The organism is Nitrosopumilus sp. S6 (genome assembly GCF_054515815.1).
On sequence record NZ_JBTNRI010000005.1, the window covers coordinates 1 to 112266 of the forward strand.

Sequence of the window (112266 nt, forward strand, 5' to 3'; positions counted from 1 at the left end):
TTGTCCTACTGTAAAAGAAACTTACAATAAATTCCAAGACGATGATGGATGTCCAGATTTATCTATTGGTGGTCAAAAAGATATTGCAGATTCAGACAATGACGGTTTTCCTGATTATCTAGATTTGTGTCCAACTCAACCTGAGACATTCAATAACATTGATGATACTGACGGCTGTCCTGATGATGAGATTGGTTTACTAGATCGTGATCAAGATGGAATCTCTGATGGTAAAGACGCATGTCCACTAGAACCTGAAACTTACAATAAATTCCAAGACACTGACGGCTGTCCAGACACTGTTGATTCTATAGATTCTACTTACATATTCCCTGATACTGATGGTGATGGAGTAGATGATAGATGGGATCAATGTTTAAACGAGCCTGAAAATTATAATGGATTCCAAGATGAAGATGGTTGTATTGATGTTCTAGGATATTCTGTTGGCTTTATTGATTCTGATTTTGATAATATTGGTGATGATAAAGATGCATGTCCATTCGAACGTGAAAACTATAACAAATTCCAAGATGAAGACGGCTGTCCAGATGTTTTACAATTACCAATTGTAGGAGATTCTGATAGAGACGGTATACTTAATCAATTTGATTTATGTCCTTATCAACCAGAAACTTACAACAAGTTCCAAGACACTGATGGTTGTCCTGATTCTCTTTTTGATGGATTGTCAAGCAATGATTCTGATGGTGATGGAATAATTGATAATCTAGACTCTTGTCCAAACCAACCTGAAACATACAATGGATTCAAAGACACTGACGGCTGTCCAGATAGTTCTGTTTCTATACTTGATTCTGATAGAGATGGAATTCCAAATGTTTCAGACTCTTGTCCTTATGAACCAGAAACTTACAACAAGTTCCAAGACACTGATGGTTGTCCTGATTCAGTAGATGGTGTATTGTCTGGATATACATTTCCAGATGCTGATGGTGATGGAATTGATGATAGATGGGATGCATGTATTGATGAGCCAGAAAACTTTAACGGATTCTTAGATGAAGACGGTTGTCCAGATATTCCTGGAATTTCAAAATCTGCATTACTTGATACTGATTATGATAACATCCCTGATGTCTATGACTTGTGTCCAACAATTCCAGAAAACTATAACAAGTTCCAAGACTATGACGGTTGTCCTGATACAATAGACCATGGTTCCTTTGGAGATTCTGATGGTGATGGTATAATTGACAATGTAGATCAGTGTCCTAAAAGTAAAGAAACTTACAACAAGTTCCAAGACACTGACGGCTGTCCAGATTCTCTTTTTGATGGTTATTCTACCTATGACACTGATGGTGATGGAATAGTAGACAATTTAGATTTGTGTCCAAACCAACCTGAAACTTACAACGGATTCAAAGACACTGACGGCTGTCCAGATAAATCTCCATCCAAACTTGATTCTGACAGAGATGGAATTTTAGACATTAATGATGCATGTCCACTAGAACCTGAAACTTACAATTATTATCAAGACACTGACGGCTGTCCAGACTCTGCAGGCTCTGTAACATCTTCGTATTCATTCCCAGATGGCGATGGTGATGGAATAGATGATAGATGGGATTCCTGCCTTGATGAGCAAGAGAACTATAATGGATATCTAGACTGGGATGGATGCCCAGACGTATTGGCTGCAGCGTCAACAACTCCTACAAGATTTGATTCTGATGGTGATGGATTCTATGATGCAATTGATTCATGTCCAAACCAACCTGAAACCTGGAACAAATACAATGATCATGACGGTTGTCCTGACATTGCTCCAGAACAACAAAGATTTGTCCATGATGATGATCTAGATGGCATCATTAATGACCAAGACTTGTGTCCACTTGATCCTGAGGATTATGATGGTGACAGAGACACTGACGGCTGTCCTGATAACTGATTTTTGAAATAGTAAATATATTCAAATTATTTAGTTTGTTCATGCTTCCAAAATTTTCTAGTAGGGCATTTTTAGCTCCTATGGCAGGAGTCAGTGATCCTGCCTTGAGATTACAGTGCAAAAAGATGGGAGCTGGTCTGGTTGTAACTGAATTTACCAGCATTCACAGTATTATTGCAAAAGAAGAACAACTCAAAGACAACATGAAGACAATTCAAGAGTTCATCGAATTCTCAGAACAAGAAAGACCAATCTCTGTTCAATTGTTTGGCTCTGATCTTTATGCACTAGAAAAAGCTGCAACCATTGTCGAACCATATTTTGACATCATTGATTACAACATGGGTTGTCCTGCACCACACATTACACAACAAATGGCAGGAGGGGCTCTACTCCAAGAAGTAAATCTTACACAACAAATTTTCAATACTCTTGTTAATGCTGTAAAAAAACCAGTAACCCTGAAGATTCGCTCCGGTGTTACTGAAGCAAGCAAATTTCTTTTTCGAGAGATTGCAGAAATTGCAGAAGACCAAGGAATTCAAATGATAACTTTTCATCCCCGAACTGTCAGCCAGGGATATTCTGGAAATGCAGACTGGAAATTAATCAAAGAACTCAAAGAAATTTCTAGTATTCCTATAGTTGGCAATGGTGATATTACTACTCCTGAAGATGCCAAAATGATGCTTGATGAGACTGGTTGTGATTATGTCATGATTGGTCGTGGTGCCATGGGCAATCCTTTCTTGTTTGAGCAGATTAATGATTATCTCAATACTGGTTCTTACAAGGAATATTCCTTCAAAGACAGGTTGGATTCATTTTTTGATTATCTTCATCTTACTAACCAATACAAAATCAAATTCGCTAACATCAAGAGTCAGGCCATGAGATTTACAAAAGGATTGAAGGGCGGCTCTAAACTTCGTTCTAAAATCACCTTTTCAAAAAATCTTGAAGACCTAGAAAAGATCATGCGTGAGGCATATTCTATATCTTAAATTTATTTTTAGATTTGGTAATTTTCTTTACAAATGTTAATCATTTAACCCAAAATAATGTTGAATTTTTAAGTAAATCGGACTATTCTTATATATTTCAAGATGGCATTTTAGTTATGAAAATAGGAGTCGAATCATAATTGGCAACAGCTTATGTTCTCATAAACTGTGAGCTAGGTTCTGAAGAAGCTGTAATATCAGAACTAAAATCTATTGAAGGTGTTGTTGAAGTTCATGGCACATTTGGTGCATATGATATTTTAGCAAAAGTTGAATCTGGTCAAGTAGAAGCATTACGCGAAACCATTACTTGGAAGATTAGAAAAATCCCAAAAATTAGATCAACACTAACTCTAATGGGAATTGAAGGACAACAGTAACTTCAAAATCCTTTGCTTTTATACTTAGTTTGCAATAAGATGCTATCCCTTCAAACAACATATGTCCTCCAAAAGGATACCTCCTGAGAGGAAGTTTCTCCTCTCAGTAGCTTTATTTCAAAATAAAATTGGATTTAATAAAATAAAATGATTAGAGGGCTTCAGAACCCGTCTTTTTAGATGCTATGTTTAGAGCACTTTCTACATTGGTGACTGTGATAATTCCATCTCCGCCCTTTCCTGTAAAAGCTGAATCAGCAATTGCTGAAGATACTTTCTCTACGTCTGAGTCATCTACTACTGTTATCACTGTTGCAACTTTGTTGTATTCTGCAGTGAATGAACCTGTGCCTCTTCCTGATCTGATCTCTTGTCTTTTTCCAGAACCTCTACCCTTTCCTTCTGTGATAGTAAATCCACCGACAATGTCTTTGATTGCATCAGAAACTGCACCTGCTTTATCCACTTGAACAGTTGCCTCAATTCGTTTCATTTGCATTTGTTTTTTGGTATTGTTTAAAAACGATCATATGTATTTTTTAGAATTTTATGATACATTGTTGGTTATTTCATAATCCTCTGGGCTTTTTAGTGCAGAAAAAAAGTAAAATCATGAAAAGTGACGAAAAGAGATCTCACAGACTAAACTATCTTCTAAAATGCTATTTGAGTGATCCTCAAGAAAATGCCCTGTATCAGAGGGCAAAACAGATGGGAGTGTCAGATTCTACTGCAAAAGACTACATCAGAACTGTCATTATCCAAGCACAGAAAATCTACTCTAGATAGAGAAGTCATTAGAAATCTTAAACAAGGAATTCATAAATAATGATTATAGGAGAAAATACTCGTGGATTCATTACTTGATGATGTAAAGGCTCTTTTGGAAAAAGACTTTGGCGATGACAGAATTCTAAAGCAGATTCGCCGGGCTTGTGAAAATAATGAAGTAATTAGCAACTTTGAAAGAAATTATGTTAAAAAATTAGCAGAAAAACATCTTGGACGAAAACCTGATACTCCTGCACCTGTCGAAAAACCTGTTGTTCCAGATGTAGTATTACCTGAAACTGCATCTATTACAAATACAATGTCTACTCAAACTCAAACCATTAGATCAGCGTCACCTAAAATTTCCTCTGGTTCCTCAAAGAACTCAAAACTAATGATAGGTATTGGTGCAGTTGCTTTAATAGCAATCATTGCAGTTGCTGTATCCTTTAGTGGAATTTCTACTGAACCTACTTCTGTTGTAAAGACTCCTACTAAAACAGTTGCAGAATCACTAATGATTAAAACTGACTTTGCATCATATAACAACAAAGACATCATATCAATTAATGGCATTTCTGATACAACTGGTTCTGTGAATCTTTCTATAGAAAATCCAAAAGGTAAACTTGTTTGGGCAGAACAGGTTTCTCTAAAAAGTGATGGACGATACTCTACACTTGCAATTGCTGGTGGCCCTGGATGGGAGAGTTCTGGCACTTACACTATCAAAGTAGATAACGGTGCTGAAACAAAATCTAGTACATTTTCATTTAAAGCATAATTCTTTCAAATTCTTTCCAGTGAGAATCAATAATGTCTCTAAGCTTTTCTACACTAATCTCTTCCATGTATTCGCGATAAACTATGTACTTGTTTTGTCGATTTGAATTATCTCCGTAAATGTCACTGGTATTCTTTGGAACTGCATTTGATTTCCATTGGTTCATCTCAAAGACCCAAACTGTTGCATCTGGATTTGAAAAATCAATGTCGTCGCATCCTACAACATACAGGTAGCATTTTGCTGATTGGTTTAGCTTTTCATGTAATTTTTCATAGGCAATCATCTGCCCCTTTGCAATGTTTATCTTGTCGTTATGGAATCCTTTGAATTCCAAAATGACAAACCCCCCCTTGTGCTCAATTAGCCAGTCAATATCCGTGCCTCCTGAGGCTATCATCCCGTGTACAATGAGGTCTCCTAGCACTTCCCTGCCGCGAGTAAATTCTGTTTCATCAAAAATCTGATATTTTGCTTTTTGACTTTTGCGAATAATCTGAGGCTTGTGGTCATTTTGTGCAGGTTCATTTTTTTCGTAAATATTGTCAATCAAATCACTGGTTTCATTGGCCATGAAATTTTACATCAAAAACCTAATGATAAAGAGAGTTTGTAAAATATAGTAAAGTTATTCTATTTTTCTGGCTTATCTGCAGAAAAATTCTCCACCTGCTCCTTTATACAAAACAAAATATTCATCAGGATTCTTTCTCTCTTTTTTTGCATTTAGTGCATCTTGATACATTTCAAAATGCTCTACGAGATACAATTGGTTTCCTGGCTCTGCAAAATAATCAATACCAATCAGATCAAACCCGTTATCTGGAGTCAGTTTTTTCTTTTCTTCTTGAAAATTATCTTCAGTCAATCTATTTTGTAAAATCTATTGATCATATATCATTAGACTTTTTTCTTCTAATACTGAATGTAGGTTGTGAACAGAACGATACACGTCTGATTCTTTTTTGGCTCCAGTACAAACCAACTTACCTGATGCAAACAACAAGATTACAGTTTTAGGATCAAGCATTCTGTGAATTAGTCCTGGAAATTGTTCTGGCTCGTACATGCTTCTTGGCAATGTTCTTGCTGCTTTTTCTAGATGTATCTTTCCACCTAGATTAATTGCTGCAACAATATTTTGTACGGTAATTACTGCATCATTTTTTATTTTGATTTTTCCTTTTCTAAGTTTTTGAACTACAGTGTTTACTGCTTTGATTGCCATCTCTTCTGATTTTGCACCAGTACACACCATCTTTCCTGTTCTAAAAATCAAAGTTGCAGTTCTTGGACTCTTTAATCTGAAAACTAGTCCTGGAAATTGTTCTGGATGATATTCAGTATCTGGAAATTTTTCTGTAATTTCATTAAGGTCAATCTTTTGATCAACTGATGCAGATGCAACAACATTTTCAACACTGACAATAGGCTTTGTCTGAGGCATAACGAGGGACTTTAAATAGGCCCTTTATATATACTAGTCAAATTTTTTGGAAAGAATCTGGGTTTGCTCAATGGTGGCCTATCCACTGATATCTGTATTCTTCATCAATAATATCTGTAACAATTTCTTTGTTCTTGATTTTTGTTTTAGGCAATTCCACATCAAAGAGTCCCAGCTGTCCTTTGTATGGGATGGGGATTCGAAATGACTTTGGATTCTTTAGCAAAAAACCAAAAGTTCTGTCATGAAAATTTTTTGAGGCAAGATGGAAATTTTGATCCAGCTTGACTTGCTTTATGGTGTCGTATTTTTTTACGTCATAGATTTCTGCTTTGCCAACAATTGCACCTGTGACAAATTTTTTGTCAATCTTTAATCTCTTGCAATCTTCTTTTCTAATTTTTAATGGTGCGTGTATTAGTATCTCTCCACGAAAATTTGTGTTCCATTTACGTAACTCGATTGTCTTTTTTCCTAGAATGATTAAATCAGCAAATGGTTGAGATACTGAAAGACATTTCAAATTATTCTCTAGCTACCTGAATGTATTCTCCAGGATTCTTGCCTCTTCCTTCAGGCAAATTTGTTATCCCTCCATTCAAACTTTGAGTAACTATTCCTTTGCTAGCCAATACCTGTGCAGTCATAAGTGATGTGTTTCCTGCCATGCAAACTAGTAATGATTTTCCTTTGGAGCCTTGTAGCTCTTTACTAAGCTCTTCAGGAACTTGTTGTGTTGATAATAGATTGTTAATTGTAGATGCTTTTGGTACAGTAATTTTTGACTTGTCAACACCTAGTGATTTTGCAATAATTTCAATTCCTTCTTCTTTTGGTGTGTATTGTGTGTGAACCCAAATAATATTGTCATACTCTTCTGCAACAGCAGCTGCATCTTCTACTGATATTTTCATTGGAGGCTTGTCTTGTGAGATTTGCTCAAAGTTCTTTCTGTACTTTTCAATTCCGTCTGCAACAATAACTATACCTTTTTTGATTTCTCCCTTGTATGCCATCTCTAGTGCTGCATAAAGCTCTAGTGCACTACTTTCACCAATGTCGTGTCCCTTCTCTACCATAAACTTGAGAAGTAATTTTACATTCTCAAAATCAACTTCGTGCTCTGTGTATAATTCAGGATTGTACAATGTCAAGCCTTCAGCCTTGGATTTTGTTCTAATTCCTGCAACATCTTGGCCTGGTGGTGGGAAAACAACATGAACTGCTTTTTTGTTGTATTTCTCAGACATGTATTTACTCAAACCACCTGACGTTCCTCCTGTTCCAAATGAACAAAAGAGTGCATAGTCTTCTAGCGAATCACCATTCTCATGTAACTGCTGATCAATTTCTGGTGCAGTAACTGTATTGTGAATGTCAATGTTTAGTTCGTTATCGTATTGTTTTGGACAAAACATATTGTAAATATCTGCAAGGAATCTTGCCAAATTAATAATGTCTTGTTTTGCTAGCAGTGCTTCAATTTCCTCAAGGTTCTTGTCAAAGACTTGAGGATCAAAACCCATCTCTGTTAATTGTGAGCGAATGTTTGCAGCAGTTGCCTTTGCAGCCATCTCGTCTGCTTTGTTCTCCATTCCAGGAGCTGGACAAATGTCCATGTCTAAATCCATAATTTTGATATTTTCATTTCTTAATTCCTTGAATACACCTTCTTGTAATTTTCTTGAAACAAGTGCAACTACAGTTACTCCAAGTTTTGATAAGAGACCTAATGCAATTCCAAAGTTGCCTGATGTAGCTTCAATTACTATGCGTTTACCGTTACATTTGCCAGACTTTATTGCCTCATGAATAATGTGTGATGCTGCCCTTACCTTGATGGAGCCGCTAAGTAATTCTGAATCAAACTTTCCATAAATTTTGAAATCCTTGTCATCTAGATTTAGTTTGTATACACTTTTGGCACACTCTTTGAGGTCTGCAGTTAAATCCACTAGTGGTGTTGCATTTACAATCTTGTCTCCTTCTCTGTGTGGAATTTTATTCCATACCTCTTCTTCAAATTTTTGCAAAAGTGCAGGATCGTAATTTTGATTTTCTGACAATTTCTAAACCTCCTAATTTTTTCTCAATAAAATATCTATAGAAAATTAGTTCAGCCTATTAGATATCTAAAATGTTGATGACCTTGTTTGGGATGTCTCTAAGACGGCTTACTGCCATGGTTTTTTCATATCCCAAGTGTCTTAGATTATTTGCAATGGTTGTGGCCCTGACTGTATTTGGCCCCAAACCCAAGGCTGCCATGCTAATTCCTAACCCTTTCAATGACTTTGTCATGTTTCTGACTGCATCAGGATCTGATGGCTCACCGTCAGTCAATGTCAAGAAAATATCAGGCCTCTTTGATTGTAAAACTGGAAACATCTTGTCATATACTTCAGCTAGGGGGGTTGAACCATTAGCTACGATTTGGGCCAACCTCTTTGCAGTGACATTATTCCATTTCATGTTGTCTGGTTTGATGGACCAGCACACTACTGATCTGTTCTCTGTACTAAATGCATAGACTGCAAATTTTACTTTGAGATATGCCAGAACTTCACAAAGAGCAAGCGTTGCTTTTTTGTATTCAATTGCATCTGAAGAAATGCTAGATGAATGATCTAACAGTATGACAATTTTTGTTTTAATTGATTTTTTAATGTCTGTAAAAAATGGCTTGTTTCCTTCGATATAGTTTTCTTCATCAAACTCGTCTCCTGAACTCAGATGCTGCTCTTTCCAACCTGTCTTCCATTCCTTGAATTTTGTTTTTAATCCGTTAATCAAACTCATGTCATAGATTGTTGTCTCATCTACATTTCGTGTAGATGGTATCTGAATTCCTATTGCTTCAGGCATCAGTCCTTTGTTTTCTGTCTTTTTGTCTTCATCTAACAAAACATTGTACTCATCAATCACATTGTCTCCTTTTAGTATTGCAGCAGGATCCACATCGCCAAAGTCTCCTTCTTTGTTTTTAGAAACTATCTTCAAAACTCGTAGCAGTTCTTCTTCAGATAATGGCATTCCTGCTTTCATAAATGGCAGTGACACTGGAATTGTTAAAAGAGAATCAATTTCTAAAATCTTGATAATCTCGCTGACATTTTTTTCTAGCCATTCTGTGTCATGGTTTTCTTTAATTGCCTTGTTTACCATTTTTTTGGCAAATGCATCTGCTTTTCTTATTCTCTCAAAGTGACTTGACTGGACCTCTCCTTTGATTGCTCCAAACATAAAGTACTGGTAAAACGCCTCAACTAGCCTTGCTTTTCCGTAAACTGTGCTGAGTTGTGGTCTTGAAACTAGCATGTAGGCGTAATTGAAGATAATCTCATTGTCCATACCTCTCCAAACTTTTCTGCCCAACTCTTCGACGCGTCTTGTCTCCATTGTGTTTAGGATAAAACCAAATGCATGATCATTGCTCAGTATCTTCTTGCAATACTTTATTCTCATTGCTTCATACCATAATGAAGTTCTAAACTGTCTGTACTTTTGAAAATCACTTCCGATTCTTTTTTCTAAAGGCGTTAGAATTACCTTGTTTTCTACCAGTCTTGTTTTTGTTTCAACCTTGTCTGAAATCTCTACAATTATGTTGTCTCTTTCAGACCATCTTCTAACAAGAAATGTAGCAATCTCTACTAGCGATTCGTTTTGAAGTTTAACTGATTGCATTTAGTTTCCAAACATTGAGGTAATGATGTCACTTACTTTTTGGTACTCTATATCTCCCCATTGTGTGTACACATTTCCAAAAACAAAATTGGCAGCTTCTTTTGCAGCCATTCCTCCGTCTAACAATTTTGCAAAAGCAATTGTCTCCCTTAGACTGGGTGAGTAAAACAACTCTTCAACTGCTGCTGCTTGTCTTAATGTATTTGCTAGTTTGATTGCCTGAACTATTTCTGATTCATGTTCTCCTGATACGTGTTTTTTTACAATTTCGAGCTCTACATCTTCAGGAGGATACTCTAGTCTTATTCGAACTGGAAATCTGCTTAATAGTTGCGGTGGTAATTCCTTTGTTCCGCTGTGAGTCAATGGATTAATTGTTGCAATGACAAACCAGTTGTCTTTAGCTTTTACTACTTCACCCGTTGATTCTTTTAATGCAATTTGTCTTCTGTCATCTAGTGCTTCATCTAATCTAAGTAACACATCAGCTTCTGCAGAATTAATCTCATCAAGGTATAGCAAACTTCCATCCCTCATTGACTTTATCAAAACCCCTTCATCAAAACTCACAGTTCCATCAGTGAGAGTTTTTGTTCCAACTAGATGACTCTCCCTTGTTCTGAGGCTAAAATTAATTGATTCTAAGTTGATTCCTTTACCTTTTGCAAAATCTCTGACCAGTGATGTCTTGCCTGTCCCCTTTGGTCCAATTATTAGCACAAAAAGTCCTGCATCATATGCCTTGTTGATAGTTTGAATTGAATTATTCCAATCTAGATACTGAACTTCTTCCAAAGTACGTTTTCATTGATTTCGACAATATTTATTGTTAGATCTATTTTCCAAATGCTTCTACTTTTGCAAAAGCTGCATCCATTCTTCCATGGAGTGTTTTGTTCCATTCATCAAAACCAGATGGGTCTTTTGGATAATTGTTGTAGTGTTCTACTAACCACTGGTTTTCTTTTGATGTGTATCTTAATCCGTCTGCAACTGTCTTGTTCATTGCACCTCTGATTATCATTCCAATCTTTCCTAGTCCTGAAAAGTCTGGGTGTTCACCTTTGCTGATTGATTCCACATCCATGTTTCCCAAAAAGTGTTTCATACCATAACTGATTTGCTCATTTGTCATTTGTTGAACTAGTCTTCTAAACAGTTCTAGACCTGCAGTCTTGTAACCATACTCTTTGATGAAATCTAAATTGTATTGCCATAGACTTGCTTCTGAAAAGTCATTTGCTTCTAGTGCTTTTGCAACATTATTTCCTATGATAGTTCCTGCAATTAATGCTGGACCGATTCCTCCTGCATCAATTGGTTTTGGCATCCATGCAGAATCTCCAACCATCATGTATCCTGCTGAAACCATACAATCATTTTGTCTTCTAACTGAAACTTGGAAAATTCCTGAATTGTTGTTAATGTCTTCAGGGTCTTCAGAAAGTTTTGGATTTTTAATTGCAGTATTTCTGTGCAAATATTCTTTCATCAAAGATTCGACATTGTCTTTTTTGCCTAATCGCTTGTTTCGTCTTTCTAAAAGTGATTTTTCAACACCTAGACCGATGTTTACTTTATTATCTCCTTTTGGAAATACCCATCCGTATCCCCCTGGAGCAATGTCTTGGTCTAAATGAATAATACAATAATCAGGATCAAAATCTGTAAGATTTTTTTGTCCTGGTTCAAAATACATGATGTATCTGCCAGTTGATTCCAAGTCTCGTCTGTCGATTCTTTTTTCTACCTTGGTAGAGTTTTTCAATCCACTTCTGAGCATGGATGCGACACCTGTAGCATCAATGACAATTTTTGCTGTCTTTTTGAATGGCTCGTTTGTCTTGCTGTCTGTTCCTTGAACACCTACAACTTGTTGACCATCATAAATTAGACCTGAAAGATTTTTTTCAAATGCAAACTCGATTCCCATCTTTTGGCATCTTTCATTTTGAATCTCTGGTAACTTTTGACGATTCAACATGTATCCTGCGCCATCAAATGGAATTGCAGTTTCTGTGTCTGGAGAAAATGCCATTACGCCTTTTACATCATGTTCGATTTCTGGTCTGGTCCATTGAACCTTGATTCTCTCAGACATGTAATCTACTGCTTCTTTGGAGCATGCATCTCCGCAAACCCAGCCAGACAATGACTTTCTGCCTGGTAGTATTGGAGAGTTTCTGTCAACGACTAGAATCTTTGCGTTTTGATTTGTATAGTGAGAAATAGCTTGAGCTGTAATTGTACCTGCAAGGCCTCCACCTGCAACTATAACATCATAGTCTGCCACGATAAGAGGTTCGGCTGTCCGTATTTAAAATAATACCATGGAATTGTACAAGGAATCGTGTGTTTTTGCTAAATTGATCGATTCAAAATTTGGGGTCGGTTCGTCGCGGCGTCTTCAAAGCTTTCGCTCAGACTGGAGCGGCTGTTATCTCCTCATTCCCAACTGATAATGTGATTTTATTCTATTTAATCTAGTTGGCAATTTGAAAAATTTCTGTAAATGTTTTGATGGTATCTTTTTTGTTGTATACTGGTGTGTGGATTTTTATTTTGATTGTATCTTTTTCACTTATTGTGACGTTGCCCTTTACGAGTTCCTGCTTGTCTAGTCTCATGTGAAATCTAGAATCAACTGTCCTCTCTTCAATCTCGTCGATTAACTCATCAATTTGTTGGGGTGGCAGCAGCTCTACTAGTTTTTTTAGAAAATTTAGAGCCTGTTTTTTGAGAATTTTTGCATGAATCATGAGAATCGGATTATCAAAATGGCCTGTGGTTTCAGTAACGGCAAAGTCTTCTTCTTTTAGTTCTAGTATCTCAAAGGACTGGAAAATTTTTGAAACATCTTCAGTTGCATGAACTATGGCATCAATTGTAATCTCTATCTTATCATTCATGATTGTAGAATATGATTAGTCTATTATGCTTCAAGCAAAACTGTTTCTTTCTCAGCAGTTCTGATGAGTTTAACTTTCTCAAGACCTACGTGTCTTACTCTGATGACCTTCTTGAATGCAGCCATAATGTCTGAGTTAATTTTACTGTAACATGTTGCTTGAACAAATTGTTCAATTGTCATTTCTGGAACTTGCTTGTTGATTACATCTCTTGCAATTAATCGAAGTGCATGTTTTCTAGATGTGTTAAGTTGTCTGTGAGTCAAAGCAATTACCTTGATTCTAAAGATGTATCCATCTTTTGTTTTAGCATCAATAATGAAATTAATTTTTGATGAACCACGTCTTACTAGACTGCGCAAAAATTCTTTTGAATATTCATATCTCTTGAAGATTGTTGTTGCTTTGTCTCCCTCAACTTTGTCAATTTGGAAATAGATTTTGTATTGGTGTTGTGAAGGATCTCCTTTTAGAATATCATATAGTGTAACTTCTAAAACTCTACCGGCAGCGTTTTCCTCATCTGTAATTGGTACATACCCAATTGGTACATTGTTAAATGAATCTGGAGCACTTACAGTAACCCAGCGTTTTTCTCGCCACTTGTCTTTTACTCTGCCTTTTCTACGTGCCAATTATTATCGACCTTTAAACCCAAAATATAAGGGTATGTCACTAGATCTCTTTCTGGTTTCCCATGTAGCTCTGCAAAACCTGAGGGATTTTGATGTGGCCATCCTTTGTCTGGAAATTCTCCATAATTGAGACTAGTACTCTGGTAGTAGCTACCAGTGTGCTGTTTAGTGTATGCAGGTATTGTGTGTCTTCATTTGTTTTGTCTCTGAATCTTATTTTTAGTCTTCTTGCTTGGTACTCCAAACAGTTTGAGCATGATACAATCTCTCTGTAGGAATTTTGTCCTGCCATCCATGCTTCAATATCATATGTCTTGGCTGAAATTTTTCCCATATCTCCAGTTGACAATAACATGACTCTGTGCGGAATCTCTAATTTCTGGTAAAACTCTTCAGCAATTGCTAACATCTTTTCATGCTCTTTCCAAGAGTCTTCTGGTCTTGCAAAGACAAACTGCTCAATCTTGTCAAACTGGTGTACTCTGAAAATTCCTTTTTGGTCTCGTCCGTGAGCTCCTGCCTCTTTTCTAAAACATGGACTGACTCCTGCATATCTGATGGGAAGATCTTTTCCTTCTATGATTTCTTTAGAGTGCATTGCAGCCATTGCATGCTCTGATGTTCCAATCATGTAGAGGTCTTCATCTTCTACCTTGTAGATTACCTCTTCAAAGTCATCTGCAATAACTGCACCTTCCATTGATGCACGATTAATCATGTATGGGGGCTGAACAAGTGAATATTCTTTTCCTGCTAGAAAATCTAATGCAAAATGAATTAGTGATTGGTTTAGTCTTACTAGATCGTTTTTGAGATAATAAAATCTGGCCCCTGCAACTTTTGCTGCCCTCTCTAAATCTACCAAATCTAAATTCTCAGAGATGTCAATGTGATCATTTATCTTAAAATCAAACTCTGGAATCTTTCCCCACTTTTTGATTTCCTTGTTGGCAGTTTCATCTGCTCCAACTGGAACTGACTCGTGAACCAAGTTTGGTATTGTCAATGCTAATTTGGAATACTTGGATTCAATACTTTCTTGCTCTGATTCTAATTTTGCAAGCTCTGCTGAAACATTTTTCATTTCATCTAGAATTGATGATGCATCTTCTCCTGCCTTTTTCTTTTGAGAAATCTCCAAGGCCACTTGGTTCTTCTTTTTTCTCAACTCGTCTGTTTTGATGATAAACTCTCGTCTCTTTTGGTCAGACTCGATTAGTCCGTCCAAGTCAAAATCTACTGCTCTTGCCTTGAGCATGTCTTTGATAGTTTGAGGCTTTTCTTTGATTAGTTTGGGGTCTAGCATTACTCTATCACCTTTAGTGCCACTTGGATATGGTCCATCACTTCATCTATTGTCCCAATTAACTGCTTCATGTTCTTCTTACTTTCAAAATTAAAAACTAGTTTGTTATCAACATTTTCAACACTAAGACTCAATCCTTCGGGAAAATCCACATTATCTGGTTCTAGTGCTTTTTTGACAGTTTCAGCCTTTTCTTTTGAAATGTTATTGAGGGCTATCTGCACTTGACACGTTAACGACATTTACTTCTAAATAATTGAGAAAGTCATCTAATTTGTCTTTAGTTATTTTTGCGCCAGCTGCTGCATTGTGACCTCCTCCAATACCGTCAAATTTCTCAGCTCCTGTTCTCATCAATTCACTTAGGTTGATGTCAGACGTGCAACCAAATGATTTTCTTGATGAAAACTTGATTGTGTTCTCTTCTCCCTTTGTTCTTAAAATTACAATTTTTCCTGAATTCTTTGGAGACCCTGCAATTAGAGATGAGATAGTTCCTGTCATTGTTTCAGGGACAATGTCTTCACCATTTACCATCACACATGTCTCACTTTCTGAAATTCTCCATCTCTCATTTGATAGAATGTTCATGTATTCTCTGATCATCTTTCTGTAATCAGTCAAGATGGTTTCTCCTTCTCTTAGGATCTTGTTTCTGTCTCCCATGCAGATTGCCATGCCGACTCCGGAGCGATTAATCCTTCCACAAGAGTTTAGCATAGTTGAAAATTCTCTTCCGTCTCTGAGGAAACTTCGCTTGTCTTCTCTTGGAAATGTGTATGTGTATCCAATTAACTCTGACATTATTTCAGTGGCATTTTTTCCTGCTGTGAACTGGGTGATTGCTTCTATGACTTGCCTCTTTTCTTCCTCATCTAGTTCTGCTGGAACTCTCCATCTGCCTCCATCTTTAAGCTCAATTCCTGATGAATTTAGCAAAGAAAGGCAAGCATCTCTATTCCAAGTCAGTCCCTCGATAAATGGCTGTGATGTAAATGCAAGGGCATCTGGAAGAGGCCTTGTCTCTCGTCCTACCAATAATAAATCCAAGTCAATCTCAACTAGTCCTAACTCTTTTGCGGTGTTTGCAATCTCAAAATTCTTTCCGGTAAATGACTTTCTTTCTCCTTGGTCTTGTCTGTCCCCTAATGCTGAGACGACTGCAATTGATGACAAGTCAGAATTTTTCTCATCAAGTGCCATTGATGCAAGATATGCCATACCTCCTGCACAAATCTCCACTCCTCCATCGATTCCATACTTCCATGCATTGATGACATTTTGATTGTCCATCTCCTCATCTGGAATCTGGTGATGATCCAAGACAACCCAATTGTCCCCTAGTGTCTCATTGAGGTTTTTTGCAAATCCTCCTCCAAGATCAGTAACTATATGAAAATCTCTAGAGTCTGTTTTGAAAGACTCTACAACATTTTTGCTAAATTCTTTTGATGTTCTAACAGTGCATTTTGCCCCTGCTCTGATTAGGGCTTTGGTAATGATACTTCCAGATGTTAACCCATCACAATCAATATGGGTTGTAACAAAAATTGATTTTTTTGATCTTATACAATCTGAAACCTTATCTTTGAAAAACGAAAGTGACTCATCAAGTGCTTTTGCCATTACTCTAACTGAGCTACTACTGATTTATATTTCCAATTTGCTGGAATTCTGCCAATTCTTTTGTAGTAGACTGATAGTCTGTGAACTTTGGCTTCAATTAATTCCAAAGATCTGACATTTCTTCTGTCTCCTTTGTTCTCTTTGAGGTGTCTTTGAAGACCTACTGCCTTTTTGACAATGTTATCCAAGTCTTCAGGCATTTCTGATTTCAAATCATTTTCTTCTAAAATCTCTCCAACTGTTTTCTTTGTAATTGGTTTGATTAGTGGGATTGAATGTTGGTCTCTTAGTTTAATTCCAATTTGACTAGGAGTTAGTCCGTCTTTGGAATACTTGACAACTAATTCTTCAATTTCTGCAGGACTTTGTGTGATCCATGAAGGTGCACGAAGAGTAGCTGGTCTAATGGAATGTGACTTTCCGTGTCTGTGTGTATGCATTCGTCCCATAATTTGGCTCACTAGAGTACAGAATTAAACGTTACTTATACTGATCTCGTACATTATTCAAAATTTGGGGCTCAGAATAAAGTTTTAAATAAGTACTATTCGTCCAATCGATTAGGTAAACGGTATGAATACAAAAGTACTCTTAACAGCAACCATGCTATCTGTATTTTTCTTCGGTGCCATCGGTGCAGCTTCTGTTGCATTTGCTCAATACATGGGCAACGTTGGTGATGAAGGACAAACCGGATCTTACACATTAGAGGAAGCACTTGAGATTCAAAGAAGAAGAATCGAAGCAGCTGAAAACAACCCATCTTCTGGTTCAGGAACTCCATATCTTGACGCTAGTGGTGTAGTTGGTGCAGCAGTTATTGCAGGTGCAGTCTTTGGTGGTATCGCAGGAGCTTTCCTAATTAGAGGAAGATCAGGCAAATACGCAGCAATGGGTAGAGGATAAAATACCTCACTTTTCTCTTATTTTATTATCATTCCCTAGTGAATACTGATCTCGTACTTTATGATAATAAAAGAAATGTATATATCGCAGAAATTGAGCCAAAATATACATGACTCCTATCGTAGGAACTTTCCTTAGCATCTTGTCTTCACTAACAGGACAGCTAGGACCAAACTATGATCCATTATTCTATGATGTAATGATTTACATCTTCGGAACCATGATGTTCACAGTATTCCTTCTTGGAATTATCTCATTCTGGTTACGTGTTCACGGATGGGCATACAAAGACAACCGTGAGAGATGGGTCGACGAATTGGACAGACACTTTGAAAGAGAAGGTATCGGTCTTATTCCAGACAACGGAAAATACTGGTAGAAATCTACCTTTATCATTTTCATTATTTTTAATTCCTTAGAGAAATCTAGCTCTGATTTGTTTTTGAAATTCCTTTGATTTTTTCCAAAGTCTGAAACTATCTAATTGTCTGGAAGGAAGTCTTTGTCCTTTGAGGAATCGTATCCCTTTGATGTAAACTCTGCCTTGTAGTGGTATCCGTCTTGTAATGGGTGGTTGATGAAATGAGGTGACTCTTTTCCATTAACGTAAATTACAGACTTGCTCTGCTCCATGTCTCTTAGAGGGAAATCCCACATCCACAAAAAGTGGCCTATCTCAAATGGAAACTCTTCTTCCCATTCTGCATAAATCGTACCATCATTAGTTAGGGTATACATGGTTCTTTGACATTCGCCATCTAGACCTGAATTGATGTTTGCAGGAATGTCTGCTGGAATGCCATCAATTACAAGCTCCAAAGTTGCCTTGATTTTGTAAGGGGTATTCATATCATTGATGCAAACTTTGAGAGGATCGTCTTGACCCAGTTGACCTTGAATCACACTACTTGCAACTCCAACTGATATTGCAATGGCTGCAGTTATAGCTAGAAACCTTAGGGTCTTTTTTCTCTTGTAAGGATCACCAGTTCCTGGCCATATCATGATAGGATAATTTTAGGCAGATTCCTTAAAGTCTTTCTCTTACTCGTATACAATCTCAATTGTATCTAGTTGGTCTTGATGGTCTGCAATAAAATAGGTAATCTCATCTGAGTCTATCTCAAGCCATTCTGATTCTCCTTTGTATGGCAGGTAATCTTCTACAAACAATTCTCCGGGACCTGTCATTCTTACAAGGACATTTTCTCTTTTTGGTTTTATCTCAAAAGGTAACTTGAGGACTTTGCCTCTTCTTTGATTCTGTATGTTTACTTTGTATGGGTCTCCTCTAAATTCCACTTGGCCAAAAAAATAACTTTGAAAGATATCTAATTTTGTGACTTTGAAATTTAGCATCTTTTCTACTTGATTCTTTATTGCAGATAAGATTTGGTTTTTTGACTTACGTTAATCGTAATGATGAATAAAATGAAAAGGAAAAGGTTGGGTGGTTAGATTACTTGCCAGGGTCGTGTTGCAAACGTAATGACATATCCAACGCCAATCAAAATTGATTGATATGCAATGTTGGTATATGGGATTGGTTTGATAATTGGTTCTCCTTCAACGACAACTGTTTGACCTGGACCGAGTCCTGGACCAACTTTGGCTACATTGAGTTGGGTGTGTACGTGGTATACACCTGCTTCAAGTGCTTTAGCAGATAGTGAATATTCTACAACAGCGTTACCTGGAATGTCAAAGACGTTTCCTGGTGGGTCTCTTGCGAGCATCTCCCATCTGTTACCTGCATTGGTTGACTCTGAGAAAATGGATATCCATCCTCTAAGGTCTCTCTCTACAAGACTGACTAATGTTCCTTGAAGTGTCAAGGTTTCGCCAGTTTGGAGGGATTGTCTGTTAAAGGTTTCATCTTCAATTCTGATGAAACGACTCTGGAGTTGTGCTTGGACACCGTGTGCATCTGCAGTTGGAAGAATTGTCTCAACCCAGTTGAAACCTAAGGTTCCTAGTGCAAGTACGACAGCTAGTCCGAATACGAAAATCTTTTTTTCGACCATAGTTATCCCTAATATTGTGAAAGATAATACACGTCGTTATATGTTTTACCTTCACTGCGAGGATCGATACTAATGGCGATGTTAATCATTGATGTTAATCATTGAAAATGGAAAAAAATGGTTGTTATTTTTACAATGGAAAAAACATTAAATGAAATTATTTCATAAATCAAATGAAAATTCATTAGAAATTTGAAAAAAAATAACTTGGTTTCAATCTCTTACTTTATATTCTCAATATACACCTAGTGTATCATGGCACAGATGCCCGCATTAATCCCAAAAGAAGTTGAGATTCAGAGACTTAAGAAAATCTGGCTCATCGTTATTGCTATGGGATCTACCGCAGCATCAGTCGAAGTAGATAACTTCGTTGATGGTTCTCTACATCAGACATCTATCAGAGATAGTGCATTTACTCCAGCTCACTGGTGGTTATATTCCCACTTTGTAGCACTTCCACTCGGATGGGGTTCAGCAGCAATCTATGATAGAAAAGTTCCAGTTCTCAGAGGTCCAAATAATTCAATGAACACTGGTTTGAAAATGACCATTCTTGGTTACTTAGCAACAATGTTTACAATTGGAGTCAATGAGATGTGGCACTTCTGGTTTGTAGAAGAAATCTTTGCAGTTCCAAATCACTGGATGTTTAACATGGGTGTTGTAGTAGCATTCATGGGTGCACTTGCATACGTAGTCAGAGTATATGCTAGACTCGTAGAACTAGGTGCAGAAACTCCAGGAGAGAACCCATATGTCGCAGAGATGTACAAGATGGCCTTAGAAGGCAAATTGTACAGTAGATCTATTCCATAGACAAAATGTGCAAACGCACAATTTTTTCTTATTTTATTATTTTTCAAAAACGACGTAGATCGTACTTTTGACCGCAGTTTAAGAAAGACTTAAAAGGATTCTGTATTAGAATAATTCCATAATGACTCTTCCAAAAGGATTCGGTTCAGGCGGTGGCGGTGGATCATCCAGTGCTGACGTAGAACGAATGATTGGACGACGCGTTGAAAACATGACCGGTATTATCACAATTTCATACTGGGCAGCATTAATCTCCACTTTTGGTGGTACTGCAGCAGGATACTTCTATTATCCATGGGCATATCCAACCGCAAGTGGTCATTTTGCATTCATCGTACTTGCAATCATTGAGGCAATAGGTTACATCTTCTGTGTTAAAGTCATGGAAGAAGGTTCCAAAAAGAATAGTAATGGTATAGTTGGCGGCAGTATTGCAGCAACCGTAGCATTTGTACTTGTTGTCGTACTATTCGTAGGTAGATAATCAGAAGGCAAACCCTTCAGATACACTTCTTTTTCATTTTAATTTCTAACAAGAATCAATGATGTTTGCCGAATATAGCAACGATCTTCATCACACTCTAAAATTTTATATACTGACCGTTTCTTCAACTTGATATGGTCTGGTTAAGACGATGTACACACTACTTGTTCATAGTAGTGGTTGCAGTTAACTCTACACTGTTAACAATTAACGCAGGAGACTACATCTTCTACACTGACTGGGCTTGGACTTCGTACACGGTATTCTCAATATCGCAAACGTTGATGCTTATTGTAGGTGCAACATATTACCTAACATTTACAGGCGTTCCAGGCACAGCAACGTACTACGCTCTGATTATGACAGTATACACATGGATAGCAAAGGCCGCATGGTTCTCACTCGGTTATCCATATGACTTCATTGTAACTCCAGTTTGGCTACCATCAGCAATGCTGTTGGACTTGGTTTACTGGGCAACAAAGAAGAACAAGCACTCCTTGATACTGTTCGGAGGCGTACTGGTAGGAATGTCATTACCATTGTTCAACATGGTAAACCTGATAACAGTAGCAGACCCACTTGAAACGGCATTCAAATATCCAAGACCAACATTGCCACCATACATGACACCGATAGAACCCCAAGTTGGTAAGTTCTATAACAGCCCAGTCGCTCTCGGTGCAGGTGCAGGTGCAGTTTTGGGATGTACATTTGCAGCATTAGGTTGTAAATTGAATACATGGACTTACAGATGGATGGCCGCATGGTCAAAGTGGGACTAAACACCCAACCTTTTCCTTTTCATTTTATTATTATCCACTAGTGTAAACTCTAAACAATTTTTGGAAAAAAAATAATTTTGAAAATTAATAATTTTTGATTAACAATTCAAAGTGACCTGTTCTCTTTTTTGAATTGGAGTTAATCGAACGGTTTGCTTGAATCTTGTTTATCTTCCAAGGTTTTCCTGAGAACATGTCAGAGACTTGTTTTGAATCTGAATTTGATAGTAGCACTTTGCATCCTTTGGAATCTAGCTTGTTGCATAACTCTGCTAGTCTTTCCAAGTCCTTGTCTGTAAAGTCCTTGTTAGTATAACTTGTAAAATTGGCAGTATCACTTACTGGTTGGTATGGGGGATCGAAATACACCAAATCATCTTTTTTGGCATCTCGCAATACTGCCTCAAAATCACGACACTTTATGGCAACTTTGCTTGATTGCAAAATAGAGCTAACTGAACGCAAATTATCCTCATTTACGATATTAGGATTTGTGTATCGTCCTAGTGGGACGTTGAATTTTCCTTTGCTGTTGACACGGTACAATCCGTTAAAGCAGGTCCTGTTCAAAAAGAGCAATCTTGAAGTTTTCTCAATTTCGCTTCTTGGGTTTGATTCTCTAACTGCGTAATAGTATGATTTTGAATCCTTTTGATAATTTCTTTCGTGATTTTTTAGAGATGAGATTAGGTCATCTATTCTATTGCGAATTGTAGTATATGCTAAAACCAGGTCAGAGTTCAAATCAGAGATGCTGCATTTTTGACCATCTCTTTCTGAAAGGATATGGAAGAGCAGTGCACCCCCTCCAATAAATGGCTCATAATATGTCCCAAAGGATTTTGGTAAATTCTCATTTAGAATTGGAATTAACTGACGTTTTCCACCAGCCCATTTTACAAATGGTTTTGGGATGACAGTTGATACTTGAGAGTATACTTGTTTCAATAGTTAGTATCACGGAATTTTTTAACTCTTAGGGACACAAAAAAAATTGATCTCGAACTAGGTTTTTCCTAGTTGAGTGAGAGCTTAAATACAAACTTCGTAAATCATCCAAAATTACGTCCTGGAAAATTAATTTTGAAAATTGAAAAAAGCTTCGAACGGGATCCGGACCCGCGACCTTTACCTTACCAAGGTAACGCTCTACCAGGCTGAGCTATCGAAGCACAAATTCACCCTGTAGAAAATCCTTATAATTCTTCATTATCGTTGCAAAATCTGTAAACTGTTAAATTTCACACAGATTTTTACCCTTTTGGAGGAGTAATCAAGCCTGGCCAAAGTAAGCACATCTTGTGCTTTTGGACATGCAGGACTTAAGATCAAATAATGGGTGATCCTGTCTCTCAGGAGTTCGTGGGTTCAAATCCCACCTCCTCCATACAAAACTACTTTTGTCTAATTCCTCTAGCGTTTAGAACTTCGTAAACTTCTGGTATGGACCAGACATAACCAACATGAACACAATCTTTCTCATCACAGAGTTGACAGAACAATTCTCCTTTCTGAACTGCAACTTCGGCGATTCTGTTTTTGATGTTGTCCTTTAGAATAATTCTATCATCATCGACTGAAATCTTTTCAATCTTTGGAGCATATCTTGCAAAGGTCTTGTCCTTTTGCATCATCTCCTCTAACATGTAAGTAACATAGCCTGAGAAACTGTTGACACCTTTCATTGCAAGGTCGTCTTTACTCTTTTGATAAACATCTTGGAATTTATCATAGACAGTTTCTGAAACGGTGATTGATTTGAATCCGGCTTTTGGCAATTTACTTCTCTCTTACCGTACTTTAAGGTACCCCTCTATATAAGAATTTATTTTTACGGTACTGTCAACTTGTCGTTGGATATTCTAGGTGTTAAATTTCGTTGGGCTGTAGATTAGGTGGTACCGTAAAACTAGTTTTCACATGTGACTTGTGATTTTGGATTTCCATCATACAGACTTGTTATTGCATCTAAGATACAGTTTGATATGTATGGATAGTTTGTAGAAATTACTGGATACATTAGATCTTCAGGTGCGGTTGAGTGTGAAAGACCATAAGCATGACCCAACTCGTGTCGTAAAATAGTTTTCAAACTTTCATCTGAGAGTTTGTCGATTTCATAAATTGTTATTGTTGCCTTTATGATTTGGTGTTCATCCTCTACTATCAACCTTGTAAATCCTGTAAAACCATCACCATTTTTTTGATTTGTTAGTTTGATAATAATATCTCCTTCTCCTGCTAATGATCTGTGAAAGTGTATGTTGCTTGGTATTGGATATTTTGTTACATCTTTAATGCTGTTTAGTGCCCCGTACCAACCAAGAAAATAGTTGGAGGTGCCAGTTCCTTTATGAAGCAATTTGTCATCAATGTGTAATGATTCCTCAGACATTACAACATTTTGTAATAGACTCATTCTGTGTTCTGTTGCCGATGGTGAGTTTTCAACATGAATGTGGAATATGTCGTTATTTACATTGTTCCAATGTGCCCATGTGTCAATCGTGTCTCCTCTAAGATTCTCAATTACATATCCCATCCTTGATTCGTGTTTGTTTTCCAGTATTGCAGTTTTGATAATATCTTGTTCTGCATAATTCAGATAGAATGTCATGATTACAATCAAAATTATTACTGATACAATCACAATGAATCTCTTTGATATTATGTTTTGAAATACAAGTTGTTCTTTTCGTAATGTGTTTATTCCTTCCTCGATTTTGCCTAATCTGTTAGACACAATATCTTCGTCGTCACTTATCTGTCTTAATTGATCTAAAGGACCATCCTCTGTATTTGACATATTGTATGAGAATAATACTTGTATTTATCTTCGTTTTTAAGAATCACCAATGATATTATCTAAACTCAAATTAACAAATCACCACCTCTAGCCATGTTTTAGAATTTTCTGAATTTACCTGCCTATGGATACAGGTAGATCCACCGATAAAGTGCCAGAACCATTTTAAAAATGGATTTTCAAAGTTAATGAAAATTAGTCTTTATACAATAGCATCATGCCATAGCAATTATGGGAAAAGGATATTCTGAAGAAGAGATTCGTGAAAAACTAATTTCAGTTTTGGAAGGTTCTGAATCTGGAATGTCTGGAGTAGAGATTTCAGAGAAGATGAAAGTTAATCGTGTCACCATGACAAAGTATCTCAAGGTATTTGCAGTTGAAGGACTGGTACGTCAAAAAAATATTGGAAACATTACCTTGTGGTTTTTAGAGCCAGGACAAGAATCATTCAATTTTCCTGATGACTATTTCAAAGTGGCTCCTCAGTTTCTTGATTCTTTGATAAAGGGAAATGAGGACCAGGTCTATTCTTTGATTAGAAATTCCATTCATTCAGGTGCCAGTGTTAATCGCTTGATAATTGAAGTCATTTCTCCTGCAATTGAATCTGTGAAAAGTCTGTTTGATGAGGGAAAGATTGGTACTGCAGAGCAAAATCTCCTTAGGACAACAATCTCAAAATCTCTTCAGATACTAAACCAAATTCCAATAATTTCTGATTCTAAAAAAAATGTGGTTATCATATCAGCTGATTTTCAAAGCAGTTTGCTTGCAGAAGCAGCTTCTACTATGTTTCATTCAGATGGATGGAGAGTTTCTCATCTTGGGGATATGTCGTCTGCTATTGATGTACTCTTTGATCTTGATTTTCAAAAACTGGTTTCAAAAATATGGAAACAAAAACCTGGCGTTTTAGTTGTATTGGTTTTTTCAGAAACTGATGAGGCACTGAACTTTTTTGCTGATTCAATTAATCCAATAAAATCAAAATCTGGAAAACGTATGAAATTGATACTGTGTGGAAATGCTACTCGGAAAGCCAAAACAGAATCTGATCTTGTAACTCAAAAACTAGATGAAATTATTCAGTGGTCTCAGACAGTATATCAGAATTTAAAATAATGGGCCCGATGAGATTCGAACTCATGACCTTTCGATTATCAGTCGAACGCTCCAGCCAAGCTGAGCTACGAGCCCACGAAGAAATCTCTAGGCCAGAGTCATTTAAGTCTAATTTTCTTTCCACTTGATTGAGCAGCCAATAGATGGGTCAAAGTCTTTTTCAATTTTTTGACCTGATACTAGTTTGTCGATATTGTTGATCATTGTTTTCTCAGTTGCAGTATCCTCTGGCTTCATTGCATTATCAATTCTTCCATGAAATACTAGCTCCTTATTGGCCCCAAACAAGAATGGGTCTGGTGTACACATTGCGCCATATTTCTTGGCAATCTCTTGTGTCTCATCAACTAGATAATCAAATTTGAATCCCTTCTCTTTGGCAGTCTCTTTCATTGCATCAAAACTGTCTTCAGGATAATCAGTAGAGTCATTGCTGTTAATTGCAATCATGGCAACATCATTACCACATTTTTCATACAACTCGTTTAGTGCATCAACTTTGGCCTTGACATAAGGACAGTGATTGCACATGAAGATTATGAGATATCCCTTGTAATCCTTGTAGTCTCCTAGTGCATGTTTTTTATCATCAATTCCTAAAAGTTCAAAGTCTGGTGCGGTATCTCCTGCCTTTAGTTTGACTTGAGATTCTAAAAGTACCATGCAAAAACACTCTTGCTTTCAAATAAAATTCTTGCCAAGAAGACAACAATTAAAATCCACAGATAAACCAAGTCTCGTGTGGGCCGGTAGTATAGCCTGGTAGTATACCCGCCTTGCACGCGGGGGGTCACGGATTCAAATTCCGTCCGGTCCACTTCTATTATATACGCGATCTGTGCTGGATTTCAGACTGCTGGATGGATTTAAATAGGAAGAGTTTCAGTTTTTTTTCATGGCAAGCGCAGCAGATGGATGGCCGGTATTTATTCCGCTAATTGTTGGTTTAGCTCCAGGGTTAATTTACTGGTTAGCAATTACCGCAAAGAGAAACTAAATCTTACATCTCTTTTTATTATTTTATTTTTCTAGTGTAAACTAGGTTAAACGATGTTACCTTTCTTGTTCACTATATGATATATGCTAGAAAATTAATCTCCATTCCCAAGAAATCCTGATGTTAAAATTTGCTCTTGGTGCATTTTTGGTTTTTCTACTGATTCCGTTTTCCCAATCTTTTGCAGCAGAAGTTACAGACACCCCTTCAACACTTTCTGTATCAATTACTTCTCAAGCCCCATATGTCTACCAAGACTCTGAAGGCTATACTGTTGTAGTTGGTACTGTCAAAAATCACAATACCCAAACTCCTGTAACTAATGTCATTATCCAAGTGAACTTTTTTGATGATTATGATCCTAGCCCACTAGAGGTTACTAGTGGCAGAACCACACTTGAGGTAATTCCTCCAAACGGGGAATCTCCATTTGCAATTCGCTCTGATACTCCAAACTCTGCAATAACCCAAGCATCAGTATCTCTACTTGGATTTGATTCCTCATCTCCAAAGCAAAAGGGCCTGACAGTATATTCTAGTGAAGTAACCTATGATGGTCATCTCCGTTTTGAAGGAGTACTGCAAAACAGTGGGGCTCCAAACTCTAACACCAATGTTTACTTGGCATTGTATGATGGATTTGAACCATCTCGAATTCTTGAAGTAATTACAGTTGAGCTAGGTGATGTGGAATCTGATGGTGAGGTCTCCTTTAATGTCAATAGGCAAATTGATGCAAGAGCAATAGGATTTTTGTTGTTTGCCGAATCTAATGTCTTTTCTTCAAACTTTGTTGATGTAGAAATTCCTGAACCACAATCATTGACAAAACTAGTTTCAATTTCCAATGTCTCTGTAACTGATTCAAACGGAGAGAAACTTTCTGAAATTCCAGTAAACTCTATTGTAAATATCAAGAGTGAAACATGGATACAATTTGCAGCTGATCAAAGCACCAACGAAACACCATACACATACTATGTGCAAATCAAAGAGGCTGGAAACAATAAGGTAGAGTATATTGGAAAAGATGATGGACGCTTTATTGGAACAGGTCTTCAATCACCAACAATAGACTGGATGCCAAAAAACACTGGACTCTATTTCATTGAAACTTTTGTTTGGGACCGAAATAACATCCCAATAGCAGAACAGGGTCCGTTTGTATTGATTAATGTGACATAGTCTCCACACCCTTTAAATCCAAAAAGAAACGTGCAGAGGTGGCAATGAGATTTAATATTATTTTGATGATTTCTGTAATGTCCTTACTTGCCGCAGTTCCTTTAGGACAAGAGGTATTTGGTTATGGTTCTGCTCCTGTACAAAGCAGTTCTAACAACTTTACAGTTGACATTCAAACTGATAGTGAATCATATGCACTTGGTGAAGATGTGACATTTTCTGGAACTGTCAACAAATATGAAGACGATAGAACTGTACGAATTTCAATTTTTGATTCAAAGAACAATCTTGTAGTTACTCAAAAAGTCAGTGTTGATTCTGACAGGACATTTTCTCATACTGTTTCTCTAAATGAAAAATTCTCAGATGGAAAACATATTGTGAAAACTCAATACGGTAACACAAAGGCTACAATTGACCTTATCTCATTTGTGGTTAGTTCTGATTCTGGAGTATCTCAAACCTCAGACAATGCAAAAATTCCTGATTGGATTAAGACTAATGCTGGATGGTGGTCAGCAGGCCAAATTGATGACAGATCCTTTGTTGAGGGAATCCAGTTTATGATCAAAGAAGGACTCATGAACATTTCTTCTTAATTTTGATTCAAATATACTAGTAGATTTATTTTCAAAGAAACCTACAGTAATGCATGTCTGAATTTTCTCTAGTTGCAATGGGTGGTACATTTGATATTATTCACAGAGGACATATCACACTATTATCAAACGCATTTGAAATTTCAGACAAAGTAATAATTGGATTGACTAGTGATGAGTTTGCAAAAAGCAGAGGAAAGACTACATCAAACAATTATGAAAAACGATTGGCAAATCTAACTGAAACAATATTCAAAGAATTTCCAAACTCTTCTTTTCAAATCAGTAAACTGGACAATGACTTTGGACCTGCAGTTTTAGAGCCAGAAGTACAAGCCCTAGTTGTAAGTGATGAGACAAGCAACCAGGGAGATGTACTAAATGAGATGAGGGCAAAAAAGAACCTCTCTCCAGTTAAGGTCATAACAGTGCCCATGTACTTGGCAAAAGACGGCTCTAGGATATCTACTACTAGGATTAAAAATTCTGAAATTGATTCAGAAGGAAACTTGTTATCAGTTGACAAATAGCTTGCACAACTTTGAGTAATTGCAATAAAACAAAATTCTAAGATTCAGGCTCATGGCAATTATCCCATACATGATGAAGAAGATAGACACAGACGTTTCTAATCTAAAGCAAGGACTGCATCCTCAGAACCTGTCATATTGGTATGATAAAATAATCAAAGAAACAATTGAGATGGCACCACCTTGGCTGCAAGACAAGATCAAAGTTCATCAAGACCCAATACTATTAATGAAATTTAATCTCGACATTTCAAAACGTGCAGTTCGTTATTTCATGATTGCAGTTGACAATAACTTGGATGACATGCCATATACAACAAAATTGTATTTTCTCAAAGTTCAAGAGATAATGTCCACTGAAATGGATAAATCCCTAGTTTGATTGCATTTTTTTATTCTAGGCACAAATGAGACCTCTAAGTATCTATAACCAAAAGAATTCTCATAATCATAATCATGGACCTTTACAAATCAAAGTATTCTGATAAGAAAAAATTTGGAGGAAGACGAAGCGATGATGGACCTCGTTCTTTTAGAAATTCCAGAGATGACAGATTCTCTAGAGATAGAAAAAGAGAGTCTGCAACAGTAACTTGTGCTGATTGTGGTGATGAATGTGAAGTTCCATTTGTTCCAAGAACTGATAGACCTGTTTATTGTAGCGATTGTTTTAGAAAAAATAAACCAGATTCAGATGATAGAGGTTCAAGATATTCCAGAGATGACAGAAGAGAATCTCGCAGAGATGATAGAGGTTCAAGATACTCCAGAGATGATAGACGTGAATCTACAACAGTAACTTGTGCTGATTGTGGTGATGAATGTGAAGTTCCATTTGTTCCAAGAAGTAACAAACCTGTTTACTGTAATGATTGTTTCAGACAAAACAAACCAGATTCAGATGACAGATACTCCAGAGATGACAGAAGAGAATCTCGCAGAGATGATAGAGGTTCAAGATACTCCAGAGATGACAGAAGAGAATCTCGCAGAGATGATAGAGGTTCAAGATACTCCAGAGATGACAGACGTGAATCCGGTAGAGACAAACCTCGAAAACTAAAAAATGATAAATTTTCAAAAAAGCGAGAGAGCTTTTTCAGTAATGGTTCAGATAAATTCTATGCAACAATTAAAGAAAAATTATTTGAAATTTTGGGCGGCAAAGTTTGTTCTAGTTGTGGATTCAAAGATGAAAGGGCTCTAGGATTTAGTCCAGTTTCTGATGATTCTTCTTTTGATGAAATTGGACGTGGCGGTGCTGCATCCTCATGGGGAAAATATATCTCAGAACCAGAATTGGCAAGAGAGGAACTCAAGGTATTGTGCTTGAATTGCAATGAAATTAGGCAACCTATTGCAAAGCCAAAAGAAGAAAGATCAAAACCTAAACAAAAGAAAAGTAAATTTTTCCCACGATGATCTAAAATCGTCTTTGAGAATTTATTAACACTTTAATTATAATAATTTTGAAAATAAACTATGGATGGCGACTTTAAGGCATTAGGAATTTCTCTAATTGCAATGGTTGGAGTTATTTCACTCTGGACTATATTTGGTTCCTAGATTCAACCTTTAAGAATCTCAACTTGATTCCCAAGGACTCTAGTTGAGGTTATTTTGTGTTCTTTATCAATTATTGATTGAGTAAAATCTGCAAATTGTTCTACATCTGATTCCTTTTCAAGTAGAATGCTGTGAGCTGATTTGTCTTTTAGTGATATTACTAGTTCGTTTTTTACAAGATTTAGAATTCCTGTAATGTAGGTTTCATTACCCTCTTTGATGTAGATTAGACTGGCTAGTTTCTGAGCCTCGTATTTGTCTTCACATGTGATTGTTATTTTCATTTATTCTCAAAAAGAAATTCATCTAACTTGTCTTTTGCTTTTTCACGATTCTCTTGATGTACTGCAAGAAATTCATTTATTTTTTCAATCAAGATTGCTTTTAGTTCTCCAGAAAGCATTTTTCCAGACTTGTAATCATCGTAAATTGATTTTAGTTTGTTATCATCTGGTTCAAAAAATATTCTAAGATACTGGTATGATACATCAATGTCTGGATTTCCTCCAATCTTTCTGTGTTCCTCTACACTTGTTTGCCCACCTGAAAATGCATGTTTGTTGATTTTCTTTTTTACTACATTTGGTGCATCTGTTGTGTAAACAGTACCGTTTTCATTTGAAGCTGACATTTTTCCTCCAGGCCCTTCTAATCCTGGAATCATAATGTTGTGAATTAGTGCTGGCTTTGGTTTTCCAATTTTTGGTGCAATGTCTCTTGTTAGTCTAAAGTGAGGGTCTTGGTCAACTCCTAATGGAATCAAAACTGGTTTGTCTTCAATGAAACATGGGGCAGATTGCAATGACGTGTAAAAGATCATGCCAATATTAGTGTCATTTGTAAATCCAAAAGTGGCTTTGGTGTTTGAGAAATTAATTTTCTTTGCAACTTGAGATGCAATTGGATAAAGTGTTTGAATATTTCTTGTGTTGATAATGATCTTTGTATTTTTGGGATTGAAACCTAGTGCGATAAAGTCTAGTGCATTCTCATATGCAAACTTGCCAGTCTCCTCTAATGTCAGATTGGGTTTTGAGAAAAATTTTTCATCATCTGTTAATTGAAAGTACATGTTGACATCAAATTTTTCTTGTAGCCATTTTGCAAAGACCCATGGAACCAAGTGGCCAATATGGGTGTGTCCTGATGGACCTCGTCCTGTGTACAGGAAGAATTTGTTACCTTTTTCATAATCATCAAGAATTCTGCCCATTTCTCTGTGTGAGAAGAAAATTCCTCTTCTTAGCATGAAATGATCTTCTCCAGTAATCTTTGTGATTCTTTGTAATAATTCTGGAGAAATCTTCTGAGTGCCAAATTGCTTGATTAGTTTATCATAGTCGATATCTCCCTCGACATGCCAAGGAGTTACAATGAAATCGTCAGCTGACATTCAAATTGACTTAGGTTAAGGTTTAAAAAGTCTTTTTCGAACTTTTGGTGTTGTCACAGGTTTTTCATGATATTGAAAAAAAAATCATTACATCACTAAAAGACAATCCTAAACAAACTCCTGAAAATCTTGAAGAATCTACAAAACTTTCACCTGACCAAATTCGACGTGGAATAGAGTGGCTGAAACTAAAAGAATTAGCAAATGTTGATGAATCTCAAACAAGCATTGTTAGTTTGGGAAAAAATGGAATAGAGTCACTTGAAAAGGGATTGCCTGAAAGAAGACTCTTAGAATTACTAAAAACAAAATCAAAATTATCTGATTTACAAAAAGAACTAGGTCCAGTGTTTGGACCTGCAATGGGGCTTGCAAGAAAAAATAATTGGGTAGATGCAACAGCAGATGAAATTACTCTAAAGAATCCTCCAGATGTTTTACCTGGAGAAAAATCTCTAAAACAAATCAGAGACCAAAAAATATCTGCTGATACACTAGACTCTAATGATTTGTCTGGACTTTTGAGACGTCCTGACTTTGTTGTAGAGGAAATCGTAAAGACAAAGCAAATTACATTAACTGATTCTGCAAAATCAATCAATCTTGATGCTTCTTCGGGAGGAATTGATGTGGAAGCCAAAGTACCCGAAGTCTTTGTTGCCAGAACTCATCCACTAAAAGATACCATTGATGAGATTCGTGAAATCTTTGTCACTTTGGGTTTTTCAGAAATTTATGGAAACATGACCCAATCAAGCTTTTGGAACTTTGATGCACTATTTACTCCTCAGGATCATCCTGCAAGGGAACTACAGGATACCTTTTACCTTGATGGCATTTCTGCCAAAAAGATTGCAACTCCTGAACAGATCAAAAAAGTTTCTGAATCCCACAAGAAGAACTGGAGATACCAATGGGATATCAATGAGGCACGCAAGATGGTTTTGCGAACCCACACTACCTGTGTTACAATAAAACATCTTGCAGAAACAAAGCCTGATGAGGCCAGAGTATTCTCACTAGGACGCGTTTTTAGAAATGAAAAAGTCAGCTACAAACATCTTGTGGAATTTAATCAAATCGAAGGCGTTGTTGTTGGCAAAGATGCAAACTTGAGAAACTTGATGGGAATACAACGAGAGTTTTACAAACGAATTGGAATTACAAAAATAAAATTCTGGCCAACCTTTTTCCCATACACTGAACCATCACTTCAAACTATGGTGTACAATGAAAGACTAGGAAAATGGGTTGAACTATTTGGAATGGGAATCTTTAGACCCGAAGTTACAAAACCACTTGGAATAACAAAACCTGTTTTGGCATGGGGTGGTGGTATTGAAAGAATTGCAATGCTAAAGTATGGCCTGGATGATGTACGAGAATTTTACAACAACAATTTGAATTGGTTGAGGAGTGCAACAAAATGCCAGTAGTAGAGTTATCTTATTCTAGTCTTCAAAAACTAATTGGAAAATCTTCAAAAAAACAGATTGCAGATTCACTACCTTTCTTAGGCCTTGATATTGAATCTGAAGACAAGGATCTAGTCCGAATAGAGTACAGCCCAAACAGACCTGACTATTCCACTGACTTTGGTATTGCACTTGGCATGCAAGGACTGTTGGGAATTAAAACAGGTGCAATCAAACTAAAAATCAAAAAATCAAAACAATATTCCATTTCTGTAAAACCTGATGTCTCAAAAGTAAGACCATTTGTGACTGGAATTGTTGCAAAAAACGGCAAAATTGATGATAAAACCATCAAACAACTCATGGCAATGCAAGAAGACTTGCATTTTGGTATTGGACGAAAGAGAAAGAAATCCTCAATTGGCATTCATGATTTAGATAAAATCCAATTTCCTCTAGTGTACACCACATCTGATAGAAAGCACAAATTCACACCACTAAATTCTGAGAAAGATCTATCCATAGATGAAATTATCAAAACAACTGAAGTTGGAAAGGATTATGGGGATTTGCTTGGAAACTTCTCCAAAGTTCCTTTGATACTTGATGCAAATAACAAAACTGTATCATTTCCTCCAATAATTAATGCAGCAGTAACTACAGTAACTACAAAAACAAAAAATCTCTTTGTTGAGGTTACTGGAATAAACAAAGCCGATGCTGAAGACATGTTATCTGTTGTTGCAACAATATTGCAAAGTGCAGGATTCTCTTTGGAATCAGTTCAAATCTCTGGTGCAAAAAACACTTCTCCAAAACTTGCTGAAAGAAAAATGACTGTCAGTCCATTGCTAATTAATCAGACACTTGGATTAGATATTAGCACATCAAAAATTATCTCATCACTAAAAAAATCAAGACTAGATGCAACTGTAAAGGGCAAGAACATTGTTTGTACAATCCCTGCATATCGTTTTGATATTTTTGGTCCAATGGATTTAGTTGAAGAAGTTGCTTTAGGTTATGGAATACAAAATCTTGAGCCTACAATAACGCCTTCACAGACACTTGGTCAAACAAATCCAATTTCACTCCAACTAAAATCACTTAGTCAAACTATGATTGGATTGGGATATCTTGAAGCATTGAATTCTAGCTTGACAAGCAAAAGAGTTCTTTATGAAATGGTAAACCGCGAACCAAAGACAATCATCTCTGTTCGTGATTCAAAAAGCCAAGAGCATACCATTCTACGTGATTCCATTCTACCTGGATTGCTAGAAAATCTATCAAAGAACATTCATGAATCATATCCTCAAAAATTATTTGAAACTGGAACTGTATTTTCTTCTGGAGATCCTATCTCTGAGACAACTAACCTATCTGTAATTAGTGCACACCAGGATGCAAACTTTACTGAAATCAAATCTGTTTTGCAATCACTACTAAAGACAGGATTTGATTTAGAAGTTATAACAAAAACTACTGAGCACCCAACATTTGAGAAGGGACATTGTGCATCTGTTCTAATTAACAACAAAACAGTCGGTGTCATTGGAGAAATCAACTCCAAAATCATTGAAAATTACAAAATTCGTGTACCTGTAGTCGGATTTGAAATGTCTCTATCTGAGTCTATTCTCAAATCGCTTTAGAAAAGAAACTGCTAGCAATCCAACTCCTGCAGTAAACAATCCCATTCCAACAGTTAATTCAATTTTCATTCTTTGATGAATATTCTTTTTTTCTTCATCAAGCATGTAATATGACTCTGAATCTAAATTTTCTAAAAACTGAATCTGCGGATAATCAAAAATTATGATTAGTATTCCTAAAATCAACACGATAATCCCAATGAAAAATAGTGTTTGATTTTTGATCTCCATCAATGGTTTTTAGTAGGATATTCCCTATAATTAATCGCCCAAGAGCAGGCACGCAGACGGATTAGGATGATGTCGATCGTAATGATACCAATGATTTCTAATTCACCCAGGCGTGCTACATTATGGGCAACCCCGGTTTCAGAACCCAAGGAGGTTTTGGCTAAAATACCAATGATCTTGTGCGAGTCAGAACCGGGGAACATTTCATAAACCATAAAGTATCCCTTGATACAACAAAATTTGAAAATGGTAAACTATTGGTTAGCAAAACAAGAACCTAGTGGACCTAGAGGTTACAACTTTGAACAACTAAAAAAAGACAAAACTACAGTTTGGGATGGAGTCCATAACAATCTTGCATTAAAACACATGAGAGAAATGAAACCTGGTGATCTTGTGTTTTTTTATCATACAGGTGATGAGAGACAAGCAGTTGGAATAATGCAAGTCACATCAAAACCATATTCCAATCCAAAAGAAGATGTTGAACGATTCATTGTAGTTGATGTAAAATACAAAAAAGCACTAAAGCGTCCTGTAACACTTGATGAGATGAAGAAAAATAAAAAGTTCAAAGACTGGGAACTAATCCGAATCTCAAGACTATCTGTGATGCCTGTTCCAAAACCAATTTGGGATGAGATTTTAAAGATTTCTGAAAACTGAATGTAATCGGTTTATTGATATAGTCGATTTCCGTAATTATTTCATGGCAACAGCTTATGTGTTAATCAACTGTGAACTAGGTTCAGAAGAGGCAATTATCAGCCAACTAAAGGGCCTAGAAGGTGTCAAAGAAGTTCACGGAACTTTCGGTGCATATGATATTTTGGCCAAGATCGAATCTGATACTGTTGAAAAACTTAGAGAAACAATTACTTGGAAGATCAGAAAAATTGAAAAGATTCGTTCTACACTGACCCTGATGGGTATCGAAGGCCAGACATAAACACCCTTTTTTCTTATATTATGATTCTACATTTTATTTTTGTAGTAAAAGAAGAAGAGCGTGAAGAGCGCCAGTTTGAATTTGAATATGTCAAGAAGATGGCTCAGTTCTTCAAAGTTTGGATCAAAGAAAAGTTTGGCAAAGACTATGAGATTCAATGCGATGAAATGATTACAAAGCCTACTAGCATTCTGCAAAGACTTGACACACATACTCTATTGCGTGATCATGAACAACGTGGAAAAGACATCTATCATTTCTATCTGACCCACTTTAGACCAATGTGGACTGATTGTACTTGTGAAGGATACCATGCAGAAAACTTTGGAATGGTGTTTTGGCAAAAACCTAAAGAAAAAAATGATGAACTATACTTGGCAGAAAAAAATTGTACAACTGTATCTCATGAAATACTACATGAACAGATGCGACAAATGGGACGCAAAAAACATGCAAGAGAAGTTCATGACATTTGGACAAAACATCTCTTTGAGCAACTAGAGTTTGAACAATATGGTGAGGATTTTAAAAGAACTGATGGTAAACCAACTTTTCTAGCTATGGATACTAGAGAACTAAATTTGTAAAATTAACACTTTGTTACAGAGTAAATATTATTTTCAAAGTTTGCTGTCTTGAAATCTAATTTGTTTTCAGGATCATCTTTTCTTGATTTGCTCAAGTTTTCTAATTCAACTAGTGCATCTCCTTTGAATCCAACTGATGAACCATAAATTGCATCAGTTAGCATGGTTCCATGATCACCACTCTTGATGTCATCTACAATTTCATAGAACTTTAGTGCATCTTTTTTATTTACTGGATGTCCAGTTGCCTTGTTTTGTGCAACTGCAATGTACATTCCATTGTTTTTGACTGCTACAGGAATTTTGTGATTCTTGCCAGTTTTACCAGGAATTGTTTCATTAACTAGAACCTCACACTTGTGATACATGCTTGAGACATATGCATAGAATCTGTATTGAGCATATTTTCCTGCTTTGTCTTCTTCGCAACCAACAAAGACTTTGTGCAATAATTCTAAAGCGTCATCATTCATACTTTGTAATCTATCATCAATTCTTCCTCTTTCAAGTAAGTCTGATTTGCATTCTTTTGCAACTAGAACTAAAATGAAATCAGGTAAATTGTAATTTTTTAGGGCTGCAACAAATGCACCTGCTTGAGACATGCCAAACTTTGGAAAACCCTTATTGACCATTTTTACACCTCAAAAATTTGCAACTCCCCAACAATGTAATAGAAACTGGCTTTTGGCTTATAATTGTTAAGAATTTACATGCCTGTGGCTTTGTTTTTGTAATTTTTTTAATTGTAAATAATAAATTCGGGATGAATTTGTTGCATAATGTGAATGTTGATTCTACTCCCGAACTTGTTTCCGGTGTTTATGCTAAATTAAAAGAAAATATTGCAAAATTCAGAAATGTTACTGGTAGACCACTAACACTTACTGAAAAGATTCTTTCTGGACATTTCAATAAAATTGATGATACAAACTATGCTGGCGGAAAAGATTACGTTTTTCTAAAACCTGACAGAGTTGCATTACAAGACGTAACAGGACAAATGGTAATGTTACAATTCATGCAAGCAGGACTCAAACAAGCAGCATTGCCCACAACTGTTCACTGTGATCACTTGATTCGAGCTGAAGTTCAAGGTGATGTTGACATGAAAGTATCACTTGATGAAAACAGCGAGGTCTTCAAATTTTTGCAATCAGCTGCTGCAAAGTATGGATGTGGTTTTTGGAAACCAGGTGCAGGTATTATTCACCAAGTAGTTCTTGAGAACTATGCATTTCCTGGTGGATTGATGATTGGAACTGATTCTCACACACCAAACGCAGGTGGCCTTGGAATGGTTGCAATTGGTGTAGGTGGATTAGATGCAGCAGAAACTATGGCTGGCATGCCTTGGGAATTACTATATCCAAAAAGAATTGGTGTAAAACTAACTGGTGAGTTAACCGGTTGGACTGCACCTAAAGATATTATTCTAAAAGTTGCCGAAGAACTAACAGTTTCAGGTGGAACTAATGCTATTGTTGAATACTTTGGTCCTGGAACAAAATCAATTAGCTGTACTGGAAAAGCAACCATAACTAACATGGGAGCAGAAATTGGTGCAACATGTTCTATATTCCCATATGATGAGAGAATGGAGACTTATCTCAAATATACAAACAGAGCTGACATTGCAGAGCTTGCAAACCAAAACAAGGAATCACTTGTAGCTGATCCTGAAGTTGAATCAAATCCTGAAAAATTCTTTGATAGAGTAATTGAAATTAATCTTTCAACATTAGAGCCACACATTGTTGGACCTCACACTCCTGACTTGGCACGTCCCATTTCTGATTTATCTGATGATGTAAAAACAAATGACTATGTTGATCCGATATCTGTTGCACTAATTGGAAGTTGTACAAATTCATCTTATGAAGACATGTCAAGAGCTGCAAGTCTTGCTGAGCAAGCAAAACAAAAAGGAATCAAAGCAAAGATTCCGTTACTAGTTACTCCTGGTTCTGAGCAAATTAGAGGAACAATAGAACGTGATGGACAGATGGATTCACTCAAAGACATTGGTGCAACTGTTCTTGCAAATGCATGTGGTCCTTGTATTGGTCAATGGAACAGACCTGAGCTAGACAAAGATGAACAAAATACTATCGTTACAACCTTTAACAGAAATTTCCCTGGACGAAATGACGGTCACCGCACTACATTGAATTTCATTGGCAGTCCTGAAATGATTATTGCACTTTCTTTGGGTGGAAGACTATCCTTTAACCCACTAGTTGATGAATTAACTGCAGCTGATGGAACAAAGTTCAAGCTAGAGCCTCCAAAGCCAGCTCCTGAAGTTCCTAAAGAGGGATTCCTGAGACCTGAAGGAATCTTTGTTGCACCACCAGAAAACTCTGATGGAGTAGAAGTAATTATTGATCCTAACAGTAAACGACTACAAAAATTAGAACCATTTGCAAAATGGGATGGAAATGACTTTGAAGAATTACCAATCATGGTAAAGGCCAAAGGAAAATGTACAACAGACCATATCTCTCCTGCCGGTGCATGGCTATCTCTTCGAGGACACTTGGATAATCTCAGTGACAACATGTTGCTAGGTGCAGTCAATGCATTTAATGACGAAGTTGGACAAGGCAAGAACGTTCTAAACAATAAACTAGAATCATTTTCTAGTATTGCAAGACAGTACAAAGAAAAACAGATGAGATGGGTAATCATTGGCGATAACAATTACGGTGAAGGAAGCAGCAGAGAACATGCAGCAATGACTCCAAGATACTTGGGATGTGCTGCAGTAATTACAAAGAGTCTTGCAAGAATTCATGAAACTAATCTAAAGAAACAAGGATTGTTGGCATTGACATTTGCAAATCCTGATGATTATGAAAAAATCCAAGAAGATGACAAGATTAGTCTAGTTGATTTGAATAACTTGTCACCTGGTAAACAAGTCAAATGTATCATTAGTCATAACGATGGAAACAAAGAAGAAATCATGCTTAATCACTCTTACAATCAAGCTCAGATAGAGTGGTTCAAAGCTGGTTCAGCTCTTAATGTTTTAAGAAATAGATAATGGTGGGCCCAGACGGATTTGAACCGACGACCGATGGTTTTGGAGACCATCGTCCTACCAGGCTAGACTACAGACCCACAAGAACCGACATATTCATCTAGAATTTTAACTTATTTTTAACCAAGATTTATTTGCAATACTCATCAATTTGGAATAGTCGAGAAAATTATGGTAAAAAAAATGATGCTTGCATTAGGAGCAATTCCTGTTATCATTGCATTACTAATTTCTGTTCCACTAATAACAAAAAATGAAATTCCAATTTCAGCTGCAAACTCTTTTGATAGACTAGACATTGAATACACAAAACATCAACTAAAGAAAATTGATTATGGAGTAACAGAACGTACTGGTGCACAAAAGACAGAGATTCTAACAATCAAAAATGATGGTGAGGTAAAATATTCTGTAACTGAACAAGGATATCTTCAGCCAGACATTCGGTCAACACTAGATGAGAAAAAACTAAACAAGATAAAGGCACTAATCAAAGAGACTGGCTTTATGCAAATTCCATCTGAATCTTTTCCAATTTTTGAGAATGCAACAGAGTTTCAAAAATCTAATGTAAAAATAACTTTGAATGGCCGTTCCCAGGAAATTCATTGGCCAGAACAAAACGCAACTGGTGGTTTTATTCCTCCAATCATTACCATGGTCGAAGCTGAACTAGACCAGATAATTTCTGAGATTAGTGAATAGGTACAAATAGCCTGTAGGAAAAATTAGAACATGCTTCCGCTATCTGGTGAACGCAAAGATGCTAAAGGAATAATTTCTGAAAAATCAGAATCATCTGATATTATTCGTGGCTCTTCAACTCTAAAACGTGGATTTGCCCACATGCTAAAAAATGGAGTTGTAATGGATGTCACAAATGTAGAGCAAGCACAAATAGCTGAAGAAGCAGGCGCGGTTTCTGTAATGGTATTAGACAAACTTCCATCTGATGTTAGAAAGGCAGGTGGTGTTGCAAGAACTGCAAGTATTAGAATTATTGAAGAGATTATGGATTCAGTTACAATTCCTGTAATGGCAAAATGTAGAATTGGTCATGTCAATGAAGCTTTAGTTTTGCAAGAAACAGATGTTGACATGATTGATGAATCTGAAGTGTTAACTCCAGCTGATGAGTTACGTCACATTTGGAAATGGGACATGACAACACCTGTTGTCAATGGTGCAAGATCATTAGCAGAAGCTTTGAGAAGAATTGAAGAAGGAGCTGCAATGATCAGAACAAAAGGAGAACCTGGAACTGGCAATGTTGCAGAAGCCATTACTCATATTAAAAAAGTAAATGATGAACTAAGAACAATCAAATCAATGTATGATTCTGGTGATAATCAAGATTTAGTTAGAATGGCAAGAGAGTTCAAAGTATCTTATGATATTGTAGAGCAAACTGCAAAACTAGGTAGATTGCCTGTTGTGAACTTTGCAGCAGGAGGAATTGCAACACCAGCTGATGCAGCATATCTAATGTCACTTGGATGTGATGGAATCTTTGTTGGTTCTGGAATTTTTAATGCAAATGATGCACCAGAGCGTGCAAGAGCAATTGTATTGGCAACTACATTCTGGGATGAGACTGATAAGGTAAAAGAAGCACAAAAAATGATTGATGAACGCCAATCAATGTTAGGATTAGATGTTAAAACACTAGAGTTACGTATGCAAGATAGAGGCGGTTCAGCATGAGTGCCAAAATTGGAATTCTAGCAATACAAGGAGATGTTGCAGAAAATGTATCATCACTAGTAGCATCAATTGCTGATTTGAATGAAACAGCAACTGTTCATGTTGTAAAAACTCCTGAGGAGATATCTGCAATGGATGGACTAGTAATTCCTGGTGGTGAAAGCACTACAATTGGACAATTATCTCTAGTTAATGGCTCTCAAAAAGTAATCAAACAAAAAGTAGAATCTGGAATGCCAGTTTTAGGAATTTGTGCTGGAATGGTACTATTGGCAAATGATGCAAGTGACAAAGTTGTTGGGAAAACAGAACAACCACTATTTGATTTTCTAGATATCAAACTTGAAAGAAACTCTTTTGGTAGACAACGCGAATCATTTGAAGCAAACATCTCAATGGACTCTATTGGAATTCCAAACTACAATGGTGTCTTTATTCGTGCACCTGCAATCTCATCTGCTTCAGATGACATTGAAGTTCTTGCAAAAATTAACGAAAAGATTGTTGCAATCAAAAAAGGAAACATCATTGGAACATCATTTCATCCAGAACTAACTGACGATTTAGCAGTTCACAAATATTTTGTAAAGTTAGTTAAAGATTCAAAACAATAATTTCAAATTAAAAAAATGGACCCAAAAATTACAGAGAAAGCTTGGAATCCAGAATTAGAAGCACAGGTTTTAAAAAAATGGCAGGATTCAGACCTTTACAAATTCACTCCAACTGATGATAACTACACCATAGATACACCTCCACCATACCCTTCAGGCAGGCCTTGGCACATTGGAGCTGCTGCTCACTATTCCCAGATAGACATGATTGCAAGAACTGCAAGAATGAATGGAAAAAATGTCTACTTTCCTATTGGAATTGACAGAAATGGTTTACCTGTAGAGTTCTACACTGAGAAAAAACACAACATCAGAATGAGAGAAACAGAACGTGGAGAATTTTTGAATTTGTGCAGAGAAGCACTAGATGATCTAGAAGAAGAGATGGTACTGATTATGACAAATCTTGGTCTTAGTGGAGATTTGAAGAACCATTACAGAACAGATTCACAAGAGTATCGTGCACTAACACAATCAACATTCATCACTTTATGGAAGGAGGGAAAAATAGTTCTAGCTACTCGACCCAACAACTATGATTGGGTTTCAGGAACTACAATTGCTGATGCTGAAATTGCATATCAGGACTTGCAGACAAAGCTAGTTCACATGAAATTCAAAATCAAAGATACAGACAAAGAAATTATCATTGCAAGTACAAGACCAGAACTACTTTGTGCATGCCGTACCATTATTGTAAACCCTGAAGATGAAAGATATGCTCAATTTGTTGGAAGTAAAGTGGTTGTACCAATCACTGGTGCTGAAGTTGAAATTAAAACTCACCATTCAGCTCAGCAAGACTTTGGTTCAGGAGCTGTAATGGTTTGTAGTTACGGTGATCAAAACGACGTTGCATTGTTTAGAGAAATGGAGTTAGAAGAGATTGTTGCAATTGGTTTGGATGGAAGAATGACTGAAGCTGCAGGGGAATATGCAGGACTAAAACCAAAACAAGCAAGAGAGAAAATTATTTCAGATTTAGAATCAAAGGGATTTGTTGAGAAAATTGAAGAGATTAATCATCGTACACCAATTTCAGAGCGAAGTAAGATTCCAATTGAGATTATTCCAATGGAGGAATATTATCTCAAACAGAAAGATTCTGTTGAAAAAATGCGAAAATTAGGCTCAGAAATCACGTTTTACCCATCTATGCACAAGCAAATTTTGATGAACTGGCTTGATTCCATATCCATTGACTGGCCAATTTCAAGAAGAAGATACTATGGAACAGAGATTCCTATCTGGTATTGTTCTAGTTGTAATGAACCACATGTTCCAGAACCTGGAAAATACTATCAACCATGGAAGGAGAAATGCCCAATTGACAAATGTACAAAGTGTGGAAATGGTGAATTTACTGGTGAGGATAGAACATTTGATACATGGATGGATTCTAGTGTTTCACCACTGTTTGTTACAAAGTATAACAAGGATCCTGAGTTCTTTGAGAAAACATATCCAACATCACTTAGACCTCAAGCAAAAGATATCGTAAGAACATGGTTGTATTACACACTTTTGCGATGTGACATGTTAACTGGCAAAAAACCATGGACTGAAGCTTGGATCATGGGTTATGGTTTGGATGAAAAAGGAATGAAGATGAGTAAGAGTAAGGGAAATGCAATTGATCCACTTCCAGTAATTGAAAAGTTTGGAGCTGACACATTTCGATTCTGGAGTGCAAGTGAGATTAATCACGGATATGACTTTAGATGCAACGAACAAAAGATAGAGTCAACCAAGAAATTTTTGAGCAAACTATGGAATGTTTCAAGATTTTTGTCTAGTTTTACTGTAATCAAAGAAGGTAAACCAACTACAGTTGACAAATGGATTTTATCTGAACTAAATAATTTGATTAAAGATTGTAAGAAAGGATATGACCAATACAATTTCTTTGTTCCAGCAATTGCAATTAGAGAATTTACTTGGAATTTATTTGCAGCTCATTACATTGAAATGGTCAAAAAACGTGCATATGGAGAGGGATTTTCAGAAGAAGAACGGGATGCTGCCATTTACACATTACACAAGACACTCTCTACAATTTTGAAATTACTGGCACCAATTACACCATTTATCACAGAACATTTGTGGCAGACACTATACTCTGAGACTAGTATTCACACAGAAAGACAAGCAGAATCTGAAGATGTAGAGGATTTCTCTAAAATCACTGAAGAAGTGGTGCAGTTTAACTCTAAAGTTTGGAATGAGAAAAAGGCAAAGGAATTGTCATTAAAGGATTCTATTGCAATTGAAGTTCCTGATAGTTTATCAGAATTTAAGAAAGATTTGCAATCAATGCATAACTTAGAATGATTACCTGTTTACGAAGATTAACGGGTTAACTTGGTTAACAGTCTCAAACTAAAAGTTAAGGGCCCTTTGATTGTTCATGTGGTTTATCTCTCAAGAGTAAAAGGTACGAAGTACTTATGAATATTATAACTTGAATTTGAATGATTGAAGGCTAGATTTTTGGTAATTCTTGGAATAATTTTTGCTGGTGTGATTATTGCATTTGCTATTGGTACTATGGAAAATCCTATACCTAAATCAGAAATAATCCCTCGTTATGAAAAATATCTTGATGAAAACAACGAATTGAATTTTGGTCTACAATATGATAAAAATGGAATGATTATAGATGATCTTCAAAGAATTTTTGACTGGTGTGATTATACTGGTGAGAAACCTGCACATTGGTATTTTGACTGGAATAACCAAACTCACCATATTAATTCAAACAATTGTGGATGGATAAAAACAGACAAAGATCTCATTGAACATATGAGAAATGCTATCTTTTATGAAGGAGATGGACATTATGACTATCTTCCCGTTAATCACAATCCAAACATGATGGCAATGGAAAAAATTGAACTTTTAGAAAATAATTCTATCAATGTTGAATTTGGCCAGAATAATTACGAATGGTCAACTGGCTACAAACCAATACCTGAATTTGAATATCATGCAAATTTCAGAGTAAATGATACTTTTGCAGTCCTTTGTACAAATATCGGAAAAGACGGTTATGCAGAATTTCATCCTGATCTATCTGAACCGTATCTTCCTGGACTTGGCATTGTAAAATACATGGGACCGATTACAATTGAAAATGAACCAATCTTGTTGTTTTGGCATCAATCAGTTTCAATACCAGTTGATGTACCATGCAGTTATCCTGAAATAATTCATCATTCCATTAATTTGTGGGATCTTCAAGAACAAGGTTTGCCAACAAATAGTATTGAAAATGCCCTAGGTTCTAACTGGAGTGAAAATGAAAACTAGATTTTATTCTTGACTGCAAGAGTAAACATCCAAGAGTCCTAAACCAACTTACAAAGTCTCTTTGATGGTGGCATAATTTTGAATCTCATTTAATTCCCAATTTGGTATATGGGCCTTTGTGGATTCAAACCTAAATTCTTGATACAATTATCAAAAAATACAGACGGTATAAAAGAGAAAAAATACCTCTTTAATCATTGTCAAAACGAATAACCATAGTATTAGATGATGATCTGTACAAAAAACTACGAGAAAAACAATCAAAAAAGATCAAAGAGATGGCAGTATCTGTAAGTTTTTCTAGAATGGTCAACGAAACACTACGTAAAAATCTCAAATAAAATGATGATTCAAGTCTTTTGGGATTTAGATATAGAATAACTCTTTTGTAATTTGAATGAGAAAAAGAAGTATGTTGGATGATTCAACAAAAAAGAAGCAGTTTTGTGGCTATTGCCCTGAAGACAAATGTTTACTTGATTGCAAAATATGTAATCCTAGAAGAGGTAACAGTAGTAATTGTGACTGTTAAACTTCAACAACTCATCTAACTTCTGTATCCCTTAGTCTTTCTTTTCGCACGTAGATGTGTTCTGCAACATGGACACTGAAATCCATCATATTCAAGATATGTGTCACAAGAAGTACATCTCTTTACTCCATATCTGTATCTCTGAGCTTCTGCACGAAACCTCTCACAAATTCCTCTACAAGCCATTATGGAACCAACAATCCTTTGCATTTAGGGCAAGATTTTTTTGACTTTGTCAGTGCATATATTGTATAAATTCCTCCACATAAAACACAAATTTTCAGAGATGCTAATTTGCTCATTTTTTCGTATTGGGGTTTTTGGTAAATGAAATGGATGGCTCTAATTTTGTGATGCTGATTTTTACATCTTTGATCATGCTTTGATAAAACACAATCACGTGTCCATTTTCTGCAAAATCAGTTTTTTCAGAAATTAATGAACAGTTTTTGAGACTCTGTATTCTTTTGTAAGCTGAACTAAGTGGAATTTTTGTCTCTTTGGAAATATCTTGAGCTCTTTTTGGCTCCTTTATTATTAAAAATAAAATGTGTCTTGACTCTAAATTTGCAAGTTCCTTGAAAATCTTGTGTGAAATATCATATTTTTCCACCATTAACGGTGTTACTTTTTTTGCCATGTGGCAGTTGAACAATTTTCTAGATATAAAAAAACCAGATACTCTAAAAATCTAGAATATCCTTTTGAAATGAAATTTAATTTTATCAAAGAAAGCATTAACACAGTTTATTCGAAGTTATGCCAATAGCAACTTCCATGTGGATGAACCTTAAATTGCGTTAATGCTTTCCTTGGTTCAAAACCTTGTTTGTAAAGGAGTGTCAGGGTAAGAAACATGGTTTGAACATATTTTGTTACAAGATAATTGTAATAAAATAGATGATGATTTTATTTTCCTATTCTAGGCTTTTGAGATAGAAAATTGTATTATCCTATTACAACCAACTCTATCTTTAATTTCTAATTTGCATCTAACATGTCATGTCTGATCAACTAAAACCATGGGTAATAGTTAGCTCGATTGGAGATGATGCTTCAGAACAAGATATTGAAAGGATTAGACCAAATATCATATCTCTAGTTGATAACTGGCAATCCTCAAAGGGAACAATGTGGTCTGGCTCTTTTAACGGTCAACCAAGTGGTATGGCAGTTTTTGAAGCAACCGAACAAGATGCAAAAAAATTCTATCAAGAATATTCTGATGCCTGTGAAAATGTGCTAGTACATCATATGTACCAGTGGGATGCAATGCCTATACTTTCAGTTTTATCAAAATAACTGAAAGATTTTCCTATTTTTTATATCTAAAAATGATTCACGATCATAGTGGCCAATACTCGGTAAACAGTATTTGGCGTGCAAACCACGCCTAAAATTGTAAGGGACTTGAACTAATTTGACAAGTCACCTCGAGAGACCATTACTTTTGGTTCAAGACTCATTTCAGAAACCGTGTAAAAAGATCAAAAATAACCACTTTCTAGATGTAAACAGAGATTCTATAGCATTATGGTTCTTCATATGAATAAAATCTATCCCAAACGGCATTAGACCATTTTAAGACTGAACCATATTTTTTGATAAATCGGTCTTTCCTTTCTTGTTCTTCTTTTTGTTCAATTTGATACTGCCTCTCTTCTTCCTCTTCAATTTTTTTTACTTGTTTTGTTCGTTTATTCGAAATTTTAACAATTTCATCTTTTGTAAGATATCCACGCATCAATGCAAATTTTGAAATAACATATCTTGGAAAATTAGTATGGATTACTTTAAACTCAGGAGGATCAATTTTTTCACAAAGAGATAATCCATCATCAAACATTTTTTTAATAATTTTTTCAGAATAATCCAAATTACATTTTGTTTTTTTAATAAAATTATGTTTTAGATCATTAAGAAAATAAATATCTTCAGAGTGAGGATCATCATCAGAAAATATTAATTCTCGAACAAATTCTTTAACTTCTTCTTCGTGAATCTCTTCATACATATTAGACTCAAGAGAATTTTTTCCTTGATACATTATCTTGGAATAGAATTGAATCAATTTATTATCGATATCATTGATAAATTTTTCAACTATAATTTTTTCAGAAAATATGTCTATTTTTTCCAAATCTTCATGTAATCTTTCTCTTTGCATTTCCATCTTTTGGATTTGTAATTTTATTTTTGAAACTAGATCATATATTTTAATATCATTTGCAAATTGTTTTTCCCAAAATTTGATATCTTCATTGATAGTATTTCTATTTACATTAAGTATCTCTGCAATTTTTACTGCAGATTTGTTTTCCTCAAAATGTAAATGATAAACTTGAATTCTTCTCTCTTCTTGTTCTTTTATGGTGTATCTTCCACCTTTCTTTGTAGGCTCTACTAACGCCATGACTCTATTATGTGCCTATTTCTTTTAGGGGATCTGCGGAGTAAATAGCTGACCCCAGGTCAACACTAAATCAATTCATTTTCAAAAAGTTGCATAGTTCTGCATAGTTAGCAGATCGGGATTCTATCTTGATATATTTGAAATGATATGGGAACCCTTGTTATACCCTTCATAGATGTAAACACCTACTGCCTCTACATTTGCAGGCATTTTTGGTGCTAGTAATTTTATTAGTTCACTAGATAGATTCTCTACTGTAGCTTCACCTTCTAAAAGATAAGTTGTATTTTTTGGAACTTGCAACTCAAATCTTCCCTTAGGACCCTCAAATGAAATGACATAGTGAGTGTCATCTTCAGTCTTTAGATATTTTCTGTTAATGAAAAATTTATGATCAAATGCACCTAAAACTTCTTTGACGATTCTTTTTGCAACACCAAAGTCTACAAGTAAATTGTCTTTCATCTGTCCGACTAATTCCACCATTACTGATGATGTGTGTCCGTGTAGTATGGAGCATTTCTCAACTAGTGGCAAGATGTGTGCATAATCAAATGCAAAGGAGCCATCATCTAAAAAGATAGAACCAGTTTGAGGTGTCTTGTCATAAAATACAATGTCTTGCAATTCTTTTAGCTGTGCAGCATATTTTCCGTGTCCAATTGCCATAATTTTCTGGTCAGGAAAGTCTTCTTTGACTAGTTTGTATTTGGCAATGTCGTCTTCATTGTCAATTACTTCGATTAGTCCCTTGTCAGTTTTAAAATCAACTGTAACTTCACTTCCATCTTTCAATGTAACCTTGTGATTGTACTCGTATTCGTCTTCCAAAAAGTCTAGCATCTGGGCTACTGTCAACTCTGTTCGAGTCTTCATGAGGTTTCCCTTTTTATCGATATATCGAAAATCTGAATCCAGTATTGTGGGACTAGTTGCCATGTGAAATGATTTGCCCCAGAGTCATTATATAAATTCTGAAAATTTTGTGCCTAGAAATACTCAAAGTAGGGAATTTAGGATTCGAGCCAGATTGATATCATTACTAGTGATACCTCCTGCATCATGAGTCATCAAATCTATTGTTAGTCTGTTATACACGTTAAACCACTCTGGATGGTGATTCATCTTTTCAATCTTCAGTGCTGCTCTGGCCATAAACCCAAATGCCTGATTGAAATTCTCAAACTCTATTTCTCTGTGTAGTTTCTCATTTACCATGCTCCATCCTGGTAGATTTTTCAGCTCTGCAGTAATTTCTTCTTGTGATAGTCTCATGATATTTGGTATTATTTCATTGCATTAATAGTTAAAGAGTTTGATTCATTACCCTTTGTAGAATTTAGTGATATACATGGAGGAACAGTACCAAAAATTATTTGAAAAAATCAAAACTGCCATTACTGAAATCATTCCTGATAAAAAAATTGGAATTGCATATTCAGGTGGAGTTGACAGTACACTAGTATCAAAAATTTGCAAGGACATGAACTATGACATTACACTACTTACCATAGGATTTTCTGAATCCCATGATATTATATTTGCAAAAGAGGTCAATGAACAGCTAGGCTATCCTCATCACATTTTAGAAATTGATCCTAAAGACTTTCCATCAATACCATCTAGTATACATGAGAAAATAAAAACTGACAATCTATCATGGAATGAAAACTGTATTGCATTTTACTATGTATCAAAACTTGCAAAGAGTTTAGGAATTGATACAGTAATTACTGCAAATGGAATTGACGAATTGTTTTGTGGATATAACGCCTATAGAGAAGCATTCTCTGGTGGTGAATCAGAAATTAACAAAGTAATGGATGCAAAACTAGACAATGAACTGAAAATGATGAAGGCAGTAAATCTGATTGCATCTGAATTTGGGGTAACCATTCTACAACCATTGTTGTCTTCAGATTTCATTGATTATGCCAAGACTGTTCCCATCTCAGACAAGATTACTGATTCAGAAGATATCTACCGCAAACACATTATTCGCAAACTAGCAAAACAAGTCGGTGTTCCTGAAGTTTCGTGCAACAAGAGAAAGAAAGCACTACAGTATGGTTCAAAGATTCACAAAACTCTGCTAAAGACTAGATGAACTAAAACCAAAATCAATCTAATTTGGAGTTTAAAATTATGCTTGCAATATCACTTGATTTGTGTACTTTTTTTAATTTCACCTATAGAAATCCTAGTAAACTAATGGCATCCATGGCAGCTAAGAAAAAAGCAGCAGCAAAAACAACCGCTAAAAAAGCTTCAAAAAAGAAATAATTCTTTTAATCTGAGGATTAATAATCCTCTTTTTTTCTTTAAACCAATTTGATTTCATTTACATATGTTATTGCCCAAAAATAGGATTCAATAATTTCATTTGGTAATTAATTAAAAATTATTAATGCTAGTTTGAATTTAGAAATTTAATGAAAAGCCACGTTTCTCAATTACTTGATTATGTGTTTCAATCACCTCTGGCTCAAGAACCTTACCTGGAAAAAACAAATGATTACCTTCTTTCAACTTCGTTTGATGAACTAATTTCAAACCATCAAACTAACTATATTGCTAAAAGAAGCGGATTGCTACGTGTATCAAAATTAATAGAAAATCATGCTGTTCAAAAAAAATTCCCTCTACTACTTGATTTTCAAAACATCGATAGGTTCAATCTAAGTAAAAAAAGAATACTAGATGTACTGAATTCTGTTCCATTTTCTTACATAATTGGACATTTTCCATCAAACCCTAAAGATATGCCTGAAAATTCAACTGTAATTGATTGTAAAGACAATTCACTTGTTCAAAACTGGGTTGTCATATCGATGAATAAAAAATCAATGTGTGGTCTTGTATGTGAAGAAATTGATGGTGAGCAATTCAGAGGATTTTTTTCAAATTCTAGCACTACACTTCAACTTGCAATAGACTTTATGTCCCAAAGCCTAGACACTGACTTTGAAACATCTTAGAAATTTATTCTAAAATTACTTCCACGAATGGTCTCAAGCCTTTGCGGATTTGGTTCTTGGATTGTAACCTAGAAAATTACTAATAAGTACAAAGTTTTGTTACTAGTATTGACTGAAGATTTTCAAAAAATTGCAAGTTATTTTCTAGACCTTGCTAGTGAACAGCGACTCCAAATACTATCTAACCTTTCAATCAAACCTTCAGGTGTTACTCAACTTGCAACAAAACTTGATGTCACTGCACAAGAAATACATAGAAATCTTACTAGGCTTTCAAAATCTAGTCTTGTTCAAAAGGGACTAGATGAAAAATATGAAATTACCTCTCAAGGAAAAATAATGCTCTCTCAAATTCCATTGATAAAATTTCTTACAAAGAATCAACAATTTTTTGAAAATCATAATCTTCAACCCATTCCCTCAAAATTTACAAAGAGATTAAGCGTTTTAGGATCTACTACTCATATTAGAGGAGTAACCAAGGTTTTGGAAAAATGGGACTCTATATACAAAAATGCTGAAAATTATGTGTGCGATATAGTGTCAGAATCCCCTCCGGGCTTAATCAAATCTCTAATTGCACGAATCAAAGATGGTGCCAAATACAAACATGTCATATCAAACAATCTATTAGAGCCTGAAAACAGGGAAGAAACTTTGCAGAAAAGTGGCTATTACAAACTAATACAAGACGGCCATATCCAAAGACGAATCACAAAAACCGTTCATACTATTGTCTTGTTAAATGAAAAAGAAGCAGGAGTAATTTTTCCTTCTGTTACAAACGAACCTGATCTCAAACACATGTTTTACAGTACAGATTCTGCTTTTCATGAATGGTGTGTAGATTATTTTGATTTTGTCTGGAAAAAATCAAAAACACTGAAACAAAAATCTACTTAGAATCTCTGTATTTTGATTCGTATTGTGTTAGTTTTTTTGCAGATGTGTTGATCTTTTCAAGTATCATTTCATTATCTCTGCAGATTTTCAGACGTTTTTGCTGAATTTGCTTTATTGATGTCTCAGATAGCTCTTCTAACCCTGAAAGTGAAATCAAAAGGGTTTGAAGTTTCTTTATGTTTCTTTTTAGTTCTTCAGAATTTTTTTGCTGAATCTGTTTTTCAGATTTTATTTGTTCTTTTATGTGGAGATGATTTTTAGTATGTGTTTTTTTGTTATTCTTTTTTCTCATTTTTTGCATAGCTTTTGAACTACCGTGATTTTTCTTCAGTCTTTTCTTTTCCACTCCTAATGGATTCATTCTCACTTTCTTTCTTTTTGGTGCACGTAAGTTGTGTCCAATTTTGATTTTAGGTTTTTTTACATTCATAATCTAAAGGAAATAATTTTTGTTTATACTATATTATGGAATTAATACATTAAAACAAATCATAAGCTATTGTGTTGAAATTAAGCTAATTTGCTTATGAGAACTAATTAAATTTCCACTCAAACAATACCCATGCAGAAAAACACAGAACAAATCCTAGTTCCCTTTGTGGGAAATCATGGAACTGACAAAGCATTTTCTAATGTTTTAGATGTTGCTAGGAAAAATGATTCAAAAATTCATTTACTTACGTGCCTAAAAGAGAAGATTTCTTATGGTTTCTTTAAATCTAAATCTGATAAAATACATTTGAAAAAACAACGAGAGAAAATCACATCAAAAATTTCCAAATGGAAAACTTTAGCCAAAAAGTTCAACATTCCAGTAAAAACCAAAGTTGTAAAATGTGATATTGCATCAAAGACTATCATTGATTATGCTAAAGACCACAAGATAGATCTTATTACAATGACTAAGACTCATCCAAAGTCTCATACAGACAAAATTTATCTTGAGGAGACAACACGTAACGTCTTTAACAACTCTCCCTGCTCATTTCTTTATTTGCGGTGATATGATTGACTGATTTTAAACATATTTTGGTTCCATTTGATGGCTCTTCAAACGGACACAACTCAATTGAAACTGCATCAAAGATTGCTGCAAACCATGGAGGAAAGCTGACTATTCTTCAACTCATTGAAAAAAAGATACCTCGATTTTTCTTTTTTAAAACAAAAACAGACAAACTCAATGAAGCAAACGAGATTAATACAGCACAGAAAAATGCAGAAAATTTCCGAAATATTGCAAAGAAACATGGTGCAAATGTTGCAATCAAAATCAAAGAGATTGATATCGATCCGCACGAGCACATCATAGAGTTTGCAAACAAATCTGATGTTGATCTAGTTGTAATGAATCCTTCAAAAAACATCAACACAACTGAAATTCATGAAAGTATTGTAGACAAAATCTCTAAAAACATCGACTGTTCAATATTGAGGTTACAATGAACTGTTATCTTCCAGAATGTCACATTGACGATCCATGTAAGATTTGTAGCAAAATGTTTGGCAGACCTTCAAAATATTATGAAACAACTGATAATTAATTTTCCAAAAAACTAGTTATTCTGATTATATCCTTGTAACAGTTTTGACTGAAAATTATTCGATTATGTTAAATGATACTATGGAACTAGATTCGTTTTTGTATGTTGAAACTAGTTGGTGTTCTCCTAATTCAAATTGCGCATCAATGTAAATTGTTATGAAATAATGACCATCTTTTGTGCCTGAACTGTGATATTCTTTGATTTCTCCTGAAGGAGCTGTGATAAACAGATTGATAGTATCCCCTCTTTCATAATCTTGAATGTAACCTGTTACAGTTAATGGAACAGTCCCTGTCATGTGCTGTGGTTTTTTTATTTCATACGAACTTAATACGACAGAGTTTTCGCCAACATCTGCAAAGATCATGGGAAACAATGTCATAGAAATTAAGATAGGCAACCCTACAAAAATACAAGATTTAGTATGAAACTCTGTTTTACACACGGATTTCATAAAATTAAACATTAATGGTGTGTATATTAGAAACGAATTAGTTGACTTCGGCTAAGATTAAATCAACTCTTGACTCGCCCAAATACCAGTAATTCAATGTTGTTTTTTGGAGGTACTTACCTTGGGTAAAAAGAAAAAATAATTCTACAACAACTAATACTGAAAAATAAAATAATCTGCCTTTGACATCTTATCCCAATTAGGCAGAAATATTTTTCACATCCTACTAATGAAAACTTTGATTTTGCGACAAGTGGTTATTGGAAAAATAGAAAAGTATCTTTGTGTAAAAAGGGTTTTAATTATGAAAAGTTTGTTTGAATATGTGAAACCCATTTTTATTTTTGCTTTTCTAGTTTTGTTTGCTAGTTTATTTTCTTCTATGGCATTAGGAGACATAGATTCCCCCCGAAAGCAGATGGCAAATGGAGTGCCAGCAGAAGAAGTAATATGCAAAAATGGATTCCAATTAATGATTAGAAGTAATGGTGATGCAATATGTGCAAAATTATCCTCTGTGGAAAGGTGGATTATCACACAAGGGGCAGTGATTATAGGTAATAACATAGTGGATCCAGAAAATAACAATTCTTCAAATGAAGATCCAATAGATGTAGACTTGTCCCCTGAAACAATTCTAGTAAAATCTGCTCGTGACATCTATGCTTTAGGTACTACAATGGTGTTTACTGGGGAGGCTAGACCCAACATCGATCTGGAAATATCCTTGGAAGATTCTAAAGGAGATGTTGTATATGTAGACATTTTAGAGATTGGTGATTCTGGTCATGTACGATTTGAAATAATTCCTGATGAGACATTTACACAAGGGTCATACTTTTTGATTCTAAAACAACATGAGGACTCTGAAATTGTTCCTGTACATATTGGAGAAGCCACCGAAGAGATTGCTGCTGTAATTGAAAAATTTCATAATGACTTGAACTCAAAAGTTTCAGTTGAAATTTTTGGTTCTAGTTCATCAAATATATCATTGACAGTTTTTAATTCTCGTAATGATATTATTTTTGAAGAAGAAGTAACTCTAGACTCAACAGGTCATGCTGAATATTTACTTGATCTTTCAGACTACAAAAAAGGAAATTACTATCTAGTATTGAATCATGCATCTGAAGAAACCATCGAAGAGTTTACAGTAGGACTAGGTGTAGGAACTGACCCTATTGAAATCATCATAGATGACAATTATTACAATCTTGGCGAGACGGTATTTCTCATTGGAAAATCTTCAGACATGACACAGATCCTAATAGAATTGTTTGATCCTACTGGAGAAATAGTTGATATGATTGAATACTATACTGATACTGATGGAAAATTCTCATATCCATTAGAGATTCCTCTTGGAAAACAAAGTGGAGTCTGGACGATTAAAACAAGTAATGGAGAAAGAGTTTCTGAGGTAACCTTTGAGGTAGTAACAGATGACAAAATCCTAACAATACAAGTTGATAAAGAAGAACCATATTCACAAGGAGAATTTGTAATTATTTCAGGTACAGGTATTACTTCAGAATCCCAAACAATAATTCAGATAAAGTCTTCTGATGAATTTTATGAAATTGTTCCAGAAGTTACAAATGATGGTTCTTTTTCAGAAGTATGGCAAATCCCAGATAAAGGAGGATCCAGAGTGTATACTGTATCAGTTGAGGACGGAGACGACAAAGCTACAACAGAGTTTCAAGTAATATACAAAATATCTTAAGATTTGCATTCTAGATGAAAAAATAGAAAAATTTGTTCTCAAATGTCAGTCTTCTCTAGGAAGCTTTCCATTTTCATCAAACATATTTTGAATACTAGATGTGGCATTTCCATACTTTACACTGAGGTTCTTGTTGACTTCCATGACTTCTTTTTGCGTTACAGCAGCCTCGTCTTGAAAGATTTTCATGGCTTCAAAGGGTGATTTCCCATCTTTTAGAGCGTTTTCTTTTGCCTCCTGTGCTTGTTGAGTAATCTTTTCTGTAAACAAGAATTGTTGCCAGAAGATTCCTCTAACAGAACTGTCTACCTCTTGAATGAATCTGTAGAAAACATTCCTAGGACTATTCACCTCATTTCTTTTTTCAGCCTCTTTCAAATCATTTTGCAAGTCTTCTTGTGCAAGTCGTCTTTTATGATCAATCTCTTTTTGCTCTTTTATCACATTGTCTCGTTTCGTATTTTCAGACTTTTGTTTTTCAAGTTCCTGAATCATTTTTGAGAAAGGATCCAACTCTACTTTTTTGTCAGATACTTTTGGTGTTTCTTTTACAGGTTCAATTACTTGTATTGTTCTTGTTTGAGTCTCTACAACATAGTATGTGATTTCTGTATTGGCATACTTGTTATCTTTTTTTGCAGAAATTGTCGTGCTATACTCTCCAATATCCAAAACCGCAGGAGATACTGCTGAAAACTGTCCTGTTGAATTTGTTACAGTCTTTATGATTCCAGATGGAAAATATACGTGAACTAGAACATCAGAAACAGGTTTTTCATCCAACGTCATTGTTTTGCCAGTAATAACAGAGTGTTCACCTTCTTGGTATTCAGACAAACTGCTTACACTAAGCATAAAGTCCTCCACAGCCCATGCAGGAGTTGCAAGCAATACAGTCATCAAACTTGTGAACAGTATCACTGAAACTATCTTGTACATGTAATAGAATTTAGAAAAAACAAGTTAATTTGCAATATTCAAAAAAATGATCAATGAATTTGAAATTTGTAGAGTCGGATCGAAGGTTGTATTAAAAAATAAAAAAATTAGCTAGTCATACCTTGGAAGTTTTCCATACTTGTCAAAGGTTGACTGAACTGAATCTTCTGCCAATCCATGTTTGAGGTTAAGATCTTTTGTGATGTCAATTAACTGGATTCTTTTTACAGATGCGGCTTTATGGTATGCGTCTCTGGCTTCCTGAAGCGAACCTCCATTATCAAGAACATTTTTCATGGCTTTTCGTGCATCAGCAACCTTTTCTTGTTGGAAATTGAACATATCCCAGTAGACTAACTGAGTTTGAGCAGGTTTTGAGGCTACAAAACTACTAAAAGATGCTTTTGGAGTGTAATCTTTGTATTTTTCATGTATCCTGTCTAGTTCTTTGTTTAGTTCTTGTTTTGCAAGTTCTCTTTGTTGGTCAATGAATTTTTGATGTGCTTGTTGTCTCTTCTTTTCTTCACTAATTTCTGCCAGGTTCTTTTTCATCTGTTCAATCTTTTCAAGGATAGATTTTGCTACAGGATCTGATTTGATTTGTTCTGAATCTCTTACAGTAAATTCATTTGTTGTTTGAGCAAACACTTGGAATGTTGTACTATCAATGGATATAGTTGACAATAACATTACTCCAAGAATTACACCATAGACTGCATAGTTGGTTTTGGTTTTCGTCATTAGTTCTGCTAATTTGATTTTTGCATTTAGCGGTTAATCAGAAGACAGTAGCAATCTTAATCTAAAACAAAAACAATTATGCGTAATACAAATCGAAGCTTGTATCACAATTACTTTTAATATGATTCCATTTGATTTTGTATGCAAGTCATTGTAATTGGATTTTTAGTATTAGCATTACTTGGTGTTGGTTTTACAGGTATGGGATTTTCAGAAATTCAAGAAAGTCACATTACATTAGATTCTCACGAGATAACAAAAACCCAATACTCTACGGAAGTTAAGAAATTGACTGTAATTGGATATGTTTCAGATTATGAACGTGGAACTGTTGTTCATTTGCTTAATGTATCTCCTACTGGAGAAATCACTAAATTCAACACCACAGGAACCAATGAGGGGGATTTTTTCACAATAATCCCTATCGATGGAAAGTTTGAAGCAGGAGAATATCAGTTAGTGTTAGAATATGATGGAAAACAGATTGCATCTACTACGTATGTAATAATATGATTTTTGAGAGATCCTAGTGATTTTGGGATGTAAGATGGCTTTTATGTGCAATAACAAGTGTGAAAATTTCAATGATTTTGGGCATTCAAACAAACTAAGCTATGAAAATGGTTTCAAATGGTGTTCTTGTTGTTGTATTTTTTTGAGAATAGATGGATTCAGATGCCCATGTTGTAACATTGCACTAAGACTGAGTCCAAAAATAAAGACCAAACATCATTACTAAACACTGTCTTTCTTTTTTCTAATAATTCCAAAAAAGAAGCAAAGTAGAATCAGCATCATGATAATTGATAAAAACAAGTCAAAAGAGTCATCATCAAATGTTAATAATTCTTGTAATGCTTCTGTTGCAAGATAAATTGTAAACAATGAGAAAGCCAATGCAATGTACTTTAACTGAGAAACTCTTGTTTTTCTATACGCTGAAACTGCCATAATTGTCAAGAATATGGATAGTCCTGCTATGGCAACAGTTACAGAACCTGCAATAACATCGTCTTCAGTAACAACATCTCCTGGATCATCAAATGGATTGAGGTAATCAAACTGTAGGAAAATATCTGATATTGCTAACAAGTATGTTTCCAACATTTTAGATCTGGATTATTTCTGCTCAAATGCTGAAAATACATCTATCATGTTGTTTACCATGGAGTTCCATGTAGTTGACTTGCATTTTCTAAGATTTTCTAATACGTTTTCTTTGTTGGCAAGATGATATAATGTATATTTTCCTGAATATTCTGACTCGATTACATTTAACCCCATCAATCTTTTCATATGCCAGCTAACAGTGGAAGATGATAATCCAATTCCTTTTGCTATTTCTTGATGTGTTGATGGTTCATGTTGCAACAAATACATGAGAATACTTCGTGGGGAGTCTAAATTAAAAACAGATAAGATTTGTTCATCTGATTCATTAATATGATAATAATTTTTGTAAAACTTCGTTTTGACGGATTTTACCCTTCCCTCTTTTTCAAGAATATTCAGATGATACTGAACTGTACCCATTGAGAAACCCAGATTGTTCTTAATTTTCCTTAGGTGGGAACTAGGGTTGTTTATGATGAACTCAAGAATCTTTACTTGTGGAGAATCTACCATTTCGTGCATATTTTCAATCCTGAAATCAAGGATTTAACCTATTCTACAAATAATTACAGTTTTTTGATAAATTTTGTTTTGTCAGATCTAGACTTGTATCATAGAATGTTTTAGAGAGTAATTTGAAGTAAGAACGGCAGGTAATTTTTTCTTGACTGTTCGACTGCTATGTTCATCTACCCTGCCTATTTTTTAGATTGTAACAAAAACATCTCTTGCAAAATTTCTTAAATTCAATCTTGTATCACAAACAAAGTATATTCAAGTTCTCAAAAAAAAAATAATTGATTAGTAGATTTTTCATTATTCCAATCGTCATAGCAATTGGTTTGTTATCTACTTTCTTTTTGCTAAATTATGATGATATATCTAATGGCAACCCCGTAGGTTTTGATGAAGACAACGACGGAGTGGCTGACTCTTTTGATAACTGTCCAAATAACGCTAATTTTGATCAGGCAGATTTTGACTTTGATAATCTAGGCGATGAATGTGATATTGACGATGATAATGATGGAGTGTCAGACTTGCTTGACCAATTTGACACAAATCCTTTTGATTGGGCAGACTTTGATTTTGATGGAATAGGTTCAAACCGAGATACAGATGATGATAATGACGGAATTTTAGATATTGATGATGTAGTTCCTGTATTGCCTTCAGAGGCTCTAGCTGTAAAGTATTTGCAAGATATTCGTACATGTGCTGACATGGATGATGGAACACTACGTCTTGTTTGCTATTCTGAATTTTTTGGAATGATTGCAGAAAATGAGGAAAACAATTCAGATGCATTAGAACTCTCAATAGCGTTATCTAAAATCGGAACCATTGATGATTGTCATTTTGTCTCTCATGAAATAGGACATGTTGCCTTTGCCGAGAGTCCAAATGTTATTGAAAACCTTATTGGAATGGATGGAACCATGTGCAGGGGTGGATACTTTCACGGTGTTCTAGCTGCATATTTTCATGAAGTACAAGAAAATAATAAAACACTCCCATCAGATTACAAATCAATTTGTGATGAATTGATAGGTTCATCAAACTATCAAGACTGTGTGCATGGTTTGGGACATGGACTAGTGCATTTTTTTAATGAAGATTTGAATTCTTCTTTGAATATGTGTCATGACATGTCATTTTACCAAGACAGATTATGTGTTAAAGGTGTGATGATGCAGTACACTGATAATGTTTTGACCAGACAAGGAGTGAACCAAAATACAATCTCATCTTTGTGTGATGAATCAAAATTGAACAATGTTGATTTTGTAGAATGTAGTATGTCTATTGGAACAACCCTTGCGTTTTTTACAAATCATGATATGAATAAAGGATCTGAATTTTGTAAATTTATTGAACATAAAGAATCTCAAAATTATTGTATTGAAGGCTTGAGGTTGGAGATTCAGGATTCAGAAAAATATGAAACAGAGCCTTTGACATTAGATAACAGAGAAAAATTCCAGCCACAGTTTGTAGAAGGAACCTCCAAAGTGATTGACATACAAAGTCCTGCAATAATATCTGACTTTCAACTAGTACCTGAGGCAGGAATGATTTCCTTTGTAATTGACAGACCTCAATATGTGGTGATGTACATTCCAAATGAATACCTGGCTCCAAAAATGGTAGTAACAGTAAATGGGCAACTCCCAAATGAATTAGAGTCAAAGGGAAATATTTTGGGAGAAGATATTTCTATGATAAAATTTGTTCCTGATAATTCAGGATTAGTAATGATAACGCCCTTAGACTAGTAATAAAGTAAAAAAATCAAGCAGTTACTGTCGGTACAACAAAAATCCCACATAAACAACATATCCTACAATTAAGAAAATTCCTTCTTTTCTGGATATGACAAAACCACTACGCATTATTGGAATTAACACAAGACTGAATCCCAACATAATTCCAACATCTATGAGTACTTGTTCACTAACAGTAATTCCTGAGATTAGAGATGATATTCCCAAAATAGCCATAATGTTGAAGATGTTGCTTCCTACAATGTTTCCCACACTAAGATCTGCATGACCTTTTCTTGCTGCAACTACTGATGTGATTAGTTCTGGAAGTGATGTACCAATGGCAACCACGGTTAGTCCCATAAATAATTCAGATACTCCAAAATTTGTGCCAATGATTACTGCATTATCTACTGTAAGAAATGAACCTCCAGTTAGTAACACTAGCCCAATTATTATGAAAATAATTGATTTTGAAAAAATATTTTTTTGTAATATTTGAGATGATGGGATGACTTTTGTATCTGTATCTTTTTTAGAACTACGATAGCTGTATCCTGTAAAAACAATAATTCCAATTACAAGTAGTATTCCATCAAGAAAATCAATTTTTCCATCCATAACTATTGCAAGCAGTAGAAATGAAACTCCAATCATTATTGGTACTTCTTTTCTTATGGCAGATTTTGATACAATAATTGGACTAAGTATTGCAGAAATTCCCAGAATTGCACCAATGTTTACAATGTTACTGCCTACAACATTTCCCACAGACACATCAGACAACCCTTGCATTGCAGAGGAAATACTGACAGCCAGTTCTGGTGCAGATGTACCAAAAGCTACAACTGTAAGACCAATTACTAGCTGGCTAATCCCTAATCTGTTTGATATTGAGATTGATCCTTTGACTAACCATTCTGCTCCAAAATATAGCATGGCCAAACCTGCACCAACAAGCAAAAAATTAAAAATCAATTCCAAGATGATGTCCTGATTTAGTTTTCTAGGATTTTAAGATGTTGTGTCAAATAACAACAATCTTAAATATTTTTTAAAGCACCAAAGTTGTGGCAATTGCTTTTGTGTTAATAAATTGTGTACTGGGTACAGAATCTGAAGTTATTCAAAATCTCAAATTAATTGATTCTATAAAAGAGGCACATCCAATATTTGGCTCATATGACATTATTGTAAAAATTGAGAGTGATGAAAAAAACAATCTACAGGACATAATACATGATATTAGAAAAATGGATGATGTTACCTCTACATCTACTCTGATTATACCAAAATAGAACTCTAGGATTATCTTACAAATTTTCTACATCAACTAGAGTAACAGGACAAGATGCATTTTCTGCTATTTTCCTAGATACACTTCCTAGAGATAGGAGTTTTTTTAATCCTTTTAGTTTTCTTCGTTTTGCCATTACCACAAGATCAATACTTTCCTGTTGTATGACCTCTAAAATTACTTCAGCTGCATCTCCTACTTTTATTCTGACATCAACTTCAATATTTTCCTCCTTGCATTGCTGTTCGTATTTCACCATCTTTTTTTCCATTTCGTGACGAATTGATTCATTTGCATCATTAATGCTGTCAAATAACTTCTTACGTTCTGATTCTGTAAGTGCAAAAGATACAGGAGCATAATGAATTTCTTCTATTATGTGTAAGATGATTATTTTAGAAGAGGAGTTTTTTGCTACATACATTGCATGTTTAAGTGCCTCATCTCCAGCTGGAGTGCCTGCGTGTGGAACAAGTATGGTCTTGTACATGATTATCTTCAAACTTATTTTGATTTAATATCTATAAAAATTATCCAAGTTGTACAGGATGCAACTATTTTTTGTTTAATTTCCTGTAAGTAAATTCCTAGTCTTACATTCGTCCCTTGCAAATTTTTTTATGCTTTCTGAGGTCGTCTGTAGAATGAAATTCCTCGCCACAAGCTCTGCATTTTTCTTTTTTCTTTTTATGTGCAATTTCTTTATGCTTTTCTAGTCTTTCAGGATACTTGAACCTCGAACCACATTTATTGCATTTTAGTTTCCTTTGACTTTCTACATCTAAATCTGCCATACTTGGTTTAGTATCCTCTACTACTAAAGATAATTCTCATATCTCATACATTCCCTTTCTAAAATCAATTTTTACGCTTATCTGCGTCCCATTTTTTGGGCTTTTAATTAAATTACTTATTTTTACAATCATCATTTTATTTATGAACTGTTTATATTCTGTAAAATAAGTGAGAGAAATTATGGAGGCCCCACTTTTAATAAATGAAGAAGAAAGGATACAATCTTTACATGCATTAAAGATTCTTGATACTCCTCCTGAAGAAAAGTTTGATAGAATTACAAAAATTGCACAAATAATATTTGATGTTCCTATTGCACTAGTAAGTCTAGTTGATGTTAACAGACAATGGTTCAAATCATGTGCAGGTTTGTCTGCTAGAGAAACACCCCGCAGCATGTCTTTTTGTGCTCATGCAATTCATAAAGATGAAATTTTAGTAGTAGAAGATGCTACAAAAGATGAACGTTTTTCAGATAATCTACTTGTAACTAGTGAGCCATACATTAAATTTTATGCAGGAAAGCCACTTTTTGGTGTTGACCATCATGTGTTGGGAACTTTGTGCATCATTGACAGACAGCCAAGAAAATTAAGTAAAGGTGATAAAAACATTCTAAATGATCTTGCCCAGTGGGTAGAAAACGAGTTTAAAACCATTACCTTAACTCAACAACTAAAAGAAAATACAAACAAATTGATGGATGCTGAAACAAAATTACGAAAACAGAATATTGATCTAGAAAAAGAAATTAAACAAAAAACAGAACAACTCTTAAAAACTGAAAAAATGTCGGCATTGGGAACCATGGCTTCACGTCTTGCACATGATTTGAAAAACCCTTTATCAATAATCAAAACATATTCTGAAATTCTAAGTAAACAATTAGAGAATGATATGGATGATCAAATGAAACAAAGATGTGGATTGTTAAAAAATTCAATTACAGATGTAAATAGAATAATTGAAGATACTTTGGATTTTGTTAGAACTAGTCAGATTAATCCATCATACAATTCTGTGATGGAGATTCTAAAAAACTCCTTACACAATCTGTCTGTACCTGAAACTGTGAAGATTACATTACCTGAAAATGATTCTAAAATTAATTGTGATGCACGAAAGATGGAGGCAGTTTTTACAAATATTCTACTTAATTCTATTCAGGCTATGAATGATTCAGGAAATATTATAATCCAAATAGATGATGACTCCTCAAAACTTAGGATAAAAATTGAAGATTCCGGATCTGGTATACCTGATGAAATAATGCCAAAGATTTTTGAGCCTCTGTTTACATCAAAATCTTCTGGTACTGGTTTAGGATTAGGAATATGCAAATCCATTATTGAACAACATGGTGGCACCATTTCTGTAACCAACAACCCTACTACGTTTACTATTGAATTGCCAAAAACTGACAATTAATCTGCACCCACTTTATTTTCAATAATTGGTTCAAGCTTTTGATGGATTCAGATTATTAATAAAATTGTGATCTGATTGACTTCGTTTTGATTCAAATCAACCCTTTACTATCTTTATATTCGACAAAAAATTCGTCAAAATAATAACATGAAAACAATACTATCTACATTAGTTCTATCTGCAATTCTTTTGACTTCTGCTGTTGCAACATCAGGCATTCAAACTGCAAATGCTGCAACAAATCTTGTAGTCAATGGAAGCTTTGAAGAAGATCCTAATTCAGACTGTAATTCTCCATTTGTCACATTGACAGCCGGTTGGCCTACTCTTAACGGATGGACTATTTCTGCAGGACCTACTATTGATTGGATTTGTACACTCTGGGATGCATCAGATGGTACAAAGAGCATTGATTTGTCTGGAACTCCTGGAAAAGGCATAGTCTCACAAGACATCCCTACTGAAGTAGGCATCACTTATGATGTGTCTTTTGACATGGCAGGAAATCCAGGTACATGTGGTGAACCTAATGTTAAGAACATGAAAGTTTCTGTAGCTTCATATGAAAATATATTTTCTTTTGATACTACAGGAAAATCAAATACTAACATGGGCTGGACAACAGAAGGCTTTTCATTTGTCGCAGAATCCTCAACTAGTACATTAAGCTTTGAAAGCCTTACTGGTACTTTCTGTGGACCTGCAATTGACAATGTAATTGTTGTAGAACAGATTACAGAACCTGAAGATGGAAAAGTAACAATCTGTCACAAACCAGGAACTCCTGCAGAAAAAACTAAAGAAGTTCCAGAAGCTGCATTGAAGGGTCATCTAAAACACGGTGACACACTAGGTCCTTGTTAATAGTCTAAAAAACTATTTTTTCTTTTTTATTTTTTTAACACCTAATTTTGTGCCTATTTGCGTCTATTTTGACTCCAAAACAGTACCTGAATACCCGTGGGCCCTGCCTTTTCATGGGATGTAAAGAAACGGACATGGTGCATTTTTAAAAACGGCATCAACTGTACTATTGTAATACATTTTCTCTGCATGAGTACCAATCTTTGTTTTACTCATTACTATTAGATCGATATTGTGATCTTTTGCATATTCTATTATCGAACGAGATTCCAAATCGCTTTTGATAACTTTTGAACTAGATGAAATACCTAGTTTTTCTACTTCTTTTTTTAGGCATTCGTGATTTTCCTCAGCCTTTTTCTTTTGCTGTTCCATTTCTTTTTTGTCTGACTTTGTCTTAAAAAATCCAAACGTAGCTTTATCGTGTATACATGTTAAAAAAACAACTTCAGAATTATGTTTTTCAATTAAGGGAAATGTGTTTTTAATTGCTTTTTCACTACTTGCCGTTCCATCAAAAGGAATCAAAATTTTTCTTATCATGTAAATTCTCCAGTTAAATGTTATTTATCACTCAAAAATTTTCTCTCTAGCAATTTGATAACTGTATCTGGACTCGCACATATTGGAGAATTATTTGTCTTTTTTGTTACCAACTCTAATCCTTGTTTACATGTTATTTTGTCATATTCAATACCATGTTCATGCTGTATTATTGGACCTGGAATGTCATTATAAACAAAAATTTCTCTATATTCTATGTTGTTTTGAGTGATTGTTTCTAGTGTGTAATCTGAAGCATCTGCTGTAAAAATCATGGTGTACTTCCCAGACTCTTTTGGTGTCCACACATATGTTAGATGAGAACTTTGTTCTGATTTAATTTGTAAATTTTCAAATTCTTGAAATACCATCTCCGATCCTTTGTAGATTGTAAGGCCAAAATTTGTTTCAGGAGGATCACTTTTTCCGATATTTGTTACCTCATTTGTAATGTATAGTGGTTTTAATAATAATGGAATTGTGTTTTCACCTTTAATGTCTGAAAAAAATATTGATTTTAATGTCCAATCAAAATCTGGTTGGCTGTTACCTGTTTTGACAATAATTGTTCCTGTAATGTGAGAATATTCCGGGTCATGATAATTATAAACTCCATTTAGTCTAAATGTAAATGAACTTTGTTCACCTGCAGTAATTTCTCCTGTATCAAAATTCCCTGCAACTCTTTCATCATTTTCTGATTCTATAGTAACTATTTGATGCGATACTATGTCATAATTTAGCCATGTTATACTGTCTCCTTCTACAATAGTAATTGTTGAAGGGTTAACACATTTGTCGTCTATTTGACATCCTATTTGGTATGATCCTGGCATAATCTCTATATCATAATTTTCAGCAAATACCGGTGAAATTGTAATTGTAACTAATACTGCAAATAGTGCAAAAAATATGTTCTTTGCAGTATTTTTGAATAGTGACTCTGTTTTCAAAGGACTCATAACTTTTGTCAACAAATCATTTTTCTAATTTTTATATTTAAGTAACAGAAAAAAATATTCTCTAGTGCTAACTTCTTCTTTTCATTTTACAAAATTTCTTTTCAATAGTGGTTCATGCCATCAAGGATTCATAATTCTTCTAAATTTTCTAATAAAAAAATAGTGCTAGTGCATTTCTAAAATGCTGAGTAATATCCAAACGTGAGCATTAGTATTGCACCAGCTCCTATTACTAGTCCTACATATTTTGAAATCGGATTGGAAATTTTATTTATCATGTTGTGTTATTCGTCAATATTATACATAAGATAAAGTCAAATTCAAAATTTAATTTTCAATAATTGTCTTTACTGATTTTTAAAAATTTTTCAACCATACAATGTCAATCTGACATACCATTATCAAAAAAATACGTTAGTTACTGCGTTAGTTAACTTGTATCCTATTCATTCTATCTATCATGGCTTTTGCTTTGAGTAATTTCCTTTCCACATCTTCTTGATATTCTATATCCAAGGATTCTTCAAAAAATGGAATTGCTGCTCCATATTGGCCTATGCTGACTAGCAAGTCGCCCTTTTGTTCAAATAAAACGGCATCATGTATTCCATTTTTGATATCTTCAACCATCAAAGTGTCAATTTCACTTATTTTGTTTCTTGTCTGTATCAAATGGGAAACAAAATCTAGTGTCTCAGAGTTTAAAGTGCTTTGATCATCCCATGGATAAATGTCTGCAATGGTCTCTGACTTGAAAGGATTACTACTTGTAACTGCTGATACAAATTGCTCATTTGCAAAATTGCTTGCAGTATATAGAATTGAAGCCATGCCAACTATTGCAACTAACGCAGTAACAATACCGGCTTTTTTATTCCATTTTTGGAATGATGTGTAACTTTGCATGGATTCCCTTAGGACAAATTTTCTTATTTAGTAGAGTCAATTCTAAAATTTATCAAGCCCATTTTTACTCAAAATTTCAACATCTGAGCTTACTTTTCATAAAAAATGATACTAGTATCGTTTCATGTTGCTTAGACTTTATGTTTTTTAGAACCATATCTCAATACGGTGAAAAAAATGTTTGATAATGCATTTGAAAGAACATTTCGAAGATTGTCGAGCCCCTTTTTTTCAATGGGTGATGTCTTTGAAAGCCCTGATGGAGGCAGCGTCCAAACCTATGGCCCATACTACTATGGGTATGTAAAGACAATAGGAGAAGATGGTATTCCTCATGTAACAGAATGGGGAAATACAAAGCCTGGAGGAACGCTTACAGATTCTAGTGTGAGAGATCCTCTTGTAGACGTTTCAACAAACGATAAAGATGGCACCATCAAACTTGTCTCTGAGATGCCAGGAATTGAAAAATCTGACATCAAGCTCAATGTGGCAGACAATATGGTTTTGATATCTGCTGAGCATGGAGACAGAAAATACCAGAAAAAAGTACCATTGCCATCAAAAGTTGATGAAAACTCTGCAAAAGCCAAGTATACCAACGGAGTCTTGGAATTGACTTTGTCAGTTGCAGAAGAAAAGCCCGTAGGAAAAATAGTACCAATAGAATAGGCAGAAGAAAATGATTTCCTATTCTACAATCTGGAAAACTATTCTAAAGCCTCCAGATATTATGGGAGAGACCTAATCTCCCGTGATTTTTTTAATTACCAATATTTTGTAACAAAATGTTAACTTTTCAATACCGTTGTTGATATGATTTTTAATATTATTTTCACATAACTTTATTGGCTTTTCAGAAGAGACGGCAGTTTAATCAAACGATGGGAGGAATATCTCTTCAATGCCCACAAGCCAACTCTTTTTCTCCCCTCCCATCTTCAACTCTTTTGAATAATTTTTCATAATTACTTTTCAACATTGTTCTTGACTGTCCTTTATAGTTCTGATTTGTGTACTAGTAATCATGAATGAAAAAAATAAAATAAAAAATTTACAAGATGACTATGAAAAACTTACAATCGATAAATGGAGGATAGGAGGGTATAGAAGATTTCCTTAGGTGAGTACTATGAGTTACAAAACAGGATCTTGTATTTTGTGCACGAAACCATCTCCTATTACTGCAGAGCAACAGCAATGGAGGATTCATGTAGCAAAACACAGAGACAAATTGATACAATATGTAGTGGAAAACTATGATTCGTGTGTTATTTGCCCATACCACCTATACTTTACAGACAGAAAATCTTTTGAAAACCATCTTAGATGGGATCACTCAAAACAATCCCTCATTGACTGGTTTTACAAAAATATCATCTTAAAAGAACAACCCTTGGGTGTATGCTAGTCTTTTTGCAGGTATGAAATTACCTGCATTTTACCAGACAGGGCAAACCAACAAGTAACTTTGTGACTTTACTTTTCTAGTCTAAAATTGACCAGACGATATAACTTACAAATCCTATATCTGTTTCATGAAGATTCCAAATGTCTTAAACATGCTACATCTGAAGGAAACCTACAAAAAGAAACTCTGGGAGCTTCATAAGAGGAATTGAATTATGGCCTGCTACCTAGCCCCTCCAATGTATTTTACGTCCTGCTCATTTTTAAGGCCATGTGTAAATAATTCCTCTTTATCTTTTTCATTTTGTGCTGATAACAATTTAATATCTAAAAATGAAATTACCACCCATGGTTGATGATTCAATGTATGAAACAGCAGCAAATAACTTTCTGGAGTTATCAAGTATACAGAGATTACAAATCCTTGCCAAGCTTGAAGAAAAAAAATCAAAACCTGCTGATCTAGTTAAAGAATTTGATTCTACAAAACAAGAAGTTTACAGAAATTTTTCTAGACTCGAAGATGGTCATTTGATTATAAAAGATCGTGACGGAAATTATGAATTGACTGAATTTGGAAGAACCATGCACAACCAAGTTCCTGCAATAATGTTTCTGTCTCAAAATATGAAATATTTCCACCATCATAATTTTGGTAACATGCCAAAAAAATTCTATATGCGTGTTGGACAGCTTTCTGATGGTCAATACATCAAAGGACTAGGAACTATTTTAGAAAAATGGAAGGAGATTTACAATAACGCCGAAGAGTACATCTACCTTCTTACATCTGAGATCATTTTGGATCTTGGCAAACCACTCATTGAGAAATTAAAAAAAGGCGTAAAATTACAATACATTCTATCTGAAACATGCACAGTTCCAGAAGGCAGAACTGAGAATATGAAAAAAATTGATTTTAAAAAATACATACAAAACGGAACTGCTGAAAGAAAAATGCTAAAGACTGTTCCTACTGCAATAGTACTAAACGAAAAGGAAGCATTTATCGCATTTCCAGATCTTGATGGTGAACCTGACCTATCTGAGATATTCTATGGAACTTCTACTGATTTTCATGAGTGGTGTCATGACTATTTCTTGTATTATTGGAACAAAGCAGGAAGCTTCAATGAAAGTAAACTAGTTGAAAAAGTGTAAAAAATAAAAAAATTACATTCCTAGTACTTCTTTGACTAGGAATGCACCTAATCCCATTCCCATCATTGCACCTAATCCCATACAGATTAAGTCAAACTTGACGACCTTTTTGAATGGGGCATGCACCATTTTATCCCAAGTGCTATTGGGTTTTGTTTGAAATGATTGTGTTGTCATGGTTTTGTATATTGTAAACTTGTTCATAGACTGTGGTTATTCTAAGATATTACTAGTCAACACCAAAGCTGACGATTAATGAAAAAATTGTATTTGTGATCATTGTTGTTGCCTTGAGTTTATGTCATCTAAAACCAATCCTATCTCAGTGAATGAAAATGTGGTTTGAACAACAAATCAACCAAGTTCGAAGTATGTCAAATCATTATTTTTCCCAATTTGGCAACTTTGAAAAATATCTAAACAAGATACAGTCAATTCGAGGAAATTCCTCGAAGGGAGGCTCATAAAATGAACCTCCTGATTGTAATGGAAAAAGGTGATGATCATGAATAAAAATAGTTTTAGAAAAAATACAATTCTGACTGCACTAGTAGTATCTGTTGCAAGTTTGATTGCAGGTGGCATGATGGTAACATCTGCACATGCTGAGAATGCAAAAACAATCTATGATGAAGCAGTCTTAACAGCAGAAATAGAATTTACAGAGACGATAACTCAAGCAAAGCAAGAGCTGAAAAGTATAACCTCAAATCCTGATGTAGATTCTGAAACAAAGCAATTAGCTCAAAAAGAATATGACAAGACAGTAGCAGATGCAAAGATTCTACGAGACCAGAAGATAAATCAAGCACAAATTGAATTTGACCAAGCAATTGAAGATGGTAAAATTACCTTAGAGAAAGCAAGAAAACATCTTACCCAGACAATAAATGATGCAAAACTTGAATATGAAACACAGCTAAAACAGGCAGAAGATAACTACATCAAATCTATAGAGAACATCACAAACAATGAAGAATTAAAAGAACTTGAAGACGAATATGAAAAAATCATTGACGAACTAAAGCAGGTATACAACAACGCAATAACTCTGGCAAACCAGGACTATCATGAACTTCGAGAGATAATTCAAGGAGGTGAAAATGATGCCTGATGAAAGCTGCAGAAATTGTGGCACAGAGCTTCAAATAGAATCCACATGTTCAGAATGTCAACAGGCAATACAGCAAATTTGTCCTGCATGTGGATATTCTACACTAGAGAGAATCCACTTTGATTGCACATTTGGATTAGAAATGGTGAACAAATCTGAGCAACAACTTCATACACAAAAGGTAGAAGCACAATGACATCCCATAAACTCACCACCCTTTTCCAAACATCTGATCACCTATCTGGGAATGTGGGAGACATTTTAGCACATTCCCAATCCTTCATTGGTCTATGCAACAGATGTTGGGCAGATAACGTGTATGTATCATTGAATAGTTCATGTGAGATATTGTGTGACCGATGTAATGGTGAAAAATATCGATGATACAACGCTTAGCAAAAAACTAGTTAAGATCAATCAAAGATCTAACTTTTTTTATTTTGAATCTAAATGAATTTCTTTACTGTATTGTGAACTGACTGGTTTACGTTACTGATAATTTTAGGTGATGCACCAAGATGTTTTTCAGGTGAGAATATTGCATCAATCTCCTTTTCAGTTAACTTTGATGTAAATGCCTTGTCTTTTTTGATTGCATCTTTGTAAAACATTCCCTTGTCGTTTGCCAAAAATGCAACTCGCTGCACGTCTCTGTATGCAACAAATCTGGGAACTCCTTTCTTGATTAGTGCCTCCAAAACAAATTCTGCAAAGATTTGTCCCTTTGTGATGTAGAGATTCTCTACGATTCTCTTTTCATTTACAAACAAGTTTGAAACAATTCTAGTCATGGTTTCAAGCATTTCATCAACTAGAATGGATACTGTAGGAATTACAAATCTCTCATTAGCTGAATTTGATAAATCACGCTCATGCCATAATGGAATATTCTCAAAAGCCACTGCAACTTGACTTCGAACTAGTTTAGATAATGATGATACACGCTCACTTTTGATTGGATTTCTCTTTACAGGAACTGCACTGCTTCCCATCTGTCCTTTCTTGAACTGCTCTGCAACCTCACCGATCTCGGTTCTCTGCAGATTTCTAATCTCTATTGCAATTTTTTCTAACGTTGCACCAATCAATGCCAATTCAAAGACATATTCGGCATATCTCTCCCTTGGAACAACTTGTGTTGTTACTTCAGCTGGGAATAATTTCAATCTCTTTGCAGCTCTTCTTTGAACTTCAAGTGACTTTGCACCCATCAGTGAACCTGTTCCAACAACTCCTAATGTTTTACAAATCAAAATTCTCTTCTTTATCTCTTCAATTCTCTCAATGTGCTTTGCCATCTCTGCTGCCCAGTTTGCAAATTTTAATCCAAATGAAATGATACTGGCATGTTGTCCGTGTGTTCTACCAACTGCTGGAACTTTAGAATGCTTTACTGCTTTTTTGGCCAAGATTGATGCCATCTTTGCGACTTTGGGTTCAATGATTTGCAGTGCATCACGCATCTGCATTGAATTACTTGTATCAACCAAGTCATTGCTTGTCAATCCATAGTGAATCCATGGTCTTGCATTCTTGCTACATTTCTCACTAAGTGATTCAACTAGTGCTGCAGTGTCATGATCACTTTTTGCCTCTAGCTGCTTGATTCTCTTTGCAGTAATTTTTCCTGACGTTGCAGCTCTGTGAATTTCCTTACCGATACTTTTTGAAATCATTCCGATTTCACTTTGAGAGATTGCAGCTGCACCTTCAATTTCCAATTGATAGTTGATTTTTTTCTGTTCACTAAAAATTTCCATCATTTCTTTAGTGCCATAACGACCACTATCAATAGGTAGAATTGCCAATGATTCTACCTGAACTTATTGGAAAATAAATCTACTCCTCAGTATCGTGATTTGTTGACTGTGGCAACTTTCTTTTGAGATCTTGCTTCTTTTGTTTTTGCCTTTGATTTGCTTACTTTGCCTTCAGTTTTCATACTTTTTCCACTTCTTCTTGCTGCTCTTGATGCTTTTGCTCTAGTTTTTTGTTCTTCTTTTTGTTTTTCCTTTTCGTCTTCAGTTAATTTTCGTCTTACCATGTTTTGTAAGTGTAATTTATCCTAGTTAAGTCCTATCATTATTTTCCATTTTGGTTTTTCAAAAAAATCATTTTACTGAAGATTAAAATTGGAACCTACAGGTTTTCAATCAATATGAGTAACATGACTCCAAGAAAAATTGGAGAGAATCAATATCAAATTGATGCAGATTCTAATTTAGGAATGAAGGTTCCAGTTAGAATTTACGCTAATGAAGCATTGCTAGACAAAATGCTTACTGATAGGACTATCATGCAAGCAAGAAACGTCTCATCTATTCCTGGAATTGTAGGACACAGTGTTGTTTTACCTGACGGACATGAAGGGTATGGATTTCCTGTTGGTGGTGTTGCTGCCATGGATGCTGAAGAAGGAATGATCAGTCCAGGTGGTGTTGGTTATGACATTAATTGTGGAGTAAGATTACTCCGTTCTAATCTAACTGAAGATTTGGTTCGCTCTAAACTAAAAGATATTGTAACTGATCTGTTTAGTTCAATCCCTTCAGGTGTTGGCTCTAAGGGTGCAGTAAAACTCAGTCACTCTGAACTTGATGAGGTTCTAGTTAATGGAGTAAACTGGGCAATTGATCATGGTTATGGTTCAACAAACGATTCAGATGTTTGTGAAGAGAATGGACAGATAAAAAACGCAGATCCTAACAAAGTTTCAGATAAAGCAAGAAAGCGAGGTGCACCTCAGCTTGGTAGTTTAGGTTCAGGTAATCATTTTCTTGAAATTCAAAAAGTTGCAGAGATTCATGATGAGGAAGCAGCTGAAAAAATGGGAATCAAAGAAGGAACAATTACTGTTCTAATTCACTGTGGTTCAAGAGGATTTGGCCATCAAGTGTGTAGTGATTACTTGAGAGTTGCAGAACAAGCCATGTCCAAATACAACATCACTTTACCTGACAGAGAACTTGCATGTGTTCCAAACACTTCTGAAGAAGGAGAGTCTTACAGAAAAGCAATGTTTGCAGCTCTGAACTTTGCTTGGAGTAACAGACAGATGATTACTCATTGGACTAGAAAATCTTTTGAACGTGTCTTTAATCAATCAGAGTCTGATCTTGATATGAAACTAGTTTATGATGTTGCACATAATATTGCCAAAGTAGAAAAGCACAAGGTAAATGGTGAGGAGAGAAAACTAGTTGTTCACAGAAAGGGTGCAACTAGAGCATTTCCTGCAAACAGAGATGAGATTCCAACAAAATATCGTCATCTTGGTCAACCTGTCTTGGTTCCTGGTTCTATGGGTACTGCAAGCTGGATTTTACTTGGGCAACCAAATTCAATGGATCTAAGCTTTGGTTCTACTGCACATGGAGCAGGAAGGACAATGTCTCGCTCCAAGGCAAGAAGAAACTATACTGAAGATGACGTTAAAAAATCCCTAAATGACAAGGGTATTTTTATCAAAGCATTGACCAGAGATGGAGTTGTGGAGGAGACACCTCAAGCCTACAAAGATGTTGATTCTGTCGTTAATGTTTCTCATGATCTTGGAATTGCCACCAAAGTGGCAAAATTAGTGCCTATAGGTGTGATTAAAGGTTGAGCGAAGAAGATTCAGAACTAGAGAGACTAAAAGCAAAACGACTAGCAGAGATGCAAAAAAATCTTGTATCAAGACAAGATTCTGCTCCCAAACAAACTGAACAAAAACCTGTTGAAAATCCAAGGGACATGCTAGTCAAAGTTTTGGGATTTAGAGGACTAGAAGTTTTACAAAATGCCGAATCACAATTTCCAAATGAAACAAAAATGATTGTACTAAAATTATCTGAATTGATAAAATCCGGCGAACTTAATGAAACTCTTGATGGAGGAAAACTGCTAGCATTGTTTAGAGCAGTTGGACTACACATTAGAATGGAGACTAAAATCAACATTGAACAAGACGGAAAATTTGTTTCACTAACTGACAAACTTAGCAAGCAATCTTCTCAGGATGAAGAATAATGGCTATTACTTTGGAAATTTCTACAAAAAATTATTCAGATGATGCATTTAACATCAAAAAAGCTCTGTCTCACATGGAAACACTAACTGGTGGATATAATGGATATGTGTTCAGTGAACCAACCGAAAATTTTGGTTGGACTTTTTTTAAAATTGCATTCAAATCTGAATTACAGCAAGGCATTGAAGAAAAGTTTGCAGACATGATATCAAAATACCGTTCTAGTACTGCAGAAGAAAAGTTTGCTGAATTTTTGAAAGATTATTTTGCTTCTAAGAACTGTGACGTAAAAATTAAAGTCACTAACTAGACTCTTCTTCCTCTCTTTCCACCCTTCTTTCTGGTGGTGTCGTGAGGAATAGGTGTAACATCATCAATTCTTCCAATCTTAAATCCGCCTCTTGCTAGTGCTCTGATTGCAGCTTGTGCACCTGGACCTGGAACTCTAGAACCAACTCCGCCAACAGCACGAACTCTGATATGGAATCCTGTGAATCCTTTTGTCTTTGCAGATTCTACTACTGCATTTGCAGCTTTCATTGCAGCAAATGGTGATGATTCGTATCTGTCTGCATTGACGTGAATTCCACCAGAACTGATAGCAACAGTTTCGCCACCAGTTAGATCGGTCATGTGAATGATTGTGTTATTGTAACTACTGTAAATGTGAGCGATACCCCATTTCTCTGGGCCTTCCTCTTTCTTTGCCTGTGGCTGAGTTTTTTCTTCTACTGCCTCTGATTCTACTTCGACAGGTGCCTCAGTCTCTTCGACTGGTGCTTCCTCAACTTTGGCTTCGACTTCTGACAATGACTACTCACACCTAAAGGGGTTTAAAAAACATTGATTTTGGAATTTTGCTTTGATTTTACTACTTGGCCCAAAAACGACTATTCTTCTTATACTGACAAAATCCAAAGATTCCATATGGGCTCTATCTTGTTTTTGGCAATTGGCGTTGCAGTAGCTGCTGCTTTGTTTGGCTCGATGGCAATCCAATCACTAACTCCGATCAACGAAGTCATTTTGTCACCTCAAGAGAAAAAATGCCAACAGATTGCAAATGAAGGATACAAGATACATGCACTATACCCTGAAGCTCATCCTGAAGACTTGTCTGAAGATGACAGAAAACGATTACTATACCTTGATGATTTATGGATGAATGAATGTGTTGCAGTTTTGCCTGCTGAATCTGTTTTTAGTATTGTAAATAATGTAGAACGAGACGTTTCACACGGCGAATAATTATCTAAAGTGTTTCCAACCAGAATCTTTTAGAGTAATCTCTTTGTTGTTTCTTTGCAATACAACTCCTTTACCTACAGTTACGTACCCAATTTCAACAATTGGTGTCTTGAGTTGTTTTGCATTTTTTAGAATGGTTTGTCTGTGTTTTGGATTAATTGTAAACACAAACTCGTATTCTTCACCTCCGTGAAAAACTAAATTATCTAAATTCAATTTTTGTGACTTTGCATGATTCTCTAAATCCTTTTTGTGTGGCGAATCAGTAATTACAAATTTCTTTTTTGATTGCTTTGCCATCTCATTTAGTGTAGTGGATAAACCATCACTAGAATCCATTGTTGCAGTAAAGTATTTTTTATTTCTCAACCCAAAATTTACTCTGGGCTTTGGATGTATTACTGATTGGACAGATTTTCTGACAAAGTCTTTACTTCCTTTCTTTTTGTGTAATAGTATGCCTAGACCTGCTGCAGTATAACCAAATGGCCCTGTTGCAAAAATCAGATCCTTTGTCTTTGAACCACCTCTGGGTACTATACTATGAGAACTTCCAAATAGGCATACATTAAACACAACTTCTCTTCCTGCGTTTGTATCGCCTCCTAGAATGGAAATTCCAAACTCATTGCAGGCTTTTCTAAAGCCATTAGCAGCATCCTCTACTTTTGAGCGTGAAATGCTTGAAGGAAAGTTTACTGAAATTATCCCATATTGAGGCTTGACTCCCTTTGCAACAAAGTCACTTACACAGGCTACTACACTTTTTCTTGCAGCATCTGATAGTTTCATTTTAGGGGGAATGTCAGTGCTTTCAACTAACGTGTCTGTCTTTGCTATGATGTTTGGTTTGTGTAACTTGAAAATCTCTACATCTTCAGAGACAAAATTCTTGTTTCCAAGTTTCTTTTGAAAAATTTTGATAATTTCAGACTCATCTAATTTGCTCATAACTTTGATTCACCAATTCTATTGTATCCTTAACAATTTTTTTACATTTGTCTTCATCATTTGATTCGGCTGAAACTCTAATGATATCTTCAGTGTTTGATTTTCTTATCAACACCCAACTGTTATCATCAATGATTCCTTTGATTCCATCTAGTGTATTGACTTCTGAATAGTCATTTGCAAATGTTGATTGTACTTTGTCTATCACTTTATCATGGAATTGTGCATCAATTGCAGTCTTGTCTCTAATTTGAAAATAACTTTCCATAAAATTCAAAACTTCATTAAACTTTTGACTTCCAAGCATTGATGAGATCAAACCGCTTGTTAGAATTCCTTCTCTACAATAATTAAACTCAGGTAGAATGAAACCGCCACTACTTCCTTCTCCTCCAGCTTGTGCATTGTCTTTTATCATCTGTTCAATTACATTTGCTTCTCCAACTTTGGTTCGCTGAACTGTTCCCCCATTCTCTTTGATGAACTTTTCAACTGAAACACTAGTGTCAATGCTTAGAACAAATTTCTTGTATCCTAACTCTAATGACTTTGCAACTCCCAATCCCAATGTTACATCTGGTGTCTGTTTCTTTCCGTTTCTAACTACAACTAGTCTATCACCATCCAAGTCAAATGCAAACCCGATCTCTTTTTTTGATGATGCCAAAACAAGGTCATCCAAATTATCTGAAGTGGGATCTGGACCTCTACTGCAGTCTTGCAGGTTCTCATTTAACACCTGAACATTGCAACCAATTGATTCTAACAATTCAGGCGCAAATCCTTTTGCAGCCCCTCCTCCAATATCTACTACAACCTCTGGTTGATTCTCCAAATCTCCGATAATCTTTCTTGCATCCTCAATGTATGACGATGAAATGTCTTGCTCGATGCCAATCTTCTCACTTTTGATCTCTTGTTTCTCAATTATCTGCGGAAGTTCCTTTTCATTAATTCCTCTTCCTTCAATGATGAATTTCATTCCATTCCATTGAATTGGATTGTGAGAAGATGAAACAACAATTCCTGCACCATACTTTCTTGCTTCTCTGAAAACTACTGGCGTTGGAACAGTCTCTAAATTAAAAACATCAATTCCGTTTTTCATTAACGCTGCACTGGCAGTATCTTTTATCATGGAACCTGACGGTCTTGTGTCTTTTCCGATTGCACATTTTCCAGACTTTACTAGTGATGAAAAGTTGTTACAAAATTCTAATACGTCTTTTAGATTGAGGTCTTCTCCAAATATTCCTCTAATTCCTGAAATTGTTTTTTTCAATCAATCCAACTCAGAAAGGCTTTTTATTAACTCTGGTGGCTTTATCCAAACGTGCCTTGGTAGCTCAGCCTGGTAGAGCGAACGCCTCGTAAGCGTTAGGTCACGGGTTCAGATCCCGTCCGAGGCTTTGTTAATTTTTCAAAAATGTTTGTAAATTGAGAATCTTATTCATCGAGGGTTTCAATGTCTACTTCTAGTTCTTTTCCTAAACCTTCCCACCATTGTTTAGTTTGTTCTGCCATGTTCCCCTCATAAGTAACCTGAAATTGTCCTTTATAGATCTGTCGGTTGATCAAATGTTGATCAATTACTAGTGTTTTCTAAAACTTATTCAGTCTCTTCATCACGTTTTCTTTTGAATTTCCTATACATGATTATGGTTAGGGCAGCTCCTGCACATCCCCAAAATAATGGCGATAATCCAGGTTCAATTGTAGGTTGGAAAGCTCCAACAAAACTTGCAAACATTATAGCTATCAAAACCAATCCACCTAATTCCAGCATTTTTGCCATATTCTCTCTGAGTCTGTGGTGATTTCAAAAAGATATATGGTTTTGTAAATTACATCGAACTATGGACAAGTATCTTACTGTAGTTTTGATGTTCATGATTGTTACAATAGCAATTGCATTTTTTGATCCAACTACAGGAGACCTGAGATTCATCCCACATCTATTTTATGGTGGAATAGCAGGAATTATCATTATCTTCGTTTACAGTTCCTACAAGGAAAAGAAAGCACGACAAGAAGCAAATGCTAAACGAAAAAGATCTAAAAAATAGGTCTTAGAGTTCTAAACCAAATGATTCAGCAATACTTGAAAAGTTTGCATAAGATTCCAAATATTGTCTTCCTTTTGGTGTAATTACAAAGGTGTTCTTTCCATCAAATTCGATCTTGTTGATTAGGCCTGCGCCAGTCAAGTTGTCTAAGAATTTGGATAGTCTAGAATGTGATAAATTTGCCTTTGTTAGAAGAGATGTTGTCTTGATGCCTTCCTGTCCAGACTGTTCAGTAACAGTCAACAAATCAGCTACAATCTGCATACTAGTTCTATAGGAAACCATACGTATCTTACTCTAAAACTCAGATATAAGGGTATTACCATTAATTCAGATCAGATAAATAATCTCTAGCCTGATTTGCCACAATGTCTGCAATTCCATGGTTTGATGACTTTGAAGGTGTTGCTTACAGGTATTATGATCTTCGCATGAATGTTGTCCCATTAGTTTCTGACAGAAAAGAGTCTGCTTCTATTTGGCATGATACCATTCGTTTCTGGGTAGATCCGTCAATTAAGATAAGATTTGTCGAAGTCGGTGATGATTACTGGTTTATCATGGGTGCTGATTCCCAAAAACCTGACACGAATATGTCTTTCTTCAAGATTTTACAAAAGTCTGAAAATTATGAGCGATTCAAGAAGGGCCATGGCGGAGAAGCATATTTGAGATTAGGAACATATGCACACAAGTCTCTTAGTGATGTAAAAAAGGATGCATTGTGTAATTGTGGTCATGAGGCACGAGATCATGATGAAAATGACAATGATGAATGTCTGTATAACAAATGTGATTGCAAAAAATTCTCTACATTTCAAGTAAACTTGCTAAAAAGAAAGAAAACAATTACTGACATTAAATTCCTTGAAGAAAAAGATGTAAAAGATGATCCTCTAGTTTGGAATTGTTTTAATGCAAACAAGTTTTCAAAAGAAAAAACCTAGTCCAAGTGTTTGTTTACTCTAACGTGATCTCCAGGATAATATTCATGAAGCTTTTTTGAATAACAGTCTCCACAAAGCGTACCTTCAACTCCCCACTCTTTCATTGCTTTGAATCGAAGTTTAACTTCTTGACTGCATATTGCACATTTCTCTTTTAGTCCCAAAGTGCTTCTGCTCTTTTTAATCGATATAAAAAACATTCTCGAGTGTTACATGAAAATTATGTTAAATACGACTAGTTTTTATGAAATTCAGGTAGTAGTCTGACCAATGTAAACCTCCTGCAAGATTTTTACTTGGTTGGACTCTGCCTACTAGAATTACAATAAACTGTTTGTTAGTTTCTTTAGTGCCAATATTTCGTCTTCTTCTTGCCTGATTTTTTTATCAATTACTCGAAGCATCGTGTCATTCCAAACATGTTGAGAAAAGAAATTGTGCTTTGTGTTTGCCATCTCAATTTCATCATCTACTACTGTGTCTTCAAGAAATTTAGTCACAATCACATCTGCAAGTTTTAAAATTCTAGAATTTAGTTTGAAACTGCGGAAAACTGGTTCTATTTTTCTAATATCTCCCTTAAAATCCCCCTTTGATTCCAAAATTTTCTGGTGTAAAATTCTAAAATACACTGCAACAAAAAACAAAGTTGCATATCTTTTTGTCTTGTGTCCTCCCTTCTTTCCATACTTGAGTGACTTTTTTGCATATTCTTTTACCAAGTAAGGATACAACAAAATTCTGTAATCGTCTTTTAGATTGTCATTGAAGATATCATCATACTTGCTACCTCTTGGGAGAAATTGAGCTGGTGAACTGTATGCTTCAGTTGGTCTTTGTTCAATTCCTGCAACTAGGGACTGGATTGCATCTTTTGCAACAATTACTTTTTTGTGATTGTCTGGAAGATAGTTGTTGTATGTAGAGTCTCCTGTATACTCGGATTGTTTTGATTTTGATTTTGTATCAAAAGAACCTGCTTGAATTTCATAAAAGTAACCGCTGTTTTTTAATTGTGATTTAATTGACTTGTGAAAATCCATCAAAGAGACCAGGTCTTTTCCTCGAACAGAGTTTTGTGAGTTTCTATATTTTGTAATGTTGTTTTGTTCTTGTTCATCATCTGCTTTGATTATTGTAACTGTCATGGAACCATCCATGTTTTTTGTTCTCTTTGAATGATCAAGTATAGAATTTGATGTCTGAGCACCATTAACTATTTGTGGTGCATGAAGCTCAATCATGTTCTCACCTAGTTCTGAAAAATCACTTACTACAATAGTAATTCCGTTATTGTAAAAGAAGAATTTGTTTGGATTACTTTGCAATGTCTCTCGCAATCCCTTGTTAACTGTAGTCTTGAACTGCATCCATTGTCTGATGTTTGATTCAAAGACATAGTCTCTGTTCTTGCTTACAAACTCTGTTAGTTCGCGCAGTTTTAGAATTCCTAGGATGGTATTCTCGTGTCTGAGCATCTTTTCTAGTCTTATTGATGACTTTTTTCCTGCTGCAGGTTTTTTTATTCTGTCCCATAGTCTTTGAATGATTTTTTCCTCATCAATTACTTCTACTAGGTCATCGTGATAGTCTACCTTTTGGTCAGTAACATAGCAGCATTTTACTTTGAGATTTTTTTCTTTTATCTTTGTGACAAGTTGAGCTAGTTCTGGTCTCATCTTTGTAACGTCTTTTGTAAGCAGTCTTTTTGCATCTTCTTTGAATTTTGCAATTGCTTCCAGTGAATGAGATGTGCCATATTTTGATTGAAATAATCTAACTGTATTATCTGAAAAGTCTACTGGCAAGTATGCATCAATGCCAAGATCGTTTGCACCATCTACAATTGCATCTGCTGCATCGTCTTCTGTAGCCTCAAAAACTCGCGTTAAAATCCATTGAAGAAAATTATTTCCTTTCTCAACATCGCTTTTAGAGTTCTCAGCATACTCGTGTATACTTCCTCTGATATTTTCTGCAAATCCTTCCAGAGGTGGACTAGAATTTTTTTGAACTAGAAGTGTATGTGATCCCGGTATGTACTCTAGTAATCCGTTTCCATTTTGCGACAATTTACTTTTCTAATATGCTATATATTTAGAGACCTAGGTAACTATGTAATAACTCAGTTTTGGATGTGAAAAGATTTGATAAAAAAAATAATTATTTCAAGCATAATTGGAATTGCAATCATAGTATCACTATCTGTTGCATTTTCAACTGGAATGGAGTCACAACCAGAGCCTGCACCTGAATCTAATCCAACATATTTGATGCAAGGAGTTACTCAACCAGATGTAATGACTGGAGGTGATGTCATAATGCCAACCAAAGTCTCTCGACCTGGATGTGAGGAGACAGACAGATGTTACATTCCATCTAAAATTACAATTGCTGCTGGTGAATCTGTAACTTGGGTAAATGAGGATTCAGCATTTCATAGTGTTACATCTGGATTTTATGATGCACCAATAGATCTTTTTGATAGCGGACATTTGGATCCTTTTGAATCATACACACTAACTTTTGATGAAACAGGAACTTTTGATTATTTTTGTACTTTACATCCTTGGATGGAAGGACAAGTTATTGTGGAGTAAAGGTACCCGAGGGAGTCGAACCCCCTTGTATAGGCTTTGCAGGCCCACGCATAACCGTTCTGCCAGAGTACCGTTTTGAAAAACACAAAATGAACAATTAAACTCTTGTGATGATATTGGACTGCTATCATTACCTGCAATAATGCTCTGGCCTGAATCTTAAATTTTAGATTTATTCTTCAACAAATATCCAAGATAACCCTATAACTTCTTCCCAAGCTTGATTTGAATTATTATCTTTCATGATGTTTGTTATACAAAAATTGTTTATAATATTCATGAATGATTTGTTCAGATCATTGATCCATATTTCAAATCACACGTTATTCCCAACAACGATTCAAGCCTATAGGATTCATGCTCAAAACTAAATCTCTGTGTGGATACTTTTTTCTCATACATGCCTAACAACATATTATAAGACTTAGTCTTGATTTTTCTTGGTGCAACTTTATATAAAAAACCAATAATTTTACAAATGTGTCTAATTCTAAAATAACCTTCTTTCAAATTATAGCTATCAGTATATTCCTTGCCGCATTTTTTGCTGCATGGTTTTTTTATATCTCTCCAAATCATGAACAGCTTACAAATTTTTATGTTTTAGACAAGCAGTATGAAGGATATAATCAAGTTGTTGACGATGTGTATGGTGAATTATCTGAACCATTTTCAGTTATAGATACATTAACTTTTGACATACTTGAAGAGAATGATGATAAAATAATTCTATCTGGTACAGTGATGAGTAAAAATCCCCAAACAAATGAAATATTGTTTTATGTTGAAAACGAATATCTTGTAGATCCAAAAACTCGAATGCATTTGGATAGAGAGGGAAAACAATTTGAATTTACGGCTCATGTTGAAAAGAAAGACTATGATTTCTTTCATCCTGCTGTCTACTTTGATGATCCTATGAAGTTCAAGGGAACTGATACCTTATTTGGATTAGATGTTTACATATTTGAAACAGTTACACAAGGAGCAGATATTTCACGTGCATTTCCACAATTTTCGCCTCATACAATACATACTGATACTGTGTCCACTTTTTGGGTAGAACCAATTACAGGAAATACACTTCGTTTTGAAAAAACATGGGAAAACTATCTTGTTGAAAATGATCAACGAATAAATCTCATAGAAAAAGGCGGGAAAAAAACCACTGCATTTTCTGAAAATATATTAACTGAAATTACCGTTTTAGAACTTGGAAACCATTTTTTTCAAGATGTAATCATTCCTACTTTGATACTGATTGTAGCATTAGTTGTTGGTTTTATTTGGATATTGTTGTCATATGTTCAAAGGATGAGACAAGAATCTATTCGTAAACAAGAAACTGAAAAACTAAAAGATGAGCTTGTTACCATGATTGGTCATGAGATTAAAAATCCTCTATCTGCCATCAAGATAACCAGTGAATTGCTTTTTGCAGAAAAAGATGGTCCCTTGAATGATTTACAGCAAAAAAGAGTCAAAACACTTCTCCAAAATATTGGTTCTATTAACGAACTCTTAACTGATTTTTCAGAACTCAAAAAATTGGAATTAAAACAAATCCCATTAGATAAATCTGAAGTTAATTTGAAGGAATTTTTAGAAAATGTTATTGAAAGCATAAGACCATTTACAGAAGGAAAAAACATACGTCTAAAATTAGACTTGCAGAACAGTTGGACTATTACATGTGATCAAAAACGTATATCTCAAGTCATTTCAAATTTGATCAAAAATGCTATTGACTTTGTACTGGAAGATTCTGGCGAAATTATTGTATCTGCAAAAAAAGAATCTGATGGAACCACGTTCTCTGTTCAAGACAATGGTATTGGCATTCCTGAGGAGAATTCTGAAATAATCTTTGAAAAATTTAATCAACTTTCAATTCCTACACATATCAAACATGAAGGATCTGGTTTGGGGTTGGCAATATGCAAAGGAATTGTTGAGGCTCATGGTGGAAAAATTTGGTTAGACAAGGAATTTTCAAGAGGTTCTAGATTTTTGTTTTTTATTCCAAACAAATAATGCTGCATTGCTAAACACAAAATGAAAATTAGAACATATGATTGACTAGTCATTACCCTCACTTGAACTCAATTTGAAGGATAAAATATCAAATTTTATACGTGCAATGTGGTCTTTGTTTTTATATCCATTTTTGCTAGAATTAGTAGAATGAAGATTATTATAAAAAATGGTGAATCAGTAGATGTTTTTTCTGATGCTAGTGATGTATCTGTTCTTCCAAAAAGCAAACTAGTTAGAACATTTAATGAAGATGGTTCTTTGAATGAAGAATTCAAACTTGTTGACAAAAAAATAGAGTTACATGATGATCTTGATAAGGACAAAACTGAAATCATCGTGACTTTGGATGTTAGAAAATAATAATTCTAAAACTGTAACAACAATTTCTGACACAGAGAAATTATCAGTAACATAGCTGAGTAATCGCTTATTATATTACGGTAAATTTACTTCTAATGAAAAACGCAAAACTATTTTCAGCCTTGGCATTAGTTATGGCTATTGTAATTGCTCCTGCAAGTGGAGCATTTGCACAGTCTGATGTTGCTGCTGAAAATTCTAACGCAATTGACAAAGAAGAACGAAAGGCATTCTTTGATGGAATTAAAGATCAAAGAAATGCACTACGAGATCAAATCAGAGACTTTAATGACCAAAAAAGAGACAGATTAACTGATTCTCAGCATGACCGAGCTAACATCGAACCAACTTTGATGTTTGATGGTCATACTTCTGGATGGGCTGTAGTTAATGGTAAAGCATATCCTGCAGAGTTTACCCTAGAAGGAAAAGCTGGTCAGACAGACAGAGGTTGGAAAACCACTGGAACTGGAACTGTCTTTGTTGGTGAAAGAGAGATCAAATTTGATCTAAAAGGATTTGCAAAGAACAATCATGTCAGCATGAAAGGTGTATCTCAAGATAATGATGAAGTCATTATTCATCTTAGAGGACACTTTACTCCTGTTGCTGAAAGTGAAAATTCTTTTGCACTAGCCTTTACTCGTGCAGTAATTACAGTAGAAAATTCTGACATCAAAGTACCATTGGTACTAGTTGGTGAAGTTACTGTAAAGCCAATAGTATCTGATGGTGAACCAGTTTCAGATGAGACTGATTTTGAACCTGATACACAAGAACTAGATGAAGTGTTGGAACTGTTAGTATAGTTTCATCATTTTTTTATTTTTATTTTAAAAAGTTAGAATCACTTTTGATAATTATGATTGGAAATTGTATTCTTGGTATAATAGTTGAATTTGACTCTATTTTATTATGGTAAATCAATACGTTTGGATTGCAATTACTGTTGTAGCATTTTTTGTTGGACTAGGTGGTGCTGTTGCAATGATGCAAAGCACAACTTCTGGATATATGGGAATGCAGCAAATGTTCAATGATCCTCAGACAATGAATCAGTTCATGAATAATGTAATGCAAGATCCTCAAGCAATGCAACAAATGCACAACATGATGATGAGTGATCCCCAACACATGAACCAAATGATGGGGTCTATGATGGATACCATGATGAATGATTCACAAATGAGAAATCGGATGATGGGCATGATGATGGATAATCAACAAATGATGCAATCTATGATGGATAATCAACAGATGATGGGCATGATGTCAGGTAACATGATGGGAAATATGATGAATCCTTGAATTCATTAATTATAACAGATTGTACTAAACTGACTCTAGATTAAAATTTGTTAAATGGTTTTGAAGCCAATTTCACGTCTTCTCCTTTCACAGTTTTTCTGCCTGCATGAGAAGCCATGTCTACTGCACTTTTAGCAATGCCATTTGCCACTTCTTCAATAACTCGTCTTAGTTCATCTGCAGATTCATCGCTGACTCTTTCAGCACCTGCCTTTTTTAGAATTCTATACATTGCTGATAGTCCTAATTCTGATGATTTCATGATTCTTGTTTTCATTTTTTGTGAAAAAAGATAATGAGTGAAAAAATATCACTAAGGAATCGATTTATACAGACTATTTTAAGAATTGATCAAAGAAATGACTTGGTACTTTGATTCTCATATTCATTTATCTGATCCTCAATATGCACCTGACATGGATTTTATTTTACAAGAAATGAATTTTTTGAAAATTAAAGCATGTTGTGTATCCATGGATGTGAAAAATTCTCTAGAAACTTTGGAGCTTGCAAAAAAAAGTGATCTTGTATTGCCATTTATTGGAATTCATCCTGAATGTGCAAACGATGATCTAGAAAAAGTTGTTACTATGATTGAAAATAATCATGATGCTCTTGCAGGAATTGGAGAGATAGGATTAGATCCTACGTATACCAATAATGATGAAGACACTAAAAGACAAACCCGTGTCTTTGGAACTTTGCTATCATGTGCTGAAAAATACAACAAACCCGTATCTATTCACTCACGAAAGAGCTTAGATGATGTTTTGCAAGTCATGACTTCATATGACACTAAACATGCATTACTTCATTGGTTTGATGGAAGCAAAAAACAACTTTCAAAGGCCATGGATGCAGGATTCTTTGTTTCGTTTGGCCCTGTGATGGTTTATGCTAATGACAAGCAGACTCTGTTATCAAAATGCGATGAATCAAAAATTCTAGTTGAGACTGATGGTCCTGTTAGGTTTTCTAGGTGCTTTGAAATGAAAGCTGCTGATATTGGCTTTATTCCTAGTGTGATCTTTTCTGCCTCTAAAGTTCTAGGAAAATCATTTGATGAGACTGCAAAACTGCTAGAAAAAAATTCAAACTCGTATCTTGGAATATAGGTATAAAATACCCTAATCTTTAGACGATTCGTGGATAGAATAAAGCGTCTTTCATACGAAGTCTTAGATTCTCACAAGTCTAAATTCGGTGAAGATTTTGCTGATAACAAAAAAGTTCTAGATCAAGTTTCAATTGTCCGCTCAAAGGGACTAAAAAATGAAGTTGCAGGTTATATTACAAAATTTATCAAAAAAGAGATTCGCGAAGAAAAAGAAAAACAAGCACGAATTGACTCTTCAAAAGCAGAACAACAAGAACTTCAAGCAGAAGTTGAACCTGAAGTAGTTGAAACTACAGAAACAACTCCTGAAACTACTGAAGCACCAGCAGTAGAAGCAACTGAAACCACAGAAGCACCTGCTGCAGAAACACCTGAAACTATAGAAGAAAAATCTGAATAATACATTAAGTATTAATTTCAAACTTTAACAAATCATCTTATGATTACTGTAAAACTTGTTGGCGGTGCCAAGAAATCTTTTGCAACAGAAAAATTGGAAATTGCAAAATCTGATATTTCTATTCAAGAATTAATTGATTTACTATTACAACTAAATTCTGCTGACTCTCCAAAATTAGACACTGAAAATATTCTAGTTGCAGTAAATGGAGTTGATTCTTCTGCAATGGATGGAAAGTCGACTGTAATCAAAGACAATGATGTAGTAAGTATCATTCCTGTGATTCATGGCGGTGCTTCCAAAAAATTATCCTACAAAATATCTTCAAAACAAGTACAGGTTATCCAAATCAAAGGCCAAAAAACAATTGATGTAAAGTTTCTTGATGAACTCCGAAAAAAATACCCAAAAATCATACTCCAGGCAGTATCAAGTGAATTTGTCTTGAATGCTTCACACCTAAAAAAGATCTTGTCTCTTTCACTAGAGTCACAAAAAAATGATATCTTACTCTCAAACAAACTTGAAACAGATATCTTGATGCGTTTTGCATTAACAAAACAAATCTCTGCTGCAATCACATCAGCTGGAATGAAACCAAAAACTGATTTTATTCTAGTTACAATTGGAAACAAAACTAGTCTTGATGCACTTTACAAGGAACTATCCTCACTATCTGTTCCATTGTTTTCAAAAAACAATCAAGCATTTTTGAAAAAGTCATTTAACATTTCAAAAAAACAGATTGATTCTGTTTACTCTAAAACTCCACTAGAAGATATTCTAGTAGAAAAAGCCGCAGTTTTACTCTGAGATACTGCGTTTGGTCTTCTCAGTACTCAAAATATCTGACTTTTTTAGCACAGAAATTCCAGTCTTGTTTCCAAGAATCTCAATTAACACAACTTTGTCTGGAAATTCAAGTGAAACCTGATTCTTTATCTTACTTGCAACTTTGGTAATGATTTCCTGACTGGACACATCTGAATTTCTTTTCTCAATTGATATTCTATATTTCTCTTCTTTTGAAATTTCTCCTGACATCTCTTCTACAACTTTTTCTATCTCTTCGATTTTTGTCTCAACGATTCTCTGAATTGGAATTATTCTCAGACAATATCTCACACTCCAGGGCTCATCAAGTAACCTCTCCTTGATCTTTCTGACAACCTCAACTGGATCTAGCTTTGTTTCAGCAGTAAGAATTCCTGACATGCTTGTGATTGTAACTTTGGGATCAGAATCCCCAAATTCCTCTAAAAATTCCCTCAACTCCTCTTCTGTTTCAGGTTCAAGATGTCTTGCACATGTCACTATCAGATTCATATTGCCAAAATCTCCTCTCTGCTCAAAGAACCTTCTCTGATGATTTTGATATCTTCATTTTCTATCTTAACAATTGTTGATTCCCCTTTGCTTGTAATTGTTCCTCCATCAACAAAGACATCATAGTTCTCTACATTTTTGATGCATTCTTGGGGATCAAAAAATGATGGCTGTCCTGAAACATTTGCACTAGTTCCAACTAGATACTTGCATTTTTCCAATAACTGTAAAGTGCATTTGTGATTTGGAACTCTTAATGCAATTTTATCAGTTAGGTTTAGTGACTCTTTTAGTTTCATATCTTTTAGTTTCAAAATAATTGTTAATTGTCCTGGCCAAAATTTCTCTACAAGTTTTTTTGAAATCTCATCAAACTCTACAATCTGATTGGCTATCTCTTTAGAGTAAACTAGTACAGGAAATGGTTTTGCAAAATCCCTTGACTTTATCTCATAAACTTTTTTTGCAGATTCTTTGTTGTACGGATTACACCCTATACCGTATACGGTATCTGTTGGAAAAACAACTATTCCACCATCTTCTATAATTTGAGATGCTTTTTGTATCCCTTCACTATCACAGTTTACTTTCAACAATTTATCCTGTTTTTTTTGTTTAATTACCATTTTCTTTTGAAAAGTTATTAACATCAAATTTTTCTATGATCCAGTATGTCTAATGAAGACTATCAAGACAATGATTTTGAAGATGACTTTGATGATAATTTAGACGAGTTAGACGAAGAAGATTAAATGCTTAATCCAAAGTTGTCTGCAAAGCTTGTAAATTTGTAATATGCTTGAAGGAACTCTCTTCCTGTTTGACTTATTTTGTATTTGTTAGAACCTTGGCTGTCGACTTGCTCTAAGAGACCTTGTGAAACTAGCGTCTTTAAAATTCTTGAAATTCTAGAATGAGAAATGTTTGCTTTTCTAATCAGATAAGTTACTGTTGCACCGTCTTCGTCTTGAAGATCATCTCTGGTAGTAGAAAGTATATCGCCAATAATTTTCATATGTGTTCTATACTCTGCCATTTCCTATGATATTATTTTGATAATTTCTATGATAGGACGTTGATATTTTCCAATATACTAAAAAGACAAAAGAATTTGACAAATGCTGCATTTTGAGCCTAGAGTAAAAAATTACTCTAATCCTTCGTCAAATTTTATCTTAGTTAGCGGAACCTTGCTGACTGGAATGAATAATGCAATCAGACCGCCGATTTTGATTACCATTGATACTGAATATAGAATTGATTCGGGAAATACAAAAGAATACCATCCCAAGAATTCTCCGAGTGCCAATAATGCCAATCCGACTGAAACTGAGATTGCCCCTTTGTTTCTATTATCCAAGTACGACAACATTGTTTCAATTGCACCATACGCAAGCAAGATGAATGAAACTGATCTAAAGAGATGCTCTAGCTGTACTGATGAAACCAAAAAGAGTGGCAAGATTCCAACTGATCTAAAGTAACTTGATTTTGGAAAAAATGATTTGATGCTGTGTGAGAATGCAATGAAAAAGTATCCTACTGTCTGAATCGCAATTCCCAAAGTCTGTATCCATCTTTCTATGTGTCCAGCTTTAATGACAAAGTCTTCTGCCATGTATCCTGACCAAATTACAAAAAATCCAATACTAATTGAGAAGAATGCAATTGTTAATCTAAATAATGTAGGGCTACCTGTATTTCGGAATCCAATAAGTGACATTATTCCGATTCCAAGTCCTACCAAAAATCCTATGAGATTAAGTATATTTTCTAATAAAAATTCCAATGATGTTTAGAAACTCGTTAAACTAATTATTTTAATCTGATGAATGATTTTACTATCTTGTTAATCCCATTCATCTAGCGAACCTGCAGTTTGTCCTTCTGTACTGCCTGCATAGTCGCCAAGTATGTCTGAATATGTAGCTTCATTATGTGCTACAAATTTTACATATTCTCCATAACTCATATCCAAGTCACAAGATCCACATTTTACAAAAGAAAAGTCTGGTGATAATACTGCGTCTTCTTTGCATTTAGGACACTTTATCTTCATGAGAAGTTTGGCCTTTGTTAACTATTATTACTTTACATTCAAAAGGTTGACAAACATTAGATGTTTTCAGAATTTTAGAGTAGAGTATTTGGTATGTTGGTAGGCATGATTTTCAAGAAATTAGAATTAGTCTAGAGGCAATCTTCTAAACTTTTCAGCTAATCTGTCAAGTACTATCTCACGTACATCTAATTGATCTTTATTAGATGAAGTAATTTTTTTTCTAAGACCTGAAATGGTATTTTTAAAAATTTCTATTTTTTGTTCTTTTGTTATCATATTGTACTAGGCAGTTCATTGTACTTAAGGCGTGTAAACCTATTATCTCCATTGTCACCTCAAAATGGTAGTTGAATCTAAACAAATGATATTTTATGACTTTTTTCTTTAGCATTCAATAAAAGATAAAAGGAGTTTCAAATTGCTATTTTCTATGAGTCGTACTTGTACAAAATGCAAGAATGCCATTCCTGATACTGAGCAATTAGGTCCAGTAGCAGAGAAATATCCTACATGCAACAAGTGTTGGGCTGAATGGAAAGAATACCAAATTATGGTAATGAATGAAATGAAACTTGACATGTCAATGGCTGATCACAGGAAATTATTGAAAAAACATGAGAAAATTTTTGTAGGTGTATTGTCTCCTGAAGGAGAAGTTATTGATTATACCAATGAGGATAACAGAAAGCCTGACGAGCCACCAGCCGGTGCTTAGAACTTTAAGTGCTTTTTTGCATTCTCTGGAATAACTAACATCATTCTTCTCTTTTTGTCTTCATCAAGATTGTTGATGATTTTTTTCACAGCATTTGCCAATGTTTCTTTTTCATTGTCTTCTAGTGTGAGATAAATTTCTAAAATCCCATCTAAATTGAAAGTGATTAGTTTTTGTGGATTTTGTGCAACCTCTACAATGTATGCTGAGAATATCCCTTCTCTTTGCTCATCAGATAGTGTGGCCAGAATTTTTAGCCATGTTTTGAATAGTTTTGCAAAGTTTGAAAATGGAATTGTGGGTCCTGCCTCTAGTGCATTGTTAATCACTTCATCTTGTTCTGGCTTTGCTAATGAAAAAAATTCTACCATGCGTTTTTTTAAAATTGGATTTCTCAAAAAGTCTGGAAGATTTGCCAAGTTAACAATGATGTTTCCTGCAAAATTCTCTCCGACCATCGATCTAGAAAATCCAATCTTGGTTATAAAATGATGTAGCACCACTTTAGCTTAAATAAACCAAGTTCAAGTTCAACATCATGACATCTACTGTTGTAGTTGGTGGATTTTTTGGAGATGAAGGAAAAGGAAAGATCATCTCATATTTGGCAATTAAGGATAATCCAAAAATTATAGTTCGCGGTGGTGCAGGACCAAATGCAGGTCACACTATCAAAGATGGCGACAAAGTTTACAAAGTTAGAATGCTTCCAAGTGGTTTTCTAAACAAGGATGCCAAAGTAATGATTGGTCCAGGTGTTGTGATTAATCCAGAAGTACTGCAAAAAGAGATTGATGACTTTGGTGTTTCAGGACGCTCATTTATTGACAAGCACTGTGGAATTATAGAGGAGACACATCTTGCTCGTGATTCCAAAGGAGAACTCAAAGAAAAGATTGGCAGCACTGGTTCGGGAACAGGCCCTGCAAATGCTGATAGGGCAATGAGAGTTTTGAGACTCGCAAAAGACTTTGATTCATTATCTTCACTAATCACAGATGTTCCTGCAGAGATTAATTCTGCTTTGGATAATGGTGAAAATGTTCTAGTTGAAGGAACTCAAGGTACGTTTCTCTCTTTATGGCATGGTACCTATCCATTTGTAACCTCAAAAGATGTAACTGCATCAGGAATTTGTGCTGATGTTGGACTAGGTCCAACAAAGGTAGATGAAGTAATAGTTGTCTTCAAGTCTTATGTTACTCGTGTAGGCACAGGTCCGCTTGACAAAGAACTCTCTTTAGAAGAAGCAGAAAAGAAAGGCTGGTCTGAGTTTGGAACTGTTACTGGACGTCAACGACGTGCAGCTGACTTTGATTTTGATTTAGCTAGGCGTGCAATCATGCTCAATGGTGCAACACAAATCTCAATTACAAAACTAGATGTGTTGTTTACAGACTGTGCAGGAAAAACTTTGTACGATGAATTGTCTGATGATGCAAAAGCATTCATAAAAAATATTGAAGATGAATTAAACACGCCTGTTACAATTATTGGAACAGGACCAACTGTCAATGATGTCATTGACAGAAGAAACTAGGCTCCAACTTTTTGGATAAGTTTAATTTGTTAATCGATCGTTAACTTTCGTGGAACAACCTTCTCCTGTTGACAAACAACCTCGTTACATCCAAGTTCATTCCACTTTAGAATTTACTAGGCTCGTTTGTGCACTAGAGCGTGCACCCCGTGTATCATTTTTGCATGATCATGATGGAAGAAAAATTTTGTCAGTCCAAATGGATGTTCTAAAAGAAAAACCAATTGTATACTTTACACCCCTAGATCATAATGGCCACTATCTTCGCTACGGACTCAAAGGTGGAAAAGAAGAGTCTGATATTGTAGATACCACTTCTGATTCTAGTAAACTATATTCTCCAATTGTTCGAATAAAGTCTCTTCCAAAAACCCTGAAACCTGGAAACGGAACTCTGGATAGATATCAGCCAATTGAACTAGAAGACATGTCTAGTCTTGCAAAACTCACATGGGGTTTTGAAGATATACCATTTCCATTATTCTTATTCCCACATGCTGACAAATGGCTTTTAGGTGTCTTTATGAACTTCCATGAAGAAGGAACATCATACTTTTGTCATGTATTATTAGACAAAGATCCAGAAAAACCGTTCCTAAAGTTCTCAACAAGCAATGTAATTGAACCAGTCTTTGTTGATAATCCTTCAGAGCATGGTTACTCGTATATCAAAATAATAAAATTAAAAGACACTCATCCATTAGTTGATTATGCTCACCTTCAAAACTAGACTCTCGCAGATCGCAAAAACAAATGGCAAAGTAATTCTTGCCAATGACTATGATCCATCTGTAAAAAACTTAGAAGCAAAAACAATTTCCAACATCAAAAAGTTACATCCATACCTTTGTGCAGTAAAATTGAACTTTCATTTGTTACTTCCATTAAGTGAAAAACAAGTTCTCAAAATAAACAAGACAGCTCACAGATATGGTTTGCAAACAATTGCAGATATCAAGCTAAATGATATTGGAAATACAAATCGAGTTACTACAGAGAATCTCTGGAAAATGGGATTTGATGCAGTTATTGCAAATCCGATAATGGGATTGGATAGCTTGAAAAATCTAGTAAAGTCTGCCCACAAAAATGGAAAAGGAGTAATTACTTTGTGCCATATGAGCGCACCTGAGGCTAGATTGTCCTATGATATGGAAATCAAAATGCGAAAAAAGCAGCAACTATACCAGTTGTTCTTGGATTGGGCTTTGGAATCCAAAGTAGATGGAATTGTAGTTGGTGCCACTTTTCCAAAAATCATCCAGTACTGCTCAAAAAAGGCTGGAGGAAAACTCAGCATCTTTTCTCCAGGTGTTGGAACTCAAGGTGGTGATGCAAGTGAGGTTATCTCTTCAGGCACAAATTATCTAATTGTTGGAAGAACAATTCTTAATGCAAAAAATCCAACTGATGTTGCTAAAGAATTACAACTATACAGTCTTGGAAAGTAACGCTTGAGCTTTTGTTAGTACTGTCTTTGCATTATCAAAAGTAGTCTTTTCCATTGCAGTGTTGTAATCCATCCATGTGTAATCAAGGTGCTCGTGTGAAATGTTTACTTCTTTGGTTTTAGTTTCAGCCAAAAAGAAAACAACTTTTTTGTGAACTAGTTCCTTTTGATATTGAAAATTATATTCAATCCACTCTTCAAAATTATCTAAAAATGTTATATCTGTTATTCCTGTCTCTTCTTTTGTCTCTCTGATTGCAGTCTCATGTGTAGATTCGCCTTTCTCCATCTTTCCTTTAACAAAATCCCAATGCCCTGAAGGATAATGTAACAGTAAAAACAGATTCTTAGAATCCTCTTTTCTAAACAATACTATACCTGCTGATGTCTCTTCTATCATTTTCCTAATCTTCTTTTTCTTTCTTGAAATGTTCTAATTGCTCTCATCAAATCTATCTTCCTAAACTCTGGCCAAAAGATATCCATAAAAACCAATTCACTGTATGCGCTTTGCCACATCAAAAACCCACTTAGTCTCTTCTCACCTGATGTACGCAAAATCATGTCTGGTGATGATTGTGGCAGATGTGATGTGTAGAGGTTTTCTTCTATCTCTTTTTTTGTAATTTTATCAACATCTAGTTTGCCATCTTTAATTTTCTCACCTATTTTTTTTACGGCATCAACTAGTTCGTACTGTCCTCCATATGCTAGTGCAATGTTTAGAAAATGATTATCATAATTTTTTGTAGCATCATCAAGTTTTTTTAGAATATCTTTGATTGAATCAGGTAGCAACTCTATTCTTCCTATTCCCTTTACTCTCATCTTGCATCTGTGAATTCGTGGATCGTTGTATAATTTCTCTAGTCTCATTCGAATCAACTCATAGAGATGCTCTAACTCCTTGTCATTTCTATCTAGGTTCTCAGCTGATAGTGCATACAATGTTACAATTTTGATATTAAACTCCTCACACCAGTCAAGAAGATTCTCTACTGCATCAGCTCCTTTCCAATGCCCTGCCTTTGGAATTGTCAGGTGTCTTTTTGCCCATCTCCTATTTCCATCTAAAATCAATGCAACATGGTTTGGAATGTCCCCGTTCTGAATTTCATTTTCTAGTCTTTTTCCATAAATTTTGTAAAGACCTGACAGCTGAAAAATCACATCTTTAATCTTGCTAATGTCAATTCACCTTTTGATGACTGGTACATGATTAAAGATATCAGTGTTATTGAAAAATTCAGGCTAGAAATGACTCAACTAATCTGAGACCATCTCTTGGTCTTTGTGTTTTCTGTATTTTTTGAAGAGAATTGTGGCTGAAACCAGAGTAGCTGCCAGTCCTCCAAGCAGTGGTGGAATCAGAGTAAATGAACTCACATCAGAGATCATAATGTTGGTAAACTGGTAAATTGTAGGATACAACGCAACTAGTACAATTATTCTAAGAATGTCGCTGATTTGTCTTGGTACTCCTCCAATCCAATTACTAAGCAAGGTTCCTGCAAATATTGCACCCAGTCCTGTCCACAATATTGGTAAGACTCCTGCAATAAACTGACCAATAATTATTTGGTCGGTAATCTTTCCAACAATTCCAGTGTCTGCTTCAATTAGTTGTTGATCAATTGATGCAATTCCAGCTGGCACTGATGAAAGTATTAGCAATACTCCTGCAACCATTGTAAACATTCTGATAAAGCCCATCGGTGTCGGCTTTGACCAACTTGACCAAACTCTATCAATATCAAATGCTCTAATCAAAAATGCTCCACCTAAAATGCTAACAAGCACTGCAAAAATCTCGGTAGTAATTCCAAATACAGATGCAACTCCTCCAATTAACAACAGTATTCCTGGAACTCCCAAGAAAAATTTAGAATATCTTGAATCATATGCAATCATTTTGAGATATTTTCCAAAGACTGCATAAGAATACTCTACACTTCTACTTACTTTCATTACAACACGTTGAACTGAAACTACTGGTAGAACATTTTGAATAACTGGAATTACGCTTTCATCATCTTCACCATCTGAGACAATAACTGCACCATTTGCAGAAAATTTCTCTAAAACTTTTCTTGTTTCACTAAGAATCTTCTCATCGGCTTGAACTCCTCTGTCTTTGACTCCTGCAATTGTGACGACTTCTACTTGGTATCCCTTGCTTACCAAGTCCTCGTATGTTTTGATTGCAGAAAATATAGAATTAGAATCTGCATCTTCAGGATCTTCTAGTGCTAGTCTCTGTGCTGCCTCAATACATGCATCTCTTCCAACTACCGGTGTAACTATTCCTGCCTTTTCACCTACATCGTTGTCTCTGTCTACACAAATTACAAGTAATTTATTGGCAGTAGATGCATTGACATCTTTTTGAATCTTATTTGCACTCTGAGACATCCATCTTGTATCGCAGAATTGCTTTTTAACGATTTCCAACAATTATGATTATTAAAACTCGGTTTTGAGGCTAGCCAGGTCTAGAGTCATCAGAAATTTTGACTAGTTGTGCTGACTCTGCTTTTAGTGATTCAATTTTCTCCATTACCTCTGAGATCTTATCTTCAGCGCTTTCATTTTGTATTAGATTTGCCAAAACTTTGGTCTCTCCAATGTATGAATTGAATTTCTTCATTGCATCCATGTAACTGATGTAACTGTTTTGCCATTCTTCAGGTGGCTTTGATGTAACAAATTCACTGATTTGAGATGTTACTTGCGATGATGTAACATCAGCTGCTGCAATGTATTCAGCAGGTGTAATTTCACCGTTTACAAGTTTTTGATAATCAATCTCAGTTGATTCTTGTAGAACTTCATGGATGCCCTTTGCACCATCTAGATAGTTTTCATAATCTGTAACAATGAATGTAGTTTCGTTTTGTTGGGGTATTGTCCATACAAAAAAACTGGCTCCAGTAATTGCAGCTAAAATGATTATAGTAATTGCAATTCCTTTTTTTGATGCCATTTTTCTTCTCTATTTTATGCTAGTTTATAATTGATAATCTTTGAAGAAATTTTCAATTATTGAACAAATATACGAAAAATTAGTTTTTGGTATAATCTTGACCATAATTTTATAAAAATTACTAACATTCGTTAAAATTTTTGAATCTAGGCTTTTTTTGAGGCACAAAAAAATTTACCTACATCTAGCCTGTAGTTAAATAATTTTCACAGCCTCTTCCTAAATACCAGCGTGCGTGACAATTTTTAGAATGGTTACAGCATATTGCGTAAAATGCCGCGAAAAAAGGGACATCAAAGATCCCAAAGAAACTAAACTAAAGAATGGACGTCCTGCCGTAAAAGGTACATGTCCTGAATGTGGAACTAACGTTTTCCGTATAGGAAAAATGGAATAATTTAGAAATAATCCACACGACTCTTCTTTTTCAAAACCCATATAGGGTCTAGTCTACACTATTTTTTAGTGACCAAAACAGAATACGAAAGTCTACTCAAAAGGATCCAAGACAAGCTAGGAGATACTGAAAAGGAATCTACTGCTAGATTTGAGCTTCCTGTAGTAGATGTGATGTGGGAAGGCCAGAAGACTTTCTTGCGTAACTTTTCTGAATTCCCAAAGGTACTCAGACGAGATCCTGACAAAGTATTACAGTATCTCTCAAAGGAGTTTGCCGTTCCTGCTGAAAGAATTGGTGACAAGGCCATGTTTATTGGAAGACGTGATCCTGATGACTTTACCAGACTGTTTCAAATTTATGTTAAAGATTATCTTGAATGCCCTACTTGCAAAAGTCCAGATACAAAAATACTAAAAGAAAACCGTATCTCATTTTTGATTTGTGAAGCATGTGGTGCAAAATCCACTCTAAAAGGTAAATATGCATAATGCCATTTGCAGTACGACAAACTAATTATCAAAAAAACCAAATGCTAAACATCTGTGATGCAGAACTATTGGGCAAAACAATTGTTGAAGGTGAACTAAACATGCACATCAGTGAAAGCTATTATGGAGAAAGATTTGTAGATAAAGATGAAGCAGAAATTCTGCTAAAAAGTTCTGCAATCATTAACATGGTTGGTGATGAAACCATTTCTATGTCTATTGGATTAGGTGTTGGTTCTGAAAATGGCATCAAAAAAATTTCTGGTGTTCCATTTCTTATTGTTTTTAAAATGTGAATTGTTGATTGATGATATTACACAAAACATGTTCATTTCAAAAAAGAAATTCATTTTATCTAGTAGAGGTATTACAAACTAATGACTGATATACTAAGTAAAAAACTAGAATCAAAACTAGATAAAAAATTAATTTCAAAGGCTAAACGAAAAACTTTGGATGATGGTTTTAAAAAAGGCAAAGTGGTAAACGAAGTTTTAGACAAACCAACTGTTATGACTCTATACAAAATGATTACAGATCATGTCATTGCATATGTCAATGGTGCTGTAAGTGCTGGAAAAGAATCTGTTTTGTTTTGGGGAGTAGATGAGAATGATTCTGATGTGGCCTTGAAAATTTATCTTGTTAGTACTTCGAATTTTAAAAAACGAGAGCCATACATACTTGGTGACCCAAGATTCTCTAATCTAAAAAAAGGAACAAAAAATCTTGTCTATCTCTGGGCAAGAAAGGAATATCGCAATCTAACTCAGTGCTTTGAGGCTGGAATCTCAGTTCCAAGACCACTCTATCTGACAAATAATGTACTTGCAATGGAATTTGTGGGTGAAAAAGGTGCACCGTCAAAACAACTCTTGGACTCACAAGTAGATGAAGATGACTATCACCAGACAATCCAAATTATCCAAGATATGTATCAGAAAGCAAAGTTGGTCCATGGTGATTTTTCAGAGTATAATGTATTCAAAACTCAAAAAGGATTGGTAGTTTTTGATTTGGGTTCTGCAGTCGATTTGAGACACCCTAATGCTCAAGAATTTCTTAAGAGAGACATTAATAACATTACAAGGTTTTTTAAAAAAAGAGGGGTTTCTGTTGAAGATCCAGATGAACTATTTGAGGATATTGTAAAATGAGCTTTGAGAAATTACTACGTATACCAAATGATAGAATTGCAGTACTAATTGGCAAATCAGGAAATGTCAAATCTAAAATTGAAAATCTATGTCATGTAACTTTGGATATTGATGGGGAGACTGGTGAGGTTCTCATAAAATCATCTGGTGATGTTGAAAAGATTCAACCATTCAAAGCAATGGAAATTGTTACCGCAATTGGTAGAGGGTTTTCTCCTGAAAACGCTATGACTTTGTTAAAGGGCGAAAACACATTGCACGTAATAGATCTCAGAGAGTTTGCTGGAAAATCTAATGCAAATGTTGAAAGGATAAAAGGGAGAATTATTGGAGAAGGTGGTAGAGCAAGAAGAAATATGGAAAACCTTAGCAGTACTCATATCTCAGTTTATGGAAAAACAGTTTCAATTATTGGCGATGCAAGTAAATTACGATTAGCAGTTGATGCAATATCTTCTATTTCTAGTGGAAGCATGCATGGTGCAGTTTATGATAAACTAGAAGCTGCAAACAGAAAAGAAAAGCAAGAAAAAATGAAACTGTGGGAAGATCAAGATGTCTTCTATTAAAGAAAAATTTAATCAAATTTCTCCTAGTGAGTTTTTCTATAGTAATCGTGATTTGGCTGGATTCAGTAATCCTACCCGTTCACTATACACTGCTGTTAGGGAATTTGTTGAAAATGCCCTTGATGCATGTGATCAAAAGGGAATACTGCCTGATGTGCATCTAACAATCAAGGCTGTAGATCCTGACAAACCAGACCCAAAACCCTACATTTTGACTGTAAAAGATAACGGACCTGGAGTTGACGCAAAACACATCCCACTTGCATTTGGAACTGTTCTTTATGGTTCTAAATTTGGACTAAAACAAGCAAGAGGAATGTTTGGACTTGGTGCAACAATGGCAATTCTATATGGTCAGATTACAACAAACAAACCAGTAATTGTCAAAAGCTGTGCTGATGGACAAACTCAAAACCAGTTTGAAATATTATTGGATATTCAAAAGAACAAACCAGTAATTGTAAAACACAATACAAAAGAAGCTTCTAAGAAAGGACTTTCTGTAAGTATTTGTTTAGAGGGAGATTATTCTAAAGCAGGAAACAAAATTAGAGATTACGTCTATGAAACATCATTAATTACTCCTTATGCAACAATTACATTTGATGATCCTAAAGGACAAAAATTCCAACATTCTAGATTTGTAAAAGACATACCACCACCTCCAACAATTATCAGACCCCATCCACATGGAATTGATGTTGAGAGAATTAGAAGAATGATAGTTGAATCTCAATTTGAAATTCCAACAATTGATGATATAATGATTGAAAAGGTAAGAAAAGATTTGGGATTATCAAAACAAAATCTTAGCTTTTCTGCAATCATGGCAAAAGCAAAAAAGAAATGGAAAAATCTTTCTAGACAGGTGCGTGTAGTGATAGCTTTGTTGTCCTTTCTTAAAATGGATTTTGAAAAATTAAGTAAAATTAGAATTGAAGATCTTGATGTTCCAAACAAAAAATTACACTATTGGGACTTTGGAGACTCTCAATCAAAAACAGTTGAGATGGATCCTGAAAGTCAGTATTACAAACAACTAACCAACACTGTTCAAGGTGAACCACTGACAACTTTTCTTACAAAAAGATTCCAACGAATCGGTCCAACTACTGCTGTAAAATTTGCAGAGTTTGCAGGATTCAAGCCTGAAAAACGCATGGGTACTTTTACCAACCAAGAACTTGTAAACTTGAGTGACTCACTTCAGAAATTCGATGATTTCATGGCTCCTGACTCTAGTTGTTTGGCCCCATTAGGTGAAGAACCATTAGAAAAAGGAATCAAAAAATTCTTCAATCCTGACTTTGTTGCAGTAGTCCAACGTCCAGCCTCAGCATATTCGGGATTTCCATTTATCGTTGAGATGGGTATAGCATATGGTGGTGATATCAAGACTGGTGGTCCTCATGTGTATCGATATGCAAATAGAATTCCGTTACTTTATGATGAGGGCAGTGATGTAGTTCTCAAAGTCGTTAATGACACTGATTGGGGACGATACAAAGTAAAAGGTGATCCTCCATTTATCATAGTATCTCATATTTGTTCAACTAGAATTCCTTACAAGACTGCAGGAAAAGAAAACGTTGCAGACAGACAAGAGATAGAACGTGAACTACGATTAGGATTACAATTCTTATCAAGAAAACTAGCAGCATTCATGTCAAAGAGAGGACAAGCAGAAATGGCAAAGAAACGAGCTAATCTTTATGCAAAATATATTCCAATGATCGCAGAGTTTTGTACTGAACTAGCTGGAAAGAAAAAAGAACCTAATTACAAGAAAATTTTAGAAGATTTAGAACCTGTTGAAGTTAAGACTGAAACAAAACCTGTAGAGGAGGAACAACCAATTGAAAGCAAGTGAGAAAAGAGCAAGAGACATTAGCAAAAAAGCTAAAGAAAAACAAAAGAATATTCTAGAATCTCTAAAAAGTCATGGTGCAAAAATCTATGATGATTTGGAAAATGGCCAATTCCCAAAATTCTCCATCCCTAGCCGTTCTGTTAGTAATATCGTTTATGATAAAAAACTACGACAATACATTCTAGGAAACTCTACTGCATTAAGAAGTGCAAAGAATTCAGCACAACTCCGCTCATTTACACAACTAATGTGGCTGGCATTTTTTGCAAATCGTCTAACTCAAGAGAAAAAATCATCTACATTAAGAGATGTATATTATTCCTCACAAGCATTTGCAATAGAATTTGATGACCAATCTGAGTCAGATAATATTATTGTGGATTTAGAGGCAGTAACCTCAAGACCTAGAGAGGATTTTCATATCTTTCCTGAAGAGAGAAGCTCTATCTTTGGTGATTTGAATATTGAGTATACCATTCCTGGATATGAGGGCAAATCAATGAATCTATCTAATCACCCTGATGGCTATTCCATTGGACCAAGTCTAACTACAGCTGAACTAGTTGATACTAGTGCTGAAATTGTAATCGCAATTGAGAAGGGTGGTCTCTTTACAAGATTTGTTGAAGAACAAGTTGATAAAAAATTCAAATCCATTATTATTAACACTGGAGGACAAGCCCCACGTTCTACTAGAACTCTACTAAAACGTCTACATGATGAAATGGGACTACCTGTAATTATTTTGACTGACGGTGATGTGTATGGAGAACACATTGCTATGGTAATCAAATCTGGTTCTGCAAATGCTGCACATCTCAGAGAACTAACTGTCCCTGATGCAAAATGGGTAGGAGTTTGGGCTACTGATATTGAAAAATACAAACTGCCAACAATTCCAATGACAGAGTCTGACATTAAGAGATGCTATGATTTGCAAAAAGACCCAAGATATGAATCCGGTATCTGGAAAAAGGAACTAGAAGTATTTTTGAGATTAAAGAGAAAGGCAGAACTAGAGGCCTTTGCAAAGTACGGTCTTACTAACATTACTGACAAGTATCTGCCACAAAAGTTAGAACTAGCAAAAAGTCTATAGCTATTTTATTCTAAGGGTTAAGACTCCGTTACGATATTTGAAATCAAATATCTGCATATCGTTTGCACCTTCTATTGGAACTTCTTTTGAAAATCCAGCAGTTCCCCTAATGTAGAGCATTCCATCTACTAGTCTTACTGCAATTTTGTCCTCAGGTCCTGGGACTTCGGCAACAAAGACAAATTCTCCTGCATCTTTAATTAAATCATATACCCAATTCTTTTGTTCTTGTTCTCTTGATTGTGTGTATAGTGGCTTTTGGTCTTTTGTCATCTTTTTTAAGACTCTAACCCAGTAAAACATCGTAATTGCTGCAGCTCCAATTAGAAAGAAACTAACAAATCCTGAATCTGCTCTCTGAGTCATGATATAGATTATTCCTAAAAATAATATAACAATAATTGGAATTACAAAATTCAATGACTGCTCATTTGAATATGCACCCTTGTAACTAGACACAGTCAAAATTTGGGTTTACCAAATATAAAGTATCTTTGGTTTTTATTACCATTTTTTAAAATTTGAGCTATTGTCTGATGAAAAAAAATCTCCAAAACTAACAAAGCGAGAGATCATACTTCGCGGAAGTATTATGGCTATAATTACTACTATTCCATCACTTGTTGCATTTGTACTGGTTTGGTTTTTCCTTGATGATGTTATGATTGGAGCAATTGCTGGTGCGATAGTTCATTTTATTGCAATGGGGTTCTCTTTGAAGATAGCAAAAAAACTTCTAGTCAAAAAATGACATATACTGTGTTTTACAAAGAAAATAGTTGAAAAATTATGGACTCTAAAATTGAAGATGAACTAATCTCTGAAATTCATTTAAACTCTATTCAAGCCAGAGTGTATTTGCTTGTAACTTGTTATGGAAAAATGACTCCTCAAATAATCTCAGAAAAACTAAAGATTTCTCTAACTGATGCAGAAACTGCAGCAAAAGATCTAATGAATTTAGGTGCTTTCATAGATATCTCTGAAACTGAATTTGAGGCAATGCATCCCAGATTTACTGTAGTTAACATGTACAGACGAATGTGTGAGCGAGAAAATATAGAATTTAAACGAAACAAAATTGTTGATAGCATAGGTGTAGTTTTAGAAAAACCATATGATGATGCAAGAACTAAATAACACTTTGATTTTTGAACAGCATTGACTATTGATACTGAAACTTGCAAGCATCAGCCTGTTTACTTTGGTGTAGTTAACATCAATATCGATGAGAGAACCATCGGCTCAGTTGATGTCTGGCGTTGTGGTGTATGCAAGAAGAGATTCTGTGAAGAAAAACAACTCGGAATTGAAGAATTGGCTGATCTTGTAGGAATGCCAAAAATTGACCCTGATGCAAAATGGGGAGTTACAGTTTGTAAATTACAACAAGGAAAATACAAGTGGAAATTGGTAAAATTAAAAGAAAATGGTGAAATCAAGCACGAATGCCTTGATGAGAAGATTATTCCTTTGACAGTAAAAGATTACAAAGTTGAAGATGATAAACACTGGAGCTTTTTGATTGATGATAATGTCAACAAAGCAGTGGAAATTTAATTTTTAAAATGGAACTCAAAGTTCACATCAATGACATTCATGGCAGTCAAATGGCTGCAAAGATTAATGGTAAATTTACAATAGATAACAATGACTTTCGCTTTACAGCAATAGCATTTGGTAGAATTGGCGGACAAAATGTTGGGGCAAAACTTTCTAAATATACTGAAAAAGAATTAAAAAAACTAGGTTATGATGTTGATGAAGTAATAATGGAACTACAAAAAAATCTACTTCAAGGTGATATGTCTTTACCTGAAGGACTCAAAAAAGAGTCATTTGTTGATGACTAGAATTCTGCTTCTTCTAGTGCTTTAGCACAAGTACAACTTCTTGTTTTAGGGATTTTTTCAATTAACTCAGTTAGTATCTTCTTTGTACCTTCAACATTTTTTGAAAGTGTCTCTAAAACTTCTTTTGCAGTAACTGGTTTTTCTGCCCAAACATCATAATCCGTTACTGTAGATATTGATGCATAACAAATTTGTGCTTCTCTTGCTAGTTGACATTCTGGAACTAGTGTCATTCCAATAATATCTGCACCAGTTGTTCTGTAGAATTTGGATTCTGCTTTTGTAGAAAATCTTGGACCTTCAATGCAGACATATGTGCAATCTTTGTGGATGTGTGTATTTTGATTATCTGTAACTGCAACAATTGATGATTGCAATTCTGGACAGAATGGGTCTGCAACTGAAATATGAATAACTCTACCATCTTCAGAAAATGATCCATCTCTTGATTTTGTAAAGTCTAGAAACTGTGATGGCAATACAAAGTGACCTGGTGCTAATTCTTCTTTTAGACTGCCTACTGCAGAAGGTGCAATAATTCTTGTAACTCCGAGTTCTTTGAATGCCCAAATGTTTGCTTTAAAATTAATCCTATGTGGTGGAATGGCGTGTTTTTTTCCATGCCTTGGGAGAAAAGCAATCTTTCTTCCTTTGAATGTTCCAACAGTAATTGTATCTGATGGCTTCCCATATGGTGTATCAATATCTACTTCTTTTGCATCTTCAAGTAATCCTGAATCATAAATTCCAGTACCGCCAAAAATTCCAATCTCAACATCTTTTTCCATTAGTATTTCACCAGTGATTTGCAATCATACTTGCTTATTCCCTTTATTCCATTAAGTTCTGTTAGTTCTATGATAAATGCAAAACCAACAATTTTTCCTCCAACTTTTTCAACTAGTTTTGCAGATGCCTTGGCCGTTCCACCAGTAGCTAACAAATCATCACAGATGAGTACTCTTTGCCCTTCTTCAATGATATCTTTTTGAACTTCTATGGTATCCTTTCCATATTCTATTGTGTATGAAATTTTTGTAGTCTTTCCAGGTAATTTTCCTGCTTTTCTAATCATCATCATACCCTTGTTGTATCTGATGGCTAGAATACATGCTAGAATGAATCCTCTTGACTCTATTCCTGCAAATATGTCGATATTTTTTGGATGAAAATACTTTGAAAATTCATCTGCAATTGATTCCATTGCTGATGGATCTTTTAGGATTGGACTAAAGTCTCTAAATAAAATCCCTTTTTTAGGAAAATTTGGATATTCTGCAATTTTGTCTCTTAGGTTCATGCTTGTTACTAAATTCAGGTGAAATAAAATTGTTTGAGATTAATTTATCTCAAAAGTGGTTTCCGCTGAATTAAATGCATCAGAAACTTTGATTGTATATGTTCCTGGTTCTGTCTCTTTGGGAATTATCCATGGCTGGTTTATTTCTCCATGTGATGATGCTTGGAATGATAATGATTCAATTATCTCTCCATCTGACGCAATGATATCGATCTTAACTGTTTGCTCTACTCCTACTATCTTAATCTGTAATGTATCTCCAAATCCTGGTATTTTTTGGCCTTCTGTGATCGTAATTTGAATACCTTCTGTTATTGTTGTTAACACTTCAACTTCTATTGTATCAAAATTTGAACCACTTTTTGCATTAATTGCCCACATTCCACTCTTTCCATCTGATGGGATTCTAAACGAACTCTCGGAAATTTTTCCATTTTTGTCTGAAAAAGTTTCTTTTGTTTTCACGACATTTCCGTTAGGATCTGTCAATGTAACAGTAAGTAATACATTCTTTCCCGTATCTCCTAAAATTAATATAGAATCTCCTGGAGTGTAACTTACTTTTGTCGTATTAATTGAAATGTCTCCTGAACCTGTCTGTAATCCAACAGTAAATACTTCTGCACTTTGTGCACTTCCTTTACTAACAACTGCTGAATATACACCTGATGCATAACCTGATAAATCAAGTTGGTATTCTGCAGTTCCATCTCCTCCCAAAGTAATCGAGATGGAATCTCCTTTTGGTTTGTCAGATGGGTCTATGATTAATAAATTAACAATTTCAGAAGCTTTTCCTGTAATTGAAATTATTGCTGTATCTCCTGAACTATAATTGAGTTCATCAAATTCTAAGTTGACAGGAATTGTTGGTAATTGGCCTAATCCTGCAAATATAAATTCTGTATCTTTTTCTTGTGTTGCGATTAATGTGTAAGTTCCTTTAGGTGATGAATTCTCTGTTGCATATTTGAACTCTACAAATCCTGATTCATCTAAATGAATTATGTTTGAGAATAACTCTTTACCTAGAGGATCCTCTAAAATAATTTCAATTGGTTTGTTGGGCAATGCTGTTCCATTAAATTTCATTACTTCTCCTTGGTCAAATTTCAATTTTGATGGTACAATGATTATTTTCTTATCGGATTCCACAGTCCATGATTTTAGGATATTTTCTCTACCGTCTGTGATTTTTACACTGTATTTACCAAATGGTGTGTCTAATGGAATAATGATCGGTTCTGATAATTTCCAGTTTCCTTTGGAATCAACTTCAGCTGTTCTTGAATTAATTATATCTCCGTCTGAATTTTTTATTTCTGCAGTAACTGCACTGTTAGGTTTTCCAGTACCTGAAATCTCTAAAAAGTCACCTCTGTGAATTACATTTGATATTCCTTTGACTGTGAGTTTGATGTTATCTGTCTCTGGAATTCTATTTTCTATTTCTCCAATTCTTAGACTGATCTTTTTCTCTTCTCCCTTACTATCTTTAACTTTAAAATCCACTCTGTCTGCATTTTGATTTTCAGGAATTTTCATTGTTGTCATGAAATGACCTTTTTCATCTGTTACAAAACTACCAATTTTTGAATTATCTATGTAGAAATCAAATTCTTGTGATGCTCCAAAATTATCTCCAGTGATTCTAATAGATGAACCTGCATTGGGTTTTTCTGGAACAATTCTAAAGCTTGATTCAGAAAGAATTCCTGCTCCTTCTGGTTTCTTTGTTGGTTTGATCTCTTTATTTTCTATAACTTTGGGTAATTCTTTTGGTAGTACTTTACCCATACCTTGTTGTTCATTTTTTATGTCAATTGCTTTCCAGTTAATTCCTGGATTTTTGTTATCTGTTTTAACACCAAACTTTACTGATTCACCTTTTTTGATGGGTTCTGAGGTTGTAAAAATAATAACTCCTTGTGGTGTTTTTTCACCAATCCATCCTTTTTCAGTTTTAAATGATTTAAAATTAAAATCTGCCCCAAGCCAAATTCTAAAAGTATTGATTTCCTTATCTAGTTTATTTGTAAATTCTATGATTGTTGTTTCCTCTAGACCGACACTGTTAGCATTAATCTCTTCACCATATGCATTATCTGGAATTGAAATTAATGTTATTGAAAATAATAATACTGCTGAAAGGAAAATTCCTCTCATAGAGGATTTATTCATTATATTCAAACTAGTCATCTCTCACTTAAACCTTAAAGTCTTTTTCCTCTTTTTCTATTTTTAAATTCAGGATTTTTCATGAGCAAACTTCTTAAGCTTTGGCCTTTTGAAATTTATCTAAATCTGATTTTGTATTGACATTTTGATATTGTCTAATTCGTTCTGCAATTAGCCTGTATAATGATCTGAATTGGTCTTTTGTTTTATCTGATAGAAAACTAGTCTCTTCTAGTGCGATTTTTTCACAAATGTATCTGGTAATATCTTCATTGTTGAATCTACCCCAATCATCATCACTATGCTCCTGCCAAATTTTCCTTAATTTCTCTAAATTCCCCTTGCCTTCCTTTGATAGTACATCTTCAGGTGTAAGATTTGAGAATCCTTCCTGTCTCAATTTAATCTCATAAGTCTGGTTTACTGGATGCAAATAGTCCTCAAGAACAATATAATCTTCAATTGATTCTAACTTTTTACCTTCCAATTCAAAGAAAATTGTTTGAACTGGTGAAAATTCATTTGAAACTAGTTGTGCTGAAATTTGTTTGGATTCTTCAGTGTTATCTAATAGAATGAAAGTTCTGTATCCATGATTTCTGTAAAAAATTGCCAAAGGCAAAACTGAATTTTTGTTATGTGCTGCAACAACATTAAGTGGATTCATTGAGATATTTGGATCTTGTAAGAATTTGTCAAATGCATTTAGATACATTGAATCAGACATTGTCTCTACAATAATCACAGGTCTAGAGTTTGTTCCTATCTCTCTGTCTACGATAGATTCTACTTGACCTCTAGATAATCCGTACAAAATTGGTGTTAGTGTTTTATCATCAGCATTCCAATAATCATAAAATATTCTACTTAGGTGCTTTCGTTTATCCAACTCTACTACAAGCAAGTTTCCTGGAGTGTAATCAAAGATCATAAATGGTGAGTGTGTTGCATACAAAACTTGGTTAGATCCTGCCAAGTTCTTTAACAAATCTGAAATTCCCATCTGTTGAGTTGGATGAAGATTTCTTGCTGGCTCATCTAAAAGTAAAATTGCTTCTTTTAATTCTGCTCTTTGTGTTTCTGCTGCAAAGTTTACAATAAAAGAAAATGTCCATTTGAAACCTTCTGCTCTTCTGTTTAGTAATCCTGTATTAGTTACTGTTCCATCTCTGTGAACATCTGAAATTACAACACTCATTATGTTTCCTGGATTATACCTCAAATCTACATGGATTGGATCTCCTTTCCATGCTGGATTTAATTTTCTAGTTAATCGGTTACTTGCCGCATTTAGTAATTTGATACATTTTGATGGGCTTTCTTTGACTTCTTCTAACTCATTCATGTCTAATTCTGCTAGATAGAAGAGATTTCTAACTGTCTCAGCCTTGTCGAATTCTTCTACATATTCAATAGAGTCTGCTCTATCACCTTTTTCTTCTCTTAGATACTCGTTGAGATTTATGTTTCCATAGATTTTTTTATAATCTGAAAAGTAAACAAATCTTGGATGTAGTTCTGATTCTATGAAATTTTGTAGTGCAGTTTTTTCACTTTTTCCACTAAGTAAATTTGAAAATTGATTTTCTGGACTCTCATAGATTTTTTCCCATTCTTCAATTACTTTGGGTTCTTGAATTGCAATGACGTGGAATTGGTTGCTAAACTCTGCCATTCCTCTGTCAAATGATTCTTGATTTTTTGGAACCCCTCCCTCAAAAAAGGACGTATCAATTTGAATTCTAAGGTGATTTGGAATTGTATCTAAAAACTCAATTATTTGTTTTGAAAAATTCTCCCATGAATTAAGTCCTTTATTTTCTTCCTCTCCAAGTTCAATATCATCAAACTCATACTGTACTTTGGGATTTCTATTTGATCTAAACAATCTAATTTTTTTAATTTCTGGTAGTCCTGGGAATTTTTCTTTTAGCATTTCCATTTCATTTTGATTTAATTCAAATTCTCCTTCTGCTAATCTGATCTCATCTTTGAGTTCTTCACTCATTTCATCACAAAGATCTAACTCTGAAACTTCTTCATCTCGATTCAAAAGAGTTAGCGCTTGAAGAATGGTTGTTTTACCACTTTCATTTCTTCCAACAAATGCTGCTAAATCCCCAACTGTGATTTCTCCAGAATCATGAATGCAACGATATGCTCTAACTCTGAATTTTCTAAGTCGCATCTAGCGATATTTAGCCGGCTACGATTTAACTCATTCGTCAAATTGATCTGAAGTCAATGGTTTTGCTAAATAGATATAGGGGAAACAGTGATTTTAAAACCAAATGGCATCAAAGAAAATTTTTGTCGTATTTATCTTACCCGTAATTTTCTCAGTAGCTTTTGGTTCTGCTGTTATGGGTGATATTCTTCAAGAGCCTGACCGGGAACTTAACATGATGCCTTCAATGTCTTTTTCGGGAGATTCTCACGGTTCTGATATTGAGATAATTGGACTCTCGAAATCATATTCTACTTCTGAACCTGTAGAGATATCTGTTCAAATCTCTGATTCTCATTTTGATTGTGGAGATTTGTATGTTACAATTTATTCTGGAAAAGATGTAGTTACCCAAGGTGGATTTTTTGAACAATGTTTTGGTGAAAGAAACGAACTAATTCCAATAGGGGAAAAGTTCTCTAAACTGGTTGACACTGCAGGTTCATACAAAATTGTGGCTGAAATGGTTTCTGAAGACCTAACAAATATCTCCATTAGTGAAGAATTTACTGTTAAATAGGAATGACTTTATGAAAAATATGAAATTAAATTTAAAAAATAAGGTGATTTGATGGCAAAGAAAAAAGATGAATTAGTTGATGAAGCAAAAAAAATCAAAGCAGAACTTGATGCTCTAAAAAAGAAAAAAGATGTACTAGATTCCTCTTCTAAGAAGTCTAAAGCAAAAACAGCAAAGAAAGCAGAAGCAAA

Annotated in this window: 145 protein-coding genes and 6 tRNA genes; 78 read left to right on the top strand and 73 right to left on the bottom strand. The window is 35.0% G+C overall.

What is annotated here, in order from left to right:
* The 3 genes from ACX12B_RS04665 to ACX12B_RS04675 all read left to right on the top strand — a co-directional run.
* A partial coding sequence (locus tag ACX12B_RS04665) for a thrombospondin type 3 repeat-containing protein (RefSeq protein WP_459352892.1) occupies nt 1-1921 on the top strand: 1921 nt, incomplete at its 5' end.
* 41 nt (nt 1922-1962) lie between these two features.
* Nucleotides 1963-2925, top strand: a complete 963-nt coding sequence (dusB, locus tag ACX12B_RS04670; protein ID WP_459352893.1) for a tRNA dihydrouridine synthase DusB — start codon at nt 1963-1965, stop codon at nt 2923-2925.
* Nucleotides 2926-3065: 140 nt separating this feature from the next.
* Nucleotides 3066-3305, top strand: a complete 240-nt coding sequence (locus tag ACX12B_RS04675; protein ID WP_048071573.1) for an Lrp/AsnC family transcriptional regulator — start codon at nt 3066-3068, stop codon at nt 3303-3305.
* A gap of 151 nt (nt 3306-3456) precedes the next feature.
* On the opposite strand, the gene ACX12B_RS04680 is transcribed toward ACX12B_RS04675, so the two are convergent.
* Nucleotides 3457-3798, bottom strand: coding sequence for a P-II family nitrogen regulator (locus ACX12B_RS04680; protein WP_459352894.1), 342 nt, complete (start codon nt 3796-3798; stop codon nt 3457-3459).
* 119 nt (nt 3799-3917) lie between these two features.
* On the opposite strand from ACX12B_RS04680, the gene ACX12B_RS04685 reads away from it, so the two are divergent.
* Both ACX12B_RS04685 and ACX12B_RS04690 read left to right on the top strand, forming a co-directional pair.
* Nucleotides 3918-4094, top strand: a complete 177-nt coding sequence (locus ACX12B_RS04685) for a hypothetical protein (RefSeq protein WP_459352895.1) — start codon at nt 3918-3920, stop codon at nt 4092-4094.
* 61 nt (nt 4095-4155) lie between these two features.
* Entirely contained in the window at nt 4156-4860 is a 705-nt protein-coding gene (locus tag ACX12B_RS04690; RefSeq protein ID WP_459352896.1) for a hypothetical protein, read from the top strand.
* Here the strand turns inward: ACX12B_RS04690 and ACX12B_RS04695 are convergent.
* From ACX12B_RS04695 to ACX12B_RS04760, 14 genes are all read right to left on the bottom strand, one after another.
* Entirely contained in the window at nt 4850-5434 is a 585-nt protein-coding gene (locus ACX12B_RS04695; protein WP_459352897.1) for a hypothetical protein, read from the bottom strand. The two genes, ACX12B_RS04690 and ACX12B_RS04695, sit on opposite strands and share 11 nt — an antisense overlap.
* 72 nt (nt 5435-5506) lie before the next feature.
* Entirely contained in the window at nt 5507-5728 is a 222-nt protein-coding gene (locus ACX12B_RS04700; RefSeq protein ID WP_459352898.1) for a hypothetical protein, read from the bottom strand.
* 15 nt (nt 5729-5743) lie between these two features.
* Nucleotides 5744-6307, bottom strand: a complete 564-nt coding sequence (locus tag ACX12B_RS04705) for a TATA-box-binding protein (protein ID WP_459352899.1) — start codon at nt 6305-6307, stop codon at nt 5744-5746.
* A 67-nt stretch (nt 6308-6374) separates the two neighbouring features.
* Nucleotides 6375-6830, bottom strand: coding sequence for an ASCH domain-containing protein (locus ACX12B_RS04710; RefSeq protein ID WP_459352900.1), 456 nt, complete (start codon nt 6828-6830; stop codon nt 6375-6377).
* Nucleotide 6831: 1 nt separating this feature from the next.
* Nucleotides 6832-8373, bottom strand: a complete 1542-nt coding sequence (locus tag ACX12B_RS04715; protein WP_459352901.1) for a pyridoxal-phosphate dependent enzyme — start codon at nt 8371-8373, stop codon at nt 6832-6834.
* Nucleotides 8374-8431: 58 nt separating this feature from the next.
* The gene (locus ACX12B_RS04720) at nt 8432-9994 is read right to left on the bottom strand and encodes a VWA domain-containing protein (protein WP_459352902.1); all 1563 of its coding nucleotides are present in this window, start codon (nt 9992-9994) and stop codon (nt 8432-8434) included.
* On the bottom strand, nt 9995-10789 hold the full coding sequence (locus tag ACX12B_RS04725; protein ID WP_459352903.1) for an AAA family ATPase: 795 nt from the start codon (nt 10787-10789) through the stop codon (nt 9995-9997).
* 40 nt (nt 10790-10829) lie between these two features.
* Complete coding sequence (locus tag ACX12B_RS04730) at nt 10830-12287, bottom strand: NAD(P)/FAD-dependent oxidoreductase (protein ID WP_459352904.1); 1458 nt, start codon at nt 12285-12287, stop codon at nt 10830-10832.
* A gap of 190 nt (nt 12288-12477) precedes the next feature.
* Nucleotides 12478-12903, bottom strand: coding sequence for an RNA-binding domain-containing protein (locus tag ACX12B_RS04735; RefSeq protein WP_459352905.1), 426 nt, complete (start codon nt 12901-12903; stop codon nt 12478-12480).
* A 23-nt stretch (nt 12904-12926) separates the two neighbouring features.
* The gene (locus tag ACX12B_RS04740; protein ID WP_459352906.1) at nt 12927-13538 is read right to left on the bottom strand and encodes a 30S ribosomal protein S3ae; all 612 of its coding nucleotides are present in this window, start codon (nt 13536-13538) and stop codon (nt 12927-12929) included.
* 40 nt (nt 13539-13578) lie between these two features.
* Entirely contained in the window at nt 13579-14844 is a 1266-nt protein-coding gene (gene serS, locus ACX12B_RS04745; RefSeq protein ID WP_459352907.1) for a serine--tRNA ligase, read from the bottom strand.
* The gene (locus ACX12B_RS04750) at nt 14844-15086 is read right to left on the bottom strand and encodes a KEOPS complex subunit Pcc1 (protein WP_459352908.1); all 243 of its coding nucleotides are present in this window, start codon (nt 15084-15086) and stop codon (nt 14844-14846) included. Before ACX12B_RS04750 ends, serS begins: the two co-directional genes overlap by 1 nt.
* Complete coding sequence (locus ACX12B_RS04755; protein ID WP_459352909.1) at nt 15049-16470, bottom strand: DHHA1 domain-containing protein; 1422 nt, start codon at nt 16468-16470, stop codon at nt 15049-15051. The genes ACX12B_RS04750 and ACX12B_RS04755 overlap by 38 nt, the downstream gene beginning before the upstream one ends.
* Nucleotides 16470-16919 (bottom strand): 30S ribosomal protein S15, encoded by a 450-nt coding sequence (locus ACX12B_RS04760; RefSeq protein ID WP_459352910.1) that lies wholly within the window; start codon nt 16917-16919, stop codon nt 16470-16472. The genes ACX12B_RS04755 and ACX12B_RS04760 overlap by 1 nt, the downstream gene beginning before the upstream one ends.
* Nucleotides 16920-17043: 124 nt before the next feature.
* On the opposite strand from ACX12B_RS04760, the gene ACX12B_RS04765 reads away from it, so the two are divergent.
* Together ACX12B_RS04765 and ACX12B_RS04770 are read left to right on the top strand one after the other, a co-directional pair.
* Nucleotides 17044-17376, top strand: a complete 333-nt coding sequence (locus ACX12B_RS04765; RefSeq protein ID WP_459352911.1) for a hypothetical protein — start codon at nt 17044-17046, stop codon at nt 17374-17376.
* 109 nt (nt 17377-17485) lie between these two features.
* Nucleotides 17486-17755: a hypothetical protein gene (locus ACX12B_RS04770; RefSeq protein ID WP_012215889.1), complete on the top strand. Its 270-nt coding sequence runs from the start codon at nt 17486-17488 to the stop codon at nt 17753-17755.
* Nucleotides 17756-17856: 101 nt separating this feature from the next.
* Here the strand turns inward: ACX12B_RS04770 and ACX12B_RS04775 are convergent, their stop codons facing one another.
* The 3 genes from ACX12B_RS04775 to ACX12B_RS04785 all read right to left on the bottom strand — a co-directional run bounded on the left by ACX12B_RS04775 (nt 17857) and on the right by ACX12B_RS04785 (nt 19400).
* Nucleotides 17857-18381, bottom strand: a complete 525-nt coding sequence (locus tag ACX12B_RS04775; RefSeq protein WP_459352912.1) for a hypothetical protein — start codon at nt 18379-18381, stop codon at nt 17857-17859.
* A gap of 39 nt (nt 18382-18420) precedes the next feature.
* Complete coding sequence (locus tag ACX12B_RS04780) at nt 18421-18735, bottom strand: hypothetical protein (protein WP_459352913.1); 315 nt, start codon at nt 18733-18735, stop codon at nt 18421-18423.
* Between the two features lie 95 nt (nt 18736-18830).
* Nucleotides 18831-19400: a methane monooxygenase/ammonia monooxygenase subunit B gene (locus ACX12B_RS04785; RefSeq protein WP_459352914.1), complete on the bottom strand. Its 570-nt coding sequence runs from the start codon at nt 19398-19400 to the stop codon at nt 18831-18833.
* 255 nt (nt 19401-19655) lie between these two features.
* Here ACX12B_RS04785 and ACX12B_RS04790 point away from each other — a divergent pair, with 255 nt between their 5' ends.
* From ACX12B_RS04790 to ACX12B_RS04800, 3 genes are all read left to right on the top strand, one after another.
* Nucleotides 19656-20219: a methane monooxygenase/ammonia monooxygenase subunit C gene (locus ACX12B_RS04790; RefSeq protein ID WP_016939485.1), complete on the top strand. Its 564-nt coding sequence runs from the start codon at nt 19656-19658 to the stop codon at nt 20217-20219.
* Between the two features lie 121 nt (nt 20220-20340).
* Nucleotides 20341-20703 (top strand): hypothetical protein, encoded by a 363-nt coding sequence (locus ACX12B_RS04795; protein WP_459352915.1) that lies wholly within the window; start codon nt 20341-20343, stop codon nt 20701-20703.
* A 134-nt stretch (nt 20704-20837) separates the two neighbouring features.
* On the top strand, nt 20838-21488 hold the full coding sequence (locus ACX12B_RS04800) for an ammonia monooxygenase family protein (protein WP_012215883.1): 651 nt from the start codon (nt 20838-20840) through the stop codon (nt 21486-21488).
* Between the two features lie 84 nt (nt 21489-21572).
* On the opposite strand, the gene ACX12B_RS04805 is transcribed toward ACX12B_RS04800, so the two are convergent.
* Together ACX12B_RS04805 and ACX12B_RS04810 are read right to left on the bottom strand one after the other, a co-directional pair.
* Nucleotides 21573-22436, bottom strand: a complete 864-nt coding sequence (locus tag ACX12B_RS04805) for a DNA adenine methylase (protein WP_459352916.1) — start codon at nt 22434-22436, stop codon at nt 21573-21575.
* Between the two features lie 150 nt (nt 22437-22586).
* Nucleotides 22587-22660 (bottom strand) — tRNA-Thr (locus ACX12B_RS04810).
* Nucleotides 22661-22751: 91 nt separating this feature from the next.
* Here ACX12B_RS04810 and ACX12B_RS04815 point away from each other — a divergent pair.
* A tRNA-Leu gene (locus ACX12B_RS04815) sits at nt 22752-22875 on the top strand.
* 7 nt (nt 22876-22882) lie between these two features.
* Here ACX12B_RS04815 and ACX12B_RS04820 read toward each other — a convergent pair.
* Both ACX12B_RS04820 and ACX12B_RS04825 read right to left on the bottom strand, forming a co-directional pair.
* Complete coding sequence (locus ACX12B_RS04820; RefSeq protein WP_459352917.1) at nt 22883-23266, bottom strand: hypothetical protein; 384 nt, start codon at nt 23264-23266, stop codon at nt 22883-22885.
* Between the two features lie 131 nt (nt 23267-23397).
* On the bottom strand, nt 23398-24294 hold the full coding sequence (locus tag ACX12B_RS04825) for a matrixin family metalloprotease (protein WP_459352918.1): 897 nt from the start codon (nt 24292-24294) through the stop codon (nt 23398-23400).
* 231 nt (nt 24295-24525) lie between these two features.
* Here ACX12B_RS04825 and ACX12B_RS04830 point away from each other — a divergent pair, with 231 nt between their 5' ends.
* On the top strand, nt 24526-25419 hold the full coding sequence (locus ACX12B_RS04830) for a B12-binding domain-containing protein (protein WP_459352919.1): 894 nt from the start codon (nt 24526-24528) through the stop codon (nt 25417-25419).
* On the opposite strand, the gene ACX12B_RS04835 is transcribed toward ACX12B_RS04830, so the two are convergent.
* Nucleotides 25420-25494 (bottom strand) — tRNA-Ile (locus tag ACX12B_RS04835).
* A gap of 33 nt (nt 25495-25527) precedes the next feature.
* The gene (locus ACX12B_RS04840; protein ID WP_459352920.1) at nt 25528-26082 is read right to left on the bottom strand and encodes a thioredoxin family protein; all 555 of its coding nucleotides are present in this window, start codon (nt 26080-26082) and stop codon (nt 25528-25530) included.
* An 80-nt stretch (nt 26083-26162) separates the two neighbouring features.
* Here ACX12B_RS04840 and ACX12B_RS04845 point away from each other — a divergent pair.
* The 6 genes from ACX12B_RS04845 to ACX12B_RS04870 all read left to right on the top strand — a co-directional run bounded on the left by ACX12B_RS04845 (nt 26163) and on the right by ACX12B_RS04870 (nt 30152).
* Nucleotides 26163-26236 (top strand) — tRNA-Ala (locus ACX12B_RS04845).
* A gap of 327 nt (nt 26237-26563) precedes the next feature.
* Nucleotides 26564-27601 (top strand): hypothetical protein, encoded by a 1038-nt coding sequence (locus tag ACX12B_RS04850; protein ID WP_459352921.1) that lies wholly within the window; start codon nt 26564-26566, stop codon nt 27599-27601.
* A gap of 44 nt (nt 27602-27645) precedes the next feature.
* Nucleotides 27646-28200: a hypothetical protein gene (locus ACX12B_RS04855; protein WP_459352922.1), complete on the top strand. Its 555-nt coding sequence runs from the start codon at nt 27646-27648 to the stop codon at nt 28198-28200.
* Nucleotides 28201-28253: 53 nt separating this feature from the next.
* Nucleotides 28254-28730 (top strand): phosphopantetheine adenylyltransferase, encoded by a 477-nt coding sequence (locus ACX12B_RS04860; RefSeq protein ID WP_459352923.1) that lies wholly within the window; start codon nt 28254-28256, stop codon nt 28728-28730.
* A 52-nt stretch (nt 28731-28782) separates the two neighbouring features.
* On the top strand, nt 28783-29112 hold the full coding sequence (locus ACX12B_RS04865; RefSeq protein WP_459352924.1) for a hypothetical protein: 330 nt from the start codon (nt 28783-28785) through the stop codon (nt 29110-29112).
* A 74-nt stretch (nt 29113-29186) separates the two neighbouring features.
* Nucleotides 29187-30152 (top strand): CxxC-x17-CxxC domain-containing protein, encoded by a 966-nt coding sequence (locus ACX12B_RS04870; protein ID WP_459352925.1) that lies wholly within the window; start codon nt 29187-29189, stop codon nt 30150-30152.
* Nucleotides 30153-30298: 146 nt separating this feature from the next.
* Here the strand turns inward: ACX12B_RS04870 and ACX12B_RS04875 are convergent, their stop codons facing one another.
* Nucleotides 30299-30580, bottom strand: coding sequence for a hypothetical protein (locus tag ACX12B_RS04875; protein WP_459352926.1), 282 nt, complete (start codon nt 30578-30580; stop codon nt 30299-30301).
* A complete protein-coding gene (locus ACX12B_RS04880) occupies nt 30577-31689 on the bottom strand; it encodes a tryptophan--tRNA ligase (RefSeq protein ID WP_459352927.1) in 1113 nt (370 codons plus the stop codon). Before ACX12B_RS04880 ends, ACX12B_RS04875 begins: the two co-directional genes overlap by 4 nt.
* 50 nt (nt 31690-31739) lie before the next feature.
* Between ACX12B_RS04880 and pheS the strand changes: the two genes are divergently transcribed.
* Together pheS and pheT are read left to right on the top strand one after the other, a co-directional pair.
* Entirely contained in the window at nt 31740-33125 is a 1386-nt protein-coding gene (pheS, locus tag ACX12B_RS04885) for a phenylalanine--tRNA ligase subunit alpha (protein WP_459352928.1), read from the top strand.
* On the top strand, nt 33116-34759 hold the full coding sequence (gene pheT, locus ACX12B_RS04890; RefSeq protein WP_459352929.1) for a phenylalanine--tRNA ligase subunit beta: 1644 nt from the start codon (nt 33116-33118) through the stop codon (nt 34757-34759). The genes pheS and pheT overlap by 10 nt, the downstream gene beginning before the upstream one ends.
* Here the strand turns inward: pheT and ACX12B_RS04895 are convergent.
* On the bottom strand, nt 34730-34990 hold the full coding sequence (locus tag ACX12B_RS04895; RefSeq protein ID WP_459352930.1) for a hypothetical protein: 261 nt from the start codon (nt 34988-34990) through the stop codon (nt 34730-34732). The two genes, pheT and ACX12B_RS04895, sit on opposite strands and share 30 nt — an antisense overlap.
* Nucleotides 34990-35205: a hypothetical protein gene (locus ACX12B_RS04900; RefSeq protein ID WP_459352931.1), complete on the bottom strand. Its 216-nt coding sequence runs from the start codon at nt 35203-35205 to the stop codon at nt 34990-34992. Before ACX12B_RS04900 ends, ACX12B_RS04895 begins: the two co-directional genes overlap by 1 nt.
* A gap of 31 nt (nt 35206-35236) precedes the next feature.
* On the opposite strand from ACX12B_RS04900, the gene ACX12B_RS04905 reads away from it, so the two are divergent.
* From ACX12B_RS04905 to ACX12B_RS04915, 3 genes are read left to right on the top strand one after another with little or no spacing between them, the layout of a single operon-like run.
* On the top strand, nt 35237-35656 hold the full coding sequence (locus ACX12B_RS04905) for an EVE domain-containing protein (protein ID WP_459352932.1): 420 nt from the start codon (nt 35237-35239) through the stop codon (nt 35654-35656).
* A gap of 43 nt (nt 35657-35699) precedes the next feature.
* Nucleotides 35700-35939, top strand: coding sequence for an Lrp/AsnC ligand binding domain-containing protein (locus ACX12B_RS04910; protein ID WP_141977555.1), 240 nt, complete (start codon nt 35700-35702; stop codon nt 35937-35939).
* 20 nt (nt 35940-35959) lie between these two features.
* On the top strand, nt 35960-36526 hold the full coding sequence (locus ACX12B_RS04915; RefSeq protein WP_459352933.1) for a hypothetical protein: 567 nt from the start codon (nt 35960-35962) through the stop codon (nt 36524-36526).
* Between the two features lie 2 nt (nt 36527-36528).
* On the opposite strand, the gene ACX12B_RS04920 is transcribed toward ACX12B_RS04915, so the two are convergent.
* Nucleotides 36529-37161 (bottom strand): hypothetical protein, encoded by a 633-nt coding sequence (locus tag ACX12B_RS04920; RefSeq protein ID WP_459352934.1) that lies wholly within the window; start codon nt 37159-37161, stop codon nt 36529-36531.
* Nucleotides 37162-37292: 131 nt separating this feature from the next.
* Here ACX12B_RS04920 and ACX12B_RS04925 point away from each other — a divergent pair, with 131 nt between their 5' ends.
* Entirely contained in the window at nt 37293-39575 is a 2283-nt protein-coding gene (locus ACX12B_RS04925; RefSeq protein WP_459352935.1) for an aconitate hydratase, read from the top strand.
* Here the strand turns inward: ACX12B_RS04925 and ACX12B_RS04930 are convergent.
* Nucleotides 39576-39652 (bottom strand) — tRNA-Trp (locus tag ACX12B_RS04930). It abuts the gene before it with no gap.
* Between the two features lie 91 nt (nt 39653-39743).
* Between ACX12B_RS04930 and ACX12B_RS04935 the strand changes: the two genes are divergently transcribed.
* From ACX12B_RS04935 to ACX12B_RS04960, 6 genes are all read left to right on the top strand, one after another.
* The gene (locus ACX12B_RS04935; protein WP_459352936.1) at nt 39744-40277 is read left to right on the top strand and encodes a hypothetical protein; all 534 of its coding nucleotides are present in this window, start codon (nt 39744-39746) and stop codon (nt 40275-40277) included.
* A gap of 30 nt (nt 40278-40307) precedes the next feature.
* Entirely contained in the window at nt 40308-41276 is a 969-nt protein-coding gene (pdxS, locus tag ACX12B_RS04940) for a pyridoxal 5'-phosphate synthase lyase subunit PdxS (RefSeq protein WP_459352937.1), read from the top strand.
* Complete coding sequence (pdxT, locus tag ACX12B_RS04945; RefSeq protein ID WP_459352938.1) at nt 41273-41890, top strand: pyridoxal 5'-phosphate synthase glutaminase subunit PdxT; 618 nt, start codon at nt 41273-41275, stop codon at nt 41888-41890. Before pdxS ends, pdxT begins: the two co-directional genes overlap by 4 nt.
* A 15-nt stretch (nt 41891-41905) precedes the next feature.
* Complete coding sequence (locus ACX12B_RS04950; protein ID WP_459352939.1) at nt 41906-44221, top strand: valine--tRNA ligase; 2316 nt, start codon at nt 41906-41908, stop codon at nt 44219-44221.
* 144 nt (nt 44222-44365) lie between these two features.
* Entirely contained in the window at nt 44366-45199 is an 834-nt protein-coding gene (locus tag ACX12B_RS04955; protein WP_459352940.1) for a hypothetical protein, read from the top strand.
* 197 nt (nt 45200-45396) lie between these two features.
* Nucleotides 45397-45540 carry a hypothetical protein gene (locus ACX12B_RS04960; RefSeq protein ID WP_459352941.1) on the top strand — a complete coding sequence of 48 codons (144 nt, stop codon included), beginning with the start codon at nt 45397-45399 and terminating at the stop codon, nt 45538-45540.
* A gap of 489 nt (nt 45541-46029) precedes the next feature.
* Here ACX12B_RS04960 and ACX12B_RS04965 read toward each other — a convergent pair whose 3' ends face one another.
* Complete coding sequence (locus tag ACX12B_RS04965) at nt 46030-46371, bottom strand: winged helix-turn-helix domain-containing protein (RefSeq protein WP_459352942.1); 342 nt, start codon at nt 46369-46371, stop codon at nt 46030-46032.
* 362 nt (nt 46372-46733) lie between these two features.
* On the opposite strand from ACX12B_RS04965, the gene ACX12B_RS04970 reads away from it, so the two are divergent.
* Nucleotides 46734-47033, top strand: a complete 300-nt coding sequence (locus ACX12B_RS04970) for a hypothetical protein (RefSeq protein WP_459352707.1) — start codon at nt 46734-46736, stop codon at nt 47031-47033.
* A gap of 229 nt (nt 47034-47262) precedes the next feature.
* On the opposite strand, the gene ACX12B_RS04975 is transcribed toward ACX12B_RS04970, so the two are convergent.
* The 3 genes from ACX12B_RS04975 to ACX12B_RS04985 all read right to left on the bottom strand — a co-directional run bounded on the left by ACX12B_RS04975 (nt 47263) and on the right by ACX12B_RS04985 (nt 49422).
* Nucleotides 47263-48144 carry a hypothetical protein gene (locus tag ACX12B_RS04975; protein WP_459352943.1) on the bottom strand — a complete coding sequence of 294 codons (882 nt, stop codon included), beginning with the start codon at nt 48142-48144 and terminating at the stop codon, nt 47263-47265.
* A gap of 123 nt (nt 48145-48267) precedes the next feature.
* A complete protein-coding gene (locus tag ACX12B_RS04980; protein WP_459352944.1) occupies nt 48268-49083 on the bottom strand; it encodes a 6-pyruvoyl trahydropterin synthase family protein in 816 nt (271 codons plus the stop codon).
* A 60-nt stretch (nt 49084-49143) separates the two neighbouring features.
* Nucleotides 49144-49422 (bottom strand): 4a-hydroxytetrahydrobiopterin dehydratase, encoded by a 279-nt coding sequence (locus ACX12B_RS04985; protein WP_459353024.1) that lies wholly within the window; start codon nt 49420-49422, stop codon nt 49144-49146.
* A gap of 73 nt (nt 49423-49495) precedes the next feature.
* Between ACX12B_RS04985 and ACX12B_RS04990 the strand changes: the two genes are divergently transcribed.
* The 4 genes from ACX12B_RS04990 to ACX12B_RS05005 all read left to right on the top strand — a co-directional run bounded on the left by ACX12B_RS04990 (nt 49496) and on the right by ACX12B_RS05005 (nt 52025).
* On the top strand, nt 49496-50251 hold the full coding sequence (locus ACX12B_RS04990; RefSeq protein WP_459352945.1) for an asparagine synthase C-terminal domain-containing protein: 756 nt from the start codon (nt 49496-49498) through the stop codon (nt 50249-50251).
* Between the two features lie 38 nt (nt 50252-50289).
* On the top strand, nt 50290-50427 hold the full coding sequence (locus tag ACX12B_RS04995) for a hypothetical protein (RefSeq protein ID WP_459352946.1): 138 nt from the start codon (nt 50290-50292) through the stop codon (nt 50425-50427).
* Nucleotides 50428-50576: 149 nt separating this feature from the next.
* Nucleotides 50577-51122 carry a hypothetical protein gene (locus ACX12B_RS05000; RefSeq protein WP_459352947.1) on the top strand — a complete coding sequence of 182 codons (546 nt, stop codon included), beginning with the start codon at nt 50577-50579 and terminating at the stop codon, nt 51120-51122.
* 108 nt (nt 51123-51230) lie between these two features.
* Nucleotides 51231-52025, top strand: coding sequence for a helix-turn-helix transcriptional regulator (locus tag ACX12B_RS05005; RefSeq protein ID WP_459352948.1), 795 nt, complete (start codon nt 51231-51233; stop codon nt 52023-52025).
* Here ACX12B_RS05005 and ACX12B_RS05010 read toward each other — a convergent pair.
* Entirely contained in the window at nt 52018-52455 is a 438-nt protein-coding gene (locus ACX12B_RS05010; protein ID WP_459352949.1) for a hypothetical protein, read from the bottom strand. The two genes, ACX12B_RS05005 and ACX12B_RS05010, sit on opposite strands and share 8 nt — an antisense overlap.
* Before the next feature lie 132 nt (nt 52456-52587).
* On the opposite strand from ACX12B_RS05010, the gene ACX12B_RS05015 reads away from it, so the two are divergent.
* Together ACX12B_RS05015 and ACX12B_RS05020 are read left to right on the top strand one after the other, a co-directional pair.
* The gene (locus ACX12B_RS05015; RefSeq protein WP_459352950.1) at nt 52588-53028 is read left to right on the top strand and encodes a universal stress protein; all 441 of its coding nucleotides are present in this window, start codon (nt 52588-52590) and stop codon (nt 53026-53028) included.
* 5 nt (nt 53029-53033) lie between these two features.
* Nucleotides 53034-53471, top strand: a complete 438-nt coding sequence (locus tag ACX12B_RS05020) for a universal stress protein (protein WP_459352951.1) — start codon at nt 53034-53036, stop codon at nt 53469-53471.
* A gap of 153 nt (nt 53472-53624) precedes the next feature.
* On the opposite strand, the gene ACX12B_RS05025 is transcribed toward ACX12B_RS05020, so the two are convergent.
* Nucleotides 53625-53954, bottom strand: coding sequence for a hypothetical protein (locus tag ACX12B_RS05025; RefSeq protein ID WP_459352952.1), 330 nt, complete (start codon nt 53952-53954; stop codon nt 53625-53627).
* Nucleotides 53955-54351: 397 nt separating this feature from the next.
* On the opposite strand from ACX12B_RS05025, the gene ACX12B_RS05030 reads away from it, so the two are divergent.
* Nucleotides 54352-55755 carry a hypothetical protein gene (locus ACX12B_RS05030; protein ID WP_459352953.1) on the top strand — a complete coding sequence of 468 codons (1404 nt, stop codon included), beginning with the start codon at nt 54352-54354 and terminating at the stop codon, nt 55753-55755.
* A 45-nt stretch (nt 55756-55800) separates the two neighbouring features.
* On the opposite strand, the gene ACX12B_RS05035 is transcribed toward ACX12B_RS05030, so the two are convergent.
* Nucleotides 55801-56655: a hypothetical protein gene (locus ACX12B_RS05035; protein ID WP_459352954.1), complete on the bottom strand. Its 855-nt coding sequence runs from the start codon at nt 56653-56655 to the stop codon at nt 55801-55803.
* 150 nt (nt 56656-56805) lie between these two features.
* A complete protein-coding gene (locus tag ACX12B_RS05040; protein ID WP_459352955.1) occupies nt 56806-57435 on the bottom strand; it encodes a hypothetical protein in 630 nt (209 codons plus the stop codon).
* Between the two features lie 141 nt (nt 57436-57576).
* On the opposite strand from ACX12B_RS05040, the gene ACX12B_RS05045 reads away from it, so the two are divergent.
* Nucleotides 57577-57948 carry a hypothetical protein gene (locus ACX12B_RS05045; RefSeq protein ID WP_459352956.1) on the top strand — a complete coding sequence of 124 codons (372 nt, stop codon included), beginning with the start codon at nt 57577-57579 and terminating at the stop codon, nt 57946-57948.
* A gap of 222 nt (nt 57949-58170) precedes the next feature.
* Here the strand turns inward: ACX12B_RS05045 and ACX12B_RS05050 are convergent, their stop codons facing one another.
* Nucleotides 58171-58527 carry a hypothetical protein gene (locus tag ACX12B_RS05050; RefSeq protein ID WP_459352957.1) on the bottom strand — a complete coding sequence of 119 codons (357 nt, stop codon included), beginning with the start codon at nt 58525-58527 and terminating at the stop codon, nt 58171-58173.
* Between the two features lie 27 nt (nt 58528-58554).
* Entirely contained in the window at nt 58555-59070 is a 516-nt protein-coding gene (locus tag ACX12B_RS05055; RefSeq protein WP_459352958.1) for a winged helix-turn-helix transcriptional regulator, read from the bottom strand.
* A 275-nt stretch (nt 59071-59345) separates the two neighbouring features.
* On the opposite strand from ACX12B_RS05055, the gene ACX12B_RS05060 reads away from it, so the two are divergent.
* Nucleotides 59346-60824, top strand: coding sequence for a thrombospondin type 3 repeat-containing protein (locus tag ACX12B_RS05060; RefSeq protein ID WP_459352959.1), 1479 nt, complete (start codon nt 59346-59348; stop codon nt 60822-60824).
* A gap of 24 nt (nt 60825-60848) precedes the next feature.
* On the opposite strand, the gene ACX12B_RS05065 is transcribed toward ACX12B_RS05060, so the two are convergent.
* The gene (locus tag ACX12B_RS05065) at nt 60849-61796 is read right to left on the bottom strand and encodes a calcium/sodium antiporter (RefSeq protein ID WP_459352960.1); all 948 of its coding nucleotides are present in this window, start codon (nt 61794-61796) and stop codon (nt 60849-60851) included.
* An 86-nt stretch (nt 61797-61882) separates the two neighbouring features.
* Here ACX12B_RS05065 and ACX12B_RS05070 point away from each other — a divergent pair, with 86 nt between their 5' ends.
* Nucleotides 61883-62110 carry an Lrp/AsnC ligand binding domain-containing protein gene (locus tag ACX12B_RS05070; RefSeq protein WP_459352961.1) on the top strand — a complete coding sequence of 76 codons (228 nt, stop codon included), beginning with the start codon at nt 61883-61885 and terminating at the stop codon, nt 62108-62110.
* Nucleotides 62111-62125: 15 nt separating this feature from the next.
* On the opposite strand, the gene ACX12B_RS05075 is transcribed toward ACX12B_RS05070, so the two are convergent.
* Together ACX12B_RS05075 and ACX12B_RS05080 are read right to left on the bottom strand one after the other, a co-directional pair.
* The gene (locus ACX12B_RS05075) at nt 62126-62599 is read right to left on the bottom strand and encodes a universal stress protein (RefSeq protein WP_459352962.1); all 474 of its coding nucleotides are present in this window, start codon (nt 62597-62599) and stop codon (nt 62126-62128) included.
* Nucleotides 62600-62702: 103 nt separating this feature from the next.
* Entirely contained in the window at nt 62703-62903 is a 201-nt protein-coding gene (locus tag ACX12B_RS05080) for a C2H2-type zinc finger protein (protein WP_459352963.1), read from the bottom strand.
* 181 nt (nt 62904-63084) lie between these two features.
* Between ACX12B_RS05080 and ACX12B_RS05085 the strand changes: the two genes are divergently transcribed.
* Both ACX12B_RS05085 and ACX12B_RS05090 read left to right on the top strand, forming a co-directional pair.
* Nucleotides 63085-64332, top strand: coding sequence for a GAF domain-containing sensor histidine kinase (locus ACX12B_RS05085; protein WP_459352964.1), 1248 nt, complete (start codon nt 63085-63087; stop codon nt 64330-64332).
* Nucleotides 64333-64479: 147 nt separating this feature from the next.
* A complete protein-coding gene (locus ACX12B_RS05090; RefSeq protein WP_459352965.1) occupies nt 64480-65196 on the top strand; it encodes a choice-of-anchor C family protein in 717 nt (238 codons plus the stop codon).
* A gap of 111 nt (nt 65197-65307) precedes the next feature.
* Here ACX12B_RS05090 and ACX12B_RS05095 read toward each other — a convergent pair whose 3' ends face one another.
* The 3 genes from ACX12B_RS05095 to ACX12B_RS05105 form a co-directional block, all read right to left on the bottom strand.
* A complete protein-coding gene (locus tag ACX12B_RS05095; protein ID WP_459352966.1) occupies nt 65308-65739 on the bottom strand; it encodes a universal stress protein in 432 nt (143 codons plus the stop codon).
* A gap of 20 nt (nt 65740-65759) precedes the next feature.
* Nucleotides 65760-66701, bottom strand: coding sequence for a CARDB domain-containing protein (locus ACX12B_RS05100; RefSeq protein ID WP_459352967.1), 942 nt, complete (start codon nt 66699-66701; stop codon nt 65760-65762).
* Nucleotides 66702-67127: 426 nt separating this feature from the next.
* Nucleotides 67128-67607: a hypothetical protein gene (locus tag ACX12B_RS05105; RefSeq protein ID WP_459352968.1), complete on the bottom strand. Its 480-nt coding sequence runs from the start codon at nt 67605-67607 to the stop codon at nt 67128-67130.
* Between the two features lie 177 nt (nt 67608-67784).
* On the opposite strand from ACX12B_RS05105, the gene hsp20 reads away from it, so the two are divergent.
* Nucleotides 67785-68279 (top strand): archaeal heat shock protein Hsp20, encoded by a 495-nt coding sequence (gene hsp20, locus ACX12B_RS05110; RefSeq protein ID WP_459352969.1) that lies wholly within the window; start codon nt 67785-67787, stop codon nt 68277-68279.
* Between the two features lie 1086 nt (nt 68280-69365).
* The gene (locus ACX12B_RS05115) at nt 69366-70178 is read left to right on the top strand and encodes a helix-turn-helix transcriptional regulator (RefSeq protein ID WP_459352970.1); all 813 of its coding nucleotides are present in this window, start codon (nt 69366-69368) and stop codon (nt 70176-70178) included.
* A 12-nt stretch (nt 70179-70190) separates the two neighbouring features.
* Here the strand turns inward: ACX12B_RS05115 and ACX12B_RS05120 are convergent, their stop codons facing one another.
* Nucleotides 70191-70382, bottom strand: a complete 192-nt coding sequence (locus ACX12B_RS05120; protein ID WP_459353025.1) for a hypothetical protein — start codon at nt 70380-70382, stop codon at nt 70191-70193.
* Nucleotides 70383-70683: 301 nt separating this feature from the next.
* Between ACX12B_RS05120 and ACX12B_RS05125 the strand changes: the two genes are divergently transcribed.
* On the top strand, nt 70684-71292 hold the full coding sequence (locus ACX12B_RS05125; protein WP_459352971.1) for a hypothetical protein: 609 nt from the start codon (nt 70684-70686) through the stop codon (nt 71290-71292).
* On the top strand, nt 71282-71488 hold the full coding sequence (locus ACX12B_RS05130; RefSeq protein ID WP_459352972.1) for a hypothetical protein: 207 nt from the start codon (nt 71282-71284) through the stop codon (nt 71486-71488). The genes ACX12B_RS05125 and ACX12B_RS05130 overlap by 11 nt, the downstream gene beginning before the upstream one ends.
* Nucleotides 71489-71738: 250 nt before the next feature.
* Here the strand turns inward: ACX12B_RS05130 and purB are convergent, their stop codons facing one another.
* On the bottom strand, nt 71739-73100 hold the full coding sequence (purB, locus tag ACX12B_RS05135) for an adenylosuccinate lyase (RefSeq protein ID WP_459352973.1): 1362 nt from the start codon (nt 73098-73100) through the stop codon (nt 71739-71741).
* Between the two features lie 38 nt (nt 73101-73138).
* Nucleotides 73139-73336 carry a hypothetical protein gene (locus ACX12B_RS05140; protein WP_459352974.1) on the bottom strand — a complete coding sequence of 66 codons (198 nt, stop codon included), beginning with the start codon at nt 73334-73336 and terminating at the stop codon, nt 73139-73141.
* 114 nt (nt 73337-73450) lie between these two features.
* Between ACX12B_RS05140 and ACX12B_RS05145 the strand changes: the two genes are divergently transcribed.
* From ACX12B_RS05145 to ACX12B_RS05155, 3 genes are read left to right on the top strand one after another with little or no spacing between them, the layout of a single operon-like run.
* Nucleotides 73451-74899, top strand: a complete 1449-nt coding sequence (locus ACX12B_RS05145) for an RtcB family protein (protein WP_459352975.1) — start codon at nt 73451-73453, stop codon at nt 74897-74899.
* Nucleotides 74896-75303 carry a DNA-binding protein gene (locus ACX12B_RS05150; protein WP_459352976.1) on the top strand — a complete coding sequence of 136 codons (408 nt, stop codon included), beginning with the start codon at nt 74896-74898 and terminating at the stop codon, nt 75301-75303. The genes ACX12B_RS05145 and ACX12B_RS05150 overlap by 4 nt, the downstream gene beginning before the upstream one ends.
* Complete coding sequence (locus tag ACX12B_RS05155) at nt 75303-75614, top strand: hypothetical protein (RefSeq protein WP_459352977.1); 312 nt, start codon at nt 75303-75305, stop codon at nt 75612-75614. Before ACX12B_RS05150 ends, ACX12B_RS05155 begins: the two co-directional genes overlap by 1 nt.
* Here ACX12B_RS05155 and ACX12B_RS05160 read toward each other — a convergent pair.
* Nucleotides 75611-76114, bottom strand: a complete 504-nt coding sequence (locus ACX12B_RS05160) for a 30S ribosomal protein S11 (protein WP_459352978.1) — start codon at nt 76112-76114, stop codon at nt 75611-75613. The genes ACX12B_RS05155 and ACX12B_RS05160 overlap by 4 nt on opposite strands.
* 33 nt (nt 76115-76147) lie before the next feature.
* Between ACX12B_RS05160 and ACX12B_RS05165 the strand changes: the two genes are divergently transcribed.
* The gene (locus tag ACX12B_RS05165) at nt 76148-76552 is read left to right on the top strand and encodes a hypothetical protein (protein ID WP_459352979.1); all 405 of its coding nucleotides are present in this window, start codon (nt 76148-76150) and stop codon (nt 76550-76552) included.
* Here ACX12B_RS05165 and thiL read toward each other — a convergent pair whose 3' ends face one another.
* Nucleotides 76553-77503, bottom strand: a complete 951-nt coding sequence (gene thiL / locus ACX12B_RS05170) for a thiamine-phosphate kinase (protein ID WP_459352980.1) — start codon at nt 77501-77503, stop codon at nt 76553-76555.
* Nucleotides 77487-78785, bottom strand: coding sequence for a phosphomannomutase (locus ACX12B_RS05175; protein WP_459352981.1), 1299 nt, complete (start codon nt 78783-78785; stop codon nt 77487-77489). The genes thiL and ACX12B_RS05175 overlap by 17 nt, the downstream gene beginning before the upstream one ends.
* 53 nt (nt 78786-78838) lie before the next feature.
* Here ACX12B_RS05175 and ACX12B_RS05180 point away from each other — a divergent pair.
* Nucleotides 78839-78912 (top strand) — tRNA-Thr (locus tag ACX12B_RS05180).
* A 200-nt stretch (nt 78913-79112) separates the two neighbouring features.
* On the opposite strand, the gene ACX12B_RS05185 is transcribed toward ACX12B_RS05180, so the two are convergent.
* A complete protein-coding gene (locus ACX12B_RS05185; RefSeq protein ID WP_141977638.1) occupies nt 79113-79298 on the bottom strand; it encodes a hypothetical protein in 186 nt (61 codons plus the stop codon).
* A 61-nt stretch (nt 79299-79359) separates the two neighbouring features.
* Here ACX12B_RS05185 and ACX12B_RS05190 point away from each other — a divergent pair, with 61 nt between their 5' ends.
* Nucleotides 79360-79569: a hypothetical protein gene (locus tag ACX12B_RS05190; RefSeq protein ID WP_459352982.1), complete on the top strand. Its 210-nt coding sequence runs from the start codon at nt 79360-79362 to the stop codon at nt 79567-79569.
* Between the two features lie 3 nt (nt 79570-79572).
* Here the strand turns inward: ACX12B_RS05190 and ACX12B_RS05195 are convergent, their stop codons facing one another.
* Complete coding sequence (locus ACX12B_RS05195; protein WP_141978549.1) at nt 79573-79833, bottom strand: winged helix-turn-helix domain-containing protein; 261 nt, start codon at nt 79831-79833, stop codon at nt 79573-79575.
* 104 nt (nt 79834-79937) lie between these two features.
* Between ACX12B_RS05195 and ACX12B_RS05200 the strand changes: the two genes are divergently transcribed.
* Nucleotides 79938-80516 carry a hypothetical protein gene (locus tag ACX12B_RS05200; RefSeq protein ID WP_459352983.1) on the top strand — a complete coding sequence of 193 codons (579 nt, stop codon included), beginning with the start codon at nt 79938-79940 and terminating at the stop codon, nt 80514-80516.
* Here the strand turns inward: ACX12B_RS05200 and ACX12B_RS05205 are convergent.
* Both ACX12B_RS05205 and ACX12B_RS05210 read right to left on the bottom strand, forming a co-directional pair.
* Nucleotides 80513-80680: a hypothetical protein gene (locus ACX12B_RS05205; RefSeq protein ID WP_459352984.1), complete on the bottom strand. Its 168-nt coding sequence runs from the start codon at nt 80678-80680 to the stop codon at nt 80513-80515. The genes ACX12B_RS05200 and ACX12B_RS05205 overlap by 4 nt on opposite strands.
* Nucleotides 80681-80836: 156 nt before the next feature.
* On the bottom strand, nt 80837-82588 hold the full coding sequence (locus ACX12B_RS05210) for an AIPR family protein (protein WP_459352985.1): 1752 nt from the start codon (nt 82586-82588) through the stop codon (nt 80837-80839).
* 75 nt (nt 82589-82663) lie between these two features.
* Between ACX12B_RS05210 and ACX12B_RS05215 the strand changes: the two genes are divergently transcribed.
* The 5 genes from ACX12B_RS05215 (at nt 82664) to ACX12B_RS05235 (ending at nt 86821) form a co-directional block, all read left to right on the top strand.
* Entirely contained in the window at nt 82664-83116 is a 453-nt protein-coding gene (locus ACX12B_RS05215; RefSeq protein ID WP_459352986.1) for a cupredoxin domain-containing protein, read from the top strand.
* Between the two features lie 480 nt (nt 83117-83596).
* On the top strand, nt 83597-85150 hold the full coding sequence (locus ACX12B_RS05220; protein WP_459352987.1) for a porin PorA family protein: 1554 nt from the start codon (nt 83597-83599) through the stop codon (nt 85148-85150).
* 150 nt (nt 85151-85300) lie between these two features.
* Nucleotides 85301-85513 carry a hypothetical protein gene (locus ACX12B_RS05225; RefSeq protein ID WP_459352988.1) on the top strand — a complete coding sequence of 71 codons (213 nt, stop codon included), beginning with the start codon at nt 85301-85303 and terminating at the stop codon, nt 85511-85513.
* 95 nt (nt 85514-85608) lie between these two features.
* Nucleotides 85609-86322, top strand: coding sequence for a hypothetical protein (locus ACX12B_RS05230; protein ID WP_459352989.1), 714 nt, complete (start codon nt 85609-85611; stop codon nt 86320-86322).
* Between the two features lie 106 nt (nt 86323-86428).
* On the top strand, nt 86429-86821 hold the full coding sequence (locus ACX12B_RS05235; RefSeq protein ID WP_459352990.1) for a hypothetical protein: 393 nt from the start codon (nt 86429-86431) through the stop codon (nt 86819-86821).
* Between the two features lie 40 nt (nt 86822-86861).
* Here the strand turns inward: ACX12B_RS05235 and ACX12B_RS05240 are convergent, their stop codons facing one another.
* A complete protein-coding gene (locus ACX12B_RS05240) occupies nt 86862-87098 on the bottom strand; it encodes a histone family protein (RefSeq protein ID WP_459352991.1) in 237 nt (78 codons plus the stop codon).
* Between the two features lie 82 nt (nt 87099-87180).
* Between ACX12B_RS05240 and ACX12B_RS05245 the strand changes: the two genes are divergently transcribed.
* From ACX12B_RS05245 to cgi121, 3 genes are read left to right on the top strand one after another with little or no spacing between them, the layout of a single operon-like run.
* Nucleotides 87181-87936, top strand: coding sequence for a TatD family hydrolase (locus ACX12B_RS05245; protein WP_459352992.1), 756 nt, complete (start codon nt 87181-87183; stop codon nt 87934-87936).
* Nucleotides 87937-87966: 30 nt separating this feature from the next.
* Entirely contained in the window at nt 87967-88338 is a 372-nt protein-coding gene (locus ACX12B_RS05250) for a hypothetical protein (protein ID WP_459352993.1), read from the top strand.
* Between the two features lie 39 nt (nt 88339-88377).
* Nucleotides 88378-89151, top strand: coding sequence for a KEOPS complex subunit Cgi121 (gene cgi121, locus ACX12B_RS05255; protein WP_459352994.1), 774 nt, complete (start codon nt 88378-88380; stop codon nt 89149-89151).
* On the opposite strand, the gene ACX12B_RS05260 is transcribed toward cgi121, so the two are convergent.
* From ACX12B_RS05260 to ACX12B_RS05285, 6 genes are all read right to left on the bottom strand, one after another.
* Nucleotides 89143-89664, bottom strand: a complete 522-nt coding sequence (locus tag ACX12B_RS05260) for a THUMP domain-containing protein (protein WP_459352995.1) — start codon at nt 89662-89664, stop codon at nt 89143-89145. The genes cgi121 and ACX12B_RS05260 overlap by 9 nt on opposite strands.
* Complete coding sequence (locus ACX12B_RS05265) at nt 89661-90257, bottom strand: L-threonylcarbamoyladenylate synthase (RefSeq protein WP_459352996.1); 597 nt, start codon at nt 90255-90257, stop codon at nt 89661-89663. Before ACX12B_RS05265 ends, ACX12B_RS05260 begins: the two co-directional genes overlap by 4 nt.
* Before the next feature lie 155 nt (nt 90258-90412).
* Nucleotides 90413-90700 carry a winged helix-turn-helix domain-containing protein gene (locus ACX12B_RS05270; RefSeq protein ID WP_459352997.1) on the bottom strand — a complete coding sequence of 96 codons (288 nt, stop codon included), beginning with the start codon at nt 90698-90700 and terminating at the stop codon, nt 90413-90415.
* A gap of 111 nt (nt 90701-90811) precedes the next feature.
* Nucleotides 90812-91453, bottom strand: coding sequence for a hypothetical protein (locus tag ACX12B_RS05275; RefSeq protein WP_459352998.1), 642 nt, complete (start codon nt 91451-91453; stop codon nt 90812-90814).
* 60 nt (nt 91454-91513) lie between these two features.
* On the bottom strand, nt 91514-91723 hold the full coding sequence (locus tag ACX12B_RS05280) for a hypothetical protein (protein ID WP_459352999.1): 210 nt from the start codon (nt 91721-91723) through the stop codon (nt 91514-91516).
* Nucleotides 91724-91849: 126 nt separating this feature from the next.
* Nucleotides 91850-92002: a hypothetical protein gene (locus ACX12B_RS05285; protein ID WP_459353000.1), complete on the bottom strand. Its 153-nt coding sequence runs from the start codon at nt 92000-92002 to the stop codon at nt 91850-91852.
* Between the two features lie 154 nt (nt 92003-92156).
* On the opposite strand from ACX12B_RS05285, the gene ACX12B_RS05290 reads away from it, so the two are divergent.
* Entirely contained in the window at nt 92157-92441 is a 285-nt protein-coding gene (locus tag ACX12B_RS05290; RefSeq protein WP_459353001.1) for a Fe(2+)-trafficking protein, read from the top strand.
* Here the strand turns inward: ACX12B_RS05290 and ACX12B_RS05295 are convergent.
* The gene (locus ACX12B_RS05295; RefSeq protein ID WP_459353002.1) at nt 92438-92899 is read right to left on the bottom strand and encodes a hypothetical protein; all 462 of its coding nucleotides are present in this window, start codon (nt 92897-92899) and stop codon (nt 92438-92440) included. The two genes, ACX12B_RS05290 and ACX12B_RS05295, sit on opposite strands and share 4 nt — an antisense overlap.
* 80 nt (nt 92900-92979) lie before the next feature.
* On the opposite strand from ACX12B_RS05295, the gene ACX12B_RS05300 reads away from it, so the two are divergent.
* Genes ACX12B_RS05300 through pyrF form a run of 3 tightly spaced genes read left to right on the top strand, consistent with a single transcriptional unit; the run spans nt 92980 to nt 95432 of the window.
* Nucleotides 92980-93981: an adenylosuccinate synthetase gene (locus ACX12B_RS05300; RefSeq protein ID WP_459353003.1), complete on the top strand. Its 1002-nt coding sequence runs from the start codon at nt 92980-92982 to the stop codon at nt 93979-93981.
* 49 nt (nt 93982-94030) lie between these two features.
* On the top strand, nt 94031-94711 hold the full coding sequence (locus ACX12B_RS05305; RefSeq protein ID WP_459353004.1) for a hypothetical protein: 681 nt from the start codon (nt 94031-94033) through the stop codon (nt 94709-94711).
* Complete coding sequence (pyrF, locus tag ACX12B_RS05310) at nt 94692-95432, top strand: orotidine-5'-phosphate decarboxylase (protein WP_459353005.1); 741 nt, start codon at nt 94692-94694, stop codon at nt 95430-95432. Before ACX12B_RS05305 ends, pyrF begins: the two co-directional genes overlap by 20 nt.
* Here pyrF and ACX12B_RS05315 read toward each other — a convergent pair.
* The 4 genes from ACX12B_RS05315 to ACX12B_RS05330 all read right to left on the bottom strand — a co-directional run bounded on the left by ACX12B_RS05315 (nt 95412) and on the right by ACX12B_RS05330 (nt 98414).
* Nucleotides 95412-95831 (bottom strand): bis(5'-nucleosyl)-tetraphosphatase, encoded by a 420-nt coding sequence (locus tag ACX12B_RS05315; protein ID WP_459353006.1) that lies wholly within the window; start codon nt 95829-95831, stop codon nt 95412-95414. The two genes, pyrF and ACX12B_RS05315, sit on opposite strands and share 21 nt — an antisense overlap.
* Nucleotides 95828-96601, bottom strand: coding sequence for a polyprenyl diphosphate synthase (gene uppS, locus ACX12B_RS05320; RefSeq protein ID WP_459353007.1), 774 nt, complete (start codon nt 96599-96601; stop codon nt 95828-95830). Before uppS ends, ACX12B_RS05315 begins: the two co-directional genes overlap by 4 nt.
* A 96-nt stretch (nt 96602-96697) precedes the next feature.
* Nucleotides 96698-97843: a DUF373 family protein gene (locus ACX12B_RS05325; protein WP_459353008.1), complete on the bottom strand. Its 1146-nt coding sequence runs from the start codon at nt 97841-97843 to the stop codon at nt 96698-96700.
* Between the two features lie 70 nt (nt 97844-97913).
* Complete coding sequence (locus tag ACX12B_RS05330; RefSeq protein ID WP_459353009.1) at nt 97914-98414, bottom strand: hypothetical protein; 501 nt, start codon at nt 98412-98414, stop codon at nt 97914-97916.
* Nucleotides 98415-98664: 250 nt separating this feature from the next.
* Between ACX12B_RS05330 and ACX12B_RS05335 the strand changes: the two genes are divergently transcribed.
* The 7 genes from ACX12B_RS05335 to ACX12B_RS05365 all read left to right on the top strand — a co-directional run bounded on the left by ACX12B_RS05335 (nt 98665) and on the right by ACX12B_RS05365 (nt 103997).
* Nucleotides 98665-98811, top strand: coding sequence for a DUF5679 domain-containing protein (locus ACX12B_RS05335; protein ID WP_238523217.1), 147 nt, complete (start codon nt 98665-98667; stop codon nt 98809-98811).
* 68 nt (nt 98812-98879) lie between these two features.
* Nucleotides 98880-99302, top strand: a complete 423-nt coding sequence (locus ACX12B_RS05340; protein WP_428325728.1) for a translation initiation factor IF-2 — start codon at nt 98880-98882, stop codon at nt 99300-99302.
* Nucleotides 99302-99598: a DUF424 domain-containing protein gene (locus ACX12B_RS05345; protein ID WP_459353010.1), complete on the top strand. Its 297-nt coding sequence runs from the start codon at nt 99302-99304 to the stop codon at nt 99596-99598. Before ACX12B_RS05340 ends, ACX12B_RS05345 begins: the two co-directional genes overlap by 1 nt.
* 81 nt (nt 99599-99679) lie before the next feature.
* Nucleotides 99680-100459, top strand: coding sequence for a serine protein kinase RIO (locus tag ACX12B_RS05350; RefSeq protein WP_459353011.1), 780 nt, complete (start codon nt 99680-99682; stop codon nt 100457-100459).
* Nucleotides 100456-101028, top strand: a complete 573-nt coding sequence (locus ACX12B_RS05355) for a KH domain-containing protein (protein ID WP_459353012.1) — start codon at nt 100456-100458, stop codon at nt 101026-101028. Before ACX12B_RS05350 ends, ACX12B_RS05355 begins: the two co-directional genes overlap by 4 nt.
* Nucleotides 101015-102898: a DNA topoisomerase VI subunit B gene (locus tag ACX12B_RS05360; protein WP_459353013.1), complete on the top strand. Its 1884-nt coding sequence runs from the start codon at nt 101015-101017 to the stop codon at nt 102896-102898. Before ACX12B_RS05355 ends, ACX12B_RS05360 begins: the two co-directional genes overlap by 14 nt.
* Nucleotides 102885-103997: a DNA topoisomerase IV subunit A gene (locus tag ACX12B_RS05365; protein ID WP_459353014.1), complete on the top strand. Its 1113-nt coding sequence runs from the start codon at nt 102885-102887 to the stop codon at nt 103995-103997. Before ACX12B_RS05360 ends, ACX12B_RS05365 begins: the two co-directional genes overlap by 14 nt.
* On the opposite strand, the gene ACX12B_RS05370 is transcribed toward ACX12B_RS05365, so the two are convergent.
* Nucleotides 103998-104456 (bottom strand): Hsp20/alpha crystallin family protein, encoded by a 459-nt coding sequence (locus tag ACX12B_RS05370; protein ID WP_459353015.1) that lies wholly within the window; start codon nt 104454-104456, stop codon nt 103998-104000.
* A 70-nt stretch (nt 104457-104526) separates the two neighbouring features.
* On the opposite strand from ACX12B_RS05370, the gene ACX12B_RS05375 reads away from it, so the two are divergent.
* Genes ACX12B_RS05375 through ACX12B_RS05390 form a run of 4 tightly spaced genes read left to right on the top strand, consistent with a single transcriptional unit; the run spans nt 104527 to nt 105850 of the window.
* Nucleotides 104527-104748: a hypothetical protein gene (locus ACX12B_RS05375; protein ID WP_459353016.1), complete on the top strand. Its 222-nt coding sequence runs from the start codon at nt 104527-104529 to the stop codon at nt 104746-104748.
* A gap of 38 nt (nt 104749-104786) precedes the next feature.
* On the top strand, nt 104787-105137 hold the full coding sequence (locus ACX12B_RS05380; protein ID WP_459353017.1) for a hypothetical protein: 351 nt from the start codon (nt 104787-104789) through the stop codon (nt 105135-105137).
* 21 nt (nt 105138-105158) lie between these two features.
* Nucleotides 105159-105557: a hypothetical protein gene (locus tag ACX12B_RS05385; protein WP_428325719.1), complete on the top strand. Its 399-nt coding sequence runs from the start codon at nt 105159-105161 to the stop codon at nt 105555-105557.
* Nucleotides 105558-105565: 8 nt separating this feature from the next.
* Nucleotides 105566-105850 carry a hypothetical protein gene (locus ACX12B_RS05390; RefSeq protein WP_459353018.1) on the top strand — a complete coding sequence of 95 codons (285 nt, stop codon included), beginning with the start codon at nt 105566-105568 and terminating at the stop codon, nt 105848-105850.
* Here the strand turns inward: ACX12B_RS05390 and ACX12B_RS05395 are convergent.
* The 4 genes from ACX12B_RS05395 to ACX12B_RS05410 form a co-directional block, all read right to left on the bottom strand.
* Entirely contained in the window at nt 105847-106638 is a 792-nt protein-coding gene (locus ACX12B_RS05395) for an S-methyl-5'-thioadenosine phosphorylase (protein WP_459353019.1), read from the bottom strand. The two genes, ACX12B_RS05390 and ACX12B_RS05395, sit on opposite strands and share 4 nt — an antisense overlap.
* Complete coding sequence (locus ACX12B_RS05400) at nt 106638-107150, bottom strand: adenine phosphoribosyltransferase (protein WP_459353020.1); 513 nt, start codon at nt 107148-107150, stop codon at nt 106638-106640. The genes ACX12B_RS05395 and ACX12B_RS05400 overlap by 1 nt, the downstream gene beginning before the upstream one ends.
* A 39-nt stretch (nt 107151-107189) precedes the next feature.
* The gene (locus ACX12B_RS05405) at nt 107190-109331 is read right to left on the bottom strand and encodes a biofilm-associated protein (RefSeq protein WP_459353021.1); all 2142 of its coding nucleotides are present in this window, start codon (nt 109329-109331) and stop codon (nt 107190-107192) included.
* Nucleotides 109332-109422: 91 nt separating this feature from the next.
* Nucleotides 109423-111516, bottom strand: a complete 2094-nt coding sequence (locus ACX12B_RS05410) for an AAA family ATPase (protein WP_459353022.1) — start codon at nt 111514-111516, stop codon at nt 109423-109425.
* Between the two features lie 103 nt (nt 111517-111619).
* On the opposite strand from ACX12B_RS05410, the gene ACX12B_RS05415 reads away from it, so the two are divergent.
* On the top strand, nt 111620-112075 hold the full coding sequence (locus ACX12B_RS05415; protein WP_459353023.1) for a hypothetical protein: 456 nt from the start codon (nt 111620-111622) through the stop codon (nt 112073-112075).
* Nucleotides 112076-112266 lie beyond the last annotated feature (191 nt).

Coding starts and splice junctions, on each gene's coding strand:
- ACX12B_RS05190 (WP_459352982.1), top strand. CDS start 79,360: ATGGACAAGTATCTTACTGTAGTTTTGATGTTCATGATTGTTACAATA.
- ACX12B_RS04680 (WP_459352894.1), bottom strand. CDS start 3,798: ATGAAACGAATTGAGGCAACTGTTCAAGTGGATAAAGCAGGTGCAGTT.
- ACX12B_RS04830 (WP_459352919.1), top strand. CDS start 24,526: ATGGGAAAAGGATATTCTGAAGAAGAGATTCGTGAAAAACTAATTTCA.
- hsp20 (WP_459352969.1), top strand. CDS start 67,785: ATGTTTGATAATGCATTTGAAAGAACATTTCGAAGATTGTCGAGCCCC.
- ACX12B_RS04965 (WP_459352942.1), bottom strand. CDS start 46,371: ATGGCAAAAAAAGTAACACCGTTAATGGTGGAAAAATATGATATTTCA.
- ACX12B_RS05115 (WP_459352970.1), top strand. CDS start 69,366: ATGGTTGATGATTCAATGTATGAAACAGCAGCAAATAACTTTCTGGAG.
- ACX12B_RS05085 (WP_459352964.1), top strand. CDS start 63,085: ATGGAGGCCCCACTTTTAATAAATGAAGAAGAAAGGATACAATCTTTA.
- ACX12B_RS05010 (WP_459352949.1), bottom strand. CDS start 52,455: ATGAATGTAAAAAAACCTAAAATCAAAATTGGACACAACTTACGTGCA.
- ACX12B_RS05040 (WP_459352955.1), bottom strand. CDS start 57,435: ATGACGAAAACCAAAACCAACTATGCAGTCTATGGTGTAATTCTTGGA.
- ACX12B_RS05235 (WP_459352990.1), top strand. CDS start 86,429: ATGGTAAATCAATACGTTTGGATTGCAATTACTGTTGTAGCATTTTTT.
- ACX12B_RS04870 (WP_459352925.1), top strand. CDS start 29,187: ATGGACCTTTACAAATCAAAGTATTCTGATAAGAAAAAATTTGGAGGA.
- ACX12B_RS05295 (WP_459353002.1), bottom strand. CDS start 92,899: ATGGTCGGAGAGAATTTTGCAGGAAACATCATTGTTAACTTGGCAAAT.
- ACX12B_RS04785 (WP_459352914.1), bottom strand. CDS start 19,400: ATGGTCGAAAAAAAGATTTTCGTATTCGGACTAGCTGTCGTACTTGCA.
- ACX12B_RS05290 (WP_459353001.1), top strand. CDS start 92,157: ATGAGTCGTACTTGTACAAAATGCAAGAATGCCATTCCTGATACTGAG.
- ACX12B_RS04860 (WP_459352923.1), top strand. CDS start 28,254: ATGTCTGAATTTTCTCTAGTTGCAATGGGTGGTACATTTGATATTATT.
- ACX12B_RS04780 (WP_459352913.1), bottom strand. CDS start 18,735: ATGCTAAATTTCAAAGTCACAAAATTAGATATCTTTCAAAGTTATTTT.
- ACX12B_RS05055 (WP_459352958.1), bottom strand. CDS start 59,070: ATGCACGAAATGGTAGATTCTCCACAAGTAAAGATTCTTGAGTTCATC.
- ACX12B_RS05355 (WP_459353012.1), top strand. CDS start 100,456: ATGAGCTTTGAGAAATTACTACGTATACCAAATGATAGAATTGCAGTA.
- ACX12B_RS04975 (WP_459352943.1), bottom strand. CDS start 48,144: ATGGCGTTAGTAGAGCCTACAAAGAAAGGTGGAAGATACACCATAAAA.
- ACX12B_RS05105 (WP_459352968.1), bottom strand. CDS start 67,607: ATGCAAAGTTACACATCATTCCAAAAATGGAATAAAAAAGCCGGTATT.
- ACX12B_RS05245 (WP_459352992.1), top strand. CDS start 87,181: ATGACTTGGTACTTTGATTCTCATATTCATTTATCTGATCCTCAATAT.
- ACX12B_RS05140 (WP_459352974.1), bottom strand. CDS start 73,336: ATGGTAAGACGAAAATTAACTGAAGACGAAAAGGAAAAACAAAAAGAA.
- ACX12B_RS04795 (WP_459352915.1), top strand. CDS start 20,341: ATGACTCTTCCAAAAGGATTCGGTTCAGGCGGTGGCGGTGGATCATCC.
- ACX12B_RS04790 (WP_016939485.1), top strand. CDS start 19,656: ATGGCACAGATGCCCGCATTAATCCCAAAAGAAGTTGAGATTCAGAGA.
- ACX12B_RS04855 (WP_459352922.1), top strand. CDS start 27,646: ATGAGATTTAATATTATTTTGATGATTTCTGTAATGTCCTTACTTGCC.
- pdxT (WP_459352938.1), top strand. CDS start 41,273: ATGAGTGCCAAAATTGGAATTCTAGCAATACAAGGAGATGTTGCAGAA.
- ACX12B_RS05325 (WP_459353008.1), bottom strand. CDS start 97,843: ATGTCTCAGAGTGCAAATAAGATTCAAAAAGATGTCAATGCATCTACT.
- pyrF (WP_459353005.1), top strand. CDS start 94,692: ATGCTCACCTTCAAAACTAGACTCTCGCAGATCGCAAAAACAAATGGC.
- ACX12B_RS05410 (WP_459353022.1), bottom strand. CDS start 111,516: ATGCGACTTAGAAAATTCAGAGTTAGAGCATATCGTTGCATTCATGAT.
- ACX12B_RS04735 (WP_459352905.1), bottom strand. CDS start 12,903: ATGAATGATAAGATAGAGATTACAATTGATGCCATAGTTCATGCAACT.
- ACX12B_RS05045 (WP_459352956.1), top strand. CDS start 57,577: ATGCAAGTCATTGTAATTGGATTTTTAGTATTAGCATTACTTGGTGTT.
- ACX12B_RS05300 (WP_459353003.1), top strand. CDS start 92,980: ATGACATCTACTGTTGTAGTTGGTGGATTTTTTGGAGATGAAGGAAAA.
- ACX12B_RS04865 (WP_459352924.1), top strand. CDS start 28,783: ATGGCAATTATCCCATACATGATGAAGAAGATAGACACAGACGTTTCT.
- ACX12B_RS05120 (WP_459353025.1), bottom strand. CDS start 70,382: ATGAACAAGTTTACAATATACAAAACCATGACAACACAATCATTTCAA.
- ACX12B_RS05025 (WP_459352952.1), bottom strand. CDS start 53,954: ATGACATTGTTTCCCATGATCTTTGCAGATGTTGGCGAAAACTCTGTC.
- ACX12B_RS05015 (WP_459352950.1), top strand. CDS start 52,588: ATGCAGAAAAACACAGAACAAATCCTAGTTCCCTTTGTGGGAAATCAT.
- ACX12B_RS04995 (WP_459352946.1), top strand. CDS start 50,290: ATGCTTGCAATATCACTTGATTTGTGTACTTTTTTTAATTTCACCTAT.
- ACX12B_RS05195 (WP_141978549.1), bottom strand. CDS start 79,833: ATGCAGATTGTAGCTGATTTGTTGACTGTTACTGAACAGTCTGGACAG.
- ACX12B_RS04915 (WP_459352933.1), top strand. CDS start 35,960: ATGATTCTACATTTTATTTTTGTAGTAAAAGAAGAAGAGCGTGAAGAG.
- ACX12B_RS05260 (WP_459352995.1), bottom strand. CDS start 89,664: ATGAATCTGATAGTGACATGTGCAAGACATCTTGAACCTGAAACAGAA.
- ACX12B_RS05125 (WP_459352971.1), top strand. CDS start 70,684: ATGAATAAAAATAGTTTTAGAAAAAATACAATTCTGACTGCACTAGTA.
- ACX12B_RS05360 (WP_459353013.1), top strand. CDS start 101,015: ATGTCTTCTATTAAAGAAAAATTTAATCAAATTTCTCCTAGTGAGTTT.
- ACX12B_RS04755 (WP_459352909.1), bottom strand. CDS start 16,470: ATGGCAAAAGCACTTGATGAGTCACTTTCGTTTTTCAAAGATAAGGTT.
- ACX12B_RS04840 (WP_459352920.1), bottom strand. CDS start 26,082: ATGGTACTTTTAGAATCTCAAGTCAAACTAAAGGCAGGAGATACCGCA.
- ACX12B_RS04925 (WP_459352935.1), top strand. CDS start 37,293: ATGAATTTGTTGCATAATGTGAATGTTGATTCTACTCCCGAACTTGTT.
- ACX12B_RS05145 (WP_459352975.1), top strand. CDS start 73,451: ATGAGTAACATGACTCCAAGAAAAATTGGAGAGAATCAATATCAAATT.
- pheT (WP_459352929.1), top strand. CDS start 33,116: ATGCCAGTAGTAGAGTTATCTTATTCTAGTCTTCAAAAACTAATTGGA.
- ACX12B_RS04760 (WP_459352910.1), bottom strand. CDS start 16,919: ATGGGACGAATGCATACACACAGACACGGAAAGTCACATTCCATTAGA.
- dusB (WP_459352893.1), top strand. CDS start 1,963: ATGCTTCCAAAATTTTCTAGTAGGGCATTTTTAGCTCCTATGGCAGGA.
- ACX12B_RS05185 (WP_141977638.1), bottom strand. CDS start 79,298: ATGGCAAAAATGCTGGAATTAGGTGGATTGGTTTTGATAGCTATAATG.
- ACX12B_RS04765 (WP_459352911.1), top strand. CDS start 17,044: ATGAATACAAAAGTACTCTTAACAGCAACCATGCTATCTGTATTTTTC.
- ACX12B_RS04800 (WP_012215883.1), top strand. CDS start 20,838: ATGGTCTGGTTAAGACGATGTACACACTACTTGTTCATAGTAGTGGTT.
- ACX12B_RS04900 (WP_459352931.1), bottom strand. CDS start 35,205: ATGGTTTATGAAATGTTCCCCGGTTCTGACTCGCACAAGATCATTGGT.
- ACX12B_RS04910 (WP_141977555.1), top strand. CDS start 35,700: ATGGCAACAGCTTATGTGTTAATCAACTGTGAACTAGGTTCAGAAGAG.
- ACX12B_RS05380 (WP_459353017.1), top strand. CDS start 104,787: ATGGACTCTAAAATTGAAGATGAACTAATCTCTGAAATTCATTTAAAC.
- ACX12B_RS04825 (WP_459352918.1), bottom strand. CDS start 24,294: ATGTCAAATACAGAGGATGGTCCTTTAGATCAATTAAGACAGATAAGT.
- ACX12B_RS05350 (WP_459353011.1), top strand. CDS start 99,680: ATGACTGATATACTAAGTAAAAAACTAGAATCAAAACTAGATAAAAAA.
- ACX12B_RS04990 (WP_459352945.1), top strand. CDS start 49,496: ATGGAGGAACAGTACCAAAAATTATTTGAAAAAATCAAAACTGCCATT.
- ACX12B_RS04905 (WP_459352932.1), top strand. CDS start 35,237: ATGGTAAACTATTGGTTAGCAAAACAAGAACCTAGTGGACCTAGAGGT.
- ACX12B_RS04875 (WP_459352926.1), bottom strand. CDS start 30,580: ATGAAAATAACAATCACATGTGAAGACAAATACGAGGCTCAGAAACTA.
- serS (WP_459352907.1), bottom strand. CDS start 14,844: ATGCTAGACCCCAAACTAATCAAAGAAAAGCCTCAAACTATCAAAGAC.
- ACX12B_RS04695 (WP_459352897.1), bottom strand. CDS start 5,434: ATGGCCAATGAAACCAGTGATTTGATTGACAATATTTACGAAAAAAAT.
- ACX12B_RS05225 (WP_459352988.1), top strand. CDS start 85,301: ATGAAGATTATTATAAAAAATGGTGAATCAGTAGATGTTTTTTCTGAT.
- ACX12B_RS05415 (WP_459353023.1), top strand. CDS start 111,620: ATGGCATCAAAGAAAATTTTTGTCGTATTTATCTTACCCGTAATTTTC.
- ACX12B_RS05155 (WP_459352977.1), top strand. CDS start 75,303: ATGGCTATTACTTTGGAAATTTCTACAAAAAATTATTCAGATGATGCA.
- ACX12B_RS04775 (WP_459352912.1), bottom strand. CDS start 18,381: ATGATATGGCCAGGAACTGGTGATCCTTACAAGAGAAAAAAGACCCTA.
- ACX12B_RS05280 (WP_459352999.1), bottom strand. CDS start 91,723: ATGAAGATAAAGTGTCCTAAATGCAAAGAAGACGCAGTATTATCACCA.
- ACX12B_RS04750 (WP_459352908.1), bottom strand. CDS start 15,086: ATGTCGTTAACGTGTCAAGTGCAGATAGCCCTCAATAACATTTCAAAA.
- ACX12B_RS05315 (WP_459353006.1), bottom strand. CDS start 95,831: ATGATAGAAGAGACATCAGCAGGTATAGTATTGTTTAGAAAAGAGGAT.
- ACX12B_RS04685 (WP_459352895.1), top strand. CDS start 3,918: ATGAAAAGTGACGAAAAGAGATCTCACAGACTAAACTATCTTCTAAAA.
- ACX12B_RS04920 (WP_459352934.1), bottom strand. CDS start 37,161: ATGGTCAATAAGGGTTTTCCAAAGTTTGGCATGTCTCAAGCAGGTGCA.
- ACX12B_RS05345 (WP_459353010.1), top strand. CDS start 99,302: ATGCCATTTGCAGTACGACAAACTAATTATCAAAAAAACCAAATGCTA.
- ACX12B_RS05390 (WP_459353018.1), top strand. CDS start 105,566: ATGGAACTCAAAGTTCACATCAATGACATTCATGGCAGTCAAATGGCT.
- pdxS (WP_459352937.1), top strand. CDS start 40,308: ATGCTTCCGCTATCTGGTGAACGCAAAGATGCTAAAGGAATAATTTCT.
- ACX12B_RS04970 (WP_459352707.1), top strand. CDS start 46,734: ATGTCTGATCAACTAAAACCATGGGTAATAGTTAGCTCGATTGGAGAT.
- ACX12B_RS04935 (WP_459352936.1), top strand. CDS start 39,744: ATGGTAAAAAAAATGATGCTTGCATTAGGAGCAATTCCTGTTATCATT.
- ACX12B_RS05035 (WP_459352954.1), bottom strand. CDS start 56,655: ATGACTGTATTGCTTGCAACTCCTGCATGGGCTGTGGAGGACTTTATG.
- ACX12B_RS05075 (WP_459352962.1), bottom strand. CDS start 62,599: ATGTACAAGACCATACTTGTTCCACACGCAGGCACTCCAGCTGGAGAT.
- ACX12B_RS05400 (WP_459353020.1), bottom strand. CDS start 107,150: ATGAACCTAAGAGACAAAATTGCAGAATATCCAAATTTTCCTAAAAAA.
- ACX12B_RS05240 (WP_459352991.1), bottom strand. CDS start 87,098: ATGAAAACAAGAATCATGAAATCATCAGAATTAGGACTATCAGCAATG.
- ACX12B_RS05080 (WP_459352963.1), bottom strand. CDS start 62,903: ATGGCAGATTTAGATGTAGAAAGTCAAAGGAAACTAAAATGCAATAAA.
- ACX12B_RS05100 (WP_459352967.1), bottom strand. CDS start 66,701: ATGAGTCCTTTGAAAACAGAGTCACTATTCAAAAATACTGCAAAGAAC.
- ACX12B_RS05000 (WP_459352947.1), top strand. CDS start 50,577: ATGAAAAGCCACGTTTCTCAATTACTTGATTATGTGTTTCAATCACCT.
- ACX12B_RS05395 (WP_459353019.1), bottom strand. CDS start 106,638: ATGGAAAAAGATGTTGAGATTGGAATTTTTGGCGGTACTGGAATTTAT.
- ACX12B_RS05130 (WP_459352972.1), top strand. CDS start 71,282: ATGATGCCTGATGAAAGCTGCAGAAATTGTGGCACAGAGCTTCAAATA.
- ACX12B_RS05405 (WP_459353021.1), bottom strand. CDS start 109,331: ATGAATAAATCCTCTATGAGAGGAATTTTCCTTTCAGCAGTATTATTA.
- ACX12B_RS04950 (WP_459352939.1), top strand. CDS start 41,906: ATGGACCCAAAAATTACAGAGAAAGCTTGGAATCCAGAATTAGAAGCA.
- cgi121 (WP_459352994.1), top strand. CDS start 88,378: ATGATTACTGTAAAACTTGTTGGCGGTGCCAAGAAATCTTTTGCAACA.
- ACX12B_RS05095 (WP_459352966.1), bottom strand. CDS start 65,739: ATGATAAGAAAAATTTTGATTCCTTTTGATGGAACGGCAAGTAGTGAA.
- ACX12B_RS04720 (WP_459352902.1), bottom strand. CDS start 9,994: ATGCAATCAGTTAAACTTCAAAACGAATCGCTAGTAGAGATTGCTACA.
- ACX12B_RS05200 (WP_459352983.1), top strand. CDS start 79,938: ATGTCTGCAATTCCATGGTTTGATGACTTTGAAGGTGTTGCTTACAGG.
- thiL (WP_459352980.1), bottom strand. CDS start 77,503: ATGAGCAAATTAGATGAGTCTGAAATTATCAAAATTTTTCAAAAGAAA.
- ACX12B_RS05230 (WP_459352989.1), top strand. CDS start 85,609: ATGAAAAACGCAAAACTATTTTCAGCCTTGGCATTAGTTATGGCTATT.
- ACX12B_RS04895 (WP_459352930.1), bottom strand. CDS start 34,990: ATGGAGATCAAAAATCAAACACTATTTTTCATTGGGATTATCGTGTTG.
- ACX12B_RS04770 (WP_012215889.1), top strand. CDS start 17,486: ATGACTCCTATCGTAGGAACTTTCCTTAGCATCTTGTCTTCACTAACA.
- ACX12B_RS05335 (WP_238523217.1), top strand. CDS start 98,665: ATGGTTACAGCATATTGCGTAAAATGCCGCGAAAAAAGGGACATCAAA.
- ACX12B_RS05330 (WP_459353009.1), bottom strand. CDS start 98,414: ATGGCATCAAAAAAAGGAATTGCAATTACTATAATCATTTTAGCTGCA.
- ACX12B_RS05285 (WP_459353000.1), bottom strand. CDS start 92,002: ATGATAACAAAAGAACAAAAAATAGAAATTTTTAAAAATACCATTTCA.
- ACX12B_RS05270 (WP_459352997.1), bottom strand. CDS start 90,700: ATGGCAGAGTATAGAACACATATGAAAATTATTGGCGATATACTTTCT.
- ACX12B_RS04705 (WP_459352899.1), bottom strand. CDS start 6,307: ATGCCTCAGACAAAGCCTATTGTCAGTGTTGAAAATGTTGTTGCATCT.
- ACX12B_RS04980 (WP_459352944.1), bottom strand. CDS start 49,083: ATGGCAACTAGTCCCACAATACTGGATTCAGATTTTCGATATATCGAT.
- ACX12B_RS04880 (WP_459352927.1), bottom strand. CDS start 31,689: ATGTCAGCTGACGATTTCATTGTAACTCCTTGGCATGTCGAGGGAGAT.
- ACX12B_RS05090 (WP_459352965.1), top strand. CDS start 64,480: ATGAAAACAATACTATCTACATTAGTTCTATCTGCAATTCTTTTGACT.